This window comes from Pseudomonas sp. EZ-C24 (genome assembly GCF_014525325.1).
GTDB classification, from domain to species: domain Bacteria; phylum Pseudomonadota; class Gammaproteobacteria; order Pseudomonadales; family Pseudomonadaceae; genus Aquipseudomonas; species Aquipseudomonas shirazensis.
On record NZ_JACDIU010000014.1, the window covers coordinates 281355 to 396697 of the forward strand.

The 115343-nt window shown below is 61.9% G+C and carries 102 protein-coding genes and 3 pseudogenes (2 of these 105 cut by a window edge); 56 read left to right on the forward strand and 49 right to left on the reverse strand.

The window, feature by feature from the left end:
- Positions 1-841, reverse strand: the 5' portion of a protein-coding gene (locus IDM28_RS10400; RefSeq protein ID WP_188035860.1) for a 3-deoxy-7-phosphoheptulonate synthase. 227 nt of this gene lie to the left of the window's left edge; 841 of the gene's 1068 nt are visible here — the first part of the coding sequence; the start codon lies at positions 839-841; its stop codon lies off the left edge, out of view.
- A gap of 533 nt (positions 842-1374) precedes the next feature.
- The gene (locus tag IDM28_RS10405; RefSeq protein ID WP_101319114.1) at positions 1375-2040 is read right to left on the reverse strand and encodes a response regulator transcription factor; all 666 of its coding nucleotides are present in this window, start codon (positions 2038-2040) and stop codon (positions 1375-1377) included.
- A 202-nt stretch (positions 2041-2242) separates the two neighbouring features.
- Between IDM28_RS10405 and IDM28_RS10410 the strand changes: the two genes are divergently transcribed.
- The gene (locus tag IDM28_RS10410; RefSeq protein WP_150569348.1) at positions 2243-2878 is read left to right on the forward strand and encodes a response regulator transcription factor; all 636 of its coding nucleotides are present in this window, start codon (positions 2243-2245) and stop codon (positions 2876-2878) included.
- Between the two features lie 10 nt (positions 2879-2888).
- Here IDM28_RS10410 and IDM28_RS10415 read toward each other — a convergent pair whose 3' ends face one another.
- Together IDM28_RS10415 and exaA are read right to left on the reverse strand one after the other, a co-directional pair.
- Positions 2889-3533, reverse strand: coding sequence for a pentapeptide repeat-containing protein (locus IDM28_RS10415; RefSeq protein ID WP_150569347.1), 645 nt, complete (start codon positions 3531-3533; stop codon positions 2889-2891).
- 97 nt (positions 3534-3630) lie between these two features.
- Entirely contained in the window at positions 3631-5490 is a 1860-nt protein-coding gene (gene exaA, locus IDM28_RS10420) for a quinoprotein ethanol dehydrogenase (RefSeq protein WP_150572646.1), read from the reverse strand.
- 257 nt (positions 5491-5747) lie between these two features.
- Here exaA and pedF point away from each other — a divergent pair, with 257 nt between their 5' ends.
- Positions 5748-6185 (forward strand): cytochrome c-550 PedF, encoded by a 438-nt coding sequence (gene pedF, locus IDM28_RS10425; protein WP_188035861.1) that lies wholly within the window; start codon positions 5748-5750, stop codon positions 6183-6185.
- Positions 6186-6262: 77 nt separating this feature from the next.
- Here pedF and IDM28_RS10430 read toward each other — a convergent pair whose 3' ends face one another.
- From IDM28_RS10430 to IDM28_RS10445, 4 genes are all read right to left on the reverse strand, one after another.
- Positions 6263-7018: a hypothetical protein gene (locus IDM28_RS10430; RefSeq protein ID WP_188035862.1), complete on the reverse strand. Its 756-nt coding sequence runs from the start codon at positions 7016-7018 to the stop codon at positions 6263-6265.
- A 62-nt stretch (positions 7019-7080) separates the two neighbouring features.
- Positions 7081-7542 carry a hypothetical protein gene (locus IDM28_RS10435; RefSeq protein ID WP_188035863.1) on the reverse strand — a complete coding sequence of 154 codons (462 nt, stop codon included), beginning with the start codon at positions 7540-7542 and terminating at the stop codon, positions 7081-7083.
- Between the two features lie 192 nt (positions 7543-7734).
- Positions 7735-8886, reverse strand: coding sequence for an acyl-CoA dehydrogenase family protein (locus IDM28_RS10440; protein ID WP_103437224.1), 1152 nt, complete (start codon positions 8884-8886; stop codon positions 7735-7737).
- A gap of 16 nt (positions 8887-8902) precedes the next feature.
- Entirely contained in the window at positions 8903-9973 is a 1071-nt protein-coding gene (locus tag IDM28_RS10445; RefSeq protein WP_101319128.1) for an enoyl-CoA hydratase/isomerase family protein, read from the reverse strand.
- A 340-nt stretch (positions 9974-10313) separates the two neighbouring features.
- Here IDM28_RS10445 and IDM28_RS10450 point away from each other — a divergent pair, with 340 nt between their 5' ends.
- A complete protein-coding gene (locus IDM28_RS10450) occupies positions 10314-11498 on the forward strand; it encodes a porin (protein WP_150569343.1) in 1185 nt (394 codons plus the stop codon).
- A gap of 86 nt (positions 11499-11584) precedes the next feature.
- Positions 11585-12121 carry a sterol desaturase family protein gene (locus IDM28_RS10455; protein ID WP_101319132.1) on the forward strand — a complete coding sequence of 179 codons (537 nt, stop codon included), beginning with the start codon at positions 11585-11587 and terminating at the stop codon, positions 12119-12121.
- Here IDM28_RS10455 and IDM28_RS10460 read toward each other — a convergent pair.
- From IDM28_RS10460 to fni, 5 genes and pseudogenes are all read right to left on the reverse strand, one after another.
- Positions 12066-12992 (reverse strand): annotated as a pseudogene (locus IDM28_RS10460) (phytoene/squalene synthase family protein); the annotation flags it as partial. The gene IDM28_RS10455 and the pseudogene IDM28_RS10460 overlap by 56 nt on opposite strands.
- Complete coding sequence (locus IDM28_RS10465; protein WP_101319134.1) at positions 12989-14479, reverse strand: phytoene desaturase; 1491 nt, start codon at positions 14477-14479, stop codon at positions 12989-12991. The pseudogene IDM28_RS10460 and the gene IDM28_RS10465, both read right to left, overlap by 4 nt.
- Positions 14476-15642: a lycopene beta-cyclase CrtY gene (gene crtY / locus IDM28_RS10470; protein WP_188035864.1), complete on the reverse strand. Its 1167-nt coding sequence runs from the start codon at positions 15640-15642 to the stop codon at positions 14476-14478. The genes IDM28_RS10465 and crtY overlap by 4 nt, the downstream gene beginning before the upstream one ends.
- Positions 15627-16913, reverse strand: coding sequence for a glycosyltransferase (locus tag IDM28_RS10475; RefSeq protein WP_188035865.1), 1287 nt, complete (start codon positions 16911-16913; stop codon positions 15627-15629). The genes crtY and IDM28_RS10475 overlap by 16 nt, the downstream gene beginning before the upstream one ends.
- Positions 16910-17956, reverse strand: a complete 1047-nt coding sequence (gene fni / locus IDM28_RS10480) for a type 2 isopentenyl-diphosphate Delta-isomerase (protein WP_188035866.1) — start codon at positions 17954-17956, stop codon at positions 16910-16912. Before fni ends, IDM28_RS10475 begins: the two co-directional genes overlap by 4 nt.
- Positions 17957-18121: 165 nt before the next feature.
- Here fni and IDM28_RS10485 point away from each other — a divergent pair, with 165 nt between their 5' ends.
- Entirely contained in the window at positions 18122-19102 is a 981-nt protein-coding gene (locus IDM28_RS10485) for a polyprenyl synthetase family protein (RefSeq protein WP_188035867.1), read from the forward strand.
- Positions 19099-19323, forward strand: coding sequence for a hypothetical protein (locus IDM28_RS10490; RefSeq protein ID WP_101319144.1), 225 nt, complete (start codon positions 19099-19101; stop codon positions 19321-19323). Before IDM28_RS10485 ends, IDM28_RS10490 begins: the two co-directional genes overlap by 4 nt.
- 83 nt (positions 19324-19406) lie before the next feature.
- On the opposite strand, the gene IDM28_RS10495 is transcribed toward IDM28_RS10490, so the two are convergent.
- Entirely contained in the window at positions 19407-21524 is a 2118-nt protein-coding gene (locus IDM28_RS10495; protein ID WP_188035868.1) for a TonB-dependent siderophore receptor, read from the reverse strand.
- A 162-nt stretch (positions 21525-21686) separates the two neighbouring features.
- The gene (locus tag IDM28_RS10500; RefSeq protein WP_150569337.1) at positions 21687-23690 is read right to left on the reverse strand and encodes a peptidase U32 family protein; all 2004 of its coding nucleotides are present in this window, start codon (positions 23688-23690) and stop codon (positions 21687-21689) included.
- 178 nt (positions 23691-23868) lie between these two features.
- Between IDM28_RS10500 and IDM28_RS10505 the strand changes: the two genes are divergently transcribed.
- The 3 genes from IDM28_RS10505 to IDM28_RS10515 are packed head-to-tail and all read left to right on the forward strand — an operon-like array spanning position 23869 to position 27547.
- Positions 23869-24375: a (2Fe-2S)-binding protein gene (locus IDM28_RS10505; RefSeq protein WP_150569336.1), complete on the forward strand. Its 507-nt coding sequence runs from the start codon at positions 23869-23871 to the stop codon at positions 24373-24375.
- Complete coding sequence (locus IDM28_RS10510) at positions 24372-25358, forward strand: FAD binding domain-containing protein (RefSeq protein ID WP_188035869.1); 987 nt, start codon at positions 24372-24374, stop codon at positions 25356-25358. Before IDM28_RS10505 ends, IDM28_RS10510 begins: the two co-directional genes overlap by 4 nt.
- Positions 25358-27547, forward strand: a complete 2190-nt coding sequence (locus IDM28_RS10515; RefSeq protein WP_101319154.1) for a xanthine dehydrogenase family protein molybdopterin-binding subunit — start codon at positions 25358-25360, stop codon at positions 27545-27547. The genes IDM28_RS10510 and IDM28_RS10515 overlap by 1 nt, the downstream gene beginning before the upstream one ends.
- 54 nt (positions 27548-27601) lie before the next feature.
- Here the strand turns inward: IDM28_RS10515 and IDM28_RS10520 are convergent, their stop codons facing one another.
- Together IDM28_RS10520 and IDM28_RS10525 are read right to left on the reverse strand one after the other, a co-directional pair.
- Complete coding sequence (locus tag IDM28_RS10520) at positions 27602-29686, reverse strand: TonB-dependent receptor family protein (protein WP_188035870.1); 2085 nt, start codon at positions 29684-29686, stop codon at positions 27602-27604.
- 178 nt (positions 29687-29864) lie between these two features.
- Positions 29865-30245, reverse strand: coding sequence for a RidA family protein (locus IDM28_RS10525; RefSeq protein WP_101319158.1), 381 nt, complete (start codon positions 30243-30245; stop codon positions 29865-29867).
- A gap of 164 nt (positions 30246-30409) precedes the next feature.
- Here IDM28_RS10525 and IDM28_RS10530 point away from each other — a divergent pair, with 164 nt between their 5' ends.
- A complete protein-coding gene (locus tag IDM28_RS10530; RefSeq protein ID WP_188035871.1) occupies positions 30410-31108 on the forward strand; it encodes a tRNA (adenine(22)-N(1))-methyltransferase in 699 nt (232 codons plus the stop codon).
- A gap of 4 nt (positions 31109-31112) precedes the next feature.
- Here IDM28_RS10530 and IDM28_RS10535 read toward each other — a convergent pair whose 3' ends face one another.
- Complete coding sequence (locus IDM28_RS10535) at positions 31113-31382, reverse strand: DUF2790 domain-containing protein (protein WP_188035872.1); 270 nt, start codon at positions 31380-31382, stop codon at positions 31113-31115.
- Between the two features lie 118 nt (positions 31383-31500).
- Between IDM28_RS10535 and IDM28_RS10540 the strand changes: the two genes are divergently transcribed.
- Complete coding sequence (locus tag IDM28_RS10540) at positions 31501-32433, forward strand: LysR family transcriptional regulator (RefSeq protein ID WP_101319162.1); 933 nt, start codon at positions 31501-31503, stop codon at positions 32431-32433.
- A gap of 47 nt (positions 32434-32480) precedes the next feature.
- Here the strand turns inward: IDM28_RS10540 and IDM28_RS10545 are convergent, their stop codons facing one another.
- The 3 genes from IDM28_RS10545 to IDM28_RS10555 form a co-directional block, all read right to left on the reverse strand.
- A complete protein-coding gene (locus IDM28_RS10545) occupies positions 32481-32762 on the reverse strand; it encodes a hypothetical protein (RefSeq protein ID WP_150569329.1) in 282 nt (93 codons plus the stop codon).
- 96 nt (positions 32763-32858) lie between these two features.
- The gene (locus tag IDM28_RS10550) at positions 32859-34151 is read right to left on the reverse strand and encodes an MFS transporter (protein ID WP_101319166.1); all 1293 of its coding nucleotides are present in this window, start codon (positions 34149-34151) and stop codon (positions 32859-32861) included.
- Between the two features lie 214 nt (positions 34152-34365).
- The gene (locus IDM28_RS10555) at positions 34366-35292 is read right to left on the reverse strand and encodes a LysR family transcriptional regulator (protein ID WP_101319168.1); all 927 of its coding nucleotides are present in this window, start codon (positions 35290-35292) and stop codon (positions 34366-34368) included.
- A gap of 93 nt (positions 35293-35385) precedes the next feature.
- Here IDM28_RS10555 and IDM28_RS10560 point away from each other — a divergent pair, with 93 nt between their 5' ends.
- From IDM28_RS10560 to IDM28_RS10590, 7 genes are all read left to right on the forward strand, one after another.
- Positions 35386-36333: a ketopantoate reductase family protein gene (locus tag IDM28_RS10560; protein ID WP_150569328.1), complete on the forward strand. Its 948-nt coding sequence runs from the start codon at positions 35386-35388 to the stop codon at positions 36331-36333.
- A complete protein-coding gene (locus IDM28_RS10565; RefSeq protein WP_101319171.1) occupies positions 36330-36725 on the forward strand; it encodes a VOC family protein in 396 nt (131 codons plus the stop codon). Before IDM28_RS10560 ends, IDM28_RS10565 begins: the two co-directional genes overlap by 4 nt.
- Positions 36722-37177: a MaoC family dehydratase gene (locus IDM28_RS10570; RefSeq protein ID WP_150572629.1), complete on the forward strand. Its 456-nt coding sequence runs from the start codon at positions 36722-36724 to the stop codon at positions 37175-37177. The genes IDM28_RS10565 and IDM28_RS10570 overlap by 4 nt, the downstream gene beginning before the upstream one ends.
- Positions 37174-38406: a CaiB/BaiF CoA transferase family protein gene (locus IDM28_RS10575; RefSeq protein WP_181106434.1), complete on the forward strand. Its 1233-nt coding sequence runs from the start codon at positions 37174-37176 to the stop codon at positions 38404-38406. Before IDM28_RS10570 ends, IDM28_RS10575 begins: the two co-directional genes overlap by 4 nt.
- On the forward strand, positions 38403-39221 hold the full coding sequence (gene aroE, locus IDM28_RS10580) for a shikimate dehydrogenase (RefSeq protein ID WP_181087866.1): 819 nt from the start codon (positions 38403-38405) through the stop codon (positions 39219-39221). Before IDM28_RS10575 ends, aroE begins: the two co-directional genes overlap by 4 nt.
- Before the next feature lie 4 nt (positions 39222-39225).
- Positions 39226-39663 carry a type II 3-dehydroquinate dehydratase gene (gene aroQ, locus IDM28_RS10585; RefSeq protein WP_101319179.1) on the forward strand — a complete coding sequence of 146 codons (438 nt, stop codon included), beginning with the start codon at positions 39226-39228 and terminating at the stop codon, positions 39661-39663.
- Positions 39664-39777: 114 nt separating this feature from the next.
- Entirely contained in the window at positions 39778-40653 is an 876-nt protein-coding gene (locus IDM28_RS10590; protein WP_181087868.1) for an AEC family transporter, read from the forward strand.
- Positions 40654-40661: 8 nt separating this feature from the next.
- On the opposite strand, the gene IDM28_RS10595 is transcribed toward IDM28_RS10590, so the two are convergent.
- The 11 genes and pseudogenes from IDM28_RS10595 to IDM28_RS10640 all read right to left on the reverse strand — a co-directional run bounded on the left by IDM28_RS10595 (position 40662) and on the right by IDM28_RS10640 (position 52447).
- Positions 40662-41804 (reverse strand): HlyD family secretion protein, encoded by a 1143-nt coding sequence (locus IDM28_RS10595; protein ID WP_150572626.1) that lies wholly within the window; start codon positions 41802-41804, stop codon positions 40662-40664.
- On the reverse strand, positions 41801-43450 hold the full coding sequence (locus IDM28_RS10600; RefSeq protein WP_150569323.1) for an MFS transporter: 1650 nt from the start codon (positions 43448-43450) through the stop codon (positions 41801-41803). The genes IDM28_RS10595 and IDM28_RS10600 overlap by 4 nt, the downstream gene beginning before the upstream one ends.
- 86 nt (positions 43451-43536) lie before the next feature.
- A complete protein-coding gene (locus tag IDM28_RS10605; RefSeq protein WP_188035873.1) occupies positions 43537-44559 on the reverse strand; it encodes an XdhC family protein in 1023 nt (340 codons plus the stop codon).
- Between the two features lie 107 nt (positions 44560-44666).
- Positions 44667-46013 (reverse strand): c-type cytochrome, encoded by a 1347-nt coding sequence (locus IDM28_RS10610; protein ID WP_188035874.1) that lies wholly within the window; start codon positions 46011-46013, stop codon positions 44667-44669.
- Positions 46014-46035: 22 nt separating this feature from the next.
- Positions 46036-48279 carry a xanthine dehydrogenase family protein molybdopterin-binding subunit gene (locus IDM28_RS10615; RefSeq protein WP_188035875.1) on the reverse strand — a complete coding sequence of 748 codons (2244 nt, stop codon included), beginning with the start codon at positions 48277-48279 and terminating at the stop codon, positions 46036-46038.
- Entirely contained in the window at positions 48276-48734 is a 459-nt protein-coding gene (locus IDM28_RS10620; protein WP_150572621.1) for a (2Fe-2S)-binding protein, read from the reverse strand. Before IDM28_RS10620 ends, IDM28_RS10615 begins: the two co-directional genes overlap by 4 nt.
- A 154-nt stretch (positions 48735-48888) precedes the next feature.
- The gene (locus IDM28_RS10625) at positions 48889-49779 is read right to left on the reverse strand and encodes a LysR family transcriptional regulator (RefSeq protein WP_188035876.1); all 891 of its coding nucleotides are present in this window, start codon (positions 49777-49779) and stop codon (positions 48889-48891) included.
- A 178-nt stretch (positions 49780-49957) separates the two neighbouring features.
- A complete protein-coding gene (locus IDM28_RS10630) occupies positions 49958-50857 on the reverse strand; it encodes a LysR family transcriptional regulator (RefSeq protein WP_188035877.1) in 900 nt (299 codons plus the stop codon).
- Between the two features lie 179 nt (positions 50858-51036).
- A complete protein-coding gene (locus tag IDM28_RS24205; protein ID WP_224785536.1) occupies positions 51037-51558 on the reverse strand; it encodes a methyl-accepting chemotaxis protein in 522 nt (173 codons plus the stop codon).
- Positions 51559-51588: 30 nt separating this feature from the next.
- Positions 51589-52089 (reverse strand): annotated as a pseudogene (locus tag IDM28_RS24210) (PAS domain-containing protein); the annotation flags it as partial.
- Between the two features lie 142 nt (positions 52090-52231).
- Entirely contained in the window at positions 52232-52447 is a 216-nt protein-coding gene (locus tag IDM28_RS10640) for a TIGR02450 family Trp-rich protein (protein ID WP_101319202.1), read from the reverse strand.
- A 135-nt stretch (positions 52448-52582) separates the two neighbouring features.
- On the opposite strand from IDM28_RS10640, the gene IDM28_RS10645 reads away from it, so the two are divergent.
- The 20 genes from IDM28_RS10645 to IDM28_RS10740 all read left to right on the forward strand — a co-directional run bounded on the left by IDM28_RS10645 (position 52583) and on the right by IDM28_RS10740 (position 74059).
- Positions 52583-52888 carry a DUF6482 family protein gene (locus IDM28_RS10645; protein WP_101323011.1) on the forward strand — a complete coding sequence of 102 codons (306 nt, stop codon included), beginning with the start codon at positions 52583-52585 and terminating at the stop codon, positions 52886-52888.
- Complete coding sequence (locus tag IDM28_RS10650; RefSeq protein WP_188035879.1) at positions 52882-54426, forward strand: cryptochrome/photolyase family protein; 1545 nt, start codon at positions 52882-52884, stop codon at positions 54424-54426. The genes IDM28_RS10645 and IDM28_RS10650 overlap by 7 nt, the downstream gene beginning before the upstream one ends.
- The gene (locus IDM28_RS10655) at positions 54423-54587 is read left to right on the forward strand and encodes a DUF2256 domain-containing protein (protein WP_150569314.1); all 165 of its coding nucleotides are present in this window, start codon (positions 54423-54425) and stop codon (positions 54585-54587) included. The genes IDM28_RS10650 and IDM28_RS10655 overlap by 4 nt, the downstream gene beginning before the upstream one ends.
- Positions 54588-54707: 120 nt before the next feature.
- Positions 54708-56330 carry a methyl-accepting chemotaxis protein gene (locus IDM28_RS10660; protein ID WP_101319208.1) on the forward strand — a complete coding sequence of 541 codons (1623 nt, stop codon included), beginning with the start codon at positions 54708-54710 and terminating at the stop codon, positions 56328-56330.
- Positions 56331-56460: 130 nt separating this feature from the next.
- Positions 56461-57702 carry a cystathionine gamma-synthase family protein gene (locus tag IDM28_RS10665; protein WP_150569312.1) on the forward strand — a complete coding sequence of 414 codons (1242 nt, stop codon included), beginning with the start codon at positions 56461-56463 and terminating at the stop codon, positions 57700-57702.
- 142 nt (positions 57703-57844) lie between these two features.
- Positions 57845-59284: an amino acid permease gene (locus IDM28_RS10670; protein ID WP_188035880.1), complete on the forward strand. Its 1440-nt coding sequence runs from the start codon at positions 57845-57847 to the stop codon at positions 59282-59284.
- 49 nt (positions 59285-59333) lie between these two features.
- Positions 59334-60224, forward strand: coding sequence for a LysR substrate-binding domain-containing protein (locus IDM28_RS10675; protein WP_101319216.1), 891 nt, complete (start codon positions 59334-59336; stop codon positions 60222-60224).
- A 32-nt stretch (positions 60225-60256) separates the two neighbouring features.
- The gene (gene thrC, locus IDM28_RS10680; RefSeq protein ID WP_188035881.1) at positions 60257-61645 is read left to right on the forward strand and encodes a threonine synthase; all 1389 of its coding nucleotides are present in this window, start codon (positions 60257-60259) and stop codon (positions 61643-61645) included.
- Entirely contained in the window at positions 61642-62079 is a 438-nt protein-coding gene (locus tag IDM28_RS10685) for an Lrp/AsnC family transcriptional regulator (protein ID WP_103437263.1), read from the forward strand. The genes thrC and IDM28_RS10685 overlap by 4 nt, the downstream gene beginning before the upstream one ends.
- Positions 62080-62182: 103 nt before the next feature.
- Positions 62183-63223 (forward strand): homoserine dehydrogenase, encoded by a 1041-nt coding sequence (locus tag IDM28_RS10690; RefSeq protein ID WP_188035882.1) that lies wholly within the window; start codon positions 62183-62185, stop codon positions 63221-63223.
- 13 nt (positions 63224-63236) lie between these two features.
- Positions 63237-64655, forward strand: coding sequence for an aldehyde dehydrogenase family protein (locus IDM28_RS10695; protein ID WP_188035883.1), 1419 nt, complete (start codon positions 63237-63239; stop codon positions 64653-64655).
- Positions 64656-64806: 151 nt separating this feature from the next.
- A complete protein-coding gene (locus IDM28_RS10700) occupies positions 64807-65829 on the forward strand; it encodes a LacI family DNA-binding transcriptional regulator (RefSeq protein ID WP_101319227.1) in 1023 nt (340 codons plus the stop codon).
- 63 nt (positions 65830-65892) lie between these two features.
- Entirely contained in the window at positions 65893-66672 is a 780-nt protein-coding gene (locus IDM28_RS10705) for a sugar phosphate isomerase/epimerase family protein (protein WP_188035884.1), read from the forward strand.
- On the forward strand, positions 66665-67615 hold the full coding sequence (locus IDM28_RS10710; protein WP_150572609.1) for a sugar kinase: 951 nt from the start codon (positions 66665-66667) through the stop codon (positions 67613-67615). Before IDM28_RS10705 ends, IDM28_RS10710 begins: the two co-directional genes overlap by 8 nt.
- 65 nt (positions 67616-67680) lie before the next feature.
- On the forward strand, positions 67681-68967 hold the full coding sequence (locus tag IDM28_RS10715) for an MFS transporter (protein ID WP_188035885.1): 1287 nt from the start codon (positions 67681-67683) through the stop codon (positions 68965-68967).
- 9 nt (positions 68968-68976) lie between these two features.
- Positions 68977-69957 carry a 2-hydroxyacid dehydrogenase gene (locus IDM28_RS10720; protein ID WP_188035886.1) on the forward strand — a complete coding sequence of 327 codons (981 nt, stop codon included), beginning with the start codon at positions 68977-68979 and terminating at the stop codon, positions 69955-69957.
- A 131-nt stretch (positions 69958-70088) separates the two neighbouring features.
- Complete coding sequence (locus IDM28_RS10725; protein WP_101319237.1) at positions 70089-70811, forward strand: GntR family transcriptional regulator; 723 nt, start codon at positions 70089-70091, stop codon at positions 70809-70811.
- The gene (locus IDM28_RS10730) at positions 70808-71596 is read left to right on the forward strand and encodes an SDR family oxidoreductase (RefSeq protein WP_101319239.1); all 789 of its coding nucleotides are present in this window, start codon (positions 70808-70810) and stop codon (positions 71594-71596) included. Before IDM28_RS10725 ends, IDM28_RS10730 begins: the two co-directional genes overlap by 4 nt.
- Before the next feature lie 91 nt (positions 71597-71687).
- Positions 71688-72620 carry a 3-keto-5-aminohexanoate cleavage protein gene (locus IDM28_RS10735; RefSeq protein ID WP_188035887.1) on the forward strand — a complete coding sequence of 311 codons (933 nt, stop codon included), beginning with the start codon at positions 71688-71690 and terminating at the stop codon, positions 72618-72620.
- A 98-nt stretch (positions 72621-72718) separates the two neighbouring features.
- Positions 72719-74059: an MFS transporter gene (locus IDM28_RS10740; protein WP_101319243.1), complete on the forward strand. Its 1341-nt coding sequence runs from the start codon at positions 72719-72721 to the stop codon at positions 74057-74059.
- Between the two features lie 67 nt (positions 74060-74126).
- On the opposite strand, the gene IDM28_RS10745 is transcribed toward IDM28_RS10740, so the two are convergent.
- Positions 74127-74798 carry a DUF3313 domain-containing protein gene (locus tag IDM28_RS10745; RefSeq protein WP_188035888.1) on the reverse strand — a complete coding sequence of 224 codons (672 nt, stop codon included), beginning with the start codon at positions 74796-74798 and terminating at the stop codon, positions 74127-74129.
- A gap of 328 nt (positions 74799-75126) precedes the next feature.
- On the opposite strand from IDM28_RS10745, the gene IDM28_RS10750 reads away from it, so the two are divergent.
- A complete protein-coding gene (locus IDM28_RS10750; protein WP_410524661.1) occupies positions 75127-77994 on the forward strand; it encodes an HD domain-containing phosphohydrolase in 2868 nt (955 codons plus the stop codon).
- Positions 77995-78101: 107 nt separating this feature from the next.
- Positions 78102-79286, forward strand: coding sequence for an MFS transporter (locus IDM28_RS10755; RefSeq protein WP_101319247.1), 1185 nt, complete (start codon positions 78102-78104; stop codon positions 79284-79286).
- 46 nt (positions 79287-79332) lie between these two features.
- Here IDM28_RS10755 and IDM28_RS10760 read toward each other — a convergent pair whose 3' ends face one another.
- Both IDM28_RS10760 and IDM28_RS10765 read right to left on the reverse strand, forming a co-directional pair.
- Positions 79333-80520, reverse strand: a complete 1188-nt coding sequence (locus tag IDM28_RS10760; protein WP_178080764.1) for an MFS transporter — start codon at positions 80518-80520, stop codon at positions 79333-79335.
- 141 nt (positions 80521-80661) lie between these two features.
- A complete protein-coding gene (locus IDM28_RS10765; protein WP_101319251.1) occupies positions 80662-81549 on the reverse strand; it encodes a LysR family transcriptional regulator in 888 nt (295 codons plus the stop codon).
- Positions 81550-81686: 137 nt separating this feature from the next.
- Here IDM28_RS10765 and IDM28_RS10770 point away from each other — a divergent pair, with 137 nt between their 5' ends.
- The 4 genes from IDM28_RS10770 (at position 81687) to IDM28_RS10785 (ending at position 86012) form a co-directional block, all read left to right on the forward strand.
- The gene (locus IDM28_RS10770; RefSeq protein WP_188035889.1) at positions 81687-83042 is read left to right on the forward strand and encodes an MFS transporter; all 1356 of its coding nucleotides are present in this window, start codon (positions 81687-81689) and stop codon (positions 83040-83042) included.
- 15 nt (positions 83043-83057) lie between these two features.
- Positions 83058-83495: a type II 3-dehydroquinate dehydratase gene (gene aroQ / locus IDM28_RS10775; RefSeq protein WP_188035890.1), complete on the forward strand. Its 438-nt coding sequence runs from the start codon at positions 83058-83060 to the stop codon at positions 83493-83495.
- A gap of 261 nt (positions 83496-83756) precedes the next feature.
- Positions 83757-84380, forward strand: a complete 624-nt coding sequence (locus tag IDM28_RS10780) for a dTMP kinase (protein ID WP_181106469.1) — start codon at positions 83757-83759, stop codon at positions 84378-84380.
- Between the two features lie 81 nt (positions 84381-84461).
- Complete coding sequence (locus tag IDM28_RS10785) at positions 84462-86012, forward strand: PQQ-dependent sugar dehydrogenase (protein WP_262500058.1); 1551 nt, start codon at positions 84462-84464, stop codon at positions 86010-86012.
- Positions 86013-86018: 6 nt separating this feature from the next.
- On the opposite strand, the gene IDM28_RS10790 is transcribed toward IDM28_RS10785, so the two are convergent.
- The 5 genes from IDM28_RS10790 to IDM28_RS10810 form a co-directional block, all read right to left on the reverse strand.
- Positions 86019-86753: a peptidase gene (locus IDM28_RS10790; RefSeq protein WP_101319260.1), complete on the reverse strand. Its 735-nt coding sequence runs from the start codon at positions 86751-86753 to the stop codon at positions 86019-86021.
- Positions 86754-86816: 63 nt separating this feature from the next.
- On the reverse strand, positions 86817-87596 hold the full coding sequence (locus tag IDM28_RS10795) for a transglutaminase N-terminal domain-containing protein (protein WP_101319261.1): 780 nt from the start codon (positions 87594-87596) through the stop codon (positions 86817-86819).
- Positions 87593-88543: an alpha-E domain-containing protein gene (locus IDM28_RS10800; protein ID WP_101319263.1), complete on the reverse strand. Its 951-nt coding sequence runs from the start codon at positions 88541-88543 to the stop codon at positions 87593-87595. Before IDM28_RS10800 ends, IDM28_RS10795 begins: the two co-directional genes overlap by 4 nt.
- 3 nt (positions 88544-88546) lie before the next feature.
- On the reverse strand, positions 88547-89956 hold the full coding sequence (locus IDM28_RS10805) for a circularly permuted type 2 ATP-grasp protein (RefSeq protein WP_101319265.1): 1410 nt from the start codon (positions 89954-89956) through the stop codon (positions 88547-88549).
- A gap of 255 nt (positions 89957-90211) precedes the next feature.
- Positions 90212-91258 (reverse strand): diguanylate cyclase, encoded by a 1047-nt coding sequence (locus IDM28_RS10810; protein ID WP_316937007.1) that lies wholly within the window; start codon positions 91256-91258, stop codon positions 90212-90214.
- A gap of 231 nt (positions 91259-91489) precedes the next feature.
- Here IDM28_RS10810 and treS point away from each other — a divergent pair, with 231 nt between their 5' ends.
- The 3 genes from treS to IDM28_RS10825 all read left to right on the forward strand — a co-directional run bounded on the left by treS (position 91490) and on the right by IDM28_RS10825 (position 94446).
- Positions 91490-93553: a maltose alpha-D-glucosyltransferase gene (treS, locus tag IDM28_RS10815; RefSeq protein ID WP_188035892.1), complete on the forward strand. Its 2064-nt coding sequence runs from the start codon at positions 91490-91492 to the stop codon at positions 93551-93553.
- A 138-nt stretch (positions 93554-93691) separates the two neighbouring features.
- Positions 93692-93919 carry a hypothetical protein gene (locus IDM28_RS10820; protein WP_188035893.1) on the forward strand — a complete coding sequence of 76 codons (228 nt, stop codon included), beginning with the start codon at positions 93692-93694 and terminating at the stop codon, positions 93917-93919.
- Positions 93920-93996: 77 nt separating this feature from the next.
- Positions 93997-94446: a GNAT family N-acetyltransferase gene (locus IDM28_RS10825; RefSeq protein ID WP_188035894.1), complete on the forward strand. Its 450-nt coding sequence runs from the start codon at positions 93997-93999 to the stop codon at positions 94444-94446.
- 13 nt (positions 94447-94459) lie between these two features.
- Here IDM28_RS10825 and IDM28_RS10830 read toward each other — a convergent pair whose 3' ends face one another.
- Positions 94460-94870: a YybH family protein gene (locus IDM28_RS10830; protein ID WP_188035895.1), complete on the reverse strand. Its 411-nt coding sequence runs from the start codon at positions 94868-94870 to the stop codon at positions 94460-94462.
- Positions 94833-95090 (reverse strand): annotated as a pseudogene (locus IDM28_RS23850) (EamA/RhaT family transporter); the annotation flags it as partial. The pseudogene IDM28_RS23850 and the gene IDM28_RS10830, both read right to left, overlap by 38 nt.
- 202 nt (positions 95091-95292) lie before the next feature.
- Between IDM28_RS23850 and IDM28_RS10835 the strand changes: the two are divergent.
- A complete protein-coding gene (locus tag IDM28_RS10835) occupies positions 95293-95550 on the forward strand; it encodes a hypothetical protein (protein ID WP_188035896.1) in 258 nt (85 codons plus the stop codon).
- A 27-nt stretch (positions 95551-95577) separates the two neighbouring features.
- Positions 95578-95814 (forward strand): hypothetical protein, encoded by a 237-nt coding sequence (locus IDM28_RS10840; RefSeq protein ID WP_150571603.1) that lies wholly within the window; start codon positions 95578-95580, stop codon positions 95812-95814.
- Positions 95815-95838: 24 nt separating this feature from the next.
- Here the strand turns inward: IDM28_RS10840 and IDM28_RS10845 are convergent, their stop codons facing one another.
- Entirely contained in the window at positions 95839-99567 is a 3729-nt protein-coding gene (locus tag IDM28_RS10845) for an autotransporter domain-containing protein (RefSeq protein WP_188035897.1), read from the reverse strand.
- A gap of 356 nt (positions 99568-99923) precedes the next feature.
- On the opposite strand from IDM28_RS10845, the gene IDM28_RS10850 reads away from it, so the two are divergent.
- The 4 genes from IDM28_RS10850 to IDM28_RS10865 all read left to right on the forward strand — a co-directional run bounded on the left by IDM28_RS10850 (position 99924) and on the right by IDM28_RS10865 (position 102709).
- Entirely contained in the window at positions 99924-100232 is a 309-nt protein-coding gene (locus IDM28_RS10850; RefSeq protein ID WP_188036364.1) for a putative quinol monooxygenase, read from the forward strand.
- Positions 100233-100367: 135 nt separating this feature from the next.
- On the forward strand, positions 100368-100616 hold the full coding sequence (locus IDM28_RS10855; protein WP_101319281.1) for a CsbD family protein: 249 nt from the start codon (positions 100368-100370) through the stop codon (positions 100614-100616).
- Between the two features lie 328 nt (positions 100617-100944).
- On the forward strand, positions 100945-101685 hold the full coding sequence (locus tag IDM28_RS10860; protein ID WP_188035898.1) for a helix-turn-helix transcriptional regulator: 741 nt from the start codon (positions 100945-100947) through the stop codon (positions 101683-101685).
- 67 nt (positions 101686-101752) lie between these two features.
- Positions 101753-102709, forward strand: a complete 957-nt coding sequence (locus IDM28_RS10865; RefSeq protein ID WP_188035899.1) for a DMT family transporter — start codon at positions 101753-101755, stop codon at positions 102707-102709.
- Positions 102710-102851: 142 nt separating this feature from the next.
- On the opposite strand, the gene IDM28_RS10870 is transcribed toward IDM28_RS10865, so the two are convergent.
- Positions 102852-103604: an alpha/beta fold hydrolase gene (locus IDM28_RS10870; protein ID WP_188036365.1), complete on the reverse strand. Its 753-nt coding sequence runs from the start codon at positions 103602-103604 to the stop codon at positions 102852-102854.
- 137 nt (positions 103605-103741) lie between these two features.
- On the opposite strand from IDM28_RS10870, the gene IDM28_RS10875 reads away from it, so the two are divergent.
- Positions 103742-104377 (forward strand): HAD family hydrolase, encoded by a 636-nt coding sequence (locus IDM28_RS10875; protein WP_188035900.1) that lies wholly within the window; start codon positions 103742-103744, stop codon positions 104375-104377.
- Positions 104378-104701: 324 nt separating this feature from the next.
- Here the strand turns inward: IDM28_RS10875 and IDM28_RS10880 are convergent, their stop codons facing one another.
- The 5 genes from IDM28_RS10880 to IDM28_RS10900 all read right to left on the reverse strand — a co-directional run bounded on the left by IDM28_RS10880 (position 104702) and on the right by IDM28_RS10900 (position 110295).
- A complete protein-coding gene (locus IDM28_RS10880) occupies positions 104702-106423 on the reverse strand; it encodes an ATP-binding protein (RefSeq protein ID WP_188035901.1) in 1722 nt (573 codons plus the stop codon).
- Positions 106420-107724, reverse strand: a complete 1305-nt coding sequence (locus IDM28_RS10885; protein WP_188035902.1) for an SIR2 family protein — start codon at positions 107722-107724, stop codon at positions 106420-106422. The genes IDM28_RS10880 and IDM28_RS10885 overlap by 4 nt, the downstream gene beginning before the upstream one ends.
- A gap of 232 nt (positions 107725-107956) precedes the next feature.
- Positions 107957-108523, reverse strand: coding sequence for an NUDIX domain-containing protein (locus tag IDM28_RS10890; RefSeq protein ID WP_316936997.1), 567 nt, complete (start codon positions 108521-108523; stop codon positions 107957-107959).
- Positions 108520-109101 (reverse strand): hypothetical protein, encoded by a 582-nt coding sequence (locus IDM28_RS10895; protein WP_188035904.1) that lies wholly within the window; start codon positions 109099-109101, stop codon positions 108520-108522. Before IDM28_RS10895 ends, IDM28_RS10890 begins: the two co-directional genes overlap by 4 nt.
- Before the next feature lie 225 nt (positions 109102-109326).
- Positions 109327-110295 carry a hypothetical protein gene (locus tag IDM28_RS10900; protein WP_188035905.1) on the reverse strand — a complete coding sequence of 323 codons (969 nt, stop codon included), beginning with the start codon at positions 110293-110295 and terminating at the stop codon, positions 109327-109329.
- A 257-nt stretch (positions 110296-110552) separates the two neighbouring features.
- Here IDM28_RS10900 and IDM28_RS10905 point away from each other — a divergent pair, with 257 nt between their 5' ends.
- Both IDM28_RS10905 and IDM28_RS10910 read left to right on the forward strand, forming a co-directional pair.
- Positions 110553-112049: a hypothetical protein gene (locus IDM28_RS10905; protein ID WP_223175909.1), complete on the forward strand. Its 1497-nt coding sequence runs from the start codon at positions 110553-110555 to the stop codon at positions 112047-112049.
- 493 nt (positions 112050-112542) lie between these two features.
- Positions 112543-115343, forward strand: the 5' portion of a protein-coding gene (locus tag IDM28_RS10910) for a hypothetical protein (RefSeq protein ID WP_410524662.1). The gene runs 1006 nt beyond the window's last position; only the first 2801 of its 3807 coding nucleotides appear in the window; its start codon is at positions 112543-112545; its stop codon lies off the right edge, out of view.

A 115343-nucleotide genomic window follows, 5' to 3' on the forward strand; every position in this document is an offset into this window, starting at 1 on the left:
CGCTGTTGGCATGGCTGCAGTCGACCACGATGCGCGCAGCGAGCCCCGCCTTGGCCAGCCTCTGACGCGCACGAGCGATGCTCTGCGCATCGTAGTTAGGCCCATCATGGCCGCCGCGCAGGACCAGGTGGGTGTCTGCGTTGCCCAGCGTATCGATGATCGCCGGATGACCCTGAGCGTCCATGCCAAAGTGCCGATGCGGATGGGCGGCGCTGCGCATGGCATCGGTCGCAACCGTGATACCGCCGTCGGTGCCGTTCTTGAACCCCACCGGCAGCCGCAGACCGCTGACCATCTCGCGGTGAATCTGCGACTCGGTGGTGCGTGCACCAATCGCTGCCCAACTGAGCAGGTCATCGAAGTAGCCGGCAGCCATCGGCTGGAGCAATTCGGTGGCGATCGGCAAGCCGCGTTCGAGCATGCTCAGCATCAAGCCACGGGACAGGGCGATACCGGCGTGCATGTCGTCGCTGCCGTCCAGATGCGGGTCGTAGGCCAGGCCCTTCCAGCCGACTGTAGTACGCGGCTTTTCGACATAGGCGCGCATCACCAGCAGCAGCTTGTCGTCGACCTTGCGGCTGAGTGCAGCGAGGCGGTCGGCGTATTCCAGCGCTGAGCGTGGGTCATGAATCGAGCACGGGCCAACAATCACCAGCAGGCGCGAGTCGCGGCCTTCGAGAATGGCGCGGACGGCTTGGCGGTGCTGCTCCACTTGCTGGGCAAGTTCAGGCGTGAGTGGCATTTGCTGCTTGAGCAGGTGCGGGCTGGGCAGGCGCTGGCTGACAGCGGAGTTGGCAGCAACAGGTTGGGTCAGGGGCAGGGCGAGGGTAGCGGCTTGCATAGTTCTGTTTCCCTGGGCGGACAGCGGGTTCAGGCCCGCGTGGTCGGCCCTATCGAGGTGTTCGACAAATCGTCAAATGCGGTTCTTGTGCGGCATCGCCACCGGAAATCGACCGAACGGAGGCGGCAGGCTGGCCCGAACGGGATTGGCTAAATCGCCAGGTATAGGTGGCTGCGCGGTAGGAAGTGCGGTAGTTCATGTTGAAATCCTCGATATGTTTGGTGTTTTTCAAAGGCCTGGAAACGCAAAACCCCCGGTCGGGAAGCCGACCGGGGGTTGAGTATTCTCATGTTCGGCGGCCCCTCGAAGAGTGGGCGCCGTTGGGTATCAGCGGCGCCTAGTGGCTAAACCAATACCCAAAATAAACGGTGGAGACGACCGAACCAGGCACGACAGCCAGCAGCCGGCGCGCAGTGCGTGCGGTGCAGGTGGCAGTGTGGTGGTGGCTGTGGGTCATGTTGCACTCCAGTGATTGAGTCCGAGCTTACTGCACCTGCAACGGCGCATTCAATGGCTGAATGCGCTTTTTTATTTCAGCGCCGCAGGTAGGCGGTGAAGTCGATATCGCCGGCGCTGAGGATCGCCTGCACCCGGTTGTGCACATTCAGCTTGCGCAGGATCGCCGACACGTGAGCCTTGACCGTGGTCTCGGCAATGTCCAGGTGGTAGGCAATCTGCTTGTTCGATTCGCCCTTGGTCATCCGCTCAAGTACCAGCAGTTGCTTGCGGGTCAGCGCCTGCAGCAGCTCCGGGGCGAAGCTCTGCGCTTCGCTGACCGCGCGGCGGGTGCCGGGCTTCTGCGTGCGGATGATGTCCGGTGGCAAGTAGACATTGCCGTTGAGAATCTGCTCGATGGCGTCGGTCATCTGCGCCCGCGGCGAGGACTTGGTGATGAAGCCGACCGCGCCATAGGTAATGGCCTGGAGCACCACCTGCTTGTCCTGCTCGGCCGAGACGATTACCACCGGAATGGTCGGTGCCTCGTTGCGCAGGTTCATCAAACCGCCCAGGCCGTGCATGCCGGGCATGTTTAGGTCGAGCAGGATCAGGTCGAGGTCGTCGTTTTCGCAGGTCATCGCCAAAGCGCTGTCGAGGTCGGCGGTTTCCATTACCTCGCTGCCTGGAAATCCATCGGCAATCACGTTGTGCATGGCCTCGCGGAACAATGGGTGATCGTCGGCGATGAGAATCTTGTACATGGCTGTGCACCTTATTGTTGTATGTGTGCTCGCACGCAGGGGCAGTTCGCTTGGCAGCAGCCCTCGTTATGCCGCTATTAAGAGCCGGTAGCAAGGCTTTGTGAATGCGACCATCGCCATGCGAAGCAGTACCAAAGTAGTAGGTCTGGGCAGCGGCAGGGCTTCTAGCATGGAGGCCTGCACTGTACAGGAGGCACAAGGCATGGCCATTTTGCTGGTAGACGACCACCCGTTGCTGCGCGCCGGCATTACCGCGACCCTGGCCCAGGCGTTGCCGCAGATGCCCTTGCTGCAGGCCAGCGATGGCGAGCAGGCGCTGGCCATGGTGCAGGCGCAGGTGCCGGGGCTGGTGATCATGGATTTCGACCTGCCGGGCATCAGTGGCCTGGAAACCACCCGCCGTCTGCGCCAGCGTTTGCCACAGCTACGCGTGCTGTTCCTCAGTGAACATGCGCAACTGAGCCTGGTGCGCCAGGCATTGGCGGCTGGGGCTTGCGGCTTTCTGTCCAAGCAGGTCACCCCTGAGGTACTGGTCGAGGCGGTGCGCAAGGCCCTTAGCGGACATGCCTATATCGAGCAGGGCTTGGCGACCGCGTTGGCCTGTCAGCCCGCGCAGGCTGAGACCGACTGTCTGCATGGCCTGACGCCGCGCGAGGCCGAGATTTTCCTGCTGCTGGCCAAGGGCACGGCGTTGCGCAGCATTGCCAGCCAGCTGTGTATCAGCAGCAAGACCGTGTCCAATCACCTGACCCTGCTCAAGAGCAAGTTGCGCGTCAGCAGCCAAGCGGAGCTGGTCCACCTGGCGCTGCAGGCAGGGTTGCTCAAAGCGGTCGCCTGAGCAGGCCGGTTTACTTCCAGGTCTGCGGGCAGCCTTGGCAGCCTTCCATGTTGCTGTCCTGGAAATTCGCATAGTGCTGACGGGTGCCGCGCAAATCAGCATTTTCCAGATTGCTTTCGCCAAGCTTGGCTTCCTGCAGGTTGGCATCGGCCAGGCTTGCGCCCTTCAAGTCGGCTTTGCTCAGCCAGGTCATCTCAAGGTCAGCCGCCTGCAGCTTGGCGCCGTGCAGTTTGGCCCCGGACAGGCGTGCGAACTCCAGATAGGCCGCTGACAAATCGGCATTCTCAAAATTGGCGCCTTGCCCGTACATGCCCCAGGCCTGTACCGCGACCAGTGTTGCGTTCTGCAGTTGCGCCAGGCGCAGGTTGCTTTGCTGCAGGCTGGCACGGGTCAGGTTGGCGCCGCGCAGGTCGGCTTTTTCCAGGTTGGCCAGATCCAGCCGGGCATGGCGCAGGTTGGCCTCGCGCAGGTCGGCGCCAGACAGGTCGATCTTGCGCAGGTCCTGATTGCTCAGGTCGGCGCCGCGCAGGTTGGCGTTGGCGCACTTGCTTTCGGCGGCGATCACGCAGCCATTGATGGTCAGTGGGGCATCGCCCAGTTCATCGGCAACAACCGGGCTGAGCGCCAGAATCAACGCGAAGGGAAAGTAGTTCATGGTGGCTCCTCAGAGGAGGGCAAGGCCCTCGTTCACGGCGCTTGGCCGCAGCCACAACCAGCGTACGAGGCGCTGGTTGGGGCCGCAACCAGGCAACTCAGCGCTGGGCTGTCTTGCTGTCCCAGGCCGGGATCTTGAACACCCAGAACGAGCCGCCCTGTGCCACAGGTTTGGTCAGCTCGGCCATGTCGCCACCCCACAGCGGTACCGCGCCACCGTAGCCGACGGTTACGCCGATGTACTGCTCACCGTCCTGGTCCCAGGTGATCGGCGGCGAGACGATGCCGCTGCCGGTCTGGAATTTCCACAGCTCCTCGCCGGTCTTGGCGTTGAACGCCTTGAAGTAACCGTCGCCGGTACCGGTGAACACCAGGTTGCCTTTGGTTGCCAGCACGCCAGCCCAGAGCGGCAGGCGCTCCTTGTGCTCCCAGACCATCTTGCCGGTGGTTGGGTCCATCGCGCGCAGGGTGCCGACGTGGTCGTCATACATGCGTTTGATGCGGAAGCCCATGCCCAGGTACGCCGAGCCCTTCTTGTAGTTGACCTCTTCGGTCCAGTATTCCTCTTTCCACTGGTTGGCCGGCACGTAGAACAGCCCGGTGTCCTGGCTGTAGGCCATCGGGTTCCAGTTCTTGCCACCGAGGAACGGCGGCGAAACTTCGACTGGCTTGCCCTTGGTCTGGCCTGGTTCAGGCTTGGCCGGACGCTGCCCTTCGTTTTCAACCGGGCGCCCAGTCTTGAGGTCGATGTGGCTGGCCCAGGTGATGTTGTCGGCGAACGGGAAGGCGTTCTTCAACTTGCCGTTGGTGCGGTCGACTACGTAGAAGAAGCCGTTGCGGTCAGCATGCGCGGTGGCTTTGAACTGCTTGCCGTCCTTGTCCTTGTAATCGAACAGAACCAGTTCGTTGTTGCCGGAGAAGTCCCAGGCATCGTTCGGCGTGTGCTGGTAGAACCACTTGACCTCACCGGTGGTGGGGTCGACGCCGACCTGGCCGGAGGTGTACAGGCTGTCGTAGTCGTGCGGGTTGCCGTCCTTGGAGGTGCGCGCCCAGGTGTTCCACGGGCCAGGGTTGCCGGCGCCAACAATGATGGTATTGGTTTCGGCATCGAAGCTGGCGCTCTGCCAAGGAGCGCCGCCGCCGTGGCTCCAGGCCTCGACCTTGCCGGTTGGCGAGCTTGGATCATCCGGCCAGGACGGCGCTTTGACGTCGCCGGTCGGGGTGCTGTCCTTGCCGTTCAGGCGGCCCATGTGGCCTTCGACAAACGGTCGCATCCAGACTTCTTCGCCGGTGTCCGGGTCACGTGCATACAGCTGACCCACCACGCCGAACTCATCGCCCGAGCTGCCGTGAATCAGCAGTACCTTGCCGCTCTTCTGGTCTTTGATCAGGGTTGGCGCGCCGGTCATGGTGTAGCCGGCGCTGTGGTCGCCGAACTTCTTGTTCCAGACCACCTTGCCGGTGTCCTTGTTCAGCGCCACCACCCGTGCATCGAGGGTGCCGAAGAAGATCTTGTCGCCGTAGATGGCCGCGCCGCGGTTGACCACGTCACAGCAGGGGCGGATGTCGTCCGGCAGGCGGTGGTTGTAGGTCCACAGGCGCTTGCCGGTCTTGGCGTCGAGGGCAAATACCCGCGAGTAGGAGCCGGTGACGTAGATCACGCCGTCATTGATGATGGCCTGGGATTCCTGACCGCGTTGCTTTTCGTCACCGAAAGAAAACGACCAGGCCGGGGTCAGTTTGAATACGTTCTGGTCATTGACCAGCGCCAGTGGGCTCCAGCGCTGGGCGTTGGTGCCCATGCCGTATTGCAGCACGTTACCGGTGGTCTTGTGGTCGTCGGCGATATCTTCCCAGGTAACCGGCTTGGCCTGGGCAGCGCCGCCGCAGGCCAGGCTGGCCAGGAGCAGGGCGGCAGAAAGAGGCGAAAGCAGGGCGGGTGATGTTCTTGTTGTCATGGTGGAGTTCCCAGTGAGGTTGTGCCTGGTTAGCCTGGAACGCCGCCGCTGATCGAGATACGGAAAAAGTCCCGGTCACTGCGGGAAATCTTCCCAGTCCGGACATGATTTGGCACTGCGCCGCAAGCGCTACTACCAAGGGATAAGGATGCGACCCCCAAAGCAGCATGTGGCCGCTGGCACTGGCTTTCTAGGATGGTCGGGCCGCCTCCGTTCGAGAGGCGCAGCGTGCAACTTCAGCAGTCGAGGGCAGAACAATGACAACCCCTAAAAGCGCCTGGCACCTTTCCCTGTTGCTGGCTGGCCTGTGCGCCGCCGGTGGCAGCTTCGCCCACGGCAACGTAACGCCATCGGCGGTCAATACCGATGGGCTGGAGCCCTTGGGTAGTGAATGGCGTAGCGAAAACCCCTACCGCAGCAGCAAGGACCATGACAAAGCGCTGTCGATCGGCGCGTCGGCCTATAACCAGAACTGCGCCGCGTGCCATGGCCTCGAGGCCAAGTCCGGTGGCATCGCCCCTGATCTGCGCATGCTCGATGAAGGCGCCGTCGGTGATGAGTGGTTTGTCGAGCGGGTGCGCAACGGCGCGGTGCGCGACGGGCGGGTGTACATGCCGAAGATGGCCGACTTTCTCAGCCAGGAGGCGCTGTGGGCGGTGCGTACGTATCTGGACAGTGTGCATGTCACCGAGTGAACCGCGACCTGTACTGCTGTGATGCGCAGGCCGCGGGGAGGGAGCCAGGGCCGCAGGGCGGCCTGGGGCATCAGCGCTCAGTCGGGTGGCTGAATGGACGGTTCTTGCGCCTTCTGCGACTCGTCCATTTGTCTCAGGATGTCTACCAGCGAAGGGATCTTTGGCTGTTCGAAGTCGCCACCAGGGGTTTGGGACTGCTTGAGCAGTCCTTCGATCGAGTCCCGGTGCCCTGGCGGGTAGCGCATCAGTTCGAGTTCGCCCAGGTTGTCTATGAATTCAAGCGTTCTACGTACATCCAGACGCCCGTCAGACTCGTGGTCGCGCAACAGTGCGTTTTGCTGGACCCATGCATTGTCCATGTCCTGTCGAGCTTCCCAGGCGGCGTACCGCTCTACGCTGGTATAGGCGCCACTTTCGTCTTCGAGGATGACGACAACCTCTTCGCGCGAGAGATGAGCAAAGGGGTTGGCAGTGTCACGCTGCCCCCGTACCACCCCCGCGATGTACTTCGCGGCCTGTTGACTCTGCTTGAGCCGTTCGGGTGAAGCCTCTGCAGGAATCTCATTTAGTGCCACAGACGCATTACCCAAACGCTTTATCTCGGCGTTGACCTTGAATATGAAACTGTCTGGGCCATAGACGCGCTGAAATTTTTCTTCCAGTTGTTTTTGCGTGAGTGTGGCCTTGGCGCTGAGCGCCATGCCTTCAGCAGACAGTTGTACTTCACTACCGGCTTCCGGCTTGCTGGCAACGTTGGCAGTCACCGGCGCGGATCGCGATGTCGCCGTTGCCAAAACAGGGCGAGGCACGCCCTTTAATGTCGTGTCTATCATGCGTAGAGTCCCTTGACCGGGAGGGTTGCACAGGCGTGCACTCCTCCCGCATTGATGAGCGACTATTTGATCGTGAAAGTCACGCTGTAGTCATAGGGCGGCGAACTGTTGATGCGGGTTGTCTTGGCCTCGCACGTGGCCCGGGTTGATCCGACAGACGTTGCCTTTTTGTCCCATTTCACCAGAGGTAATGAGACGTGAGATGTTTCGAATTTGCACTCTTTGCGACCTGATTTATAGGTAAAACGCAGGCCAGAGGCAGAAGAGGACGCACTGTTCAATTTGAATTGAGTTGAAGATTTTTCGCTGATAGGTCCCGGAGCAGGGTCGAGGGAACCAAACGCATATTGGTAGGTAAACGTGGCAATGGAAGTTGTCTCATTCTTCACCGTCACACTCACGACGGTGTTGCTCCAGGCATTCGCCATGGGCGCTACTACTGTCAGGATCACTGCAGCGATCTTTAGCCGATACATGTACTTTCCTCCTAGTGCTTTCAACGCCCCCTGAATAAGCGGCGCCACTCGATATCCGGGGTGAGAAAAAGTGCTCAGGCCCAGACACCTGACATGTCGGCAAGGAAACAGCACGCTGTATCAGACGTGGTCTGATAGATGCGTAGGAAATTTCGCTATTAACAAAACAGGCGCCTCAATCGGCGCCTGTGGAGGTCTGTCGCGGCCTGCATTCAGGCAGGTCCGGGAGGAGGGCCGGGGCTACAGCGGATAGTGCTTGAGCTCGCGCGCGATCAGCATCCGCTGAATCTCGCTGGAGCCTTCATAGATCTGCGTGATGCGTGCGTCACGGTAATAGCGCTCCACCGGATAGTCTTCCAGGTAGCCGTAGCCGCCATGCACCTGAATCGCCATCGAGCACACCCGTTCGGCCATCTCCGACGCGAACAGCTTGGCCTGTGACGCCTCCGAAAGGCATGGCTTGCCCGCACTGCGCAAACGCGCGGCGTGCAGGATCAACAAGCGCGTGGCGTTGACCTGGACCTGCATGTCGGCCAGCAGGTTGGCGATGCTCTGGTGCTCGTTGATCGGCTTGCCGAACTGGATGCGATCTCGCGAGTAGACCAGCGCGGCCTCGAACGCGGCGCGGGCAATCCCCAGCGCCTGGGCGGCGATGCCGATGCGGCCGCCTTCGAGGTTGGACAGGGCAATGGCCAGGCCCTTGCCGCGCTCACCGAGCATATTGGCGGCCGGGATGCGGCAGTTGTCCAGGCTCACGGCGCAGGTGTCCGAAGCACGGATACCCATCTTGTGCTCGCTGCGATCAACCTTGAAACCAGGATTGTCGGTCGGCACCAGAAACGCCGACAGGCCTTTTTTGCCGAGCTCCGGATCGGTCACCGCAAAAACGATCGCCAACCCGGCGCGACGGGCGTTGCTGACGAACTGCTTGGCGCCGTTGAGCACCCACTCACCGTCCACTTGCTCGGCGCGGGTGCGCAGGTTGTGCGCCTCTGAGCCGGCCTGAGGTTCGGTCAGGCAGAAACAGCCGATGACCTCGCCACTGGCCAGCCGAGGTAGCCAGGCCTGCTGTTGCTCAGGCGTACCGTAGGCCAGCAGCGGGCCGCAGCCTACCGAGTTGTGAATACTCATCAAGGCGCCGGTCGCGCCGTCGCCAGCCGAGATTTCCTCGACCGCCAGGGCATAGGCCACGTAGTCGGTGAAACTGCCGCCAAACTGCTCCGGCACGACCATGCCAAGCAAGCCCAGCTCACCCATCTTGCGTACCACCCCGTCGTCGATCCAGGCGGCTTTTTCCCAGGCCTGGGCATGCGGGGCGATTTCGCCGCGGGCAAAATCGCGCGCCATGTCGCGGATCATGATCTGTTCTTCGTTCAGTTCCAGGTCTTGCATCTGCGTACTCCCAGGCTCACAGCCCTTCGAAGAATTGGTCGACCCGCGCCTGCGCCAGCTCTGCCAGGGTCGGCGGGTTCCAGCGTGGCTGCTTGTCCTTGTCGATGATCAGGGCGCGCACGCCCTCGATGATGTCGCCATGGGCGAACCACTGCCGGTCCAGGTGCAGCTCCATGGCAAAGCACGCCTCCAGGCCGAGTTTGCGCCCGCGCCTGAGCATCTCCAGGGTCACGGCCATGGCCAGCGGCGAGCGGCTTTGCAGCAGGTCGGCGGTGGCCAGCGCCCAGGCCTGGCTGTCGCCGATCCGCACCGTGCGCAGTTGTTCGATGATGCTGGCAAGGTCGGCCTGGGCGAAGTAGTGGTCGATCACCGGGCGCAGCTTGGCCAGCGGCGCGTCGGCCAGTACCTGGGTGCCGAGGCGGGCCAGCGCGCCCTGCAGGTCCTTGAGCGGATGCTGACCGAAACTGAGCTGGTCCAGGGCCTGATCGAGCTGAGCAAGCTTGTCGCTGCTCAGGTACCAGTTGGCCAGGCCGCAATACAAGGCATCGGCCGCCTGGATCTGGCAGCCGCTGACGCCCAGGTAGGTGCCCAGTTCGCCCGGCACGCGGGACAGGAAGTAGCTGCCGCCGACGTCCGGGAAGTAACCGATGGCGGTTTCCGGCATGCCCAGCCGGCTGCGCTCGGTAACCACGCGCAGGTCGGCGCCTTGGGCCAGGCCCATGCCGCCGCCCAGCGTGAAGCCGTCCATCAACACCAGGGTCGGTTTGGGGTAGTGATGGATGCGCAGGTCGAGGGCGTACTCCTCGACGAAGAACTCTTCATGCAGGCTGCTGCCGGCCTTGAAGCTGTCGTACAGCGAGCGGATATCACCGCCGGCGCAGAAGCCTTTTGGCCCTTCACCGCGCAGGACCACAGCCTGCACCTGCGGGTCGACTGCCCAGGCGTCGAGCGCCTGCTGCAGGCTGCGCACCATGTCCAGGGTCAGCGCGTTGAGCCCGGCCGGGCGATTCAAGGTGAGGTGGCCAATCTGATTGCGGACTTCAGCCAGCACATGATCGGTGGATGAAATTCGAGCGTGCGCGGTCATCGCGATCTCCCTGCTTTGTTATTGATTTTCCAAGTGAAGTCTGGAGTGCACTGGAGGATCAAAAGATCCTGCCATGCAAATATGTCCTGCACAATCGACATATCTGCAGCAGCTGGCTGCATGAATGTGCCATGTACCCGCTTTGTGCACCCCGCCTTGCGAATGAGTTACTGCCACTTTAGCCGAGTGCGCCCCAAGGAGCGGGTCGTAGTGCTTGCAGGCGCAAGCCGCCTGGCACCGGCCAAGGAACTGGCCAATCGCCGCCAAGGCAGCGTAGGGCCGCGTGCGTGAGCTTTCGATAATCGCCTGGACACCTGTCCAACCGATTGCGGAGCGCGTCATGCACAACAACAATAACAACTCCCACCGCCGTATCCTGCCGCTGCTTGGCGGCCTTGCCAGCCTGGCCTTGGCCCCGTTGGCGGGGGCCGAGATCATGCTCTACGACAAGGACCAGACCACCTTTTCCACCGACGGCTACATCAACGCCTTCTACGTCAACAGCGATATCGACCGCGCCGGCGAGCAATATGATCGGCGCCAGTCACGGGTGAAAATGGGCTTTCTGCCCAATACCCTTGGTTTCAACATGACGCGCCAGATCGACGATCTCAAGCTGGGTGGGCGTGCCTCGTTCTGGGTCAGCATCAACGACAGTGAAACCAACGGCACCGACACCGCCATCGATGTCCGCCAGTTCTACGGCACGGTGGCCAACCCGGAGTGGGGCGAGGTGTTGATCGGCAAAGACTTCGGTTTGTTTGCCCGCTCCAACATCCTCCTCGATGAACTGCTCACTGGCTACGGCCAGGTCAGCGACACACTTGGCCTGGTTGACGGCGGCGGGGTCTCGTTCGGCAACATCGGCAGCGGCTATCCCTATCCTTTCCCGACCTCGCAGATCACCTACCGCACACCGGTAATGGACGGCCTGCGCGTGGCCGTGGGGATAATGGACCCAGTCGACACCAACGACGACAGCGCGGTCGGCAAGGCCTATCAGGAGAATCCGCGCACCGAGAGCGAGATCACCTACCAGTTCGATCTGGGCGGCGCGAAGATCTACAGCTGGCTCAACGGCAGTTACCAGACCTCCGACAACACCGACAGCAACGTCGACTCGGTGACCTCCAAAGGTCTTGGCTACGGCGTACAAGCCAAGATGGGTGCGTTCTCGCTGACAGGCTCGGGCTTCAGCGCCAAGGGCATCAACCCGTTCTTCACCAACAATGCTGGCGAGGCGACCCTGCGTGAGGTCGACAGCCAGGGTTATCTGGTGCAGGGCTCGTACACCTTCGGCAAAAACCGCCTGGCGCTGTCGTATGGCAAGACCAAGGATGACGGCAACGGTGCAGTGAACACTGGCGCCGACTATGAAACCCGCGGCATTGCCCTGTTTCGCGAGATCAATGCCAACTTGAAACTGGTCGCCGAATACAACCAGTTCGAGATCGATGGCCATGACGGCGATGCGCAAAACGAGGACACCGATACCTTGGCCCTGGGGGCTGTGCTGACCTGGTAAGCGGGCGGCTGGCGCGGCGGCATGCCGCTGCAATCCGCTGGGGCATTTGCTGTATGCTCACAGGCATTGCCAGGAGATGCCGCGCCATGTTCACCAGTCTGCTGACGTTTCTGATCACCCTTGCCGCCATGGAAGGCGTTGCCTATCTGGCCCACAAGTACATCATGCATGGCTTTGGCTGGGGCTGGCACCGCTCGCATCACGAGCCACGCCACGGTGTGTTCGAAAAGAACGACCTGTACGCCGTAGTGTTTGCCGGGTTGGCCATCACCCTGATCGCGTTGGGCACTGCCGGCTGGTATCCACTGCAGTGGATCGGTGCCGGCATGACCGGCTATGGCCTGCTCTACTTCATCGCCCATGACGGCCTGGTGCACCGGCGCTGGCCGCTGCGGATCGTGCCGCGCCATGGCTACCTCAAGCGCCTGTACCAGGCTCACCTGATGCACCATGCGGTGCAGGGCAAGGACGGCTGCGTGTCGTTTGGTTTTCTCTACTCGCCTACGGTTGAGCAGTTGAAGGCGCAGCTGCGTGCGCGTCACGGTGGACCGTTGCGCGAGCAGCGAGTGGACGCTGCCAAAGCTGCAGCGCCCGTGGCGGATAGCGACGCCAGCCGCGGCTGAGGGCCTGCCACAGGCCACTGGCAACGGCGGCGAGTTTCTCCCCCTTGCTGGTCGACAGGCGCCCGTCCCAGGCGGCATCACCCGCCGCCAGAATCTTCAGGCCGATGCGCCGATACACCGAACCTGCTGTTGCCACAGCCCAGGCTGAACGCCAGGGCAGGGCACTCAAACCGGCCTGGGCGCTGGCATAGTAGGGCTCTGCCTGCTGCACCAGACGTGTGCCCATGCGCGCCACGGCAGTACGGTGGCGTGGTTCGGCAAGCTGTTCGGCAGTGATCGCAAACTCGTCCAGCCAGGCTTGCGGCAGATAGCAGCGGCCAACCTTGGCATCATCGACGATATCCCGGGCAATATTGGTCAGTTGCATGGCCAGGCCAAGGTCGCAGGCGCGATCGAGCACGGGGTCATCGCGTACGCCCATGACCCGCGCCATCATCAGGCCGACCACGCCGGCCACGTGGTAGCAATAACCCAGTGTTTGCTCCAGCGTCTGGTAGCGCTGGCCGGCAACGTCCTGCTCAAACCCCGCCAGCAGGTCGAACGCCTCTGCCTGCGGTACGCCATGGCGCCGGGCAACTTCGCGCAGTGCAGCAAAGGCGGTGTCGGTGACCGGCTGATCGGCGCAGGCAGCTGCGGTTTGCTGATACAGGCCGGCCAAACGCAGGCGGGCTTCCTCAGTTTCCAGCACGCTAGCCTGATGGCCGGCTTGCTGGCCGTCGATCACGTCGTCACAGTGGCGGCACCAGGCGTACAACAGCACTGCGCTGCGGCGGGTGACCGGGTCGAACAGGCGCGAGGCCGCAGCGAAGCTTTTCGAGCCGACGGCGATGCTGTGTTCGGCGTGGGCGAGCAGTTGCTCGTCGCCACTCATCGCTGCAGATCCTCGAGCATCAAGCCTGCGGTGGCCTTGGCCGAGCCGATCACGCCCGGCACGCCAGCGCCTGGGTGGGTGCCGGCGCCGACCAGGTAGAGGTTGCTCACCTGCGCATCACGGTTATGCGGGCGGAACCAGGCACTTTGGGTCAACACCGGCTCCAGCGAGAACGCCGAGCCCAGGTGGGCGTTGAGTTCGTCACGAAAATCTACCGGGGTGAAGCTGCGGCAAGTGACCAGGTCTTCGCGCAGCCCAGGGATGTAATAGCGCTCGAGGTAATCGAGGATTTTCTCCTGATAGCGTGGGCCTTCGACCGCCCAGTCGACCGGCGCATTGCCCAAATGCGGCACTGGCGCAAGCACGTAATGGCTGGAGCAGCCGTCCGGCGCCATGTCCGGGTCGGTCGCGCAGGGCGAGTGCAGATACAGCGAGAAGTCTTCCGGCAGATTGGGGCCGTTGAAGATTTCCTGCACCAGCTCACGATAGCGCGGGCCGAAGCACACAGTATGGTGACGCAGCTGCGGCTGCCGGCGCTTGAGGCCGAAATGCACAACGAACAACGAGTTGCTGAAGCGCTTGCTTTTCAATCGGCGTGCTTCGGACTGGCCGCGCCGGTGCGCGCCGAGCAGGTCGGCGTAGGTATGCACCACGTCGGCGTTGGAGGCGATCGCATCAGCCGTCCAGTGGCGGCCGTCGCGGCTGCGCGCACCGATCAGGCGGTCGCCCTGGGTATCGAAGCTGACCACGTCGGCGTTCAGCTCGAGGGTGCCACCGAGGTCGGTGAACAGCCGCGCCATGCCCTCGACCAGCGCGCCGGTGCCGCCTTTGGCAAACCACACGCCCCACTCACGCTCCAAGGCGTGGATCAAGGTGTAGATGGCCGAAGTGGCGAATGGATTGCCGCCCACCAGCAGGGCGTGGAAGGAGAACACCTGGCGCAACTGCGGGTTGCGGATGTACTGTCCGACCATGCTGTAGACACTGCGCCAGGCCTGCAAACGTGCCAGCTGCGGGCCGGCATGGAGCATGTCGCGGAAGGTCAGGAACGGCACCGCACCAAGCTTGATATAGCCCTCTTCGAGGACTGCTCGGGAGTACTTCAAAAAGCTCTGATAGCCGGCGACATCGGCCGGCTCCATGGCGTGGATCTGCTGCTCGAGCTCGGCTTGATCGTTGCTGTAGTCGAACTGCGTGCCGTCTTCCCAGCACAGCCGGTAGAACGGCGCGACCGGTAGCAGCTCGACGTAGTCGGCCATCGGCTTGCCGGCCAGCTCGAACAGCGCTTCGATCGCGGTCGGGTCGGTGATCACTGTGGGGCCGGCGTCAAAGGTAAAGCCCTGGTCGTGGTAGACGTAGGCACGCCCGCCCGGCAAGTCGCGACGCTCCAGCAACGTGGTGTGAATCCCGGCCGCTTGCAGGCGAATGGCCAATGCCAGGCCGCCGAGGCCGGCACCAATCACCAGCGCGGTTTTGCCTTGGGTCATGACTGCTCCTTGAAATGCTGTGGAGAATGGCGCAACGCCGCCCGTAGCGCCTGGCCGACGGGGACTGGCGGTTTGCCCGAAAGAATGCGCAGACGATCAGCCGCAGAGCTTTGGCCTGCATAAAAACGTGCGATCAAGCCTTCCGGCAAGCGGTAGAAGCGTTGCATGACCTGCCAGCGCTGCTGCGCGCTGCCAGCCAGGAACAGCATGCGATTGAGCAGCCGATAAAAGCCCTGGCCGCGCCAGCGCTGCGCCAGATAGCTGCCCATGGCCCGGTGCAGCTGCGCGCTGCTGTCGAACGGCTGCGTTGCGAGCCAGTCCGCTAGGCGCACGGCCTCCGGCAGCGAATAGCCGGTCGTACAGTGGCACAGCCCGGCGCGCAGCCCTGATGAGACCTGCCCATGCTGCTGCGCCCACCAGGCCGGAAAGTCTTCTGCCAGGGTGATCGGCAAGTCGCCTTGCTCCTCGCGCAGGCACTCGGCGACCCGCCAACCGTGCTGACGCAGATAGTCATCGATATTGCTGCGCAATTGCGCTGTAACTGGCGGGCTGTGGTCGACGTAGTGGGTGTCCTCGATCAGCAGGGTATCGGCGCTGAACGGCAACACGTAGACAAAGCGGTAACCGTTGCCCTGGGCGACTCGGGCATCCATCAGGATCGGTGCTTGCAAGCCGTGGGGCTGCTCAAGCCGCAGCACCTGGCCGAGAAACGCCTGGCGGCCAAGCACCCGGTGCGGGCTGGCCTCGGCGCCACGGCCATCGATGGTGACCCGCGCCTGCAGCACTTCGCCGCTGGCCAGGGTGACCTGCTCCGGCGCAAGCGAGGTGATCTCGCAGCCGGTACGCAGGGCCGTCCCCAAGGCCTGGGTGATGACCTCGGCAAAGCGCTCGCTGGTGATGCTTGCATAGCCACTGGCCAGGCGCCGCGACAAGTGCGGAAAGTGCACGTGGTAGGCCGGCCAGCGCTTGACCACCAACGGCTCCAGCCAACGCTGCTGGGTGGGCGTGAGGTCGGCATCATGGAACGACCAGGTATGGTTGCCGCCAAGGTTGGCATCACGCTCCAGGCACAGCAGTTTCAGCTCAGGCCGTAGTTGGCTCAGCCGCCAGGCGATCAGGCCATTGGCCAGACCGCCACCGGCGAGGATCAGGTCGTAATGCATGGTGTGTTCTCTGCCAGTACCGGTTGGTGGCTGCGCAACGCTGCCTCGACGATGTCCGCTGCCTTGGCCGCGCCACCGGCCGTGGCCAGTTCGCGTTGCAGCGCAGTCAACCTGGGCAGCGGTTCGCGCAGCAGGTGGGCGAGGGCGCTGCGGATGGCACTGACACTGGCCCGCCGCGACAGCGCCACGCCCAGACGATGATAGGCAACCCGCGCCGCCACGCCCGGTTGATCGAATGCAATCGGCATGACCAACAGCGGCGTGGCTGCGGCAATGGCATCCAGCACGGTATTCAGGCCGCCATGGCTGATGACCACGTCGGCACGGCGCACCGCCCATTGCTGGGGCGCGAAGTCGGTTACGAAGGTAGCGCCCTGTTGCAGCAGCTGCGCTTGCTGAGCGTGATCGAGGCCGCCGCAGTGGGCGATCAGCAGCTGCACATCCAGCGCCTGACAGGCCTGGCTGATCTTGCTGAACAAGTCGAAGCGATGGCCCTGCAGGGTGCCCAGGCTGGCAAACACCAGTGGCCGCGCCGGGTCCAGGGGCCAGTCGGCGGCGTCCTGCTGCGCCGCCACCCGCAGCGGCCCGACTGCATGAAAGTGCGCCGGCAACGCCTGGCGCGGAAAATCAAAGCTGGGCACGGTCTGGCTGATTTGCGCCAGCGGCGACAGCCAGTCATGCAAACCCTCACGCTCGACCAGGCCATGTTCGCGGCAGGCCTGGCGCAGCACGCGCCCCAGTGGCTGCATCAACCAGTCGAAGACCTCGGTGCTGCCGCGGTACAGGCGCCGCTTGAAGCGGCTTTGGCCGTAGTCGAACGGCATCACCGGCAAGGGTATGCCGGGTTCGCGGTTGATCGGCAGCGCGCAGGCGATGGATATCCAGGGAATACCCGCCGCTTCCGCCGCCAGCGCCCCGGCCGGTTCCATCTGGTCACACAGCATGGCATCCACCTGCTGCGCAGCGAGCGCCTCGGGCAGGCAGGCGCAGAGCATCGCGCTGGTGCTCGCCAACTGGTCGATCAAACGGCGCAGATGCATCGGCCCACTGGGGATGGCGGCCAGGCGCAAGGTCTGTTCAAGGTGGTCTTCGGCAAGCCGCCCGTGGCCTACCGCGACAAAGCCGATGCGTGGGTCGCTGAGCCAGCGCTGCGCGGCAGGTTGGTGAAAAAAACTCACGCGGTGGCCGCGCTCGACTAGCTCCCCGGCCAGCGCCTGCAAGGCCTGAAAATGGCTGGGGTAGGGCGGGGCGACCACCGCAAAGTGACTCATGACAGGTCCAGCCCGGCCGCCAGCAAGCGCGCCCGACGCAGCGCTGCCAGGTCACGCGAGCCGGTGCAGAAGCACGCAACGCGCAGCTGGCGAATGATGATCTCGAAGTGCTCGACCACCGCCTCGGTGGACTCGGTGGCGGCCTGCAACACGCCGGCTGCCTGACCGACCAGATCAGCGCCGAGGCGGATCGCCTTGGCCGCATCGATGCCGTCACGAATACCGCCGGAGGCAATCAGCACGCTACTGGGCAAGGCCCGGCGCAATGTCTGCAGACACAGCGGCGTCGGAATGCCCCAGTCCGCGAAAGCCATGGCCACAGCGCGATCGGCCTGGGTGCTGGCACGCTTGGCTTCAACCGCTGCCCAGCTGGTGCCGCCGGTGCCGGCCACGTCGATCACCTGCACACCGGCTTCGAGCAGGTCGCGGGCCACGCTTGGCGAGATCCCCGCGCCGACTTCCTTGATGATCACCGGCACAGGCAGCGCTGCAGTCAGCGCCGAGATCTGCGCGAGCACGCCGCGCCAGTCGCGGTCACCTTCGGGCTGCACTGCTTCCTGCAGCGGGTTGAGGTGGATGATCAAGGCGCTGGCTTCGAGCATTTCGACGGCGCGCCGGGCCAGATCCAGGCCGTCGGCTTCGCGCAGTTGCGCCGCGCCAAGGTTGGCCAGCAGCGGGATATCCGGGGCCAGCCGGCGTAGCTCGCGGGTCAGGCCCTGGTCGTCGGCGCTGCGCAGGCTGACTCGCTGCGAGCCGACACCCATGGCAATCCCCAGCGCCTGCGCAGCCTCGGCCAGATGGCGGTTGATGCGTGTGGCGCGCTCGGCGCCACCGGTCATTGAGCTGATCAGCAGCGGCGCGCGCAATGGCATACCCAGCAAGGAGCTGCTCAGGTCGATGCTGTCGAGGCACAGTTCAGGCAAGGCGCAGTGCTCGAAACGGACCGCGGCCCAGCCGGCATCGGCATGCGCGGTGGTTTTATCTGCGCCCAATACGATGTCAAGATGATCGTCCTTGCGCTGGCTCAACACGCTTTTTTTCATTCCGGCTCCGCTGCCAGTGAATCATTGGGTGAAAATCATGGCCTTACCTTGTACAACGCTAGTAGCTTTGTACAGCTATGCTGGGAAACAGTACAGTTCTGGCAACGGCCCCTGATAGTCGTTCCGTCAACTCGCGGCCTAGACCGCACCACCGAAGAGGCCAGGATGACCACTATCGCCCGTACAACCTCGGCCACTGACGCCGACTTCGCTGTTTACCTTGCTCGCCTGCGGGCAGAGCTGGACAGCCGCCTCAGTGCGCTGCTGCCAGAGGTCGGTCACGAACGCGATCTGCTCGCCGCCGCCATGCGCGAAAGCGCCCTGGCGCCGGGCAAACGCCTGCGCCCGTTGCTGTTGCTGCTGACTGCCGAGAGCTTAGGTGGTTGTAAAGCGGCAGCGCTGGATCTGGGCTGTGCGATCGAGATGGTGCACGCCGCCTCGCTGGTGCTCGATGACTTGCCGTGCATGGACAACGCCGCGCTGCGCCGTGGCCGGCCCACGCTGCACCTGGCGTTTGGCGAGGACGTGGCCATCCTTGCCGCCATTGCCTTGCTGTCGCGCGCCTTTGGCGTGGTGGCGGCGCTACACACGGTCGAGCCGGAGCAGCGCAATCGCCTGATCGCGATCATGGCGCAAACCATCGGTGCCCACGGCCTGGTCAAAGGCCAACTGCAAGACCTGCGTGACGGTGCAACAGTGCGCAGTGCCGAGCAGATCACCGAGACCAATCAGCTCAAGACCGGCGTGCTGTTTGCCGCGATCATGGACATGGCCTGCCTGCTCGGCCATGCCCATGAAGGCGTGCGGCAGCCTTTGCAGCGCTTTGCCAGCGAGCTGGGCCAGGCGTTCCAGCTGCAGGATGATCTGCGCGATTGTGACCCGGACACCGGCAAGGACCTGGGCAAGGACGCCGGCAAGTCGACACTGTTTGCCTTGTGCGGCGAAACCCAGACGCGCCATCGCCTGCACAGCCACCTTGAGGCTGCCGAGCAGTGCCTGGAGCAGGTGTTTCTTGCCGAGCAACCGATTGGTTGCCTGCTGCGTGCAGTGTTCGCCAATGTGCGTTCACCCTTGGCCCAATCAAACTTTTGCGCCAGCGTGCGATCTGCTGAAGTACAGGTAGATATCTCAAGGAGCACGTCATGACCGACCACGACCCGCAACACACCGGCGACAAGGTGCCACGTCCACTGTCCTCCGAGCAGGCCCAGCAAGGCCAGCGCGTAGAGGGCAAACCGCTGGAGCGGCCGGACCCGGACACCGAAACGATCGACAAGGTGATTACGCCCACTTCGATCAAGGAGCTGGATGAGCAGACCGCAGAAATCGAGCGGCGCCTGCGTGAGGCGCGGGAGAAGGGTTTGTAATTTCTTGAAGGCGTGCCTGCCTGCTGATTGCCAGCAGGCAGGCACGCTTGGCACCGCGCCTGCCAGGGCGCGGTTGATCAACGTCAGAAGGTGTAGGCAACCCCGGCCTGCACAGTGCGTGGCTCACCTGGGTAGGCGTAGCGATTGAACGCGCCTTCGTCATAGCCTTTGTTGAACACGTTGCGCACATCCAGATTCAGCCGCACATGCTCGTTCAACTGATAGAAGCTCAGCAGGTCGACCACGGTGTATTGCTCCATGGTGTAGGTGCTGGCGGCCGTCTGACCCTGGCGGTCATCCACGTATTTGACGCCCATGCCCATGCCGAAACCTTTGGCCAGGCCGTCCTGGAATTCGTAGGTGTTGAGCAGGCTGAAGCTGTTGCGCGGGATGTTGGCCAGGCGGGTGCCGGTAGGCAGGGTGTTGTCCTTGGTGACTTCAGCATCCACGTAAGCGTAGCCGCCGATTACCCGCCACTCAGGGGTCAGGTTGCCGGCCACGTTGATATCCAGGCCACGGCTGCGTACTTCACCGGCGGCGACGCTGAAGGTGCCGGTAGGATCAGCTGGGTCGCGGGTCAGCACGTTCTCTTTGACGATGTGGTAGATCGCCGCGTCGACGCTTAGCTGGCGATCCAGTGGCTCCCACTTGACGCCCAGTTCGTAGGATTTGCCCTTTTCAGGATCGAAGCCGTTGCCTTGCATGCTCGCGCCGCTGTTTGGTTTGAACGAGCGTGCGGTGTTGGCATACACGGCGACAGTTTCGGTCAGGTCGTAGATCGCACCCAGGCGCGGGGTGACGGCGTTGTCTGCTGCGTCCCAGCCAGTGGTGCCTGGCAGGTAGTTTTCGTACTCGTGCTCGAAGCGCTCGAGCCTCACACCAGCCAGCACCTTGAAACGCTCGGTCAGGGCGACTTGATCTTGCACGAAGGCCGACCAGGTCTTGAGATTCTCTTTGTCATGCGTTGTGGTGCGATTAATGGCAGGGCGTGGCTGACCAAGCACCGGATTATAAATGTCGACCGGGTACGCCGCTGAAGACCGCTGAATAATCGACTTGTAGTCATAGTCCTCATACTCAACACCTGTCAGCAAGGTGTGAGCGAAGCCTGCGGTTTCGAAGTGGCCGGTCAGATTGAGCTGGTAGTCACGATCAGTCCACTCCAGCTTGCGGTAGTTGAAGTTGCGCTGCAGGGTGCGTCCATCGGCAGGCGGGCCATTGGCCTCAACCGCATTCCCTTTCAAACTCCCATCCAGCCACTGCATACCGCCAGCCAGGGTCCAATTGTCATTGAGCAGATGCTCAAAGCGCAGCTGGGCCATGTTGTTGTCGTTGTGCAGCAGGTTGTCGCTGCCTTTCTCCCAGACGTTGGTGTCACGCGAGGCGCTGCCGCGCTGGGTGTCATAGCGGGTCAAACCACGGTCGAGCGGGTGGTTGTTGCGCATGAAATCGCCTTCGAAGACGATCTTGGTGCTGTCGTTGGCCTGCCAGCTGAGTACCGGGGCGACATCATAGCGTTCGCTGTCAACGTCATCGCGGAAGCTCTCGCCGCCTTCGCCCAATACGTTCAGGCGATAGGCCAGGCTGCCGTCTTCGCTGAGCGGGCCGGTGGCGTCGAGCGTTGCCCGGTGCATGCCCTGGTCATCGAACTGGCTGCCCAAGGTCACCTTGGATTCGGGCAACGGCTGTTTGCTGACAACGTTGAAGGTGCCGCCGGGATCGCCACGGCCATACAGGCTGCTGGCCGGGCCGCGCAGTACTTCCAGGCGCTCGACGGTGTTGGCGTCCGGCGCGTTGGGGTAGCCGCGGTTGATCGGGAAGCCATTGCGATAGTACTCGCCCGTGGTGAAACCGCGCACGGTGACGGTGGTCAGGCCCTGGCCGCCGAAGTTGTTGGCCCGGCCCACGCCGCCGGCGTAATCCAGCGCGTCCTGCAGGCGGGTAGCGCCAGTGTCTTCGAGCACGTCCTTGGGCACCACGCTGACTGACTGCGGAGTCTCGTGCAGGGCGGTGTCGGTGCGGGTAGCGCTGGCCGAGCGGGTGGCGCGGTAGCCGATCACAGGGCCATCGGCGCGTTCGCGCTCGCTGGCGGCATCGATGTTGACGGCTTGCAGCTCGACCGTTTGGGCCGGGTCGGCATCAGCCAAAGCCACAGGGGAGATAACATTGAGCAGACAAAGGGAAACGAACGCACGACGCATGGACGATACGATCCTGGCAGGGGGAAGATGCGCGGGATCATATCTGGAAACAATTCTCGTTTACAGAAATATTTTGCGTACTAACGTACCAGGTTTTGGCTGCAATCGTTGGGTTGATTGCCCAGCGAGCCGCAGCGCTGACAAAGCGCTGCGGCAGGCCGATCAGTGCGGAGCGCGGATGATCGTCTTGAGCAGGTCTTCCGGGCTGATATGCCCAACCACCTGCTGGACGCCGCCACTGCCTGGCGAAGGCAGGTCGATGATGTGCGAGCGCATCTTGCCGACAACATGCATCTCACACGGCTTGCAATCGAACTTCAAAGTCAGCACTTCGTCGCCCTGGATCAATTGCATCGGTGCAACCTTGGTGCGTACGCCGGTCACGCCTTTGGCCTGTTTCGGGCACAGGTTGAAGGAGAACCGCAAACAGTGCTTGGTGATCATCACCGGCACTTCGCCCAGCTCTTCGTGAGCCTCGTAGGCGGCGTCGATCAACTGCACACCGTGGCGGTGATAAAACGCCCGGGCCTTCTCGTTGTAGACGTTGGCCAGGAACGACAGGTGCGATTCCGGATACACCGGCGGCGGGTTGCTTTCGGCCTTGCGCGCACCGCGTGGGTGGGCAGCGATCCGTGCTGCGGTCAGCGCCTCGATGGCCTCACGGCGCAGAGCCTTGAGCTGCGAGTTGGGGATGAAGAACGCCTGCGGTGCATCCAGCTCGATAGCGCTGGCGTGGTACTGGGTGGTGCCCAGTTGGCCGAGCAGGTCATGCAGTTGATCGAGCGCCTGTTGCGGCTTGTTGGCTGGGCCAAACGGGCCGTCGAGGGCGACGCTGACGCTGATGCCTTCTTCACTGGTGGCGGTCAGCTGCAGACGCTGCTCGCTCAGTTGCGCCTGCCAGGCCACGCCGACCCGGCGCTCCGCGGAGGTGCGCTGCAAGGCCTGCTGCCAGTTGTGATCGAGGTTGCGCGACAGCGGATGGTTCGGCTTGAGCCGGTACATGCCATCCGGCATCTCGTTGGGCTCGACCCGGTAACGGTAGCGCGGTGCACCGTCTTCCTCGAACTCGCCCTTGAGCTCGGCGATGTTGGCGCGGAAACCCACCACTTCGCGCTTGACCAGCACGTTGAGGCCGTCACCGTTGCTCAATGGCACCTCGGTGACCACCTGCATGTCACGCTTGCCGACCTTTTCCACCACGCCTACCGGCAGGCCGGTGAAGGTGGGCGAGTCGAACGCGCCGATGTCGATCTTGCGGTCGCTGACGAAGTAGTCAGTGCTGCCGCGGTGGAAGGTCTTGTCCGGGTCGGGCATGAAGAAGTGTTCGGTGCGGCCACTGGAAGCACGCGCCAGCTCGGGGCGGTTCTCCAGAATCGCATCGAGCTCTTTGCGGTAATGGGCAGTGATGTTCTTCACATAGCCCATGTCCTTGTAGCGGCCCTCGATCTTGAACGAGCGCACGCCGGCATCGACCAGATCGCTGAGGTTGGCGGTCTGGTTGTTGTCTTTCATCGACAGCAGGTGCTTCTCGAACGCTACTACTCGGCCCTGATCATCCTTGAGCGTGTACGGCAGGCGGCAGGCCTGCGAGCAGTCGCCACGGTTGGCACTGCGCCCGGTCTGCGCCTGGGAGATATTGCACTGGCCGGAGAACGCCACGCACAGCGCGCCATGGATGAAGAACTCGATGGCCGCATCGGTTTCGCTGGCAATCGCGCGGATCTCTTGCAGGTTGAGTTCACGCGCCAGCACCAGCTGGGAGAAGCCGGCCTGATCGAGGAAACGCGCCCGAGCCAGGGTACGGATGTCGGTCTGGGTGCTGGCGTGCAGCTCGATCGGCGGGATGTCCAGCTCCATCACCCCAAGGTCCTGCACGATCAACGCATCGACGCCGGCATCGTACAGCTGATGGATCAGCTTGCGCGCTGGCTCCAGCTCGTTGTCATGGAGGATGGTGTTGATGGTGGTGAACACCCGCGCATGGTAGCGCCGGGCGAACTCGACCAGTTCGGCGATCTCGCTGACTTCGTTGCAGGCGTTGTGCCGCGCGCCGAAGCTCGGGCCGCCGATATAGATGGCGTCAGCGCCGTGCAGGATGGCTTCGCGGGCAATCGCCACGTCGCGGGCAGGGCTGAGCAGTTCCAGGTGATTCTTGGGCAAGGACATGGCTTTATTTTTTCGGGCTGTCACGGTTTAGGCGGGCATTGTAACGGTGAAACGCTCACGCGGCACCTGCGCACTGCCCGATGGTGAGTCGGTACTGGTCAATTAGCTTGAACGCCTGCGCTTGCCACCCGGTCGTACCTGAAAACATAGCCCGACTGACCGTGATGAGGCCCCGACCATGAGCGACACCCCGACCGACCCTAGCGGCCAGGCCATCAGCCTGACCTTGAACGGAACGCCCCGGCAGCTGCAGGTGCAGCCCTGGACCACCTTGCTTGACCTGCTGCGCGAGCAGCTCGACCTGACCGGTACCAAGAAAGGCTGCGACCACGGCCAGTGCGGCGCCTGCACAGTGCTGCGCAATGGCCGCCGGGTCAACGCCTGCCTGACCCTGGCGATCATGTGCGATGGCGACCAGCTGACCACCATCGAAGGGGTCGCAGACGGCGACAGCCTGCACCCGCTGCAACAAGCCTTCATCGAGCATGATGCCTTCCAATGCGGCTACTGCACCCCCGGGCAGATCTGCTCGGCGCTGGGCATGGCCAACGAAGGCCGCGTGCGCAGTCGTGACGATATCAAGGAAGCCATGAGTGGCAACCTGTGCCGCTGCGGTGCCTACAGCAATATTCTCGATGCCGTGGAAGCGACCTTGCCGTTGATTCATGGAGGGCCGCGGCCATGACTCCGTTCCAGTACAGCAAGCCCACCAGCATCGACGCCGCTTTGGCCCTGACCGGCCCACAGGCGCGGTTTATCGCTGGCGGCACCAACCTGCTCGACCTGATGAAAGAAAACCTCGACCAGCCCGAACACCTGATCGACATCACCGGCCTGCCGCTGGACCAGATCAGCGAAACCGAGGCGGGCGGGCTGCTGGTCGGTGCGCTGGTAAGCAACGCCGACCTGGCCTGGCATCCCCTCGTCGAACAGGCCTATCCGCTGCTCAGCCAGGCGATCCTGGCTGGTGCTTCGCCGCAGTTGCGTAACATGGCCAGCACTGGTGGCAACCTGCTGCAGCGCACCCGGTGCTACTACTTCTATGACGCCGGCACGCCGTGCAACAAGCGCGAACCTGGCTCGGGCTGCCCAGCCCGTGATGGCCTCAACCGCATTCATGCGATTCTGGGCGCCAGTGACAGCTGCGTTGCGGTGCACCCCTCGGACATGTGTGTGGCGCTGGCAGCGCTTGAGGCGCGGGTACATGTGCAGGGCAAGGCTGGCGTGCGCCAGATCGACTTTGCCGACTTCCACCGCCTGCCGGGTGACAGCCCGCAGCGCGACAACCAACTGGCCGACGATGAACTGATCACCGCCATCGAGCTGCCGGCGCCGCAGTTCAGCCAGCACAGCCACTACCTCAAGGTCCGCGACCGGGAGTCCTATGCGTTTGCGCTGGTCTCGGTTGCCGCCGCGCTGGAACTCGACGGCGACAACATCGTCAGCGCCCGGCTGGCGCTTGGCGGCGTCGCCCACAAGCCTTGGCGCAACCCAGCGGTGGAGCAGATGCTGCAGGGCCGCGCTGCCACCGGCGAGAGCTTCGCCGCTGCGGCGGACATGCTCCTGGCCGATGCCCAGCCACTGGCGCACAACGCCTTCAAGATCAAGCTGGCCCACGCGGCCATCGTCCGTGCCTTCACTGAAGCTGCCGCAACAGGAGTTGCCTGATGAATACCTTGAAACCCGTTAGCGGCCAGCCCATGGACCGCGTCGACGGCCCGGCCAAGGTCACCGGTCAGGCCCGTTACGCGGCCGAATACCCCACCCCTGATTTGCTCCATGGCAGCGTGGTCTCGAGCACCATCGCCCGCGGCCGCGTGCGCCATATCGACTGCGAGGCAGCATTGCGCCTGCCAGGCGTGGTGGCGGTGCTGCACCATCAGAACCGGCCAAAGCTGGCGGGCGAAGACGAGCAGTACGAAGACGCTGATTCGGCAGATGGCTCGCCGTTTCGCCCGCTATACAACGACCGTGTGCTCTACAGCGGTCAGCCGCTGGCACTGGTCGTCGCCGACAACCTCGAACTGGCCCGGCATGCCGGCACGCTGGTGCGCATCGAATACGAAACCGACGCCCATCAGACCGATCTGCTCGCCGGGCAGGCCCATCCTGCGCCGGCTGAGCTTCCCAAACCCCGCGGCGACTTCCAGCAAGCCTATGACGCTGCACAGGTGCGGGTCGATGCTACTTACAGCACCCCGATCGAGCATCACAACCCGATGGAGCCGCACGCGTCCACGGTCATCTACCACCCAGGCGGCAATCTGGAAGTCCACGACAAGACCCAAGGCACGCAGAATTGCCGTGATTATCTGCACAGCGTGTTCGGCCTGCCCAAGGAGAAACTGCGAGTATTCGCGGCCTATGTCGGCGGCGCGTTCGGCTCTGGTTTGCGCCCGCAGTATCAGTTGCCACTGGCCGTGATGGCGGCGCTGCAACTGCAGCGCTCAGTGCGCGTCACCCTAACGCGCCAGCAAATGTTCACCTTCGGCTACCGCCCACGCACTGTGCAGCAGTTGCGCCTGGCCGCTGACGCGCAGGGCAAGCTGCAGGCGATCCATCACGCCGCTACCGGCCAGACCTCGCGCTTCGAAGACTTCAGCGAGCACGTGGTCGAGTGGAGCGGCATGCTCTACCAGTGTGACAACGTGGCCATGGACTACCGCCTGGTGCCGCTGGATGTCTACACGCCGCTGGACATGCGTGCGCCTGGCGCGGCGCTGGGCTTGATTGGCCTGGAATGTGCGATGGACGAGCTGGCGGTGGAACTGGGCATGGACCCGGTCGAGTTACGCCGGCAGAACTTTGCCGAGAGCAACGGCAACGAAGGCAAACCGTATTCCAGCAAAGCTCTGCTGGACTGCTATAGCCAAGGTGCCGAACGCTTTGGCTGGGCCGCGCGCAATCCGCAGCCACGCAGCATGCGCGAAGGCCATGAGCTGATAGGCTGGGGTATGGCCGGCGGGGTCTGGGAAGCGATGCAGATGAAAGCCAGCGCCCGTGCGCGCCTCGATGCCCACGGCCAGTTGGTGGTGAGCAGCGCGACCACCGATATCGGCACCGGCACCTATACCGTGATGACCCAGATCGCCGCCGACGCGATGGGCATGGCGCCGGCTGAGGTGACCTTTCTGCTGGGGGATTCGGCGCTGCCGACCGCACCGTTGCAGGGGGGCTCGTTCACCGTGTCGTCGGTCGGTTCAGCGGTGCGCCAGGCCTGTGAAGTGCTGCGCGGCAAACTGCTGATGGCAGCGCGCAGCTGCTACCCGGAGCTGGCCGGTCATCCGGCTGAGGACATGGTTATCAGTGAGGGTGAACTGCATGTTGGTCGCCGCCGTTATCCGCTGGGCGAAATACTGCCGCGCAGTGGCCTGGAGGCGAAGGTGGTGTGCGAGCCCGATGCCCGCCGTGACGGCTATGCAACGGCGACGCACTCAGCGGTATTCGTTGAGGTGCGGGTCGATGAGGAGCTCGGTACGGTGCGTCTTGGGCGGGTTGTCAGTGCGATTGCAGCGGGGCGGGTGATCAATCCGAAGATGGCCCGCAGCCAGATTCTCGGTGGGGTGGTCTGGGGTGTCAGCATGGCGCTGCATGAAGAGACCTTGATCGACCATGAGCTGGGCCGCTACATGAACCACAACCTGGCGGAGTACCACATTCCGGTACAGGCGGATTTCGCCGACATCGATGTGCTGTTCGTGGATGAACCGGACGAGATCGTCAACGCCCTCGGCTCCAAGGGCGTCGGCGAGATCGGTATCGTCGGGGTGCCGGCGGCGGTGGCCAATGCGGTGTATCACGCAACTGGCAAGCGGATGCGTGAGTTCCCGTTGACTATTGATCGAGTGCTTGGTTGAGGCTGACTCCGGCTGCAGCGGCCTGGATCGAGGCTGCTGCAGCCGGGGCAGAGGTCAGAACTGGTATTCCATGCCGGCGCCGGCGTACCAGGAGCGGCCGGGGGCTGCTTCGTAGTAGCGCTGGTTTCCATCGCCGACAATCACCGAACCGACGTATTGGCGATCGGTCAGGTTGTCCAACCGCAGCAGTTGATGGAAGGTCCATGGGCCAAGGTTCTGCTCGAAGCGCGTGCGCCAGTTGAATACGGTATAGGCCGGCGCAGCGGTTTGTTGATTGCTGTCCTCAACGTAGACTTTGCTGCGATATTGGCCCTCAAGGCCCATGCTGATCCCTGGATGCGGTTTCCACACGAGCTCGGCAAATAGACTGCTGCGCGGTACGCCAGGCAAATTGTTGCCTTTCTCGATGGTGCTGCTGCCTTGGCTGACGGATTCGTCATAGGTTGCATCAAGCAGCGTGTAGGCGACGTTGGCCTGCCATTGTTCGCTCAGCTCCCGTTGCACACCAAGCTCCAGGCCACGTCGCAGTGTCTGGCCGGCGTTTTGGTAACTGGTGCGACCGTTGTTTGAAGCAAATACCACCACTTCGTCTTCGGTCTGAATCTCGAACAGCGCCAGGTTGATCCGGGTGCGGTCGTCTGGACGGGCTTTAAGGCCGATCTCGTACTGGGTGCTGGTCGCGGGTTTGAGGCCGAAGTTGAAGCCTTCCACGGCACCTGGCGCATAGGCCATCTCGGCCTGCGTCGGGGTCTCGAACGCCTTGCCAGCGCTGACGTAGCCGTGCAGCTCAGGGGTGAAGGCGTACATCACCGACAGTGTCGGCGTGGTGCGTTGATACTTTTTCGAGCCGCTGGAATCGCCATTGGCCAGGTACTTGTCGTCGACCTCCATTTCCATGCTGCTGCGGCGCACGCCAGCGTCCACGGTCCAGCGGTCGAGTTCCCAGTGGGCTTGTAGATAAGGGTCGAGGCTGGTGGCGGTGTCCTTCTCGTCGCGACGCAGTTCACCTTTGACGCCCAGCGTGTCGCCGCTGAAGTTCTGGAAGCCGCGGCGGTCGTCCGTGCTGCGGTCGTAGTCAGCGCCGGCAGTGAGAGTCAGGGCACCGTAGGCGACTTCGATCGGTTGAATCCAGCGCAAGGTGCCACCGTGGAACTCCCGGTCGAAATCGACCACGCCACCGCCGCGGTTGTTGGGCGCTGTGCCTCGGGGGATCGACAGATACTGAATCACACTGCGCTTGCCCGCATACAGATTGAACTGCAAGGTCGCGTCACCGAAATAACGCTCGTAATTCATCCCCACTTGCTGGTGATGGATGCTTTTGCGCGTGTTGTATTCTTCGGCGCGGCTGCTCACTGAGCGCGGGTCAGCCTTGTAACCTTGCCAGGTCTGCCCCAGCGGGTCCTGGGTGCCGTTCTGCTCCAAAGTGCTGAAGATCAGTGCCAGGCGGCTGTCTTCATCGGGGCGCACATGCACCTTGGCAAAGGTCTGGTCGCGCCGGGCCGCACTGTGGTCGCGGTAGCCATCGGTGTCCAAGCGAGAAGCATCGAGGACGAACCCGGCATAGTCATTGCCACCCTCACCGTAGACATGGTTCTTGTTGAAGCCATCGCTGCCAAAGGTGGTGTCGACGCCGACTTTGGGCGCCCCGGCACCATCGCGGGAGAACATCTGGATGACCCCGCCGGCATTGCTGCCGTAGATCGCCGAAGCCGGCCCGCGCAGCACTTCGATGCGCTCGGCCACATCGAGGTTGAGCGAGGCCGCCTGGCCTTGGCCATCGGGCGTACTTGCCGGGATTCCATCGCTGAGCAGCTTGATCCCGCGAATGCCAAATGCCGACCGAGCGCCATACCCGCGAGAAGATATCTGCAGGTCCTGGGCGTAGTTCTGACGGTTCTGCACCACCAGCCCGGGCACGCGATTGAGCGCCTCGGACAAATTGACCCCCAACTGGCCATCAGCGATCTGCGCGCGTTCCACGGTGTCGATGGAGTAGGGCAGGTCGAAGCTCTGGTTGGGTGCATAGGTGCCCGTGACTACCACCGGCTCGAGCAGGTTGAAGGTGGTTGCGGGCTCGGCATGGGCCAGGCTGCACAGGCCGAGGGTTGGCAGTAGAACGGTGAAATGGCGACGCATGGGGCTTCCTGCAGCTTGAAACGGTGATAAAAGTGCGGCTTACGCGGTCCCCGTAGGAGCGGCCTTGTGTCGCGAAAGGGCTGCGTAGCGGCCCCAGGATCTGCGCCACGCCGCAAAATCGCCGGGGCCGCTACGCGCCCCTTTCGCGACACAAGGCCGTTCCTACAGGGGGATCGCGTCAGGCTTTGGCGGCCATTGCGGTTACTTCTACGCGCATGCCTTCCACTGCCAGTGCGGCCACGCCAACAGCGGCCCGTACTGGCCATGGCTGGCTGAAGAAGCGCTGGTAGACCTCGTTGAATGCAGGCCGGTCGGCCATGTCGGTGAGGTAGATGGTCAAGTGCAGCACACGGTCCATGGAACTGCCAGCGCGCTCCAGGGCAGTTTTCAGCGCCTGCAGAGTGCATTCGCTTTGCTCGACAATCCCGCCCAGCTCCAGGCTGCCGTCTGCCCGGGTCGGGATCTGCGTGCTCACCAGCAAATTGCCGAAGCCGGTCACGTCGGACGAGATCGACTCCGGGTCTGGGTCTGGAATGAAGGTAATGTCTGCATTTGCCATGGGAATAGATGCCTAGCACGGGAGGAAAGGCGCAAGCCTACGTGAGCGAGCCGGGCCGGTCGAGCCGCCGCTGGGCCATTGAAATTGAAATAGTAGGCATTGCCGGTCAGAATCGCGGCCATTTGGCCGAGCGCACAGCCTCGGTTATGCAGAAGGAACAGGGCTTGAACGAACACACACTGTCGCAGCGCCTGGAACGGGTCGCGGCGAACGTGCCGGCATCAGCGCGGCTGGCGGATATTGGCTCGGACCACGGTTACCTGCCGGTGGCGTTGATGCTGCGCGGGGCGATCGAGTTTGCCGTGGCTGGCGAAGTGGCGCAGACGCCGTTTCACTCGGCGCAGCGCAAGGTGCGTAAAAATGGCCTGGAGCAGCGTATCGCCGTGCGCCTGGCGGATGGTCTGGCGGCGATCGAAGCGAGTGACCGGATCGATGTGGTCAGCCTGTGCGGTATGGGCGGCGAGACCATGTGCGAGATATTCGAGCGCGGCAAGAATCACCTGGCCGGCAGCGAGCGGTTGATCATGCAGCCCAACGGTGGCGAGCAGGAGCTGCGCACCTGGCTGATGAACAACGGTTACCGCATCGAGCATGAAGAGGTGCTGCGCGAGAACCGCTTCGACTACGAGATCATCGTTGCCGTGCCGGCTGCTGACGTGGTCTACACGCCGCAGCAGCTATTGTTTGGCCCGCGCTTGATGGAGCAGCGCAGCGAGGCGTTTCTGGGCAAGTGGCGCCGCGTGCTGCGTCAGCGCCAGCAGACCCTGGCGCACTTCGAGCATGCGCAAGAGGTGCCGCAGGCCAAGGCCCGGCTGTTCAGCGAGCAGGTCGAGTGGATTACTCAACTGCTGGCCGGGGCCTGATCGATTACATCTGCGAGCAGTTGCCCATCTCGCGGAAGCTGATGTCGTGGCGCTGGCCTTGCTGGTCCAGATAGGCCATCCGCGCGGTGCCCACCTTGCAGTCTTCGATGTCGCTTGCCGGGGTAATGGAAATCACCTTGGCAACGTCCAACGGCATGCCGTAGTGGTATTGCTCAACCGCTGCGGGTACTGGTTGTTGATTTCCCTGGTCGGCGTAGGCAACGGTGGTAGCCACTGAGCTGAGAAGGGCGAAAATTGCGATAACGGCTTTCATGATGAGCTCCTCTTACGTATGAGCCATGATGCATTGCTTGGCGATTCACAATAAATGGCCTGCAACGTGATAGATTGCTGCTCTTGATGTACGAATTAAATTTCAGGAGCGCGCTTCCATGGACATGCTGCATGCCATGCGGACTTTCACCCGGGTAGTCGATTGCGGCAGTTTCGCGGGCGCCGCCAATGCCCTCGATATCTCTGCCGCCCAGGTCTCACGCATCGTCGCCGAGCTTGAAAACCAGTTGCAGACTCGCCTGCTGCATCGCACCACCCGGCGCCTGCGCATGAGCGAGGCGGGCGAGCGTTTCCTTGAGCGGGCGCGGCAGATCCTGTTGCTCAGTGAAGAGGCCATGGACGAGGCGCGCGGCGCGCACCTTACCCCGCGCGGGCGGCTGCGGGTGCACTCCACCCATGGCTTGGGCCTGCTGATGATGCCGCTGGTGGCGGCCTATCAGGCGGCCTGCCCGGAAGTGGTGATGGAGCTGACCCTGTCGCAGCGCAACCCCGATCCGCTCGATGAGGGCCACGACGTGGTCATCACCATCGGCCGCGGCTTGCCGGATTCGCAGCTGATTGCCATCCCCCTGGGCGGCATCTACAGCATCCTTTGTGCCTCACCTGACTATCTGGCGCGTCACGGCGTGCCCGAGCGACCAGAGGACCTGCAGCAGCATGTGTGCATGCGCATGGGCGACCCATTGTTCGAAGAGGACTGGGTATTTGAACAAGCGGCCGAGAGCTGCGTGATTCAACCGCAGCAGACCTTCCTGACCAACGTCGCGGATGCCATGTTGCAGGCTACCGAGCTGGGTATGGGGATTGGCTTGATTCCGTATTTTTCCGCGACCAGGGCCATCGAGCAGGGACGGCTATGCCGGGTATTGGCGCCACATCGTCTGCGGCAGCGGGAGATTTATGCGATCTATCCGTCCCGGCACTATCTGGATGCCAAGGTGCGGACGTGGCTGGACATGCTCAAGGAGCAACTGCCGCTGATGTTCCAGGCGCATGAACAGGTAGTCGAAGAACAGCGCCACTGGCGCTGATTGAACTGAAGCGCGGCGCTGCAGGTTTCCCCACAGCGCCCCTGCAATCAATGATCGTCTTGTTCGGCACTGCTCGAGTCGCTTGGCCCAGGGGTCTTGCCATCTGCGCCATCGGAGTCGGTTCCGGTATCGCTGCTGTCGTTATCCGGGCTGCCGCCTGGGCTGTTGACGCTGCTGCCATCACCGGCGGTGCTGCCACGCGGTTGGTCGCCAGAGGACTGTTCAGTGGTGGACTTGCCGCTGTTCATGTCTGTGGCAGCAATGCTGACGGTAGAAGCAAGGCCCAACGACAGGGCAAGAACTAACGGAAGCGGGCGGAAGCGAACCATGGTGAATCTCCTGTAAGGATGATCGTCATGTGTTCGGCCACGCCAGCGGGGGCAGGGTGCCCGTCGGGCGACGAGCGGTCATGCCCCCGGCGCGGGTCAGGCGTGTTCTGCAGCAGGCGCCGGCGCCTGGGTTTCAGCCATCGACGGGTGCTCCTGCACGGCATGGCGCAGTTCTTCGGTCACCCGCAGTTCGGCGCCACTCGGCGAGAACGTGGTGCTCGCAGCAAACGGCGCGGGATGCTCCGGTGCCGGGCGCTTGCCACGGCGCCAGAGGAAGAAGCTGACCATGGCCAGGTTGATCACGGCAAAGGCCCAGAACAGGCCGACTTCACCATACGAGGTCATCACCGGCGAAATCGCCAGCGGCGCCATTGCCGAGCCCAGCGAGTTGATCAGCAGCAGGCCCTGGATCATCGGTACCAGCGCATCCGCCGGGGCGCGGTCGGCAGCGCTGCTCACCGACACCGGGTACACCGCGAACACACAGCCGCCGAGCAGGAACAGCATTGCCGGCAACAGCACCGAATTGGCCGGCAGCAGGCCGATCACCAGCGACAGCACGGTGCACAGCGCGGCCAGCGTGATCAGTACATCCTGGCGGTCCTTGCGGTCGGACCAGCGCCCCACCGGATACTGCAGCAGCATGGCGCCGAGAATCACCCAGGCCATCATGGTGCCGACTTCACCCACCGCCAGACCGATGCGCTGCAAGTACAGCGGCAGCAAGGTATACACCGCAGCGATTGCCACGCCCGAACCAAAGCAGCCGACCAGCCCGGTGGGGGCCACGCCCAGCAGTTGCCGGGGTTTGAGCGGCTCGACCTGATCGAGCACCGGCGATACCTGCGGCAGGATCACGATCGGCAGCACCGACAGCGCTGCCAGCATGCCGGCAACCATGTATGGCGCGCTGGCGCCCAGGCCAGTGATCTCGCCCAACGCAGCCTGGGCCAGCACGCCAGCACCGTAGAAGGCGATCATGTAAAGGGCCAGCAGACGCCCGCGGATCTTCGCGTCGCCGGCCATCAGCAACCAGCTTTCAATCACCAGAAACACGCCGACGGCAGCCCAGCCGTTGATCAGGCGCATGGCCATCCACCAGGTGGTGTCGTAGAACAGGCCCTGCATCAGGCTGGTGGCGGCGATCAGCGCGGCGAAGCTGCTGTAGGCACGGATGTGGCCGATGCGCAGGATCAGCCGGTCATTGAACAGGGCGCCCAGGGTCAGGCCGATGAAGTAGGCCGAAGAGACGATACCGATCATCGTCGCCGATTCGCCCGCCGTACCCAGTTGCAGTGTGGTCAACGAAGACATGAAACCATTGCCCAGGGCCATGATGAACAGCCCAAGCAGGGGCGCCAGCGCCATGGCCAGCAAACGCGGAGACATACATACCTCAAGAAGAAATCAGCAGATGTGTGCCTTTTTGCCGCGCAGGCTGGGCCGGGCCATTGCGGACCGGTAGCGAGGGTGCCTGTAGCAGGGTGACTGGCGAAAAGGAGGCGCGATTTTAAGCGTTATCCTGGATTTGCCAAGGGGGATGGCCCTGCGACCATCCGCCGCAGGATAAACGGTCGGCGTGTGGCTGCAGCAGCCCGCGCTGTCAGGCGTGGCCATCAGCCAGCCGTGGCGGCTGAAACAACTGCCGAATCAACTCGCGCAACCAGCGATTGCCGCTGTCCTGGTGGTAGCGTGCGTGCCAGTGCTGCTTGACCGTGAAGCCGTCGACCGCAAGCGGGCAATCGGTCATCTGCAGGCCATGCATGGCGGCCAGTGTCTGGCCGATATGCCGAGGGAGCGTCGCGATCAGGTCGGTCGAGCCGACCACCATGCCCAGCCCGAGAAAACCGGGCAGCTCAAGCATCACCCGGCGCTCGATGCCGGCCCGGGTCAGAGCCGCCTCGAGCAGTTTCTGGCCGGTGCCGGCACTGACTTGCACGTGTCCCTCGGTCCGGTAGCGGGTGATGCTCATGGGCTCCCCGTCGGTGGCATGCTTGGGGTTGCTCAGGCACACCCAGTCCTGCTCGAACAACACCTGCTGGTACATGCCGCCGCCCAGCCAGGGCACAAAACCAATGGCCAGGTCGGCCTCGCCTGATTCCAGCGCGCTTTCGGTATTGCCGTCGATGCGTGCCGCTTCCAGGCGGATGCCCGGCGCGTGCGAGCGCAGATGATTGAGGATGCGCGGCAGCAAGGTGATGTGGCTGGCATCGCTGACGCATAAGCGAAAACGGCGCTGCGCGGTCGCGGCGATGAATTGTGGCTCGGAGGCAGTCAGTCGGCGCAGCGATTCGAGCACCTCGCGGCACGGCCCGATCAACTGGTCGGCCCGCGGCGTGGGCGCCATGCCGCCGGGGGTGCGTACAAACAAGGGGTCGTTCAGTTGCTCGCGCAGGCGTGCCAGCCAGATGCTGATGGTCGGCTGGCTCTGGCCCAGTTGCTCGGCGGCGCGGGTCACGCTGCGGCAGTTGTAGAGGACATCGAACAGGCGCAGCAGCTTGGGATCTGGCAGGGCATCCAACGGGGTCATTATTGTAATTCTCAATAGTGCTATTGAGGCCATTGTATAGCCCAAATAAGCCCGCCTGCCTAATGTAGTCGCAAAGCACAGGAGGCTTGCGACGTGAAAATCTGCATTCTTGGAGCCGGCGCCCTCGGTTGCGCCATTGGCGCTGCCTTGAGCGAGGCGGGGCATGAAACCTGGTTGTTGAACCGCGGCCAGGCGCATGTCGCTGCGATCAACCAGCACGGCCTGCACGTCAACGATGAGCGTGGCGAGCGCCACGTGCGGGTCAACGCCAGCGTCGATGCCGAAGAGATCGGCGCGGCCGATCTGGTGGTGGTGCTGGTCAAGTCGTTCCATACCGCTGAAGCGATTGCCGGCGCCACTGCCTTGATCGGCCCGCAGACGCTGGTGCTGTCACTGCAGAACGGCCTGGGTCACGAGGACATCCTGGCCGAGGCGGTCGGTCGCGAGCGGGTATTGGCCGGCAAGACCTACGTCGGTGGCGTGCTGCTGGCGCCCGGCTCGATCCGCGCCGGGGTAGCCGGCAAGCAGACTTTTATCGGCGAGCTCGACGGCCAGCTGACGCCACGGGTGCAAGCCATTGCCGACGCCTTCAACGGCGCCGGGCTGGCCACCAGTGTCAGCGACAACATCCTCGGCACCATGTGGGACAAGCTGCTGGTCAACGTCGCCACCGGCGCGCTCAGCGGCATCACCATGCTCAGCTATGGCCAGCTGTACAGCGAACCGCTGCTCGAGAGCACGGCCAAGGCAGCGGTGGCCGAAGCCATCGCGGTCGCCGAGCGGGCCGGTATCCGCCTCAGCCTGACCAGCCCAGAAGCTGCCTGGCAACTGGCTGCCGAAGGCCTGCCGGCGAGTTTTCGCACCTCGATGCTGCAGAGCCTGGAAAAAGGCTCGATCACCGAAATCGACTTCATCAACGGCTCCGTCGTGCGCTGGGGCCAGCGCCATGGCGTGCCCACGCCGGTCAACGCGACCCTGGTGGCCTGCATCAAAGGCATCGAACGCGCCATGGCCGACTATCAAAAGAGGGACTTCAAGTGACTGCCAAGGCCTACCTCGAACACGTTGCATTCTTCGTCAAGGACATCCACTGGCACATCGGCTTTTTCAGCGAGGTGTGCGGCATGACCATGCGTGAAGTCCAGGGCAGCCTCGAGCAGCCTGCGCAGTACTGGACCCTGGGCGGTTTGCAGTTCATCCATCAGCCGGATTTTGCCGGCCCGGAAGGGCGCATGGCCCACCTGGGCATCATGTGCGAAGACCTCGAGGCCAGCCTGGCTGCTGCGCAGCGCTTCGGCGTCACGCCATTGCCGCAAGGCTTCAACTGGTTCCGCCTGCCGGATGGCCTGGCGATCGAGCTGATTCAGGCCCGGCCGGTCAGCTGCGTAGCCCAGGCATTGGCGATTGACCCACGTGCACAGGAGCAAGCATGAACGTAGTGGAAAAATTCTGGGACGATGCCCGTGAAGGCGACGAGTGCATCAGCCCAAGCTATACCGTGACCCGCGAGCGCATTCTTGCCTATGCCGACCTTACCGGTGATCACACCCCGGTCCATGTCGACGAGGCTTACGCCAACGCCAGCCACTTTGGCTGCCTGGTTGCCCATGGCTTGTTCGGCCTGTCGATTGCCGACGGCCTCAAGACCCAATGTGAATACCGCTTCGTGCCCGGCATGTCGCTGGGCTGGACCTGGGACTTCCTCCTGCCGATCAAGGTCAACGACGTGCTCCACGTGCGCATGCGCGTCGGCTCGATGCGCGCAAGCAAGAGCCGCCCAGGCTGGGGCATCGTGGTCTTGCCGTCGGAGCTGATCAACCAGCACGGCGAAGTGGTGCAGCGTGGCGAGCACCGGTTGATGGTCCCAAGGAGGGCGCAGGCATGAGTCAGGCATTACCACTCGCGGGCATTCGCGTCATCGATTACAGCCACTTTCTCGCCGGCCCTTACGTTGGCCGCTGCCTGGCTGCGCTGGGCGCCGAAGTGATCAAGGTCGAGCGCCCAGGCACAGGTGACGCGGGCCGCCAGCATGCCTTCACCCTGGACGAGCAGCAGAGCGGTTACTTTCTGCAGCTGAACATGGGCAAGCAGGGCGTCAGCGTCAACATGCGCGACCCGCGCGGCAAGGCCTTCATGCAGCGCCTGACCGACTCGGCCGACGTCTTCATCGAAAACTACCGGCCCGGTGCACTGGAAAAGCTCGGCCTGGGCTACAGCGAGCTGTCGGCGCGCAACCCGCGGCTGGTCTATTGCTCGATTTCGGCCTATGGCCACACCGGGCCTGATGCGCACCGCGCAGGCTTCGGCCTGATTGCCGAAGCCAAGAGCGGCATCATGCAGATGGTCGGCGTACCCGGCGAGGCGCCGCCGTTGCTGCGTATTTCGCTGGGTGACATGTACACCGGCATTCATGCCGTAGCTGCAATCAACGCGGCGTTGTTGGGCCGGGTCAGCAGTGGCCGCGGCCAGCATATCGACATGGCCCTCTACGACACGCTGGTGTCGATGCACGAATACGCCGTGCAGTGCTACACGCTGTCCGACGGCACCGTGCTGCCCGAGCAGACCGGGCATGACATGCCGACGTCGACCCTGTACGGGGTGTTCCGCGCCGCCGATGGTGACCTGGTGATCGCCGCGCAAGTGGACGACGCCTGGCAACGCTTCGCCGCCATGCTCGAAGCCAACGGCGGCCCGAGCGGCTTTGGCAGTGACAGCCGCTTCCACAGCCTGAACGGGCGCAACGCCAATCGCGAGGACATTCTGGCGGTGGTGCGCGAGTGGGTCGGCGCGCGGCAGGTGGCGGATATCCTCGCCTTGCTCGACGGCATCGACATCCCCAGCGCCAAGGTCCAGCGCATTGACGAGGTGCTCGCCGACCCGCAGATCAAAGCCCGCAACATGGTCATCGAGCAGGAGCACCCGCGCTACGGAACCTTGCGCCTGCCCAACCTGCCGTTCCGCTTTTCGGACTGCGATACCACCATTCACCAGGTCGCCCCGGACCTCGGCCAGCACAACGCCGAAATTGCCGCCGGGCTTGGTTTCAGCCCTGAACAGATCGCTGCGATGCAGGCAGATGGGGTCTTGTTCAGCCACGGAGATGCAGCATGACTGACCGCTATGCAGTGATCGGGCGGCCGATCAATCACACCAAGTCGCCGCTGATTCACGGCCTGTTTGCCCAGGTCAGCGAGCAGGTACTTGAATACGGCGCCATCGAAGGCGAACTCGACGGCTTCGAAGCGCAGGTACTGGGCTTTCGCGAGTCGGGCGGGTTGGGCATGAACATCACCGCGCCGTTCAAGCTGCGCGCCTTCGAGCTGGCCGACCGGCGCAGCGAGCGCGCCCAGTTGGCCGGTGCCGCCAACGCGCTGAAGTTCGAAGACGGGCGCATCGTTGCGGAAAACTTCGATGGCATCGGCTTGCTGCGCGACATCGAAAGCAACCTTGGCCAGCCGCTGCGCAACCGCCGCGTGCTGTTGCTCGGCGCCGGTGGTGCGGTGCGTGGTGCGCTGCTGCCGTTTCTGCAGGCAGCGCCGTTGGAGCTGGTCATCGTCAACCGCGATATGTCCAAAGCCGTGGCGCTGCGCAATGAAGTCGACCACCCGCTGCTGCGCATCAGCCGTTACGAAGAGCTGCAGGGCGAGACCTTCGATATCGTTATCAATGCCACCTCGGCCAGCCTCAGCGGCGAGCTGCCGCCGGTGCCTGCTGACGTATTGAACGGTGCCCAGCTGGCCTACGAGCTGGCCTACGGCAAAGGCCTCACGCCATTCCTGCGGCTGGCCGGCGAGCAGGGCGTGCCGAACCTGGCTGACGGTGTCGGTATGCTGGTCGAGCAGGCGGCAGAGGCGTTTGCCTGGTGGCGCGGGGTGCGGCCTGAGACGCGCGCTGTGATCAACCAACTGACCATCCCCCTCGAGTAGCGCCATGAGCGTCAATATCCTGATGCTGCACGGCATCAACCACAACATGTTCGGCAAACGTGACCCACGCCAGTACGGCACGGCCACGCTGGCAGACATCGATCAGGCCTTGCAGGCGCTGGGTGAGGAACTCGGCGCGCGCATCGAGAGCTTCCAGAGCAACTACGAAGGGGCGATGTGCGAGCGTATTCACCAGGCCTACGAAGAGCGGGTCGATGCGGTGCTGATCAATGCCGGTGCCTGGACCCACTACAGCTACGGCATTCGCGATGCGCTGGCGATTCTGGAAGTGCCGGTGGTGGAAGTGCACATGTCGAACATCCATGCCCGCGAGGCGTTCCGGCATCACTCGGTATTCGCCGAAGTGGTGCGCGGGCAGATCTGTGGATTTGGTGTCGACACCTATCTGCTGGCCTTGCGTGCGGCGATGGGCATGCTCTGATTGACGCTGACCTGCTAGCGCTTTTATCAACGCCAGAACGCCGGGCGCGGGGCAGCTGGGGCATACTGGGATCTTTTCCAGGCGATCGGCACTGATCGCCGTTGAGGGCAAGGCATGCTGGCTTCGTTGTTCGCTGTTCTGGCACCGGTGTTTATCGTCGCGGGCATTGGCTACGGCTGGGCCCGCAGCGGTATCGACTACCCCACCGAATTCATCGCCCGGCTGGTGATGAACATCGGCACCCCAGCCTTGGTGCTGTCGACCCTGAGTCGGACCAAACTGGACCAGTCGGCCTTCACCAGCATGGCGTTGGCGTGTGTGCTGTGCATGGCTGGCATGGCCCTGGTCGGGCTGCTCGTCAGCCGCTTGTCTGGCCTGCATTGGCGGGTACTGCTGCCAGCGTTCATGTACCCCAACACCGGCAACATGGGCCTGCCAATCAGCCTGTACGCCTTTGGCGAGCATGGCCTGGCGCTGGCGGTGGCGTTCTTTCTGACCTTGTCGATCTTCCAGTTCACCGTGGGCATTGCCGTGGCTGGCGGCGCCAGCTCGTTCAAGGCGCTGCTGCGCAACCCGATCGTGATCAGTCTGGCGGGGGCCATGCCGATCATCTTTCTGCAATGGGAATTGCCCAAGTGGCTGGCCAATACTGTCAATCTGCTGGGCGGCATGACCATCCCGTTGATGCTGCTGACCCTCGGCGTGTCGCTAGCCAGCATCCGCCTGCAGCAGGTCGGCAAGGGCATGCTGCTGGGCGGCCTGCGGATCGTCCTGGGTGGCGCGGTTGGCTGGGCAGTGGGTGAGCTGCTTGACCTGGAAACCATGGCCAAGGCCATCCTGGTGTTGCAATCGTCGATGCCGGTGGCAGTGTTCAACTACCTGCTGGCCGTGCGCGCCAAGCGCTCACCTGAAGAGGTCGCCAACCTGGTGATGTGCTCGACGATTCTGTCGTTCGTCTGGTTGCCGCTGGTGCTGGCCTGGTGGCTGTAACCCGCATCCTAGTCGCTTGAATGCTCGGCGCGGGTATCGATGCCGACCACCACCGACATCCCCGGGCGCAGACGCTTGGCGTCGGGCTGGTCCGGGTCGACGGTGATCCGCACCGGGATCCGTTGCGCGATCTTGACGAAGTTGCCGGTGGCGTTGTCGGCTTGCAGCAAGGCGAACTCCGAGCCGGTCGCGGGTGAGATCTGCTGCACGTGGCCGCGCAGTTTCAAGTGATCGAGCGCATCGACGCTGAAGGTCACCGGCTGGCCAATGCGTACCTTGGCCATCTGGGTTTCCTTCATGTTGGCGATGATCCAGTGGTTGTCCGGCACCAGCGGCATCAACTGCGCACCTGAATTGACATAAGCACCCAGGCGCGTGCCGATCTGGCCGAGCTGGCCATCGCGCGGTGCGGTGACCCGGGTGTTGTCCAGGTCGATGCGGGCCAGCTCGACCGCGGCCTTGGCGTTTTCTACCGAGGCTTCCAGCGAGGCGCGGTTGACGATCACTGTCTGTACGTCCTGGCGCGCGATCTCCAGCGCGGCCTTGGCCTGGGCCAGGCTTGCCACTGATGCTGCATGATTGGCGCGGCTGACATCCAGCTCCCGGCGCGATACCGAACCGTCGCTGACCAGCGCCTGATTGCGGCGCAGGTCAGCCTGGCTCTTGTCGGCCTGGGCGGCAGCATCGGTGATCGCCGCCTGGCGCTGGACGATGGTCGCCTCGGCGCTCTTGCGCTGCTGCAGGTTGTTGGCCAGCGCGGCCTGCTGTTGCTGTAATTGCGCAATGGCCTGGGCCAGGCGCTGGGTGTAGATGCGGTCATCAAGGCGCACCAGCAGGTCGCCGGCCTTGACGTACTGGAAGTCCTGCACCGGCACTTCGACGACATAGCCGGACAGCTGCGGGCCGATCAGCGTGACCTGGCCACGCACCAGCGCGTTTTCGGTGCTCTCGATATCGCTGCCAAATGGCGGCAGTTGCCAGGCATACAGCACCAGCAGGATGCCGGCCAGGGCCACGCCGGCAAAGGTCAGCACAGACAATACCCGCACTCGTCGCGAGCCGCCGGGGTTGCTTGGCTGCGTGGGCGGGGTCTGACCTTCCGGAGTTTCGGCAATGGCATTGGTAGAGGTGATCGGTGTTTCTTCATTCATTGATTCGAAGCGCCGCGGGTTGAGTCGGAAAGGGCCGCCTGGCGGGTCGTGTGCCAGACCCACAGGCTGCGCAGCGAAATCCAGAGCATGGTCAGTATGGCAATCCCGGCGATCAGCAGGAATACATCGTTGTAAGCCAGCACGTTGGCTTCGCGGGTGGCGGCATTGGCCAACAAGCGGGTGCCGACTTCAGTGCGCAGGGCCGGGTCGGCAATGACTCCAGCATAGCTGCCGCCACCGCTTTGGACCCGAGCGTTGACCAGGGGTTCGAGGCGGCTCAGCTGTTCGCTGAGGTTGCTCGAGTGGAATTTCTCGCGCACGGTCTGGAAGGTGCCGAGCAAGGCCGCGCCAAGCAAGCCGCCGAGGTTGTTGCAGATCCCGAACAGTACCGAAAAGCTGACCAGGTTGCGCGGGTTGGCGCGCACGTGGCCGATGCCCAACGCCATCGATGGGCCGAGGAAGAAGGTGCTGCCAAACGCCAGCATGAACTGGCTCAGGTACATCTGCGCTGGCCGGGTCAGGTTGCTCGAGCTGCTGTCCATGTAGGCGCCGACAGCCATCAGCGCCAGCGAGCCGAACAGCGGCAGCACCAGGTGCTTGGGGTTGATGGTCAGGGCACTGGTGACCAGCCCGGCCACGGCGCCCAGCAGCATCACCCCATACAGGCTGCGCAGCTGCTCGGTGCCCAGGTTGAGCGTTTGCAGAAAGCCCACCGCGCCGGTCGATTGCTCGGAGGTGACCATGCGGATCAGGATCACGCACAGTGCCAGGCGGATCACCGCGGCGCTGCTCAGCCAGCGGGTCATCAACAACGGGTTGCTGCGGTTGTGCTCGATCGCCAGCCCGGCGCAGATCAAACCGATCGAGGCCGCCAGCGCCATGCCGATCCACGGCGTGTCCAGCCACCATTCGATGCGCCCCAGCGACAGCGCGGCGCAGAGCAGCGCGGTGCCGCTGGCCATCAGGCCAAAAGTGAGAAAATCCAGCGGCTCGAAGGTCTTGAAACGGTCGCCGGGCGGCAACTTCAGCAGTAATACGCAGCCCAGCGCGGTCAGCGCCAGGCCCAGTTCGAACATGTACAAACCGCGCCATTCGGCAATCTGCAGCAGGTCTTCGGAGAAGATCCGCGCCAGCGGTATCGCCAGCTGCGACGCACCCAGGCCGAGCACCATGGCTTTGAGTCGCCAACGCTCGGGGAAGGCCTGAATCATGTAGTACAGGCCCAGTGAGCTCAGCGCTGCCCCGACCATACCGTGGGCTGCGCGCACGGCGATGGCTGAGTTGATGTCGTTGACGAACAAGTGGGCGAAGGTGACCAGTGCATACAGCACCAGGAACACTTCGGTGAACGCGCGCAGGCCAAACTGCTGGCGAAACTTCACCAGCAGCAGGTTCATCGACACGTTGGTCATCACGAACGCCGCCGGCAGCCAGGCCATTTCGGCGCTGGTGGCACCGAGCGCGCCTTGCAGGAAGGTCAGGTTGGCGGTCACCAGAGCATTGCCCAGGCCGCCGGTGATAGCCACCAGCAGGCCCACCGCGCCGTAGGCGAGGCGAGTCAGAGGTGGATGCAGCGGGGTCGACGGCGAGCCGGGAATGGTCGGCTTTTCGTGGGGGAGCCACTGGCGTGGGGCGTACTTGTCCATCGGAAGGGCTTGGCCTTGGTCTACTTGCGAAACTGTACGTCAGATCGGTCAAGCGGGTGAAGCTGCTGCTGCAATTTTAGTGCTGCTCAACTGGCCAGCAACTCAAGCTCTTGCGCGCGTTTGGCTTCGGTGACCGACAGCTCGCCCGGCAGTTCGACGTTGTTTTTGCGCGCGAGAATCTCCGCCATCACACTCACGGCGATCTCGGCTGGGGTCTTGCTGCCAATATAGATGCCAATGGGGCCGTGTAACCGCTTGAGTGACGCCTCGGTTTCGCCAAAGTGCTCGATCAATCGCTCACGTCGTTGCTGGCTATTGCGCCGCGAGCCGATCGCGCCGATATAGAACGCCGGGCTGTGCAGGGCTTCCAGCAGGGCCAGGTCATCCAGCTTGGGGTCGTGGCTCAGGGCCAGAATGCAGGTGCGCAGGTCCGGCACGAACGCCCGCACCACGTCATCCGGCATGCCCACCACCTGCTCGACACCGGCAACACTCCAGCCCGCCATGTGTTCCGGTCGCGGATCGCACACGGTGACCTTGAAACCATTGAACTGGGCCATGGTAGCCACATACTCGGCCAAAGCGCCGGCGCCGATCAGCAACATCCGGTAGCCAGGGCCAAGGGTGCTGACCATGCGCGCGCCGTCGAAGCTGAATTGCTCTGGGGTCGACGTGTGTTCCAGCGTCGCCGTGCCGCTGGCCAGATCCAGGCTGCGTCGGGCCAGGCCGCCTGCATCCAGCCGCTCCAGCAGCAGGCCAAGGGCTTGATGGCACGGGTTGAATTCGAGCACCAACTCCAGGGTGCCGCCGCAGGGCAGGCCAAAGCGGTGGGCTTCATCGGCGCTGACGCCGTAGCACACCACCTGCGGCAAACCGTCGCTCACACCGCTGCCACCGTAGGCGCGGGTGTAGCGGTGGACCAGGTCATCTTCGATGCAGCCGCCGGAAACACTGCCGATCACCCGGCCGTCCTCGCGCAGGGCCATCATCGAGCCGACCGGGCGTGGCGACGAGCCCCAGGTGCGGGCAACGGTCGCCAGCAGCACCTGCTCGCCAGCCGCCAACCAGTCGCGGGCGGTGCGCAGGACCATCAGGTCAATGCTTTCCATCGGTGTTCCTTGATCTGTTTGTGCACTATGCAGTCATGCTCGCTGACGGTAATCGCCCCGCGAGCACTCCTGTCTTACTGAGCATCGCAGCATGCTTGAGGTTCCTTTCAACGCATCTGCAGGATGATCGGGCTGCTGCTGGCCGGGTCGGTGTGCTCGCGCAGCTTGGCCACGTCCTTGGCGGGCACTGCGGTGCCGGTGTTGCCCCAACTGCTGCGGACAAAGCTCAGTACCTCGGCAATTTGCTGATCGCTCAGCTGCTCGCGGAATGACGGCATGCGGTAGGCATCCGGTACGCCGGCGGCAACCACCCGTTGGGCACCGTTGAGGGTGATGTTGATGGCCGAGGCGTTGTGCTCGGCCAGCGCAGAGGTCGCTCCGGCCAGTGGCGGCATCCATTCAGCCTGACCGCGGCCATCCAGCCCGTGGCAACTGGCGCAGGCGGTGACGTAGGTATGCGCTCCGGGCTTGTCCAGCTGCTGCGCTGCCGATACGGCTTGATATTGCCAAGGCGGGCCATCGCGTTTCGGGTCGCCCGGCAACGACTTGAGGTAGTGGGCGATCGCTGCCAGGTCTTCATCGCTCATGAACTGCGTCGAGTTGTTGAAGGCCTCGGTCATCGAGCCGTAGACCACCGCATGCTGGTTGCGCCCGGTCTTGAGGAAGCGGGCAATGTCGGCTTCGCTCCAGCGGCCCAGGCCGGTGTTGTGGTCATTGCGCAGGCTCGGCGCGTACCAGCCGTCGAGCAAGGCCCCGGAGACGAAGGTAGCGCCGCGCTCGCTCAGGGCTTTTTCATCAAAGGCGATGCCGCGTGGGGTATGGCAACTGCCGCAATGGCCGGGGCCCTGCACCAGGTAGGCGCCACGGTTCCACTGGGCATTCTGCTCAGGCTTGGCGGCGTAGGGTTCGGCCTCGGTGAACAGGCCGTTCCACAGTGCAATTGGCCAGCGCAGGCTCAACGGCCAGGGGATTTCCCCGGGCTTGTTGGGCTGGTTGGCTGCTTGCACGCCCTGCATGAAGAAGGCGTACAGCGCCTGCACGTCTTCGTCGCTGAGCTTGGAATAGGACGGGTATGGCATGGCTGGGTACAACCGGCGCCCGCCGGGCGCAACGCCGTGGCGCACGGCCTGGTCAAACTCGGCCAGACTGTATTTGCCAATGCCATGATCAGGGTCGGGAGTGATGTTGGTGGCGTAAATCGCCCCTAGCGGCGTCGCCATCTTCAGCCCGCCGGCAAACGGCGCGGCGTCCGGCAGGCTGTGGCAGGCCACGCAGTCGCTGAGGCGGGCGACGTACTCCCCGCGCTGGACCAAGGCCGGATCGGTGTTGCTCTGGGTTGTAGCGGTAAACGGCGAGGCCGGTTCACGGGTGACGTACCAGGCCAGCAGGCCGGCCGCTATCAGGCACGGCACGGCGAACAGGGCCAAGGGTCTTGCAAGGCTTTTTCGAGTCATGTGCAGGTCGTCCTGGGCCAGCTTAGCTGAAGGTATAGCGTGACAGTGGCATGCTGCGGATGCGCTGGCCGGTCAGCTGCGCTACCGCATTGGCGACTGCCGGTGCGACCGCAGGCAAGGGTGGTTCGCCGATGCCGCCCATCTTCTCGCCACTTTCGACGATGCGTACATGCACTCTGGCCATGCGCGCCGCTGGCAGAATCGGATACAGGTCGTAATTGCGCGCGCGGGGCTTGCCATCGACATACACCGCTTCTTCGAGCAAGGCTTGCGACAGCCCCAGCGAGACCGCGCCGTTGACCTGAGCCTCGACGATGGCTGGGTTGACGATGCTGCCAGGGTCGATGGCCTGCCAGATGTCATGCACTTTGACCTGGCCGTTCTCGATCGAGACTTCAGCGATTACTGCTGCATGCGAGCCAAACGGTGAGGCCATGGCTACGCCGCGGGCGCGCTTGCTGCCGTCTTCGGCGGTGAACGGGCCCCGTTTCCAGCCACCAGACAGATCGGCCACCGCCTTGAGCAGGGTGCTCAGGCGCTGGTTACCCTGCAGCAGGTGCATGCGCAGGGCATAGGGGTCCTGGCCGCCTTTGTCGGCCAGTTCGTCGAGGAACGCTTCATAGAAGAAGTCGTTCATCGAGTTGCCCACCGAGCGCCAGTAGCCGAGCATTGCCGGGCCCTTGACGTAGATCTGCGCGACGCGACGGTTGGCGATCGCGTACGACTTGCCAGACAAACCTTCGAGTGCCGTCGGGTCGCCTTTTTCCGCTGGGCTGCCGGCGATTGCTTCGGTCGGGCCTTCGGTAGCGCTGACAGCTTCGATTGCCACCGGCATGCCGTTGGCGTCCAGCCCGGCACGGAACTTGACCACCGCCATCGGCCGTAGCACGTCGCGGACAAATTCTTCTTCGCGGCTCCAGATCAATTTGATCGGCCGGCCGACGGCCTTGGCCAGGGCGATCGCTTGCGGATAGGGGTTGGCGCTGTCGTAGAGGAAATGCCGGCCAAAGAACCCACCGAGCAGCGGCGAGTGCAGGGTGATCTGCGCAAGATCGAGGCCGGTGCGCTTGGCGATGTCGGCGCGGAACATGTCGGGTGCCTGGTTCGGCAGCCAGACTTCGAGCGAGCCATCGTCGTTGTAGCGGGCCAGTGCAGAAGGTGGCTCCAGCTGCGCGTGGTTGACGAACTGATTGTGGTAAGTGGCCTCGACCTTGGTCTTGGCGCCGTCCAGGGCTTTACTGAAATCGCCTTCAAGCTCTTCTTCGCGCTGCGGCCCGGTCTGCGCCGCCAGGTGCTCGCGGAAGCCGTCGCTGGAGAAGTCCGCCGGCATCGGCCGCACCTTGGAGTCCGCAGTCGGCTCCTGCCATTGCACCTGCAGCGCTTCGGCAGCGCGCTTGGCGTGCCACCAGCGCTCGGCAACCACTGCCACTGCGCCCGGCAGCTGATGCACCGAGTGCACGCCCTTCATGGCCTTGACCTGCGCCTCGTTGCGCACACCAGCTACGGTCATGCCCAGGCGTGGCGCGTGCTGCACGGCGGCGTGGAGCATGCCGTCGACTTTCAGGTCGATGGCGTAGACCGCCTTGCCGGTGGATTTGTCGTAGGCGTCGACACGCTTGACCGGCTTGCCGATCCAGCGGAACTGGCTCGGGTCACGCAAGGTAATGCTGTCCGGATCGGGCACCGGCAGGTCCATGGCCGCGCCGGCCAGCTCACCGTAGCTCAGCGAACGGCCGGAGCTGGCGTGAATGACCCGACCCGGCTCGGTGCTCAGCTCACTGACCGGTACGCCCAGCTTGGTGCTGGCGGCCTGCACCAGCATGGCCCGGCCGAGGGCGCCCAGGCGCCGCATGACCGGGTAGCTCAGGCGCACCGACATGCTCCCGCCGGTAATGCGCATGCCGTTTTCCAGCACCACGTAAGCTTCACCGGGCGGCGCGGCTTCGACCAGGAAGGTGGCAGGATCGGCATCCAGCTCCTCGCCGACAATCTGCGCCATCGCCGTGAAGGTGCCTTGGCCGCCTTCCATGAACGGGCTGAGCAGGCGGATGCTGTTGTCTGGGCGGATTTCCAGGAACGCCGGCACCTGAGTGCCCAGCGCTGGGGTTGCCGCTGCAGCGGCTTGTACCCGCGAAGCGCCTAGCGGCAGGCCAAAACCCAGCACCAGAGCGCCAATGGCGCTGCCGGCGAGAAAGCGCCGGCGCGACAGGTTGACCGGTTGATCGAGCGCGAGCAGATCGGCGGGGTAGACGACAGGCTTGGTCATACCACGTCCTCCTGCTTGGCCAGTGCATGCACGGCGTCATGGATCGCGTTGTAGGTACCGCAGCGGCAGAGGTTGATCATCGCCGCAGAAATCTGCTCATCGCTGGGCTTGGGGGTGTGCTTGAGCAGGGCAGTGGCGGCCATGACCTGGCCGGACTGGCAGTAGCCGCACTGTGCGACCTGTTTGTCGACCCAGGCAGCGACCACGCGCTTGCCGACAGCGTCGGCCTCGATGGCTTCGATGGTGGTGACCTCACGCCCGACCACGCCGGCAATCGGCGTCACGCAGGCGCGCACCACATTGCCGTCGACCAGCACTGAACAGGCGCCGCATTGGGCCAGGCCGCAGCCGTATTTGGTGCCGGTCATGCCCAGGTCATCACGGATTACCCACAGCAGTGGAGTATCCGCGTCGGCATCGACCTCGTAGGTCTTTTGGTTGATTCGAAGCTGCATGGCTCACCCGTAATCAGTCGGTTGGATGGATCTTTAGTTTTTATCAGGCCGCCAATGCCCCAGGCCCTGCGCACCCCATGCGGAAAAACTAGCACAAGGTGGTCAAGGCGCAGCCCGCGGCTGCTCAAGCGGTCGGCGGTGTTGCTCATTTGATTCAGTTCAGGCGCAGTGTTTCGATCACGACCTGCATGGCGCGTGAGGTCTCGCGCTGCGCCGAGTAATACAAGTGGTAGCCAGGAAAGCTGCGCCACCACGTTTCAAGCACGGGCACAGCCCGGCCAGCCGCCAGATGGGCGGCAGCCAGATCGTGTGGGACATAGGCCAGGCCATGGCCGTCGAGGGCGGCATTGAGCACTTGGTAGATGCCGTTGAACACCAGCCGGCCCTCGACCCGCACGCTGATTTCGCGCTCGCCGTGCTTGAGCTCCCAGGCATACAGGTTGCCCTGGGTTGGCAGGCGCAGGTTGATGCAGGCGTGTTGGCTGAGTTGCTCCGGGGTTTCTGGCATATGCCGTTCGGCGAAATAAGCGGGCGCAGCGATGATTGCCAGGCGCATGTCCGGGCTGATGCACACCGAGCGGATGTCCTTGCCCAGGCTGTCCCCCAGGCGTACGCCAAAGTCAAACCGGCCCTGGACGATATCGGAGAAGGCGTAATCGCTGTGCAGCTCCAGGTTCAAGCGCGGGTAGCGCGCCAGCAGGCTTTGCAATTTTGGCCAGAGCAAGCTGTCGATGGCATGGTCGCTGGCGGTGATGCGCACGGTGCCGCTGGGCATGTCGCCGAGTTCGACGACCGCGTGCAGTTGTGCTTCGATCAGCTCAAGGCGCGGTGCCACCTCGGCGATCAAGCGTTCGCCTGCCTCGGTAACCGAGACGCTGCGCGTTGTGCGCGTCAGCAGGCGCACACCGAGGCGCGTTTCCAGGTCGCGGATGGTGTGGCTGAGCATCGATTGCGACATGGCCAGCTGTGCTGCGGCGCGGGTGAAGCTGCGCTCGCGGGCAACAACGATCAACGCCTGAAGTTGGCTGTAGTGCTCTCTGGCCATTGCAGCAGTCCTGAAATCCAGTGGTGTGCGCTAATAATTGGCGCAGAGACGACACTGTAGGCGGGATGGGCGGCACTAGAAACCTGCATAAACTGCATGCAGCTATGAGCTTGGTTGATAAATACCGGTGCAGCGTGCGTGGCTGGAGCACGTTTGGCGAGCCGGGCAGGGTAATTGACTAGACCCGCAGTGCCGCAATCAGCAGGGCCATCGCCCCTGACGGTTGCCGTCGGCTGGGGTAATAAAGGTGTAAGCCGGGCCACACCGGGCTGAAGTCTTCGAGCATCTGCAGCAGCTGCCCGGACTGCACATGCTGCTCGACCAGTTCCGCAGGCAGATAGGCGACGCCAAGCCCGGCCAGGACGGCTTCCACGGCGTCGGAGGTGTTGTTGAAGATCAGTTGCCCGTCCACACGCAGATTGACTTCGCGGCCATCGACTGCAAATTCCCACGCCCATAAATTGCCCCGCGTCGGCAGGCGCAGGTTGATGCAGTTGTGCTGCAACAGGTCGCTTGGTGTGTGCGCCATACCGTGATGCTGCAGGTAAGCCGGGGTAGCGACAACTGCATAGGGCGCATCCGCAGCGATGCGCACGGCGATCATATCCTGCGCCACTGCCTCGCCGAGCCTGACCCCGGCATCGAAACGTTCGGCAACAATGTCGACAAAGCCGCTGTTGGTCGACAGCTCGACCTTGATCCCCGGATGTGCCGGCAAAAACAGCTTGAGCTTGCTCATCAGCACCGCCCGCACGGCGTGATCGGAGGCGGTGATGCGGATCGTGCCGGTAGGGCTGTTGCTCAACTCGGTCAGCGCCTGCAACTGCATATCGATGGCCTCGAATTGCGGTGCGACGTTCGCCAGCAGTTGCTCGCCGGCCTCTGTCACCGTCACGTTGCGCGAGTTGCGTGACAGCAGGCTGACGCCCAGGCGGGCTTCCAGGGCGCGTACGGCGTGGCTGACGGCTGTCTGTGACACACCCAGCCGCGCTGCCGCTTTGGTGAAACTGCGCGCGTGCGCGACGGCAAAGAACACACTCAGGCCGGAGAACGCATCGCGCAAAGTCTTGGGGTCCATGGAGGGCACTTCACTGGAGAACTGTCGGGCAAACTACAGGGATGGTCTGACGATGAACAGCGTTCTGATCGAGCGCTGGAGTGAGCAGATAGGGCTAGGCGCTGCCTATAAGAGGCATGACGATTCAGGCCGCTGGTTTCGCTCGTTTGGCAATGAGAGATCACTTGGCGGCCCCAAGATCAGCGTTGCTGGCGTTGCTCCAGACGCTGGGCGAACTGGCCAATCACTTCAACCACCCGCTGCGCACCGTGCTGAATATCCTCGATCACCGCGCCAGCCTTGTGCGCCAGCTCAACACCTTGCTCGGTCTTCAGCGTACTCGCCTGCATGCTCGCCACAGCCTGGCGGGCCAGTTCGCGGTTCTTGCCGACCACTTCACTGATCGCCACGGTGGCCTTGCTGGTGCGTTGCGCCAGGTTGCGCACCTCATCGGCGACCACGGCAAAGCCGCGGCCTTGGTCGCCGGCGCGGGCGGCTTCGATTGCCGCGTTGAGGGCCAGCAGGTTGGTCTGCTCGGCGATGCTGCGGATAGCATCGACAATGGTGCCGATCTGCTCGGACTGCTCACTCAGCGCACTGATCGCCTGGCCCATCTGCGTGAGCTCGTCGGCAATGCTCTGCACCATGTTTACGGTCTGTTGCACCACTGCAGAACCCTGCTGGGTACACTCATCGGTGTGCTGCGACGTCTCGAAGGCCACCAGTGCAGCTTGCGATTCGGCCTCGCGCTGCTCGATCTCAGAGGTGATATCACTGGCAAACTTGACGACGCCATAGAGCTTGCCGTGCTCGTCATACAGCGGGTTGTAGGTAGCCTGCAGCCAGACCGTGGCGCCGCGACTGTCCAGGCGCGGGAACTGGCCTGCCTTGAACGTGCCACGATTCAGCGCTGCCCAGAACTCGCGATAGGCGTCACTTTTCGCTTCGCTGACAGAGCAGAACATCTGGTGATGCTGACCGCGTATCTGATCCAGGCGATAGCCCATGACCTTGAGGAAGTTGGCGTTGGCATTGATCACGCGCCCGTCGAGAGCAAACTCGATGACGGCCATCGAACGTTCAATGGCGTTGATGAAGCTGGCCTGTCCCTGGGCGTGCTGCTGGGCTACACCATGCTCGTACTGAAGCGTGGCGACGGTCTTGCGCAGCGCAGCCACTTCGGCCTCGAGCGCGGCTTGACGGGTGTGTTCCGCATGCAACAACTGCTGGTGGGTGCTGGCGCGGATAAACATGGCGGCGGGCCTCGGGGACAAAATCTGCGTGTTGGCACGGTGCCCACACAGGAGGTGCCATTAAGCCACTACCGCCAATAATTGTACAAATATTTATTGTTGTACAAGTATGAGAACTTAAGTGTCCCGTTCGCGGTCAGGCTCACTTCCAGCCCAGCAGCCACCGGGTGGAGTCGCGCAGTTCCTGCCAGTCGAACACTTCACTGCGCCCGGTCAGCACCGCCTGCAGCTCGACTTGCAACGGCGTGCCTTCGTCATCACACAGCAATTGGGTGACGATGAAGTGCTTCTCGCGGTTTTGCGGAGCGCGTGCTGTCCATTTCGACAGCGCCAGTTTGCGGGGGTTGAACCTGTTCATGAGAGCTCCATGCGCGGTGGCTGCTGATATCTTTGCGTCTAGGCTATAGACTTATACACGCATTGCGGATTGTACAAGAATCGCCATTTTGTCACAGGGAGCTCCCACATGACCGACGCTACCCGTACTACCTCGATCACCTTGCAGCAGTTGCGAAGTCTTGCTGATGCGGATTCAGTCGACGAGCTTGAGCTGCTGTCCCTGGAGGGCGGCATTTACCTGCTCAGGGTGCGTACCGCAACAGGCCTGCAGACTTTGGCCGGTGAGGGCGGCAGGCCGATGCACCTGCGCTCGTCGACGCACTTGCGCAGTTTGCTCGCGGGCTTCCCGGCAATGCGCTGTGTGCTCGTCCAGCATGTAGTCCACGATGAGATGTGCGGCCAGCGCGAAGGCCAGATCGAGCCATTGCGCCTGCCATTGTCACTGGAGCAGACGTGGTAGCCGCAAGTACTCCGCGACTGGGCCTGATACTCGGTGACCAGCTGTCATTCGACCTGAGTTCGATCCAGGCACTGGACCCGCAGCGTGACATCCTGCTGCTGGCTGAAGTGCAGGAAGAGGCGAGCTACGTGCCGCATCATCCTCAAAAAATAATCATGATTTTCAGCGCGATGCGACACTTTGCTAAAGCTTTACGTGAGCATGGTTGGCAAGTGATTTATGTTGAACTCGATGCTTCCAGCAATACCCATAGCCTGCCCGGCGAAGTCCAACGCTGGCAGGCCGAGCTTGGTGCAAGCGAAGTGCACTTCACCGAATGCGGCGAGTGGCGCCTTGAGCAAGCGTTACGCAGTTGCCCGGTAGCTCAGGTGTGGCACCCTGACCGGCGCTTTCTCTGCTCGCGCCAGGCCTTCGCCCGCTGGGCGGCAGGCCGCGAGCAGCTGCGGATGGAGCAATTCTATCGGTCGATGCGCAAGCGCTGCCGGCTGCTGCTCGAAGACGATGGCAGCCCGCTGGGCGGCGCCTGGAACTTTGACCGCGACAACCGCAAGAGCCTGCCACGCACTCTGCGCGGGGCGTTCCCGGCGCGGTTCAGCCAAGACGCGATCACCCAAGCGGTGGTGGCGCTGGTGCGCGAGCGCTTTGCCAGCCACTACGGCAAGGTCGACGGCTTCGACTACCCAGTCGATCATGCCCAGGCGCAGGGGCTCTGGCAGCACTTTCTCGACTTCGGCCTGGCCGCCTTCGGTGATTATCAGGACGCCATGGCTGAAGGTGAGCCGTTCCTGTTCCATTCACGCATCAGCGCGGCGCTGAACATCGGCCTGCTGGATTTGCGCCAGCTGTGCAGCGATGTCGAAACCGCTTACCGCCAGGGCCGCGTGCCGCTGAACGCGGCCGAAGGCTACATCCGCCAACTGATCGGCTGGCGCGAGTACGTGCATGGCATCTATTGGCTGCGCATGCCGGAGTACGCCGAGCTCAATACCTTTGGCAACCAGCGTCCGCTGCCCGAGTTCTATTGGACCGGTAACACCGGCATGCGCTGCATGGCTCAGGCGATCGGGCAGACCCTCGAGCTGGGCTACGCACACCATATTCAACGGCTGATGATCACCGGCAACTTTGCCTTGCTCGCCGGGATCGCCCCGGCGCAGATCTGCGAGTGGTACCTGGCGGTATATCTGGACGCCTTCGAGTGGGTCGAGTTGCCCAACACGCTGGGCATGGTCATGCATGCCGACGGCGGCTACCTGGGCTCCAAACCCTATTGCGCCAGCGGCCGCTATATCCAGCGGATGTCCGACTACTGTGGCAACTGCGTTTATCAGGTCGAGCATTCGCTGGGCGAGCAGGCTTGTCCGTTCAACGCGCTGTATTGGCACTTCCTCATGCGCCATGAACAGCAACTGGCGCTCAACCCGCGGCTGGCGCAGGTCTATCGCGGCCTGGCCGGGATGGACCCGCAACGCCGGAAAGCGCTGTGGCAGCGTGGTGAGACGCTGCTGGCCAGGCTCGACGCAGGAGAAACGCTTTGAAAAAAACCCATCTGCCGCAAAAGGTCTGCCCGGTCTGCGGCTTGCCGTTCAGCTGGCGCAAGCGCTGGGAGCGGTGCTGGGATGAAGTGAAATATTGCTCTGAGCGCTGCCGCCGAGCGCGGCGCAGTGCCCCGGGCGAGGACACTCAGGCGGATTGCTGAGCGCCACGCTGGAACTGTTCGATTATCGAGCATGATCCGCTTTTGAGCGCTCAATTTTGGCCAAAATGCGCCGAACGTAATGGGTAGTGCAGCTCACCCTTCGCATTCGGAAGTCTAGCCATGTCCTTGCGCCACTTGAATATTGCCACTCGCTCTTACTTGAGTTTCAGCCTGATCGCCGCACTCGTGGTGATCCTCGGCGTGTTTTCCATCAACAAGATCTCCACCATGCGCGAAGCGGTGGTGTACACCGAACAGGTGACCAACGTCGGCACGCGCTACCTTGGCGAAGTGCGCAGCCACATGCTGGGGCTGCGTATCATCACCATGCGCATGGCCATCGCCCGTCAGCCTGCACAACTGGCGCCCACCCTGGCGCGCCTGGAGGAGCTCAAAGGCCTGCTGGACAAGGGCCTGCAGGGCTACAGCGCGGTGATGCCGGCGCAGGCCAAGCCGGTGTTTGCCGAGATGCAGCAATTGATCAGCCAATATCGGGTACTGCTCGACCAGTACAAGGGCTTGTCCGATCAGAATCGGCTGGAGCCGATGCAGGGCATGCTCAGCGGCACCATGCAGGATATCTCCACCCGCACCGGAGAGCTGTATGACAGCCTGGTCAAGCTCAGCAGCGAGGCGGCCGCCGCACATACCGCCGAGGCCCGCGAGGACTATCAGCGCGCCTTGTGGCTGACTGCGAGCGTGGTCGGCCTGGTGCTGCTCCTGACAATCAGCCTGGCCTGGCTGCTCACCCGCAGCATTGTCAGCCCGCTACGTGCGGCGATTGCCGTGGCCCAGGACATCGCCGCCGGTGACCTGTCGCAGGCGGTGGTGGCTAGCGGCAACGATGAAGCCAGCCAGTTGATGCGTGCATTGGCGGCCATGCAGGCCAGCCTCAAGGATGCGCTGCGCCTGATCGGTGACTCGTCCCAGCAACTGGCAGCAGCCAGTGAACAGATGTCGGCGATCACTCGGCAGACCTCCACTGACCTCAGCCGGCAAACCGACGAGATCCAGCAAGCCGCTACGGCAGTCACCGAGATGAGCGTGGCGGTGGAAGAGGTGGCGCGCAACACCGTCAGCACCTCGAGCATTTCACGCGAGTCCGAAGAAGCGGCCCAGCGCGGGCGCGAGCGGGTAGCCGAAGCCATTCGCTCGATTGGCAAGATGCGCCATGACGTGCAGGAGGCCTCGGCGCAGATCGAGGCGTTGTCGGTGCAGTCGCAGGAGGTGGGCAAGGTGCTGGATGTGATCGGTGCGATTGCCGGGCAAACCAATCTGCTGGCGCTCAATGCGGCCATCGAAGCCGCACGGGCCGGTGAGGCTGGCCGAGGCTTTGCGGTGGTGGCCGATGAAGTCAGAGCGCTCGCGGCGCGTACCCAAAGCTCGACGCTGGAGATCGAGGAAATGGTCAATGCCATCCGCACCGGTACCGCGCGGGTGGTCGACTCGATGCTCAGTAACAGTCAGCAGGTTGCGCATACCCTCGAAGTGGCGCAGTTGGCCGGCGAGGCGCTGGATGAGATCACCAACGGTGCCTCGACCATCCACGAGCGCAACCTGGTAGTGGCCAGCGCCACCGAAGAGCAGGCGCAAGTCGCGCGCGAGGTTGATCGCAACCTGCTGAACATCCGCGATCTGGCCCTGCAGACCTCGGAAGGCGCCGACCAGATCAGCGCAGCCAGCCAGGAACTGGCCAACCTGTCGATTGGTTTGAACGGGATGATGAAACGCTTTCAGCTGTGAAACACTCCAGCCATTAAAATAAACCGCCCTCAGGCCAGCATTACATCGTTTTTCAGCGCTGCTGGCCTTCCCTATAGTCCTCGCATACCCAAACGGAGCACCGACGTGCTCCCTTGATGCGAGACTGGCTATGAACAACAAGAAAACCCTCGACGCCAAGGTCGGCGCCGGCACCCGCGTAGTGTGGGGCGGCGAGCAGGTCAGCCACCCTTACAACGCTACCCAGACACCGATCGTGGCCAGCGCCGCCTATGGCTACGACGATATCGATACCTGGTATGACGTGGCGCTGGGCAATCAGCCTGGGTTTATCTACAGCCGCATGAGCAACCCCACCGTTGCCGTGCTTGAAGACAAGCTGTGCGCGCTGGAGGCCGCCGAGTCCGCAGTCGCCTTCAGCTCTGGCATGGCCGCCATCAGTGGCGTGCTGCACAGCCTGCTGGCCTGTGGCCAACGGGTGGTGTCGACCCGCGACAGCTATGGCGGCACCAACAAGATCTTCGAAGAGTTCCTGCCGCGAATGGGCGTTGAGGTAACCCTGTGCGACACCTACGACACCGAGGCCATCGAGCGAGAGATCGCCCGTGGCTGCAACGTGGTGTACCTGGAAACCCCCACCAATCCGACCCTGAAGGTGCTGGACATCCGCCGCCTGGTCGCAGCCGCCAAGCGGGTAGGGGCGCTGGTGGTGGCGGACAATACCTTCGCCACGCCGTTGAACCAGAACCCGCTGGCGCTTGGCGTCGACGTGGTGGTGCACAGCGCAACCAAGTTCCTCTCCGGCCACGGCGATGTGCTGGGCGGTATTGCCTGCGGCGCTGAAGCACTGATGAGCAAGGTGCGCCACTACCGCGAAATCAATGGCGCCGCGCTGGACCCGTTCTCGGCCTACCTGATCATCCGCGGGATCAAGACGCTGGCCCTGCGCCTGCGTCAGCAGCAAGCGAGTGCCCAGGCGCTGGCGGAGTACCTGTGCACCGAGCCTTTGGTCGAAGCAGTCAACTACCCGGGCCTGGCCCAGCACCCTGGGCATGCCATTGCCCGCGCGCAGATGCGTGGCTTTGGCGCGATCGTCAGCTTCGTGCTCAAAGGTGGCATGCGCGATGTAGCGCAGTTGCTGCCGCTGCTCAAATACGCCCACCGTGCCGGCAACCTGGGGGCGGTCGAAACCATCTATGGCCCGGCGCGCACCACCAGCCATGTTGAAAACACCCTGGAAGAGCGTCAGGCACTGGGCATTTCCGAAGGCCTGGTGCGCATCTCGGTTGGTATCGAAGACACCGCCGACCTGCTCGCGGACCTGCGTGATGCCTGCACCGTGTTGCGCGAGCGACAGCGTACGCAACCTCAGTGCACTGCAGTGCACGCCTAGCGAGAGCTCAAGGCCTGGCGATAAAAAACGTCGCCAGGTCGCTTCATGAAAACCGACAATAACAACAACTGCTGGCTGCCGAACTCACCGTGGCGTCATCGCGGCGGGACGTGTTCGCCATCACTTTCATGAGAATAAAACCATGCACTCTGAGCACAATGACGCACAGGCCGGCAGCGGCCCTGCGTTCAACAAAGACATGCAAACCCGCCACATCGTCATGCTGGCGTTGGGCGGTGTGATCGGCACCGGCCTGTTCCTCACTTCCGGCTACACCGTCAACCAGGCCGGCCCGCTGGGCGCAGTGATCGCCTACATGATTGGCGCGGTGATGGTCTATCTGGTCATGGTCTGCCTGGGCGAGCTTGCCGTGCAGATGCCGGAAACCGGCTCGTTCAGCAGCTACGCCACCCGCTACCTGGGCCCCGGCACCGGCTACACCGTAGCCTGGCTGTACTGGCTGACCTGGGCGGTGGCCATCGGCTCGGAGTTCACCGCAGCCGGCATCCTGATGGTGCGCTGGTTCCCGGAAACGCCGGTGTGGATCTGGAGCGCGCTGTTTGCGTTGGCGGTGTTCATCAGCAATGTGGTGTCGGTGCGGCTGTTTGCCGAAACCGAATTCTGGCTGTCGCTGATCAAGGTCCTGACCGTGGTGGTGTTCATCGCCATCGGCGGTGGCGCGATCTGCGGGCTGTTCGATGTGCAGCATGCGCAGGGCGCGGGGCTGAGCAACTTTACCCGTGAAGGGTTGTTCCCGACCGGCTTCCTGCCGATCGCCATGACCTTGCTGGCGGTGTCGTTCGCGTTCTCCGGGACCGAGCTGATCGGCATTGCCGCAGGTGAAGCGGCCGACCCGCAGACCAGTGTGCCGAAGGCGATCCGCACCACCATCGTGCGTCTGGCGCTGTTCTTCGTCGGCACCATCTTCGTGCTCGCCACCTTGCTGCCGCGCGAACAGGCCGGCCTGGTCGAAAGCCCGTTCGTGCTGGTGTTCGAGCTGATCGGCATTCCGTACTCGGCCGATATCATGAACTTCGTGATTCTCACCGCGCTGCTGTCGGCGGCCAACTCCGGCCTGTATGCCGCCTCGCGGATGCTCTGGACCCTCAGCGATCAGGGCCATATGCCCAAGTGCTATGCACGCCTGTCGCGCCGCGGCACGCCGGTCAACGCGATCATCCTGAGCATGGCCGGGGCCGTGGCCTCGTTGCTCAGCAGTGTGTTGGCGCCGGATACCGTGTACCTGGCACTGGTGTCGATTTCGGGGCTGGCCGTGGTGGTGGTGTGGATGAGCATTGCCGCCAGCCAGATTGCCTTCCGCCGCCATTACGTAGCCAACGGAGGCCGGGTCGAAGATCTGCACTTTCGCGTGCGCGGCTATCCTTGGGTACCCCTGGGCGCGATCGCTTGCTGCCTGCTGGCCTGTATCGGTATTGCCTTTGACCCGGCGCAACGGGTAGCGCTGTACTTCGGCGTGCCGTTCATAGCCTGGTGCTACTTCGTCTACTGGGTGACCCGCAACAAACGTGCGCAACGCCTGCGCGCCGAGGCTGGCGTGCAGCGTCCGGCTAGCGCCGCCTGAGCCGCACAAGCGATAGTGCACGCAGTCAATTGCCGAAGAGGTTGCGCCGATGAATCAAAAAACCCTACCGCCGCTGAATTGGCTGCGGGCGTTCGAAGTGTCGGCGCGTTACCTCAACTTCACCCATGCGGCCGAGGAGCTGTGCCTGACCCAGGGCGCGGTCAGCCAGCAGATCCGCCAGCTGGAGAGCCACCTTGGGGTCGCGTTGTTCAAGCGCCTGCCACGCGGGCTGGGCCTGACCGAAGAAGGCCAGTCCTACCTGCCGGTGGTGCAGGACGCCATCAGCCGGCTGGCGGTGGGCACCAACGAGATCTTCGGCCACAACCAGCGCCGCCCGGTGAAGGTGCGTGGCAGCTTGAGTTTTCTGCAGTACTGGCTGGCACCGCGGCTGGCGGATTTTTGCCGAGAGCACCCGCTGATCGACATCCGGTTCATCAGCAACCTGTGGGTGAAAGAGCCTGACGGTGAAGATGACCTGGAGATCCGCTGGGGTGCCGGCAGTTGGCCGGGGCTGGTGTCGCAGCGCTTGACCTGGGATGTGCTACAACCGGTCTGTTCGCCGGCGCTGCTCGCCGCCGCTCCCCTGCAACACCCGCGCGACCTGGCCCGGCATGCGCTGCTGCATGTGCTGGGTTATGAAGAGGGCTGGGGCTATTGGCTCAAGCGAGTCGGTGCCGATGCCGTGGATTACTCGCGCGGTTTGCAGTTCGACACCATGGTTTCCACCCTGCGCATGGCTGAGCTGGGCCAGGGCGTGGCCTTGGCGCGCTCATCCATCGTCGAGGATCTGCTCGCGTCTGGCGCGCTGGTCGCGCCGTTCAGCCAGCGTATCGAAGCCAGCGAATCGTTCTATCTGGTCCGCGCCCAGGGCGAAACCCTGAGCGCCGAGGCCGCCGCATTTTCCACCTGGCTGGTGGCACAGGCCCATCGCCATTTGTAGACCTTATCGCGTAGCTCTTATCAGGAGTCACCATGCATTACGTAAGCACCCGCGGCGCAGCTGGGCTGGCCGATTTTCGCCGGGTAGTGCTCTCCGGGCTTGCCGACGATGGCGGCTTGTTCGTGCCCCAGGCCGTGCCGCAATACACTCCAGAGCAGATCGGCAGCTGGTCGTGGCTGCCGTTCGACGAGCTGGTCTGGCGGGTGGTCTCGCCCTACGTGGGCGGAGCAATGGACGAAGCTGCGTTGCGCGCGCTGCTCAGTGACAGCTACCGCGACTTCGATCATCGGGCGATCACGCCGTTAAGGCAGATCGGCCATAACGAATGGATTCTGGAGCTGTTCCATGGCCCGACGCAGTCGTCCAAGGACTTTGCTGCGCAGTTGCAGGCGCGCCTGGTTGCGCACTTTCTGCCGCAACAACAGGGCAGGGCGCTGGTGATCGGTGCCACCAACGGCGAGACCGGGCTGGCCGCGATCGAGGCCTTTTCTGGCTGCGCCAACGCTCAACTGGCCGTGTTGTACCCCGAGCAGGGTGTGCCGCCGGCGCAGTTGGCGGCCTTGCACCAGGCAAGCCCGCAACAGGTCGCGCTGATCCCGGTAGCGGGCAGTTTTGACGACTGTCAGACCCTGGTGTCGCGCCTGCTGCACCAGTGGCCGTTGCCTGAGGTGACGCCGATCTGCTTCAACTCGACCAACTGGGTCGGGGTGCTGGCGCAGATCGTCTATTACTTTCACGCCGCGCTGCAGCTTGGCGGCGGCACGCGGCCGGTGGCCTTCAGCGTACCCGCGGCGAGCTTTGCCGAAATCTACGCAGGCTACATCGCGCAGAAGATGGGCTTGCCGATCAACCAGGTGATCGTTTCGACCAACAGCAACGACGCCCTGCATCACTTCATCCAGCGCAACCGCTACTCGACCCGGCAAAGCAGCCGCACCTCGTCGCCGGCGATGGACTTCTCGCTGTACTCAAACCTCGAGCGGTTTATCTGGGAGCTGTACGACCATGATGGCCATGCGGTGAGGGCGTTGATGGAGCACTTCGAGGCGTGCGGTGAGCTGAGCATCGGCAATCAGCAATGGTTACGGGCGCGGGTGCTGTTCGACTCACATGCGGTTGAGGAGCTGCAGATTCGCGAAGAGGTCCTGCGCTTGTTTGCCGAGACCGGCGCGGCGGTTGATCCACATACTGCCGTGGGCGCGTTGTCTGGGCGGATTCAGCGACGCAGCCTGGGCGCGCCGATGGTCACCCTCGGGCAAATCGCGCCGAGCAAATCGGCTGGCCTGCTGGCCGAGCTTGGGGTGTGGCCTGGCCCGGTTGCCGCCCTGGCCGAACCGGACGAGGTGCGCACAGGCCTGCAAACGGGCGATCTGGCCAGCTTGATCCAGGCGTTGCGCCAAGCAACGCAGGCGCGGCCATGAAGCGCATTCTTGATCCACTGGACGAACATATCCTGGCCGAGCTGACCGCCAATGCGCGTATCGGCCACGCCGAGCTGGGCGCCAAGGTCAATCTGTCGCGTAACGCGGTGCGCCAGCGGATCGAGCGGCTGGAGCGCGATGGCGCAATCCAGGGCTATACCATCCGCCTCGGCGACTCGCGGCGGGCCTCGTCATTGATCAGCGCGGTGATCTTTGTCTACCGCTATGACCGCATGCGTGGCGCCGATGTGCTGGCCGGCTTGCGCGGCATTCCCGAGGTAGTCCAATGCGAAGTGCTCAGCGGTGAGTTCGACCTGATGCTGCGGGTCAATGCCGCCTCGCCCGAGCGTGTGCACATGGTCTGGAAAGAGATCGCCGGCATGTCCGGGGTGGAAAACACAGTGACCTCGTTCGTGCTCTCGGCCGAGCACTGAGGCGAGCAAAACGACCAACAAATGCAGCATTCTGACCAATTCAACTGACTGCGGTGAACCCTTAGGCTGACTCCATCAAACAACGCCTGAGAGCAACGCAGACATGACTGAATATAAAATTGCATTGGTGGGTTTTGGTGGGGTCAACCGTGGCCTGGCGCAACTGGTTGCCGAACGTAATGCCTGCTGGCAGGCAAGTTTGGGGTTCAGCCTGAAGATCGTTGGCGTCAGCGATATCTTCCTTGGCTCGATCGTCAACCGCGACGGTCTCGATGCCGCCCAGCTGGTGGCCCTGCCAGCCGAGAAAGGCGCCTTTGCCAAGCTGTACGGTGGCACCGCCGAAGCTTTCACCGAGACAGTGATCAAGCAATCCGGCGCCGACATCATCGCGGAGGCGACTTTCACCAATCCTGTCGACGGCGAGCCCGCCACCACCTTCTGCCGCTGGGCGCTGGAAAGCGGCATTCATGTGGTCACCACCAACAAGGGCCCGATTGCCCTGCACGGCAGTGAGCTCAAGGCGCTGGCGCAGCGCAACAACGTCGCTTTCGAGTACGAAGGCTCGGTCATGAGCGGTACGCCGGTGATTCGCCTGGCCAGGCAAGCGCTGGCCGGCGCTGAAGTGCAAGGTTTCGAAGGCATCCTCAACGGCACCTCCAACTATGTTCTGACCCGCATGCAGGAAGGCCTGAGCTTTGCTGCGGCGGTCGCACAGGCGCAGCAACTGGGCTACGCCGAAGCTGACCCAAGCGCCGACGTCGATGGCTATGACGTGCGCTTGAAAGTGGTGATCCTCGCCAACGAACTGCTCAACGCCAAGCTGCAGATCAGCGACGTCGCCTGCTCGGGTATCAGCAACATCAGCGCTGAAGACATCGCCACCGCCAGCCGCAATGGCCAGTGCTGGAAGCTGATCGGTGCGGCCCAGTGCCAGGCCGATGGCTCGGTGCAAGCCAGCGTCGCTGCACGTTTGTTGCCGCTCAGCCACCCACTGGCCGGTATCAGCGGGGCAACCAATGCGGTCTCGTTCACCACTGAGCTGGTCGGTGCAGTCACGGTGTCCGGCCCGGGTGCAGGCAAGATCGAAACCGCCTTTGCCTTGCTCTCGGACATCGTCGCCATCCACACCAGCCAGCAGCAGTAAGCGGAGAGCAGCCATGAGCGTAGCCAGCAAGGTCAATGTGCAACGGGTCGAAGCGCAGCAGATCGATGTGTTCAGCCCTTACGACGGCCGCTTGATCGGCAGCGTGCCGTGCCTGGATGCCAGTGCGGTGCCGGCCATCCTCGAGCGTGCCCGCCAAGGTGTGCGCCAGGCCGCGGCAATGCCGCGCCATCAGCGCGCACGTGTGTTGGAGGAGGCGGCGCGGCGGGTGCAGGAGCAAGCCCAGGCGTTTGCCGAATTGATCGTCGCCGAGGCCGGCAAGACCTTGCGCCAGGCCGAGAAAGAGGTCAAACGCTGCATCAACACCCTCAAACTGTCGGCTGAAGAGGCGCGGCGCAATGCCGGTGAGGTGGTGCCGTTCGAGGCCTATGAGGGCTCTGAATCGCGCCAGGGCTGGTTCAGCCGAGAGCCGTTGGGGTTAATCGTCGCGATCACACCGTACAACGACCCGCTCAATCTGGTCGCACACAAGCTCGGGCCAGCGATTGCCGGTGGCAATGGGTTGATCCTGAAACCGTCCGAACTGGCGCCGCTGTCGGCCCTGAAACTGGTCGAATGCCTGCTGCAGGCGGGTTTACCGGACTCGGTGGTCACTGCCGTGACCGGTGGTGTCGAGTTGGGCAAGGCGCTGGTCGAACTGCGCGAGGTGCGCATGGTGTCGTTCACCGGCGGCTTTGTTACCGGCGAGTCGATTGCCCGCAGTGCTGGCCTGAAAAAGCTGGCGATGGACCTGGGCGGCAACGCGCCGGTGCTGGTGTTGGCAGACTGCGACCTGGAACCCACGGTCGAGTCGTGTGTCTCCGGGGCGTTCTGGGCGGCGGGGCAGAACTGCATCGGCACCCAGCGGATCTTGGTGCAACGGCCGATCTATGAAGCGTTCCGCGCACGCTTTGTCGCCCAGGCACAGGCCTTGCTGCTGGGAGACCCGGCCCTGCGTGAAACCGATGTCGGGCCAATGGTGACCGAACAGGCTGCGCGCCGCACTGAACAGTTGGTCAACGAGGCGCTCAGCGAGGGTGCGCAGCTGCTCTGCGGTCACCAGCGCAAGGGCGCCAGTTACGCGCCAACGGTGCTGGAGCAGGTCAGTCATGCCAGCCAGATCTGGCAGCAAGAGGTGTTTGCGCCGGTGGTGATTCTTGAGCCGTTCGACCAGCTGGACGAAGCAGTGGCGCTGGCCAACGCTCCGGAATACAGCCTGCACGCCGGAGTGTTCACCCGTGACCTGGCCAAGGCGTTGAAGCTTGCCAGGCAGATCGAAGCGGGTGGGGTGATGATCAATGATTCGTCGGACTATCGCTTCGATGCCATGCCCTTTGGCGGCTTCAAGTACGGCAGCCTCGGTCGGGAAGGTGTGCGCTTCGCTTATGAAGATATGACCCAGCCGAAAGTGGTGTGCATCAACGATCTGGGCTAACCGCAGCGCGCTGCCCTGCGCTGGTTTGGCGACAGGGTAGCGTGATGTGCAGAGCAGATCCGACGAACGGTAGGTGACTTAGGTCTCGACTTTTGATGTATTGAAACCGGTTTCATAACCCGTCTCAAACAATAATCACAAGAGACCTCAGATGACCGATACACCGTCCAGCCCGCGTGAGCGGGTCACCATCAGCCAGGTTGCACGGGTCGCCGGCGTATCCAAGGCGACCGTGTCGCGTTATATCGGTGGCGACCGTCAGTTGCTCGCCGATGCCACTGCGCAGCATCTGGCCGAGGTCATCGAGCGTCTCGGCTACCGGCCAAACCAGATGGCCAGAGGCCTCAAGCGCGGCCAGACGCGCCTGATCGGCATGCTGGTCGCCGACATTCTCAACCCCTATTCAGTGGCCGTGATGCGCGGCGTTGAAACTGCCTGTCGCGAGCACGGCTACAGCCTGGTGCTGTGCAACACCAACCGCGATGACGAGCAAGAGAGCCATCACCTGCGCGTGCTGCAGTCCTACAACGTCGAAGGGCTGATCGTGAACACCCTCGGCCACCACCAGGGCGAGCTGCTGGCGTTGCACCGGGATATCCCCATGGTGCTGGTCGACCGTCAGGTGCCGCAGCTCAATGCCGACATGGTCGGGCTGGATAACGCCGACGCAGTCGAGCAGGCGCTGGACCACCTGCAGGCTCGCGGCTACCGCGACATTCTGGCAGTCAGCGAGCCGCTGGATGGCACCAGCTCGCGACTGGAACGGGTGCAGGCCTTTACCGCATCGATCAATCGCCGCCCCGGCATGCGCCAGCAGATCCTCGAGTGTGCGGCTGATTTGCCCGCATGTCTGGGCAATTTCCTCGGTGCCAGCGGGCATGGCCCGCAAGCGATTTTCACCTTCAACGGCGTGGCCACCCTGGCCGTCACTCGCGCCTTGCACGAGCGCGGCTGCAGATTGTTCGAGGATGTCGGCCTGATCGCCCTCGACGAGCTCGACTGGCACCCATTGGTCGGCAGCGGCATTACCGCGCTGGCGCAACCTACCGAACGCATCGGCGCGTTGGCTTTCAACTGCCTGCTTGAGCGGTTGCGTGGCGGTAACGCTGCTGCGCAGCGCATCGACCTCAAGGCCGAACTGATCATTCGCGGATCGACCAACCCCCGTATTTGACCAACGGAGTCACGTCCGTTTGCGTTGCATCGAAATGAAACCGGTTTCATAAGGACAATAACAATGCGCTCGAACCCCGTTTCCATCAGCCTTTCCAGCTACGGCGCCGATTTGGTCCGCCAGCGTGGCCAGGCCAGTTTCGTGCCGTTGCTGGCTGCGGCCGGCGTCAGTCGAGTCGAGCTGCGCGAAGAACTGTTCGCCAGCCCGCCGGACTGCCCACAGCTGTCTGCCGCAATCCGCACCTCAGGCATGGAATGCCTGTATTCCTCGCCGCTGGAGCTGTGGCTGGAGGACGGCCAATTGAACCCGGCGTTGCCTGCCAAGCTACAGACCGCCAGGGCCGTGGGCGCGGTGGCACTCAAGGTTTCCCTTGGTCACTATCAGCCGGGCTGTGACCTGACGGCGCTGGCTGCGCAACTCTCGGCGGATGGCCCAATGCTGCTGGTTGAAAACGACCAGACTGCGCACGGCGGGCGGATCGAACCGATGCTGCAGTTTCTTCTGCGCTGTGAATCCATCGCACTGGCGCTGGGCATGACTTTCGATATTGGCAACTGGCGCTGGCAGGGTGAGTCGGCGGTTCAAGCCGCTCACGAGCTGGGCCGCTGGGTGCGCTATGTGCACTGCAAGGCGGTCGAGCGCCAGGCCAATGGCCGCCTGGTCGCAGTGCCGCCACGCGCAGCCGATCTGCTGGCCTGGGAGCAGATGTTCAGCGAGTTCAGCCCGGCAGTGGTGCGCGCGGTCGAGTTTCCTCTGGTCGGTGACGACCTGCTGGCGGTAACTCGTGCCCAGGTCAACAACCTGGCTCGGCTTGCGCTGACGGCGGAGGTGAGCCATGCCTGACCATGACGTGTTGTGCTTTGGCGAGACCATGGCCATGTTCGTCGCCGAACAAACCGGTGAACTGGCGCAGGTCGGCCAGTTCGGCAAACGCATTGCCGGTGCCGACAGCAATGTTGCGATCGGTTTGTCGCGGCTGGGCTTCAAGGTGCGTTGGCTGAGCCGGGTCGGCAATGACTCGTTGGGCCGCTTCGTGCTGGACAGCCTGCTCAAGGAGGGCCTGGATTGCTCGGCGGTGCAAGTCGACCCTGAGCATGCCACCGGCTTTCAGCTCAAGGCCCGCTGCGATGATGGCAGCGACCCCGCCGTCGAATATTTCCGCCGCAACTCGGCTGCCAGTCATATGTCGCCGCAGCTGCTGAACGCACAGTTGACCAGCGCCGAGCATCTGCATGCCACCGGCATTCCGCTGGCGCTGTCGGCCGGCTGCCGGGCGTTGTCGCATGGCCTGGTGGACGCCATGCGCAGCGCTGGCCGGAGCATCTCGTTCGACCCCAATCTGCGCCCATCGTTATGGCCTGACCAGGCCAGCATGATCCGCGAGGTCAACGCGCTGGCAGTCAAAGCCAACTGGGTGCTGCCAGGCCTTGAAGAGGGCCGTTTGCTCACCGGTCGACAAAGCCCTGCTGACATCGCCGCGTTTTATCTGCAGCAAGGCGTCGAGCTTGTGGTGATCAAGCTGGGCGGCGAGGGCGCTTATTTCTGCAGCGCGGACGCTGAGGGCTGGGTGCCGGCATTCGCTGTTGCGCAGGTAGTCGACACCGTCGGCGCGGGCGATGCCTTTGCAGTGGGCGTGCTCAGTGGCCTGCTCGAAGGCTACCCACTGGGTGAAGCGGTTGCCCGCGGCAATTGGTGCGGCAGCCGCGCGGTGCAGTCGCGCGGGGATATGGAAGGCCTGCCGCTGCGCAGTGAACTGGAACTGTACAACCGGCGCAGCTGCGCCTGAAACGCTGATCGCCGGTTAGCCGGCACCTGGTGCAACAAAAACAACCAAGCTCAGGAGCACACCTCATGCAAACGACCAGCCTCGCGCGTCGCCGGTGGTGGTACATCATCCCGATCGTGTTCATTACCTACAGCCTGGCCTATCTGGACCGCGCCAATTACGGCTTTGCCGCAGCCTCCGGCATGGCCGACGACCTCAAGATCACCCCGGCCTTGTCGTCCTTGCTCGGTGCGTTGTTCTTTCTCGGCTACTTCTTCTTTCAGGTGCCCGGGGCGATCTATGCGGAAAAACGCAGCGTCAAGAAGCTGATCTTCGTCAGCCTGATCCTCTGGGGTGGGCTGGCGACGCTGACTGGGATGATCAGCAATGTGTACTTTCTGATCGCCATCCGCTTCCTCCTCGGGGTGGTCGAGGCGGCAGTGATGCCGGCGATGCTGATCTACCTGTGCCATTGGTTTACCCGCGCCGAACGCTCGCGGGCCAACACCTTCCTGATGCTCGGCAACCCGGTGACGATCCTGTGGATGTCGGTGGTGTCGGGCTACCTGATCAAGCATTACGACTGGCGCTGGATGTTCATCATCGAAGGCCTGCCGGCGGTGCTCTGGGCGTTTATCTGGTGGCGCCTGGCGGCGGACAAACCGGCCCAGGTGAGCTGGCTCAGCCAGCACGAGAAGGACCAGTTGCAAGCGGCGCTGGCGACTGAGCAGCAGGGCATCAAACCGGTGAAGAATTATCGCGAGGCGTTCCGCTCGCCGCAGGTCATCGTGCTGTCGTTGCAGTACTTCTGCTGGAGCATCGGCGTGTACGGCTTTGTGCTGTGGCTGCCGTCGATCCTCAAGCAGGCCGCCAATGTCGATATCGTCACGGCGGGCTGGTTGTCATCGGTGCCGTATCTGGCGGCAGTGCTGGCCATGGTCGGCGTGTCGTGGGCCTCGGACCGGCTGCAGAAGCGCAAGCGTTTTGTCTGGCCACCGCTGCTGATCGCCGCGCTGTCGTTCTACGGCTCGTATGCGCTGGGCAGCGAGCACTTCTGGTGGTCGTACGCTCTGCTGGTCCTGGCCGGAGCCTGCATGTATGCGCCATACGGGCCGTTTTTCGCGATCGTGCCGGAGATTCTGCCGAGCAACGTCGCAGGCGGGGCCATGGCCTTGATCAACAGCATGGGCGCACTGGGCTCGTTCGGTGGCTCGTGGCTGGTGGGCTACCTGAATGGCGCCACCGGCGGGCCAGGCGCCTCTTACCTGTTCATGTGCGGTGCGCTGCTGACGGCGGTTGCCCTCACGGTCGCACTGCGTACACCCCAGGCTCAGCCCAAGCGTCGCGCTGGCGGCCTGGCACTGAATCATTAAGGAATTGCCATGAAAAAGACCATAGTCCTCTACAAGCGCTTGTCCGATGATTTGCTCGGCCGTCTGCGCGAGCAGGCCGAAGTGATCTTCGTCGACACCGCGCAGGCGGATGGCCTGGCCCGTCTGCGCGATGCTTTGCCCCACGCCCATGGCCTGCTCGGGGCCAGCCTGCGCCTGGACAGCAGCCTGCTGGACCTGGCGCCGCAGCTGGAAGCGGTGGCCAGCGTCTCGGTGGGGGTCGACAACTACGACATTGCTGACCTGACCCAGCGCGGCATCGTCCTCACCAATACCCCCGATGTGCTTACCGAAACCACCGCCGATACTGGCTTTGCCTTGATCCTGGCGACGGCGCGCAGGGTGGTCGAACTTGCCAGTTGGGTGCGGGCAGGGCACTGGCAGGCCAACCTGGGGCCGGCTCACTTCGGCACCGATGTGCACGGCAAGACCTTGGGCATCGTTGGTATGGGCCGCATCGGTGAAGCACTGGCCAAGCGTGCGGCTGCGGGGTTTGGCATGCGCGTGGTGTATCACAGCCGTCAGCCCAAGCCTGCCGTCGAGGCCCTTTATGGCGCCGCTTGTCGCAGCCTCGACGGGCTGCTGCAGGAATCGGATTTTGTCTGCCTGACGGTGCCGTTGAGTGCCGCGACCGAGGGTTTGATCGGCGCGCGGGAACTCAGCCTGATGAAACCCGAGGCCATCCTCATCAACATTTCCCGTGGCCGGGTGGTGGATGAAACCGCGCTGATCGAAGTGCTACGTGAGCAGCGCATTCGCGGGGCCGGGCTGGATGTGTTCGTCAAAGAGCCGTTGGCGGCGGATTCGCCCTTGCTGCAACTGGACAACGTGGTGGCGACGCCGCACATCGGCTCGGCGACCCACGAAACTCGCCAGGCCATGGCCCGCTGCGCGGTAGACAATTTGCTCTGTGCGTTGGCTGACCAGCGCCCACAGAATCTGGTCAATCCGCAGGTTTGGGCAATGCGCTAGCCGGCATTGCTGGGGGCGCAAAGCGCCCCGACGTTCTAGGGCCAAACCCACTGTCGTGCTGAAACCAATTGACATATGTTATTTGTGATCACATATTGAAGCCATAACAACGCCAATATGTGAGTCTGCCCATGACTGATCGCCCAACCCTCCTGCCGGTAATGCGCCCGGTGTCGCGCGACACACTGCAGGACCAGGTCTACCGCCAGATCCGTGAAGCGCTGATGAGCGGCCGCTTTCAGCCCGGCCAGAAGCTGACCATCCGCGGCCTGGCCGAAGCCTTGGGTTCAAGCCCGATGCCCGTACGAGAGGCGCTTAACCGCCTGAGTGCCGAAAACGCCTTTGAAGTCACCGAAACAGCCCGCCTGCGGGTGCGCATGATGACGCCTGAGCGTCTGCGCGAAATCCGCGACGCGCGGGTAGCGCTGGAAGGCTTGCTGGCCGAGAAAGCCGTGGTGCTGCTGACCCAGCGCGACCTGAGCGAGATCACCCAACTCTGCGAACAGATGCAGCACGCCGCCGACAACGTCGATGTGGCGCGTTATCTGTGGACCAACTTTGCCTTTCACCGGCGCATCTACGCTGTGGCCAACGCCGAGTTGACCGTCGCCGCGGTGGAGAACTTCTGGCTGCACATGGGCCCATGCTTTGCCCTGGTCGCGCCGGACAAGGCCCACCTGCAACGCTCGATGGAGGCGCACAACCGCATCGTCGAAGCCTTGCAGGCCGGTGATGGCGCCGCTGCGCGGGCGGCGGTCACCGACGACATCATGCAGGCGGCCGACTCGCTGGCACGCCTGATCGTCAAGAGCGACCGTTCCAGGTCGCCTGCTTCAGGAGTTAAAAAAGCATGAGCGTTCTCAACCGACTGATTCCCTATAGCGGCCTGCGCGTATTGATCTCTGGCGGCGCCGCCGGCATCGGCGAGGTGCTGGCTGCGGCGTACATGGAGGCCGGCGCCAAGGTGCATGTCTGCGATGTCAGCGAAGCGGCCCTGGCGGCGTTTCGTGATCGCTACCCGAATAGCCTGGCAACCAAGGCCGATGTCGGCGACCCAGCGCAGATCGAAGCCGTGTTCAAGGTTCAGCGCGAGCAGTTCGGCGGCCTCGATGTGCTGATCAACAACGCCGGGATCGCCGGTCCGACGGCGGGCATAGACGCCGTCACCGACGAAGAATGGCAGCGCACCGTCGATATCAACCTGACCGGGCAATACCGCTTCGCCCACCATGCGGTGCCGCTGCTCAAAGCCTCGCCGAATGCCCACCTGATTCACATCGCCTCGGTGGCGGGGCGCCTTGGCTATGCCTGGCGTACGCCTTATGCCGCAACCAAATGGGCGATCGTTGGGCTGATGAAGTCCCTGGCCAGCGAGCTGGGCGAGAGCGATATCCGCGTCAACGCCTTGCTCCCGGGCATCGTCGAAGGGCCACGCATGGACGGCGTGATTCGCGCCCGGGCCGAGCAGTTGAACGTGCCTGAAGCGGCGATGCGTGACGAATACCTGCAGAAGATCTCGCTCAAGCGCATGGTCACCGCCGAAGACGTCGCTGCCATGGCGCTGTTCCTGTGTTCACCGGCGGCACGCAACGTGACCGGCCAGGCCATCAGCGTGGATGGCAACGTCGAGTACCTGTAACGGCTCGACCCCTCATGCAGTAACGGCGGGGCTGCAGCCCTGCTGCTGACGTATTCACTTTCTCACCAAGAACAAGAATGGAGAAATTCGCATGTCCAGAAAACGCCCGATCATCATTACCTGCGCGGTCACTGGCGCTATTCACACGCCGTCGATGTCGCCGCATCTGCCGATCACCCCGCAGCAAATTGCCGATGCCGCCATTGGTGCCGCCGAAGCCGGCGCTGCCATCGTCCACCTGCATGCACGTGACCCGATCGATGGCCGGCCCAGCCAGGACGTCGACCTGTTCCGCCAGTTCTTGCCGCAGATCAAGGCCAAGAGCGACGTCGTCATCAACATCACCACCGGCGGTGCGCCAACCATGGGCGTTGAAGAGCGCCTGCAGCCGGTGGCTCAGCTCAAGCCGGAGCTGGCTTCACTGAACATGGGCTCGATGAACTTCGGCCTGTACGAAATGCTCGAGCGCTTCACCGAGTTCAAGCATGACTGGGAGCGGCCATATCTGGCAGAAAGTGACGACCGGATCTTCCGCAATACCTTCCGCGACATCGCCCACATACTCAACGCCTGTGCCGAGAACCGCACCCGCTTCGAAATCGAGTGCTACGACATCGGCCACCTGTATACCGCCGCGCATTTCCTCCAGCGCGGCCTGCTCAAGGCACCGATATTCATCCAGTCGGTGTTTGGCCTGCGCGGCGGTATCGGTGGCCACCCGGAAGACCTTGCGCACATGCGCCGTACGGCTGATCGGCTGTTTGGCGACGCTTATCAGTGGTCGATCCTGGGCGCCGGGCGCAATCAGATCCCGCTGGGTACCATGGGCCTGGCAATGGGCAGCCACGTACGGGTTGGCCTGGAGGATTCGTTGTGGGACGGCCCGGGCCAACTGGCCGCATCCAATGCCGACCAGGTCAAACGCATCCGGACAGTGATCGAAGCGCTCGGCGCGCGAGTTGCAACGCCGGATGAAGCCCGGGAAATACTCGACCTCAAAGGCCAGGACAAGGTCGACTTCTAGCCCCGGCGTCACCTCGCGGATTCTGTGCAGCGGGGCATTGGGCCCGGCTGCCGGCACCTTCAGCATTCACCGGCTACTCAAGCCATGAGGTTTGTGCGATGACAATTACAAGAAACATCGATAGCGCTGCCACACCCCGTGATTCAGCCACGCTGAACAAGGTCATCTTCATCAAGCTGATGCCGTTGCTGATTGCGGCGTACATCCTGAGCTTTCTCGACCGCACCAACATCGCTTTGGCCAAGCATCAGCTGGATGTGGATCTGGGTATTTCGGCGGCGGCCTATGGGCTGGGCGCCGGCTTGTTCTTTCTGACCTATGCGCTGTCGGAAGTACCCAGCAACCTGATCATGCACAAGGTCGGCGCGCGCTTCTGGATCGCCCGCATCATGGTGACCTGGGGCCTGATTTCGGCCGCGATGGCGTTTGTTCAGGGCGAAACCTCGTTTTACATCCTGCGTCTGCTGCTGGGTGTGGCCGAGGCGGGGCTGTTCCCCGGCGTGATGCTCTATCTGACCTATTGGTTCGGCCGCGAGCAACGTGCGCGGGCGATTGGCTACTTCCTCCTGGGGGTGTGCTTCGCCAATATCATCGGCGGCCCGCTGGGCGCGTTGCTGATGCAGCTGGACGGCGTCTGGGGCTGGCGCGGTTGGCAGTGGATGTTCATGCTCGAAGGCCTGCCGGCGGTGTTCTTCGCCTATGTCGTGTGGACGAAGCTGCCGGACCGGCCGAGCAAGGCGCCGTGGCTGAGCCCGGCTGAAGCCGAGCAGATCGAACGCGGCCTGGCGGCTGAGCAGGAGGAAGGTGCAGGGCAGGGCGGCCATTCGCTCAAGCAGTGCCTGACGCCGCAGATCTTCCTGGCGATCCTGGTGTACTTCTGCCATCAGATCACGGTGTATACGGTGATCTTCTTCCTGCCGGGGATCATCGGCAAATACGGCGAGTTGACCACGCTGCAGATCGGCTTGCTGACCTCGCTGCCGTGGATCGCCGCAGCCGTGGGTGCCATGGCGCTGCCGCGTTTTGCCACGACCCCGCAGCGGGCGCGGATGATGCTGGTGTGCGGGTTGCTGACCATGGCCGCCGGGCTGGGTATCGCCTCGCTGGCAGGGCCGGTGCTGAGCCTGCTGGGCTTCTGCCTGTCGGCGCTGATGTTCTTTGTGGTGCAGTCGATCATCTTCCTGTACCCGGCGTCACGCCTCAAAGGCGCTGCACTGGCCGGTGGGCTGGGCTTCGTCAACTCGTGTGGGCTGTTGGGCGGCTTTGTCGGCCCGTCGGTGATGGGCCTGATCGAGCAAACGACAGGTAACGCCATGGACGGGATGAAAATCATCGCGGTGATCCTGGTGCTCGCCGCGCTGGCTGCCCTGCGCCTGCGTCAAGGGCATGAGCGCAAGGTCCCCAAGGCTGAAGCGCATGGACGCCGACAGGTAGTTTGAGTCCACACTGGGCTGCTCTGGCTGACGTTGCCGGCCAGAGCAGCCCTTTTGCGGTTGTAACCCTGGACTATTTGTTTCTGACCTGCTCGAACGACTTGGCCATGTCTCTGGCCCAGCCATCGAGTACCGCTTTCACATCCTTGGTCTGCATGACCTGGTCGGCGTTATCCAGTTCGGCGCCCGCACCTTTGCGCACCACCTGCGCCACCACTTTGTTGTCGGCCGCGTCGATGAAGGCCGCTTCAGTGGCGAGGCTGGTGTCCTGATCACGGATGCCGGTCGCGGTGCTCACGCCGGCTGCGATCAAGGCAATCGGGATCACTTCATAGGCTTGCAGGCTCTTGGTGCTCGCACTCACCCCAGTAATCGCCGGCCGCACGATCAACACCCCCGGGCCTGGTCCCTTGGCCAACGGCATGACCTTGGCCATCTCCCGCTGCAGGGCCTGATCGTAATACTGGGTGATGCCTTGCAGGGTGCTGGCGGGGATCTTGGCCGTGGGCTGCGGCTTTGGATACAGCTGGCTCGGTTCGATATAGGCCTTGGTGTAGCGGCGTGCATCGAGCTTCGGATCGACCCAGCGCATGACCGGCGCACCGGAAGGTGAAGTCTCCTGCTTGAGCAAACTGTAATCCTTGAGGAATCCAGAATACTGGTTGGACTCGACGTACTTGCTGGCACAGCCAGACACTGCAAGTGTTGCCACGCACAACGCGGTCAGCAGTAACTTTGACTTCATGTTGTTGCTCCTTGTGGACCGATCTCGGACGAGATCACACTGCCGAGGGGGAATCGCCACGTCGCGCGGCCTTTCACACTATCGAGCTGCAGCGTTGCGATTGGTGTCAAACAGGGTGATGCGAGTTGCCCTGTGGCCCGCATTGCTCATGTAATGAGCGCAGCCGAGTCCAGTACATGACAGCGCTGTTACTTGGCACACCTGGGCAACCGTCAATCAGCATAGTCCAGCCATGCGTAAGTAAAGAGTTGGGCTAGGATTAGCTGGAACAGGCGCGGCGGGCATTCGAGCTGCGGATTACAACGAATGCCAAAGAAGGTCCAGACCCTTGAACACCTCACGCCGCGGCTTCTCCCTGCAAGTGCTGATTGGCCTGGCAATCATGTTCAGTACGCTGACGCTTGGGGCAGTGCTGGCCTACCAGGGCTACCGCAGCATCGAGCACACCTTGCTGGCTGCATCGGCCGACACCAGTCGCCAGCTGGCGCGCACCATCAACGAGCGGGCGCAGCGCTTGATCAACCCGGTACTCAGCTCGATCCGTCTGCTTGCCCATGACTCGCTTGCCGAGGCCGTCACGCTGCAGCAACGGCTTGATCGTTTGCCCTTGCTCGCGGCCAGCCTGGACGCCAACAGCATGCTCAGCGCGGTGTATGTGGGCTATGCCAATGGCGAGTTCGTGCTGTTACGGGCGCTGCGCGACGAGGCCGACAGCCAGAGCGTCCATGCGCCCGCAGGTGCCGCGTACCTGTTGCAAAGCATCAGCCTGGACGGCAGTGGGCAGATGCTCGGTGAGTGGCGCTTTTACGACAGAGGGCTGACGCTGCTGCAAACGCTGGCCAAACCGGACTACCACTTTGACCCGCGTACGCGGCCGTGGTTTGTCGAGGGCCTGGCCAGCGCGACTACCCAGTTGACCAAGCCCTATGTCTTTTTCACCACCAAGGAGATCGGCCTGACGGTTGCCCAACGCAGCATCACTGGGCACGCAGTGCTGGGCATGGACGCCTCGGTCAACGACCTGGGCGGCGAAGTTGCTGACCTGCGCACGACCCCCGGCACGCAGATGGCGGTGGTGGGCAGTGACGGCGAGGTAGTGTTTTACCCAGACCTGCAGCGGGTAGTGGTCCAGGACGGTGCGGCGCTGCGTTTGTCGCGCCTGGACGAGCTGGCGGTCGACAGCCTCAGCTGGCTGTTCGTCAACAATTACCAGAGCGCAGACCCTGTCCACTATCAGGCGGCCGGCCAGGACTGGTACGGCGTGCAGGTTCCGCTTTCGTCATTCACCCAGCACGATATCCGCCTGCTGATCGCAGTACCCGCGGCTGAGCTACTGGGCGGCGCGCGGCAGATGCTGGTGGCCGAAGCGCGCTGGGCGATTGTTTTGATCGGGGTCCTGCTGCTGGTCGGCTGGGCCCTGGCGCGGCGCATTGGCCAGCCGCTGCAGGCGCTGACAGAGCAAGTACAGGCTCTGGCCAGCTTCGACTTCAGCCGGCGCGTCGGGGTCGAGTCGCGGATCAGCGAGGTCAGCGCGCTGAGCGAGGTGCTCGGCGGCATGTCGCGCACCATTCACAACTTCCAGGCGATCACCCTCAGCCTGAGCCGGGAAACCAATCTGGAAGATATGCTTCGCCAGGTGCTGGGTGAACTGGTGGAGGCGACTGCCGTAACCAGCGGTGCTGTCTATCTGGCCGGCGAAGACAGCGAGGTATTACGCCTGGCTGCACACTATCGCGATGAGCGCTATCCCGCTGACCTGCAGCTTGGCGTGCACGAGCCGCATCAACTCAATAGCGCAGTGGAGCAGGCGATGCCTGGCCAGACACCGACCATGGCCGTGGCGCTGAATGACCGCAGCGGGCAGCGCCTTGGGCTGTTGGTGTTGCAGTTGGACCCGGCGCAGCTGCACTCGGGCGGCATTGCACCGGCATTTCGCCAGTTTGTCGAGGAGCTGTCCGGGGCGGCCGCAGTGGCCATAGAGACACGCCAGTTGATCGAGGCCCAGCAACGCCTGCTCGACGGCATCATCCAGCTGCTCGCGGATGCCACCGATGCCAAAAGCCCCTATACCGGAGGTCACTGCCAGCGTGTGCCGGTGCTGGCGCAAATGCTCATGGACAGTGTCATTGCCGCAAACAGTGGGCCTTACGCGCAGTTTCACATGAGCGCGCTGGAGCGCTATGAGTTCAGGATCGCGGCGTGGCTGCATGACTGCGGCAAGGTCACCAGCCCAGAGTACGTAGTCGACAAGGCGACCAAGCTGGAGACCTTGAACAACCGCATCCACGAAATCCGCACCCGCTTCGAAGTGCTCTGGCGCGATGCCGAGTTGCTCTATTGGCAGCGCTTGGCTGAGGGTGGCGAGCAGCAGGCGCTGCAAGCAGCGCTGGAGAATACCCGGGCGCAGTTGCAGGAAGAGTTCGCCTTTATCGCCAATGCCAACATCGGCGGCGAGTTCATGTCCGATGCCGATATCGAGCGCTTGCGTACCATTGGTTCGCGCCCGTGGCTGCGCAACTTCGATAACCGCCTGGGCTTGTCCCGTGACGAGGCAGAACGCCTGGCGCCAGTGGCCTCGGCATTGCTGCCGGCGCCTGAGCAACTACTGGCTGACCGTGTCGACCACCTGGTGCCATGGGGTGAGCGCAAGCCGCCAGTCGACAAACACGACCCACGCAATACCTGGGGCTTCGACATGCGCCTGCCGACCCATGCCTACAACTATGGTGAACTGCACAACCTGAGTATCCGTCGCGGCACCCTGACTGACGAAGAGCGCTTCAAGATCAACGAGCACATCGTGCAGACCATCATCATGCTCAACACCTTGCCGTTGCCCAGCCACCTCAAGCGCGTACCGCAGATTGCCGGCAACCATCACGAAAAGATGGACGGCAGCGGCTACCCGCGTGGTTTGAAGAAAGACGACATGAGCATCGCCGAACGAGTGATGGCGATTGCCGATATCTTCGAGGCTCTGAGTGCCGCTGACCGGCCCTATAAGGCAGCCAAGACGTTGTCGGAGTCAGTCAAGATTCTCGGCTTCATGGCCCGCGACCAGCACATCGACCCAGGGCTGTTCCGCCTGTTTTTAAGCAGCGGCGTGTACCGCGAGTACGGCGAGCGTTTTCTGCGCAGTGACCAGCTTGACGACGTCGATATCGAGCCTTATCTGCGCGCATTCGCAGGGTCTTGAGGGCGTCTGGAGGGTGCCTGCCGACTATCGACTGCGCTCATGAAAGTTTGACCGATGAGTCAAATCTGCCTAGGGTAGCCCGCTCTGTTTTTCTGTTTGAGCGTGTTATGACTACCCCGTACAAGCTGCCAGCAACCGTCTACCTGCTGGGTTTGACCATCTTCACCCTGGTCACCGCCGAGTTCATGGTCGCCGGGATGATGCCGGCATTGGCTGATGCCTTCTCCGTCAGCCTGGCCCAGGTCGGCAACCTGATTGCCTTCTATGCATTGGGCATGGCCCTCGGTGGGCCGCCGCTCACAGTGCTGTTGATTTCTCGCGGCATCGGTAACAAACGGGCGTTGATCGCCTTGTTGGTCGTCTATTTATTGGCCGCCGGGGTGTCCGCCGTGGCGCCGAGCTACACCATTCTGCTGACAGCGCGGGTGATCATGGGTGTGGCCAGTGCAGCCTGCATCGGCCTGTGCATGACTCTGTGTGCCGGGCTGGTGCCGTTGGCCGCGCGGGGCAGGGCGATCGCGGTGGTGCTGGCGGGGCTGATGCTGTCGCCGGTGGCCGGCGTGCCGCTGACCACGGTGATCGAGCAGGTCGCCGGCTGGCGCGCCAGTGCTTGGATGATCGTTGCCCTGGCGCTGCTGTGCACTTTGCTGGTCGCACGCCAGCTGCCGCAGGACGTCGCCGGCCAGCAGCCCAGCCTGCGTCGGCAACTGGACGACCTGAAAAGCCGCAGCCTGTGGGGGGCCTATGTCACCAGCGGGCTGATCATCGGTGCGACCTTTGCCGCATTCAGCTACATCACACCGATCTTGATCAACGAAGTCGGCGTATTGCCCGCTTACGTCGCACCGCTGCTGGCGCTGTACGGCGTCGCCAACGTGCTTGGCAACCTGTTCATCGGACGTATCGCCGAGCGGCACACCTTCCGCGCCTTGGGTTGGGGTCTGGCGCTGCTGGTGCTGGCCATGGCCGGCTTTGCGCTGGGCGGCGAGCATCGCTGGTTGAATTTGCTGTGCTTTATCCTGATCGGTTTTACCGGCGTGGCGCTCAACCCAGCGATGGTCGCGCGGGTGATGAAGGCCGCCGAGCCGGGCGCGTTGGTCAATACCCTGCACACCTCGGTCATCACCGCTGGTTTGGCCTTTGGCAGTTGGGCGGGGGGCCAGGCGATCGATGCGGGCTTTGGCCTGCGTGCGCCGCTGTGGGTTGGCGCGGCGCTGGCCGGACTGGGCCTGATCAGCCTGGCTCGGCCACTGCTCAATGCCCGCACGCCTGCGCCAAGGCCGTATGCCTGATTGAAGCAGGGCGCAACAGTCAGGACTGTTGCGCCCACGTGTCTGCTTAGTGGCCGCCCTTCATGCGGCGCGCCAGCAGATACAGGCCCAGGCCGACCAACGCGGTCGCCGCGCCGATGTAACCGGTGCTGGTCCAGCCCAGTCCAGCAGTAATCGCCATGCCGCCCAGCCACGGCCCCAGCGCATTGGCCAGGTTGAACGCTGCGTGGTTGGATGCCGCCGCCAGGCTCGGCGCCTCGTGGGCGATGTCCATCAAGCGAATCTGCAGCGGCGCTGCCAGGGCGATCATGCTGCCGACCAAAGCGATGCCGAGCATGACTGACCACAGTGCATGGGCGGCGTAGGTGAAGAACAGCAGCACGCCGATCGACCAGAGCAACACCAGGCCTACCGCACGGAACTGCAGCCGATCAAACAGCTTGCCGCCGGCAATGTTGCCGATGATGCCGCCGGCGCCAAATGCCGCCAGGGCAAAGGGGATCATCTGTGCCGAAGTGCCGGTCACCTCGAGCATGGTGGGCGCCAGATAGCTGAACACGCAGAACATCCCGGCAAAGCCCACGGCGGCAATGCCCAGCGCCATCCACACTTGCGGCAAGCGGAACGCCTGCAACTCCTTGCGCGGATCGCTGCGTGCTTCATCGTCACGCTGCGGCACGTAACGCCAGACCAGGGCAATGGTGCATAGCGCGATCACCCCCACCAGCAAGAATGCCGACCGCCAGCCAAAGTACTGCCCCAGCAGGGTTGCCACGGGGTTGCCCAGCAGCATGGCCAGGGTCAGCCCGAGCATCACTCGCGCCACCGCCCCGGCCCGCTGGTTACTCGCGACCATGCTCGAGGCCACCACCGCCGCGATACCAAAATAGGCGCCATGGGGCAGGCCGCTGATAAAGCGGAACGCCACCAGGCCGCCGAATGATGGGGCAAAAGCGGTCGCCAGGTTGCCCGCGGCATACAGCGCCATCAGCAACAGCAGCATGTGCTTGCGCAGCAGCTTGGCGCCGAGAATCGCCAGCGCCGGTGCACCGACCACCACGCCCAGGGCGTAGGCACTGATCGCGTGGCCGACTTGAGGCTCGCTCAGGTGCAGGTTGCTGGCAATGTCGGGCATCAGGCCCATGATCGCGAACTCGCCAGTGCCGATGGCGAAGCTGCCCAGGGCCATGGCGGCCTCCATTTTCGCCACGGTGGCTTTGGAGGCGGTTGGGGGAGGGGCTTGGTGAACTGACATCGGGATCCTTGTTGAAATACGCTGAAACGTTTAACTGAGCAGTTTATGGATGTGAACACGCTCCGTCGAGGCGGTTCATCGCTTGGCCAGCTAATGCTGTAAATGCTTGCGGAGTACAGATGTACTCCGCGTCGAAAAAGCTCAGCTCAACCAGCCTTGCGCCTCTTCCAGAAAATGCATGACTGCCCGTGAGCGCTCATCCACGCGGGTGATCAACGACAGCTCGCTGTGCATGTCGGCCTGCTCGAGTTCAAGCGTACGGATGCCCGGCATGCTCAGTTGAGTGAGGGTTTGCGGGAGAATGCTGATGCCGATACCTGCTGCAATCAGGCCAGGAATGCTCATCAACGAAGGCACTTGCATGACGTTGGCAGGGTGCAACTGATACTGCCGGCATAGCTGCAGTATGTGTGAGGTCAGGCCGATGCCGAGCGGGTCCTCGAGGAAGATGAACTTCTCCTGGCGCAGGCTCGCCAGATCGCCGTTGAAGGTATCTGCCAGGGGATGGTTGTCAGGCATCAGCAGGACCAGCCTGGAGGTACTGAAGCAGTGGGTGCGCAGGCGGGCGGGCAAATGGTCCTTGAAGATCCGGGCAAAGCCGATGTCGAGCGTGCCTTCCAGCAGTTTGTCGAACTGAGCCTGAATGCGCGCATCGAGCAGGGTCACCTTGACTTCCGGATAGCTGCTGAAATAGTGCCGAATCAACTGTGGCAGATTGGCCTCGAGCAGTGCCGAGTGGTAGCCGATGGTAATTTCACCGATCTCTCCGCGCCGAGCGCGCTTGGCGGCGGCCACGGCCAGCTCACTGGAATGCAGGGCGTCCCGCGCATGCGGTAGAAACGCCGCGCCAGCGGCGGTCAGTTCGACGCCGCGATTGGCCCGGCGAAACAGCGTGACGGCCAGCTCGCTCTCCAGAGTCTTGATCAGCTGACTCAACGCAGGTTGGGCAACCTGCAAATGCTCGGCAGCCTTGCTGAAGTGCTGAAACTCGGCGGCGCAGACGAACGCGCGCAGGTGACGTAGCTCCATGATTCGACCTGTATAAGGCTAGCTTATGAATTTATCCGGTTTTCGATAATTATCTTGCAGGTAAAAGCGCCTAGAGTCGACTCAGATGCACAACCGTCCGCTACGGGCGCTCGATAACAATAATGATTGAGACACTCATGAATACGACAGATGCCTCTGCTGCAGACAGTCAGATGTCCAGAAAGGCGGTCACCGCCGCCACCATCGGTACCGCGCTGGAGTGGTTCGACTTCACCCTTTACGGCGCGGTAGCTGCAACGGTCCTGCCCAAGCTGTTCTTCCCGGCCATGGAGCCCACCTCCGGCTTGCTCGCGTCACTGGCGACCTTTGGCGTAGGACTGGCGGCGCGGCCACTGGGCGCGATCACCTGCGGCTATCTGGGTGACAAACTCGGCCGGCGCAACCTGATGCTCGCGACAGTCAGCTTGATGGGCCTGGCCTCGGTGCTGATGGGGCTGCTGCCGACCTACGCGCAGGTGGGGATCTGGGCGCCGATCATGTTGGTGATCCTGCGGATCATTCAGGGCTTCGCGCTGGGCGGCGAGTCGACTGGCGCGCAGCTGATGGCCCTGGAACATGCACGCTCGGATCGGCGCGGGTTCTATTCAGGGCTTCTCGGCCTGTGCTCGCCACTCAGTCAGATACTTGCCAACGGCGCATTGCTTGGCCTGGCCGCGTTGCTCAGTGCCGAGCAGTTCGAGTCGTTTGGCTGGCGCATACCCTTCCTGATGAGTTTCGTGCTGGTGGTGGTGGCGATCTTTATTCGCCTCAAGGTCAGTGAAACGCCTGCCTTCGTTGCCTTGCAGAAGACCCAGGCGCCCCATGCAGGCAGCCCGTTGAAAGATGTGCTGAAGACGCACTCGCGGACCATTCTGCGTTTGATGCTGTTCTTCTGCTCGCCGGCCGCGCTGTTCTACCTGATCGTCATCTTCAGCTTGAGCTACCTGGTCAAAAACCTCGGCATGAGCCAGTCCATGGGCTTCATGTCACTGATGGTGGCCAACGTCTGCGCCATCTTCGGTGCGCTGGCCGGCGGCTACCTGAGCGACCGTTGGGGGCGCAAGAAGGCCTTGGCGTTTGGCTCCTGCATGACCTTGGCGATCCTGATGGTCTACTTCCCGATGCTCAATACCCAGCAACCGGCAGTGATCATGGCGGCGATGGGGCTGTTCCTCGGTTTCACCCAGTTCCAGAGCGGCATCCAGCCCGTCGCCTTTGCCGAAGCGTTCCCGACCAACGTGCGTTACAGCGGCTCGGCCCTGGCCTACACCGGTGCCAACCTGCTGATCGGCGGGCCGATGCCTATCCTCGCCGTGTGGCTGATGAGCCAGACCGGCAATTCACCCTGGCTGCTGGTGGCTATTTGCGCCGCGATCAATCTGGTCTCGCTGGCGATGATTCTGATCGGCCCGGAAACCCGCGGCATCGATCTCGACCAAGCCGACGGCGACGCCACTGTGCAGGCCAGCGCGTCACCCCAGTACCTCAAATAAATGCAGAGTCCGACCATGAATCGTTCAGTCTTAATCCTCAACGGCCCCAACCTGAACATGCTGGGCCGCCGCGAACCCGAAATCTATGGCACGACGACACTGGCCGAGGTGAAACACGATTGCCAGCAGTTGGCGGCCGAACTGGACCTGGTGTGTGAGTTTCGCCAGACCAATCATGAAGGGGTCATGGTTGACTGGTTGCAGGAAGCCTTCGAGCGCGAAGTGGCCGTGATCATCAACCCCGCTGGCTTTTCATTCCACTCCATCCCGGTGCTGGATGCGATGAAGTTGATCAAGGCGCCGTTGCTGGAGGTGCATATTTCCAACATCCATGCACGCGATGAACTGCATCGCCATTCGATTACCTCGACGGTGGCCAATGGCGTGATTGCAGGCCTTGGGGTTGAAGGGTATTTGCTGGCGCTGCGGGCGATAGCCAGCCGGCTTGGCTGAGTGTACGGTCAGCACTTCTGAAACTTGTGTTTGGGTCGAGAACGTCGGGGCTGCTTCGCAATCCTTTCCGACCGGTCCGGCGCCCCGGCAAGGCCGCTCCTACAGATTGACCGCATCCGGCAGGCCAGCGCGTACATCTGTAGGAGCGGCCTTGTGTCGCGAAAGGGGCGCAGAGCGCCCCCACCGTCACCCATTAAGCAGGGTAGAATACGGCTTGCCATGAGCGCATTGAAGGTAGTGATTTTGCTGACTGCAGGCCCTGTGAATCGTCCGTTGTTCGTCGCCTTCGACGGCCCTAAAGGCACCGGTAAAACCACGCTTCTGGAAGCCGTGACTCAGGCTCTGCGCGCGGAGGGCAACAAGGTTGTCCGCCTTTGCGAGAAAAAGAGCGATCCGTTTCGTGGCGAGACCATGGCCCTGGTCAACCAGGTAGCGCGAACCCCTTGTGCAGACCTGGAGTTGCAAATCTGCCAACGCCTGGCAGACAGCCGCGCCTGGATCTCACAGCAGGTCCTGCCCAAACAGCCCGCCGACAGCATCATCCTGATCGACCGCTGGTATCCCTCCGATGCTGCCTTTCGCCGTCTGGTGCCGTTTGCGCAGATCCTTCAGCTGAACCTTGAACGTGACGTGCAGGTGCCCGACCTGCACGTTGGCGTCGTCACCGCCCCGCACATTTCATGGGCCAGGGCAGCGGCACGTTCGCGTGGGTTGAACAGTACCGTGATGCACACGCTGCAAGAGCACGTCGCTTCGAGCGAAACGTTTGAACGTGCGGTTGCCGAGCATGGCTGGGTATTGTGTCGCAATGAGGGTAGCGTTGAAGACGCGACGAAGCAGATTGTGGCTGAAGTTCAAAGCCTGGTTGTTGGTTTGCCAATATGAAGTGATGTCACCCACCCTAGTGCAGGAAATAACCCGATGCAGGCACCCATGCGCCACATCCTCGGTGTACTCGCAGCCAGCTTGGTCACGGCGCTGCTCGCCAGCATCATCCAGACGCAACTGATACTCAGTGAGTTGATCGGGCTGGGGGCGCCGATCACGGCATCGATCCGCATGCACTCGACCGTGACGGATCTGATGACCTTCGCGCCGATCATGATGGCTATTGCAGTTGCGACGCTCGCCCCGGCGTTGCTGCTGGCGCATTGGCTGGCCAACAAGGTTTCAGTGCCACGCATGGCATTATGTGCGGGTGCTGGCATGTGTGGGCTTTGGACGGTGTTCTGGCTGATGCGCTCGGTCATTCCCATGCCGGCGATCCCCGGCACCAGAGACTTGCTCGGCCAGGTGTTGATGGCTTCGACGGGGATTGTCGCGGGTTTGCTGTATGCACAGCTGACCTCATCAACCCTCGCAGTTGTAAGCAGTCAAGACCGGGCCAAGGCGCTATTGGCGGTTGCGCTGGCTGGTATCCCGGCCATCCTGTTCTTTATTGGCGCACCGGCTGGCGTCGAGCGGCCTGCCGTCGTTGATGCGAGTAGATACAAAGTCCAGACAGTGGCCACTGGCTTGAGACAGCCATGGTCGGTTGCACTACTGCCGGATGGACGCGCATTGGTGACCGAGATGGCAGGGCGCCTGCTGGCTATCAGCAGCGACGGCTCAACTGCACAGATAAACCTCGATGGGCTTCCGGCGCTGTTCCAGCAAGGTGCTGTCACTGGATTGATGGATGTCGTGCTGGACCCGCAGTTCGAGCACAACGGCCTGCTTTATCTAACCATGGGTTATGGCAAGGCAGGCGCCAATGGCACACAGCTGGTGCGGGCCAGACTGGTTGGCAATGCGTTGAATGACGTCCGCGTGCTATTCAAATCGACACTCAAGCCCAGCGCCGGCAACAACGGCGGGCGCCTGGCATTTCTCGCCGATGAGACCCTGGTGCTGACCGTAGGCGATGGCAGCACGCGCCGCGAAGAGGCGCAAAACCGGGCCAATTCGCTGGGCAGTGTGGTCAGGCTCGACCGCGATGGCCGGCCACCGGCGGACAATCCTTTCATCGATCAGGCAGGCACCGCTGCCGAGCTCTACAGCCTGGGCCATCGCAACCCGCAGGGCATCGCGGTCGATCGTGCAACCGGCGATTTGCTGCTCAGCGAACACGGCCCCCGCGGTGGTGACGAGATCAATCAGATAGTGCCGGGCGGCAACTATGGCTGGCCCATCGTTACCGGCGGAGTTGACTATCCGTTTGCGCAGGTAACACCACTACGTCAGCTGGCGGGTTATGAAGATCCAGTCGTGCAGTGGACACCCTCGATCGCACCGGCCGGCCTTGCCGTCTATCGCGGCACGATGTTCCCGGACTGGCGCGGCAATTTGCTGGTACCTGCGCTCAAGGAACGGGCGGTGCGTCGAGTATTGCGCAACGGCCGCCAGGTGGTCGGGCAGCAACTGCTGCTGGCAGATCTGAAGGAGAGGATGCGCGATGTCAAGGTTGCGCCGGACGGTTCAATCTACGTCCTCACCGACGGGCCTGACGCCAGGCTATTGCGCATCGTCGAACCCTGAGTCGGATCAATCGGCCATGAACTCACGCGGCGGCGGCTGCAGATCAGCCAGCAGATTCTTCAAACCATCGCTCCATTGCCGGCGAATATGGCTGTAGTACGGGTCATCCTGATGGATGCGCACCGGCGCCTTGGCGGCAAAGCTGTCCTTGGCATACACCAGCAGATCCAGCGGCATGCCCACTGACAGATTGCTGCGGATGGTCGAGTCGAACGAAATCAGGCCGCAGCGCAGCGCCTCGTCCAAAGGGGTGTGGTAGGTCAGGTTGCGATCGAGAATCGGCCGGCCGTACTTGCTCTCGCCAAGCTGCAGAAACGGCGTGTCCTGGGTGGCCTGGAAGAAGTTGCCCTGGGCGTAGACGTTATAGATGCCCATCTCAGCGCCGGCGATCTGGCCGCCGACCATGATCGTGCAGCTCAGGTCGATCTGTGCGGTCAGCTTGCTGCGGTCGCGGCTAATGACTTCGCGCAGCGTATCGGCAACCAGCACCGTGGCGTCGTACAGCGAGGTGACATTCAGCAAGTGGGTGCCGCTGCCGCGGCTGCGCTGTTCGAGCAGGCTGACCACCGATTGCGAAGTGGCCAGGTTGCCTGCGGTCTGCAACACGATCAGGCGTTCACCTGGCGCGCTGAAGACGAACAACTTGCGAAAAGTGGAGATCTGGTCGATGCCTGCGTTGGTGCGTGAGTCGCAGATGAACACCAGTCCGTCTGCCACGTGCATGGCGACGCAATAGGTCATGCTGGTTACCTTGTGCTGTGGGAATAGAGGCCCCGTCCTGGCGAACCTGACGGGGCTTTGTTGCTACTGGCGATGGACGTGAACGCTGGCCTGCATCGACTCGGTGCCGCCACCGCGGCGTACACCGCGGACCGGGCAGGCATCCAGGTAGTCGAGGCCGACTGCCAGTTTCAGGTGGCGCTCGGGGCGGGTGATGCGGTTGGTCACATCGAAGCTGTACCAGGCGTCATCGATCCAGGCTTCGGCCCAGGCGTGGCTGGCCAGGTGGGTTTCATCCTCGGTGCACAGATAGCCGGACACATAGCGCGCCGGAACGCCCAAACTGCGGGCGCAGGCGAGAAAGGCGTGGGTGTGGTCCTGGCATACACCGGCACCGCCGTTGAAGGCTTCGATGGCGGTAGTGACTACCGAGGTGGTTCCCGGGCTGTACGGCATCTGGTCGGCGAGGCCCTGCATCAGTGCGGTCAGCGCTGCGCGGTCACGGTGCGCGCCGCAATGCTGAATGGCAAAGGCCTTGAGCGTGTCATCGGCCTGGGTCAGGTGGCTGGTGCGCAGGAACGGCAGGGGCGACTGCTCGCCGGCTTCCTGCTCGCATTCGGAGTCGATTTCGACCTGGCCGCTGGCGGTCAGGGCCAGGTGCCCGTGGGGTTTGTCCAACGTCAGCACATGCAGGATGTTGCCGTAGGGATCGATCTGGCTGTTGACCTTGCGCGGCAGCTCCAGCTGCCAGTCGAGGATACGCTGGCGATCGCTGCTGCGCGGGGTCAGGCGCAGCAGCTGGATGCTGTTGCTGACATCGCTGGCGTAGCTGTAGGTGGTGTCGTGACGGATAGACAGTTTCATACGACCTCCAGGTAGGAATTGTGCACGCTCTGGCCCAGCTGGTGGATACGGCCGATGAAGTCGGTCAGCCACAGGTGCAGGCCGGCGTCGAGAATTTCGTCGATGCCGGTGTAGCGCAGGCGCGCATTGAGTTCGGCGGCCATGCGCTGGGCGGCGCGACCGGTGTTGCCCGGCAAGCCGGCGAGGATCTGGTCCAGCTCGTCGATGCAGGAATGCAGCGAGCGCGGTACGTCGACCCGCAACAACAACAGCTCCGACACCGGCCGCGCGCTGGGCGCGTTACGGTAGATCTCGTTGAACGCCTCATAAGAGGTCAGGGCGCGCAGCAGGGCGCTCCACTGGTAATAGCCGCGGGCCGAGTCGTCGCTGACTTCTTCGGAGGTTTCGCCGAACATTTCATAGCGCGCATCGAGCAGGCGCAGGGTGTTGTCGGCACGCTCGAGAAAGGTTCCCAGGCGGATGAAGCTGTAAGCATCGTTGCGCATGATGGTGCCGGAGGTGGCGCCGCGGAACAGATGCGAGCGCTCCTTGACCCAGTCGCAGAACTGGCTGATGCCATAGCGGCCGAGGCCGTTGCTGGCGATATTGCGCATCTCGATCCAGGTGGCGTTGATGTTTTCCCACATGTCGGCGGTGATACGCCCGCGCACGGCGTGGGCATTGGTCCGCGCTGCCTGCAGGCAGCAATAGATGCTGCTGGGGTTTTCCGCATCGAGGGCGAAGAAGTGCAGCATGCGCTCGGAGTCGAGCTCGGTGTGCTTGCGCAGGTAGTCGTCAAGGGTGCCCGAGGCCAGCAGCGACATGGCCAGTTCAGCGTGGCCATCGGAGCGGCCGGCCTGGGGCATCAACGACAGCGAGTAGCTGACTTCAAGCATGCGCGCGAGGTTTTCGGCGCGCTCCAGGTAGCGCGACATCCAGTACAGATCGGAAGCGGTTCTTGAGAGCATCGGTCAGTCCTCCACCACCCAGGTGTCCTTGGTACCGCCGCCCTGCGACGAGTTCACCACCAGCGAGCCTTCCTGCAACGCCACGCGGGTCAGGCCGCCAGGCACCAGGCGGGTCTCGCTGCCGGACAAAACGAACGGGCGCAGGTCAATATGGCGCGGGGCGATGCCTTGTTCGACAAAGGTCGGGCAGGTCGACAGGCACAGGGTCGGCTGGGCGATATAGGCATGCGGGCGGGCTTTGATGCGCGCGCGGAAGTCCTCGATCTGCGCTGCCGTTGCCGCCGGCCCGACCAACATGCCGTAACCGCCGGAGCCTTGGGTCTCCTTGACCACCAGCTCGGGCAGGTTGGCCAGCACGTGGGACAAGTCGGCAGGCTTGCGGCATTGCCAGGTGGGGACGTTCTTGAGGATGGGCTCTTCGCTGAGGTAGAAGCGGATCATGTCGCCCACATAGGGGTAGATCGACTTGTCGTCGGCCACGCCGGTGCCGACGGCATTGGCCAGCACCACATTGCCGGCGCGGTACACCGAGATCAGGCCGGGCACGCCAAGGGTCGAGTCCGGGTTGAAAGACAACGGGTCGAGGTAGTCGTCATCCAGGCGTCGGTAGATCACGTCGACCCGCTGCGGCCCGGCGGTGGTGCGCATATAAAGATGCTCGTCACGCACGAACAGGTCGGCGCCTTCGACCAGTTCGATGCCCATCTCGCGGGCGAGAAACGCATGCTCGAAATAGGCACTGTTGAAGCGCCCGGGGGTGAGCACTACGGCGGTCGGGTTGTCCAGCGGGCTGGCGCTCTTGAGTGTGTCCAGCAGCATGTTCGGGTAGTGGTCGATCGGGGCGATGCGCTGCGCGGCGAACAGCTCGGGGAACAGGCGCATCATCATCTTGCGGTCTTCAAGCATGTAGCTGACGCCGCTTGGGGTACGCAGGTTGTCTTCGAGCACGTAATAAGTGCCATCGCTGTCGCGCACCAGGTCGACCCCGGCAATGTGCGCGTACAGCCCACGGTGCAGGTTCAAGCCCTGCATTGCGACCTGATAGCCCTCGTTGGCCAATACCTGTTCGGGCGGAATGATGCCGGCCTTGAGAATGCGTTGGTCGTGGTAGATGTCGTGCAGAAACAGGTTCAGCGCCTGCACCCGCTGAATGCAGCCGCGCTCGACAATGCGCCATTCACTGGCGCGGATGCTGCGCGGGATAATGTCGAAGGGGATCAGGCGCTCGGTGTCCTGCGCGTCACCATAGAGGGTAAAGGTGATGCCAGCGCGGTGGAACAGCAGGTCGGCCTCGCGTCGACGTTGTTCCAGCAATTCCAGCGGTGTATTGGCCAACCAGCGCGAAAAAGCCTGGTAGTGGGAGCGGCAACTTCCGTTTGCCTCATACATTTCATCGAAAAAAGCCCGGGACATACCCACTCCTTGCTACGCATCGTCAGCAGCGTTGTCGCATACCTGATCAGCGTTGCAATGAAGGTGCCGAAACGGGCAGGGCAGTGTGGCTAGGGCTCGAATTGATGCAGAAATTGCGATTGGGCGCTGTTTAGCATCAGAAAAACGACGCGCCAACGGCTTTTACGCTCAATCCCCATCAACGGTGGGAAGGCGTGGCGCATCAAACAGGTGCACGTTGCCAGGCTTTGCCGAAGTTGCCCCAAACGGGGGCGCTCAGGCGGTGGGGCGAGCGTGCTCGACCAGTTCAACCCGGTTGCGGCCGGCGGCCTTGGCGCGGTACATGGCCTTGTCGGCGCAGACCAGCAATGCGTCCAGATCACTTTCGGCAGTTGTGGCATAGACCAGGCCGATGCTTGCCGTCACGCCGTGCTCGCTGCTCACGTTGAGTTGGGCGATCAATGCCCGCAGGCGCTCGGCAATCTCGACGGCCTCGGCCTGGGGCGTGTTGGGCAGCAACAGTGCGAACTCTTCACCGCCGAGCCTGCCTGCGATGTCATCGTCGCGCAGGCAGGCACTGATGACCGTGCCAATGCGTTGCAGGACCCGATCCCCCGCCGCATGGCCGAAGGTGTCATTGATCTGTTTGAAAAAGTCGACGTCCAGCATCAGCACAGCGACCAGCCCGCTCTGCTGCTCGCACAAGGCATGCTGGGCCGAGGCATGATCGAAGAACGCCCGGCGATTGTTCAAACCGGTCAGCCCGTCTGTGCAGGAGGCAATCATGGCCAGCCGGTGGGCATGTTCCATTTCATGCTTCAGGCGCCAAGCAGTCTCCAGTGCTGACGACAGACTGCGGGTGGCATTGACGACAAACGAGGCAAACACCAGCACCGCCAGGGCTATGCCTTGTTGCAAGGCAGAAGGCTGCAGTAACAACCAGATCGTGCAGGGCAGCAGCACCAGAGCAACGGACACCAGGGTCATATTGCGAAAGGACGAGTAACACGACACCGCGCTGACCGACATGCCTACTGCAAACAGCATGATCAGCGTCTGCCCGACCAGATCACCGAGCGGCATCACCGCAAGCGCGCCGAGGCCCCAGGTGCCCGCCGACAATGCCAAGGTCAGCCAGTAGCGGCGCTCCCACTGTTGCGGCGAGCGCTGGTTGGGCGCGGCGCGGCGGTAGGTGATGAACATCTCGGTACGCAGCAGCGTGGTCGCGGTCAGCACGCTCATCCAGATGAGCACCGCTTTGTGATCAAAGCGCTCCCAGCCCATCCAGCACAGCATCGCTGCAGCCAGGTAGCTGCCCAGCACCGCCGGCGCCGATTGCACGAACAGCTGCTTGAGCCGATCGGTCCTGACGTGCTGGGTGATCTCGGGGCGAAGGTCGGGGGCGTTCATGGCGTGAGGCCACAGCTCTGGATACGGGTGCGGCATTGTGTCATTGCGCCAGCGCCGCGCAAAGCGCTCCAGGCGAACGTTCATTGCTGCCATGCGTCATACCCTAAAGCCTGCGTACATTCACTTTTGCCTTGTGGGGAGCTTATGACAGATCAGGACGACTACATTAAATGGCTCGAAGCGCGTTCCATGCTCAAGATTTCCCAGGACCGGGCCAAGCTCTACGGCGGCCAGTCGCGGCTGTGGATGAACGCCTATGCCGAGTCGCAACCGCGCCGGGCAATTGAAATATCCTCGGTGTGGTTGACGGTGTACCCCGACGCGATCGTCTCGCCTGAAGGGTCTTCGGTGCTCCAGGCGCTGGGCCATGAAGCGCTGTGGAAGCAGTTGTCCGAGATTGGCATCCAAGGCATTCACACCGGTCCGATCAAGCAGGCCGGTGGGATCAGCGGTCACCAGTTCACGCCAAGCGTGGACGGTAACTTCGACCGCATCAGTTTTGACGTCGACCCGCTGTTCGGTACCGAAGAAGAATTGGTGCGCATGAGCAGGATCGCCGCCGCGCACAACGCGGTAACCATCGATGACCTGATCCCCGCACACACCGGCAAGGGCGCGGACTTCAGGCTGGCCGAGCGGGCCTATGGCTTGTATCCGGGCTTGTATCACATGGTCGAGATTCGTCAGGAAGACTGGCACCTGCTGCCTGACGTGCCCGCGGGCCGCGACGCCGTCAACCTGTCACCAGCGGTATGCGACGAGTTGAAGGCGCGGCATTACATTGTCGGCCAGCTGCAACGGGTGATCTTCTTCGAACCGGGAGTCAAGGACACCGACTGGAGTGCAACACCCGCGATTACCGGCGTCGACGGCATCGAACGGCGCTGGGTCTATCTGCATTATTTCAAGGAAGGGCAGCCGTCGCTGAACTGGCTCGACCCATCGTTTACCGCCCAGCAGATGATCCTCGGTGATGCGCTGTATGCCCTCGACTGCCATGGCGCACGCGGTATCCGCCTGGATGCCAACGGATTCCTCGGCGTCGAAGCCCGCGCCGAAGGCCCGGCCTGGTCCGAGAGCCATCCGTTATCGATCACCGGCAACCAGATCCTCGGTGGGATGATCCGCAAGGCCGGCGGTTTCAGCTTCCAGGAACTGAACCTGACCCTGGATGACATCGCCCAGATGTCCAAGGGCGGTGCCGACCTATCCTACGACTTCGTTACTCGGCCGGCCTACCAGCACGCGTTGCTGACCGGCGATACCGAGTTCCTGCGCCTGATGCTGCATCAGATGCATGCGTTCAAGATTGACCCTGCCTCGCTGATCCATGCCCTGCAGAACCATGACGAGTTAACCACTGAGCTGGTGCATTTCTGGACCCTGCATGCCCATGACATGTTCATGTACAAGGGCCAGACCATCCCCGGCAGCATCCTGCGCGAGCATATACGTGAAGAGATGCATGAGCGCTTGTCTGGCGAGCATGCGCCGTACAACCTGCGTTTCGTCACCAACGGCATCTCCTGCACCACCGCGAGCCTGATCACTGCCACGCTGGGGATTCGTGACCTGGAGCTGATCACCGAGGACGATATCGCCCAGATCCAGAAGATCCACCTGTTGCTGGTGATGTACAACGCCATGCAACCCGGCGTGTTCGCGCTGTCGGGCTGGGACATGGTCGGCGCACTGCCACTGCCGGCCGAGGCTGTCGCCGAGCGCATGCTCGATGGCGACACGCGCTGGATTCACCGCGGTGGCTATGATCTGGCTGGGCTGGCGCCTGAAGAGCAAGCATCCGTACGTGGCATCCCCAAGGCCCGCGACTTGTACGGCAGCCTGGACAGCCAGCTGCAACGCAGCGATTCGTTTGCCAGCATGGTGAAAAAGATCCTCGCTGTGCGTCAGGCCTATGGCATCGCAAGCAGCAAGCAGATTCTGGTGCCGGAAGTCAGCAGCCCTGGCTTGCTGGTCATGGTGCATGAACTGCCTGCCGGCAAGGGTATCCAGATCAGCGCGCTCAACTTCAGTGCTGAAGTCATCAGCGAGGAACTGACACTGGCCGGCTTTACCCCGGGGACCGTGGTCGACATGATCAATGAAACGGTCGAGGGCGACCTCAGCGAGGACGGGCGCTTGATGATCAACCTGGAACCTTACGAAGCGCTGTCGCTGCGGATCGTCAACAGCAGCGGGCATTTCTGAGACGTTAACTCGCGCTGTGAAACCAGACCAGCGACCGCGCCGGTCTGGTTTTGCGCAGAGTTGTTGGAAGCCAATCGAACCAAAAAGCTGTCTTCTTGGTCAGGATAAGGGTCTAGTCCACCACATAAGAGTCTGACCATGCATATCTTTACCTTGGAATACCTCTTCAACGGCGAGCGCCGCACTCACCAGCTCGAGCTCAAGCAGGATCACCTTGCCACCCATGAGGCCGCGCTGCACTTGATCATGTTGCACCATGGTGATGGTGAGAACAGCCTGGTCATGCCTGACGCCGATGCCACTCCTGCCGAAGTTCTCGAGCAGGCGGCTTTACTCGGCATATCTGAAGTCAGCGTAGTGCTTTGATCCGCCACAGCTGGTAAAAGGACCTTCCGCTGGCGCCATGAAGCACCGGCGTCTGAAAGTAGCTGAAGGGACTCGTCATGCAGAAAACAATCAGGCTGGCCAACGCCGCTGATATCGATGCAATTTTCCATATCCGCACAAGCGTTAAGGAAAACCACCTGTCGCGTGAGCAACTGACGGACATGGGCATCACCCCCGAAGCCATTGAACAAGCACTTATCGAGGCACCGTGTATCTGGATTGCTGAGGTCGACGGTGTCCCGGCAGGCTTTTCAATGGCTGATAGCGGTGATGCTTGTGTGTTCGCGGCATTCGTACTGCCCCAGTTCGAGGGGCTGGGCCTGGGTCGCTGCCTTATGGAACGCGCAGAGTGCTTCCTTTTCCAGCAGCATGAGACGATATGGCTGGAAACCGCAGAGGCCAGTCGCGCCAGCGGTTTTTATCGCAAGCTCGGCTGGCGCTGCGTGGAGCAGTTGCCTGAAGGCGATATTCGCATGGAGAAGCGCCGGCAGCAGGCTGATACATAGTTTGCCGGCAGTCCTACGGCTCGACGATGTTGTCCAGCAGTGTCGTTCCGTAGGAGTTGTCGACGGCGCATAGCCATTGGTCCGCGATGAATCGAAATACGTAAGTTGCTTTGCGCGAAATCTCGATTTTGTCACCTGCCTTGTCAGTAGCCTGCAACAGGGTTTGCATGACGACGAGCGCGACATCAGCCCCCGGAATGACCTGCATCTCGCCTTGCGTGACAACAATGCTGTGATTGAAATGCTCCGCGATGGCGACAAATGCGCGGCGGATGCTGTCTTTGCCGGTGACCGTCAAACCCGGTTTGACCACCAGCGTTGCGTCGTCGGCATAAAACTTCATTAACTCGTCGAAATCTTCGGCGGTGATCGCGTGATCAGCGGCCTCAATTGTCGCTTTGAGCGTTCGGGTAAGTGCATCCATTGCTGTGCTCCTGCGTGAGAATGCTGTGCACCGCCAACCCGGCGCCTGTGATCACGGCGATAAGCCCTGACGTCTCTATGAACGTTGGCAGCCTGGCGTTGAAGAGTAAGCCGAGCAGGGCGGCAAACAAAGACTCCAGTGAAATCAGTTGACCTGAGAGCACCATCGGTAGCCGCAGTGTCGCAGCGTTCCAGGCCCAGGCGCAAATCACCGAAGACACAGCAGAGAAGCGGTAATACCCCCGGGCTGGCCCCGATTAGAGTCAATGATTGCGAATCCTTGGCCTGTCCAATCATCCAGCATGGATGCAAAGCCAGTACCCCACCTGGCGTGTACATAGTAGCGTTGCGCATTCGACGAACTGCCACGGTCCGTTGTCTGTCTGCCCACGGATCGGGCCACTCACGAACTAGGATGTCAGCATGGAACGTGTTCAAGCGGTAAACCAAGCGGCGATTGATGAGGCGCTGATCGTCTTTGCTCGTTATAAGATGGGAGCGATCAGGATTTTCGACCTGGAGCGCGCCATGAGTTACGAAGTTGGCGAAGCGTTGGCCAAAACTGACCTGGTGAGGTTTTCGATTGCCAAGATGGCTTCCGGTCGTTATCGCATCAGTGATGAAGGGGAGAACGCCATTACCGAAGCCGGTCGCGCTCGCCTAGAGCGGCTGCGGGGGTAAGGAGACAAAGCGTCCTGGGAGCAGCCGATGAGCATACGCAGCCTCGTGAAAAACTTGCCGGCGGACCCTGCCAGACCAGGCTGGGTGCTCGGCTGGGGCGTGCTGCGCGACCGCCATCCGTGGCATCTGGTCGATGTATATGCCGACCAGACTACCGCCAGAATAGAAGCCGAACGCCGCGGCGACAGTTACGTCGTGGAGTTCGGCTCGCACCGCATCGGCTCAAGCGATTTCATCTGCGGCGTCAGCTTGCCCGAGGGCTGACGGGCAACCAGGCCGCGGGGGATGTTAAAAGCGATAGGCAGCACGCAGCGACAGCGCATCCGAGCGCGACTGCTGCCCCAGTGCCCGCGTGCCTTGATAGCCAATCCCGGTGCTCAGCCCCGATGCCCACAGCAGATCCATCCCGAGCGACGCAGCCAGGGTGTCGTCACCGAAGCCTTCGGTGGTGATCGTGTAGGTTGAATTGCCAACATCGGCATAGCCAAGGCGGGCGCTGGATTCGGAGTTGAAGGTGTGGCTGAACTCCAGGCGCGAGCGCAACGTCAGGTAGGCCCAACTCAGCGCAATCCCGTACTGCCCACGCAGGCCAGCCACGCCCGACACCAGTGAAAAACGCTGCTGGGCGTAATCGAGGTTGTTGGCATCTGCATTCGACTCCTGATAGCCGTGCAGCCAGGTCGTAGAGGTATCCAAGCGGCCATAGGGCGATACCAGCCAGTTCTGGCTTTTCAGCTCGTAGCCAGAGCTTAGCGAGGCGAACAGCTGATCGCCGTCGCGGCTGCCTTTGGCGTAGCCGCCGGAGTCAGTCACGAAGCGCTCACTGTCGAATTGCAGGCGGCTGTAGCCGAGCAGTGCATCGACAAATACCGCGCTCGGGTGATAACTGGCATAGGCAGCCACGCTGTAAGACTTGCCGCGGTTAGTGCTGCCGGCAGAGCCGATATCACTCTTGTCGCTGCCATAGCCAACCCCCACTCCGGCTGTCAGCGCACGGCTCAAGCGAAAGTCGATCCCGCTGCTGACGCCAATCAGGGTGCTGCTGACCTTGCTGCCGCCGCGCTCGGTATTGCCGAAATCAACATAGCCCCCTGTCCATACCGATACATTGCCGCTGGCAGGCGCAGTGGGGTCATGGTCGGCTGGATCTGCATGCATCAGTTGCGGCTGGTCGTCGGCCAGCATCTGTGTGGCTGCGAGCATATCGAGATCGGTCTGCTCGCTGTCGGCCGCCTGGCCTGGCTTGTTCCGTGGGTGTGCCTGCGTGGGGTTGAAGCGCAGATTGAAGGCGTTGCGGTGCCCGTCCGGGCTATGCAGTTGCTCAAGACGGTCAGTGAAGTTGGTGACCTGCGCCCGGGCGAACTGCTGAGCACTTTGGGTCTGCGCATTGAGCACGCCGATCACTTCGGCGTCCTTGCCCGGGTCAGGCCGTGCATTGATCTGCAGGGTCAGTGTTGCAACCTGCGAGACACCCCAGGCGTTTGCCAGGGTGAAGCGCAAAGTGACGGTGCCACTGGCCCTGGCCGCTGCCGTGAATTCAAGGACGGTCTGGTTCAGGCGCACGCTGCCCAACGCCTGCGACGGTGTGTCGAGCAGGGTTGCAGAGGTGAACGGGCCGCCGCTCGCGCCCGCAGTCAGGTTCAGGGCGACACTCTGGCCGGCCGCAACCGACGCACTGACATCGGCTGCCTCGGGGGTGACGCCGTTGCTGAGCAGCGAGTAATTGGCCGTCATTTGGGTGCCGTTGGCATCGGTCACGCTGATCGAAAATGAGCCGCTGCCGGTAGTAGTCGGCGTGCCGAACAGGCTGCCGGATACCGGGTCCAGCGTCAGCCCGGCCGGCAGCCCGGCCGCACTGAAGCGATAGGGGCTGACGCCGCCGCTGGCACTCACATTCTGCCGGTAGACGCTGCCCACGGTGGCAGCGGGCAACGCGCCGGCTGCCGGAGCCAGCACCAGGGTAGCAGGGCTGACCGTGATGGAAACGCTGGCAGCAGCCGATGTGCCACTGGCATTGCTGGCACTGTAGCTGAAGCTGTCACTGCCCGAGAATCCTGCTTGGGGCGTGTAGCGAATGCTGGTGCCACTGGCGACCGCCGTGCCATGCAACGGCAACGATGTGACGGTCACGGTGGTAGCAGCGCCACCCGAGAGCCCCAAGGCAATGAGGTTGTTCGACGAGTTGGCGGCGACCACTGCGGATACTGCCGCGACCGTGGGCAAGGCAGTGCCAATGGCCAGCGTGTAGTTGGTAGTGCCGGCATTGCCAACATTATCCGTGGCCGTGACTGCAACGCTATAGGCGCCGGCCAGCGTAGGTGTGCCGCTGATCACTCCGCTGCTGGTGTCGAGGGTCAAGCCGCTCGGCAAGCCGGTCGCGGCATAGTGATAAGGCGCAGTGCCGCCGGATGCCAGCAGCGAGGTGCTGTAACTGGACGCGACCGTGCCGCCGGGGAGCGGGCCGCTGGCCGGGCTGAGTGCAAGCGTCACCGCCGTGACGGTAATGGTTACAGTCGCCGGCGCAGAAGTGCCGGCCGCGTTGGTGACGGTATAACTGAAGCTGTCGACCCCGGCGAAGCCCGCTGCAGGCGTGTAGCGCAGGGCAAGGCCAGACGCCGTGGCGGTGCCATGCTGGGGCTGGCTGGCGATCGCCGCGCTGTCGGCAGGGCCGCCGGACAGGTTGAGGGTGAGCGCGTTGCCTGTGCTGTTGGCGGCAACGCTTGCCGATACGGCGCTCGCCACCGGCGCCTGCGCCACGATCGAGAGGGTGTAGTTGGTGGTGGCGGTCGCGCCATAGGCGTCGGTGACGATGACCGATGGCGTGTAGCTGCCGGCAGTGGTGGGCGTCCCGCTGAGCACGCCGGAGGAGGCATTCAGCGAGAGGCCCGCTGGCAGTCCGCTGGCTGCGTAGCCATAGGATGCCGTGCCCCCAGCACTGCTGATGGTCTGGCTGTAACTGCTGCCGACCTGGCCTGCGGGCAATGCACCGGCAGACGGAGTGATGATCAGTGTTGGTTGCGAGACGGTCATAGTGACCGTCGCCGGCGCAGAAGTGCCTGAACTGTTAGTCGCGGTATAGGTGAAGGTGTCGCTGCCTGAATAGCCCGCGACAGGCGTGTAACTGATGCTGGTTCCGCTCGCCGTGGCTGTGCCATGGCTGGCTGCAGTAGCGACGGCGACCGAGCTGGCGGTGCCGGTAATGGCCAGGCTGATCGGGTTGTTCGTGCTGTTGGCACTCACGTTGGCCGTAACCGCACTGGCCTGCGGCGCGGCTTGGGCCCTGTCGACGGTGATGGTGTAAGACTTGGTAGTGACTCCATCTGCAGCCGTGATCAGCAGCGTGAAGACGTTCGAACCCACTGCGAGGCCGATGGGCGGGGAAGCGCTACCTGAGTTTACCGGTGTGCCATTCACTGTGACCGTGCTGTTGTTGTCTGTGGTGGTCGGTGTGAGGGAGAGGGTGCTTGTAGCGTTGGCGACCGAAGCGGTGTAGCTGGTGGTGGCCGTGCTGAAAGCTGGCGTCAGGCTGCCTGTCGAGAGCGTTAGGCTGGATAGGGTGGCATCCGTGGATACTGCACTGAGGCTGGTGCAGCTGAACACCAGGTTGCTGATCTGGCCATTGGAGGTCGTAGCCCGAATGGCTGCACCATTGGCCTCCAGGCTGCCTGCGGGGACGGTCATGCTGACCGTGTGCGGCGTATTGGTGGTGCTGTTCGCTGCGTTGTAGGTCTGAAAACCGGCAAGGCTGTAGCGAGCGAGACTAAGGCTGTCAGCAGCGGTGGGATTGCCCTGGTACGCCGCCCCGCTGTCACTGAACGTCAGCGTCAGCGCATCTCCCGGAAGAAAGTCCGAGGCGGGATATTTGTTCGTACCAAATGCCAGTGAAACTGAGCCGGACAAGCTGTTGATGGCCGTACAGCCATTTGATAGCGCGAACGCTGGAACGGTGTTGAATACGGTCAACGCGGCCACGGCCACCCCAGCGCGCAGCCACTGGCCCAACGATATACGGCGCATTCATCACCCGGTGCTTAGGCTTTTATCAAGCAGTTATTGGTAGCTGGCGAAACGGATAACGCCCGTGTCTTGCCGTGAATACTCACTACAGTCTCAGAGCTGGTAGATAGAGCAGGGCGCTGATAGGGGCCAGGATGGCGCTTGGACAGTCGCTCTGAGGGATATCGGCACGTGCGTGCCGAACTTGACGCCTTCCCGTTGAGGAACGCGATAACCCGGAAACCTTGCGGCTTCATTTTCACCGTTAAAGCGAAAGTGTTGCCGGAATGCGAGGGTTTTTCTGCAGAGCTTGCCAGGTGAATATCATCGCCACGGACCACGGTGGTCCTCAAACTCATTGTTCTGGAGAACTTATGATGGATGCGTCCGCCAAAGCGTTGGTATCAATTGCCGTACTCAAGGCCAAGCCTGGTCAACGAAAAGCCTTGAAGGATGCACTGCTGTCGTTGGTCGAACCGACCCGTGCGGAGCCGGGCAACCTGGACTACGTATTGTTCGAGCTGCGTGATGAGCGTGGCACGTTCTACATGCGCGAGGCATTCGCAGATCAGGCCGCGCTCGATGCGCATTTCGCCATGCCGTATTTCCAGCACTTTGCTGGCATCGCTGATGATCTGCTGGCTGAGCCATTGCAGCTGATCTTTCTTGAGCAGGTGTCGGCGTAGCTAGTCGTTTGGCGATATGACCGGTGCGCATCGACGTTGAACTATTCATGACGCCTGTCACCCTAACCTTGTGCAGCTATCTACGGCTCAGGCAGACCCTGAGCCTCCCCACTGACACACGAAGGTTTGACGAACATGAAGAGTGAACAGGTTGAAGGCGTAGTAGAACAAGTTGCCGGTAAAGCCCAGAGCGCTGTCGGGAAACTGTTTGGTGATTCCAGCCTCGAGGCAGAAGGTGCGGGCCGCCAGGCATGCGGTCAAGTGACCCAGGCCTACGGCGATGCAATGAACAGCGTGTCCACCTTCGTCAAAGAAAAGCCGGTGACTGCGATGGCTATTGGCGCGATTGCCCTGTTGGTGCTGGATCGCGTTCTGCGCCGCTGAGTCCAGGCAGGAGCCTCTAGTAATTGTCTCGGTTAGCCGTTGAAGGCGAGAGGCATTGCTTGAGCTTCTGCGAGCTCCAGCATTAAACACATACTGTACTACTGTTGGGCCTCCGTCTGATTAGCTGGAGGCTCAATTGTTTCCGCATCTCCCTGGACTATCCGTTAGCACACTGCGAGGAATCTTCTGTCCTGCTGGAAAGCAGGCCATGAGCAAAAGGGATATGATCCGGTGAGTTCCAAGGCCGCTCGCGCTGACAGTGTTAACGGCTGTGGAGTAGGGCAGTAACACACACGTCGGATAACCTGCCGGAGCGGAAGGTGCAGTAATGTTTTTAAGCCTCGAAGTGCGCAGCTATGAGCGGGACACCCCTCACCATCACCACGATCACGCTCAATTGGTCCTGCCGATTCGCGGCCGAATGGACATAGACGTAAACGGTCGCGGCGGATGTATTGATCAGTCATTGGCGGCACTTGTGGAACCTGGCTCAGATCACTCGCAACACTGCGACATCGATAGCCGCTTTTTGGTTCTGGACTGCGCGCCTTCCACGCTGGAAACGCTCCACATCGAGCGCCTGGCTCGAAACATCTATGTGCCAATCCCCCCCGCAACGCGTCGGCTCATCGAGTTCGCCGAGTTGATAGGTCATGCGCAACTCTCCATCGCGACGTGCCAGCTGGGGCCCTTGTTGTTGTCCTCCCTGAGCCCGGACGCTACCTGTTTTACCGACCCTATGGAGCGGTTGATTGGTCGTCTTCGGAGCAATCCTGGAGCCCATTGGAACAATGAAGCCATGGCTCGGTTTGCCAACATGAGCGTGAGCCAGCTGCATCAGCGATTCCGGCAAGTGTTCGACATGAGTCCGCAGGCCTGGTTGACCGAGTTGCGTGTGCAGGAAGCGCAGCGATGGTTACGTGGAACTGCCTTGCCCATTGCTGAAATAGCCTTGCGTGCGGGCTTCAGCGACCAGGCATCGCTGACACGCACCATGCAGCGCCTGAAAGCCACGACCCCGGCGGCCTACCGTCGTGCGCAGCAACAGCCTGGGAAAAGCATTCCGTAGTTACCGACAATACGCACCGAAACAGCTGCTCCAGACTTCGCTCATCAGGTTTTGGAGCGCGGGTGAAATGGGTGCAGATCGATTATTGCTGAAAGGTATCTTCTACGGGGTGTGTGCGGGTCTGTGCTGGGGGGTGATCTTCCTCGGCCCGCAACTGACCCCCGAACTGAGCGGCCTGCAATTCGCCGTGCTGAGGTTTCTTTGCTATGGCGTGATTTCCGGGGCGCTGCTCGCACCTCGCTGGAAGCGCGTGTGCGCCAAGCTCAGCAAGGCCGACTGGAAGTCGCTGTTCTGGCTCAGCCTGATAGGAAATCTCATCTACTACACGCTGGTGGGCACCGGCGTGCAGTTGGTTGGCATAGCTACAACATCGCTGATTGTCGGGCTGATTCCGGTGCTCATCACACTGGCAGGTCGGCATGACGAAAATGCCGTTCCGCTGCGCAAGCTCGTTCCTTCGCTGTGCTGTGCAGTGGGCGGGGTAACGCTCATCAGTTGGCATGCAATTACCAACGGCGACCGGACCGATATCCTCACCAACATCGCAGGGATTCTGTGCGCGGCGGGCGCGTTAGTGACCTGGAGCTGGTTCGCGGTGAGTAACGCTCGACGTCTGGTTCAGGTCGCCAGCGTTTCCTCCAATGACTGGGCACTGCTGACAGGGGTCATGACGGGCGCTCAATCATTGCTCTTGGCGCTACCTGTGCTGGGGTGGCAGGCCGGAACGTACGGCAACACTGAATGGCTTGATTTTCTTCTGGTAGCTGGCGGGGTAGCTTTTCTGTCTTCCGTGGTGGGCGGCGCGTGCTGGAACCAGGCGAGCCGGCTCCTGCCCTTGGCACTGAGTGGGCAAGTGCTCGTGATAGAGACATTGGCGGCGCTGCTTATTGGCTTTTTATGGGAGCATCGGCTTCCTGACCCATACGAAATTGCAGCAATTGCACTGCTGGTTACAGGTGTTGTCTGGTGTTTGAATTGTCACCGTACTCAGCATCGCCGCGATAGCCGTGTCATGCCGCTTTAGGAAGCGCACCGGGTGAGCAGTGGCAGCTACTGCCGCAGGGCTGACCACGCTCAATGTCGCACTGAAACACTGTAAAGGACTAACAATGCTTATCGTATTCGGCGGCCTTCCAGGCATGCCGGCATCCAGTGGGAGCGACTTTTCAGCCTGCGCCGATGTGGTTCAACAGCGCCGCCACAATGGCCTCGGGCCGGTCTTCTTGCATGAGATGACCGCAATTCTCGACTCGAATACAGGGCTGCTGGGCAATCAGCTCGGCAAGACGCTCGCCCTGCGCATACGGAATCCAGGCGTCTTCAGCGCCCCATAAAACCGACACCGGGCAATCAAGTCTTGTGTACAGCGGCTGAATCTCGTCAGTGAACGCTTGATCCATCTGCGCGATCTGCCGATAGAACGCAGGCTGCCCAACTTCACCCACCCAAGGGGCACTGTAGATGCGCAGGGCTTCTTCACTCAACGGGGTCGCTGCTGAGGTTTGCAGGTAAGCAGCCAGCAGCGCGCGGTGCATGTAATCGGGCATTCCAGCAAATGCTGCCTCGTGTTGGCGGACATGCTGGACGAACGGCGAGCCCCACGGAGCCAAAGCGACTGCGTCGAACAGGGTAAGAGACGCGTAACGGAGGCCGTTCAGGTAGTACCCTCGCAGCGCAGCAGCACCGCCGAAGTCATGTGCGAGCACGTCTGGCCGGTTCAAGCCCCATTCTTTAAAGAGGGCAGTGAGCACATTGTTCTGGACGGCCAGCGAAACGTCCTGACCCGCCCTCATCTCAGACTGGCCGTACCCGATCAGGTCGAAGTAGTACAGGGTGCGATGGTCAGCTAGCAGGGGAACGATGCGCCTCCATACGGACTGGGTCTTTTGTTTGTTCCGGTGGGTCTTTTTTACGGATATAGAAGCATCTTCACCATTCCCAAAATGCTTCGACGTAAAACACTAGTAAACGAGCTGGCAGGCCATGGTGTCGTGGTTGGCTAGCGGCTAAATGCCAGTGATCGCCCAGGCTATCTTGATTCATTGAGGAGGGGCAGATGGTAGATGGGGTGATTTTCGATGCCTTCGGTACGCTTCTTGAGATTCGGAACCGGCAGAGCCCCTATAGACGGCTTCTGCGCCTAGGCTCACAGCAAGGGCGCGTGGCGTCACCCGATGACATCCGCTGGATCATGACCAACGCCTGTGGGTTGCAGGAGGCTGCTGATTTTTTTGGAATCAAGCTGTCCTCCGCTCAACTCGCTGAGCTTCAGAGATCCCTCGACGTTGAAATTCAATCGATCACACCCTTTGAAGATGCGCTGCCAGCTATCGAGCTGCTGCGAAATCGAAAAGTAAGAATCGGTGTGTGCTCGAATTTGGGCGGCCCTTATTGCCCGGGAGTCAGAAATTTGCTGCCGGGGCTTGATGGCTATGCGCTCAGTGCCGAGGTAGGTCTGATGAAGCCTGATGCGGCCATGTACCAACACATCTGCACCCAGCTCGATGTTGCCCCCAGTCGTGACCCAGGGTTGAACGGGTCTCAAGTCATGATGATCGGAGATTCCCGACGCTGTGATGCTGAAGGGCCCAGGGCGGCAGGTCTCGAAGGTTTTCACTTGGATCGAAGCGGAGCGGGGCGCTTCAGTAACCTGCTTGAATTTGTTGCAGGTATTAACCTCAGCAAGGATTGATGCCTACATGCGGCCCTTCGCATTCGATCTCTAAAGCGAGTGTGAGAGCACCAGGCGGCAGACACGGTCTGCAGAAGCTACTCGCCGTCTTCACGAACGAGGGAGCTTCCATTCGCTCCACTTGCCATCAGAGATCGGCCTTGTCAGGGAAAGCACCCGAGGACAAAGCGTCAATCGTCGTCTGTGTGCCCGAGGTCGGCTGGAGTACATTTGTGCTCCTTCCTTTGCTGGGTAAACAGCAGATCATCTCTGGTTTGGCCCCCAACCTTTGCGGTGGGGGCGTTATACTCCGAAGCGAATGACTCCACCCTCATACGCGTCAAATCACCGCCCCGGTGATCCCCAGCTGCTCTGGAAGCTCGGCCCATCCGATATGGGAGGCTGGGTTGGTCGACTGATTTGAATTGTAACCGGGATCGGGAAATCCACACCCACCATCGCTACCTCGCCCTGCTTCAGGTTTGGCAAGAATGCAGCAGCGGAGCGATCGATCTCACCGCAGGCTCGTTCAACGACTTCGCGGTCACGGTCGTTGGTAAGCCGGTGGACGAGCAGGGTACCCATCTGACTGAGCACGCCTTCGGTTATGTCGCGCGGTCGCTGGGTCGCCAGGCAAATGTTCAGACCGTATTTTCGACCCTCCTTTGCGATCAGTTCAAAGGCATCCAGGTTCTGTAGGTCATCCTCGTTACCGACGGTTTTGCCGAGGAAATTATGAGCCTCGTCGAGGATAGTGATTAGCGGCTTTGTCCTGAAAACCTCAGCCCGGGCTCGCTGCAGTAGAAGTCTTCCGATAACGTTGGCCACCACCTCACGGGCGTTGAACTCGTATCCAATTGAGCTCAAGCAGACCCTGAACAGCTTCTTTTCGCTGCGAATGAAGCTGTCCAGTTGATCTACGAAACTGGGAAGGCCGGCGGCGGGACTGAAGACGCAGCCCAGCGACGGCGATTCCATCACGCCGAGGATGCGGGTCATCAGGGATGAGCAATGTGAAATCTCGTTACTCGCACCCCCGAAACGCTCTGGATCGTTGAAAGCGGTCGGGTAGCAGCACTCCTGTACTAACTGAGATACCAGCTTGCGAGGGTTGAACGGCGTGCTTGGATTTCCTACCAGGCTTGCGTTGTTGTCTCTGTTCATTGCCTCGCGATAGACCTCTTTCGATTGGTCTACCTTCCAGACGATGTGCCTTGGGAACAGGTCAGGTGCGAGATGTACGAGTCGGAGGCTTTTGATCGCTTCCCTCAGCTTCGGGCCTTGCGTTTTCCCTGATGGCTGAAAGAGGGCAATGAAGTCGGACTCGGTGAAGCTCGTCGGCGGGATCGCGACTTCTACAGAGCCTTCAGCCCGGTGGAGAGGGCTGCCAAGGTGGCAATGAACCGTGTCATCGCCAACGAGCGAGCGGTATTCGCCCGTGGCATCGATCAGCACTACTTTGGCTGAGAAGCGGCGACATTCCTCGATCAGCTTGGATGTCGTCCAGCTCTTGCCTCCGCCTGTGGAGCCCAGGATTGCGCAGTGCCGTCCAAATATCTTTTCGGGAGTGACGGCAATAGGAAATCCGCCATCCCCGGCAACGTGACCAAGGTTCAACGCTACCTCAGGCGGCGCACCGTCCACCCCCGTTGAAGTCAACAACGGGATCTGGGAAATAAACTCTCCAGGGGCGGAATAGACCCGATCGCCAAGCCGTGGGTATGAGCTCACTCCCGCTGTGACTCGCAATGATTGCGGGTTTACTGAGCCCAATAGGCGTATGAAGCCGATCGCATCAATTTGGCGGCTGCCTGCAAAGTCTTGGGAAATCTCCGAGCGATCCCTGTCAGGCAGTGTCACCTCGGTTATGCGCCCGAGCAACACGGCTTGCTGGCCTTCAATGAGCACGAGCTCGCCCACTTCACCTTTGCCGTACCGGTTGTGTCCCAAGTACTGGCCGCTCACGTTGCCGGCATGTGCCAGGTTGGTCTTTACCAGATGGGCGCTCACACTCGAAACCACGCCAATTTTGAGATTGCTAGCAAGAATTCCGTCGAGAGCACTCATACGTTGTGGCCCCCCAGGCGTCTGACGGCATTCGCCAACTGCTCTGCGGGAGAGGCTGTTCTCAGGTGCGGTATGTGGCTGACCAGATCGCTGAACGAGCCACAGATGAAGTGGATGTCCAGGCCACACTTGGCGAGGTCATGGAATCTGCCCCAATAATCGCTTGAGCCATGATGCCCCCGATTGTGCAGGTGTGTGATGCATTGGAAATCGCAGAGTATGAGTTTCAGGCTCGGGTTGGATTGGATCGCTGAAAAGATTGGCTCTGAGAGGTGATCATCGTTGAAGCCGAAGCCCGCCACGATGAGGCAACTGTTAGGCTGACGCAGAAATTCCAGGTAGCGCGACAGAAGCTCCAAGTGAGGCTGCAGGAATGCCTGCTGGTATTTGCCTTTGGCAGGGTAGATGAGGCACGCGTTCGCAGGCGTAGGCGCGGTGTCTTCGTAGATGTCCTTTTCCTCTCTGCTCCAGCTGACTGAACCATGCAACTTCAGTAGCTGGAACACACCTTCGGCGAACTCATGACCTTCCGCCTCTCGCCTGACGATGTCGTAGCTAAAATGCTTACCATCGAACCGCCGCCTACGGGTGTAGGAGAACCCATCGATGGCCATCATGCCGAGGTCAGAGGCTGCTGTCTCGAAGCACATGTCATAGTTTGTGGTGAAGACCTTCAGGCGAGGATCTCGGACTCGTCGTCTCGCCAGCTTCTGCAGCAACTGCCTGTATGCAGAAATATCTGCGGTCGGGGCCCGCAGGAACGCAGAGCATGCGTCCAGGATGACTGCTTTGACCGCGCTGACGAACTCTTCGACGGTCGCGTCTTTGTTGAAGGCGAGATAGGCGTCGCACTGTGAAAGGAAATGCTCGATGTTCGGATTGGTGGTTTCTTTGTAGTGCACCACATCCATCACGCGTGCTGCCGCTTCGGTAGGATCCCCGGAGCCAGGAGTGCACATCGAGCGCTTCCACAGATCCCACATGCTTGGCCCGCCTGGAGCCCCTAAAGACGTTCCACTTCCTGCCAAGAAGCCCAGATTGGGAACTTGCAATGCCGCGGCGAGCATATCCGACAGAGCTGTGCGGTTGGAGATGATCTTTGCTGGATCAGATGGTGGAGCGCCCTTGAGGACGGTGTGGGCGTGTTCATTCAATGGCGCCCAATCAGAAGCCCCTGGTGCCAGGTAGGCTTGAAGGCCCTTACGGTTGGCATCGAGCTCCACAGGTTTGTCAGCAGCGGGCGAGGGTACTACAGCATCTTCTGAAGGGGTGACGGCTGGCGGGGCGTTTTCGTTGGACATCAACACGGTCCTTGTAGGTGTGGCGTATCCCAATGGCGTCCTATTGGCCAATCGAGTGCGCGTGATGAAACCTATGGGCAACGCAGTGTGAGCATAATGCCATCATGGCTTTAAAGCCGGTGATGAGCAACACGTATAGCTTGAAGGCGACCTAATCTTGAACTGGCTGGCTGAGACACGTGGAAGCGAAGGGTGGCGGCTGCCTGAAACGTTAACTTGGTAAGCGGGCAGATCATGTAACTAGGAACGTCACTGCAAGGTGTGGCGAGAGGGTGGGATTGGAGTTGTTTCTGAGCGTGGCAGCCAGGAAAGTGGGTGTTTCGCTGGCTGCGCTGTAATCGCTGCGCAGGCATTCTTGGATCAAGGGAGTAACTGAGATCTGGGTGATCTCCTCAATCGAGAACCAGCGACACTCGACTATCTGGTGTGAAGGGCGAGGCATCGAGGACGGCGGTGTGGCCATACGATACAGCCAGTGCTCTTCAGCCTGGAGCACGTGATGCCCTAGGAACTGGGCATCGGTGAGTCGCAAGCTGGTCTCTTCCAGCAATTCTCGGTGCGCCGCTTCAAGCTGCGTTTCTCCAGGCTCGATTTTCCCGCCTGGAACTAACCGTTCAGGTGCTTCCTTTCGCACAAGCAATACTTTGCCAGCCTGCAAGCAGATGACTGTGGAGTGAAGCTCTATGACGGAAGGCCACCCTGATCGGCCAAAGTTCACGTCAAGCGTTGAGCGGCCTAGGGACGCTGCCATGACTAGGGCATGCAGCCCCCCTCTAGCGCCCGAATCGTGGCCATTCATGCATCCGAAACATGGGTGGCATGACTATCTTCGTCAATAGCCTTTCCAACCGCGATCGCAAACTCACTGAATTCATTTGCCAAGAGATGCGCAGAAAACTGAGCGAATTTTTCCAATATTTCTATTGGCTCCTCGCTTGTTATGGATGGCTTCACACCTTCGATGCGCATTGCGTTGAACATTGAGTGATTGATGAACACTTGAACGTCATCAGCGGTCAGCATCGCATCAAGCCTATGCGCAAGGCGATTGCGCACTGCATTGATTTGACGAAGTCCTGGTGCCAAGCTCTTGAGTTGGAAATCACCTGTGTCCAACATCGAGAGCTTTTGTGCGAATGTTAACCTGGCAGCAGAGAGGTCACCGAGGCGAGGGTTCGCCTTTCCAATATGTTCGGTCAAATAGTACTCAACATACAAGTGAGAGCGTAGGATTCGACCGATATTTGTGACGTCTAGATCCCAGCGACGCTTCATATCCATGAACTCGGAGTCAATTACCTGTTGGAAGCGTTCCGAGCCTCCTAGGTGATAAATAGTCCTTTCAACAACACGTTGCATATCGTTTACCAGAGGCATCGTGGCTCCTAATGATTCCTGGAATGGGTTGGACAGGTAGTTACGTACACGACAGCCGGCCCTCGGAGGGAGCACTCCCTCACAACCCGAAATAGTCAACTGCCTTCCCCGCGATGATCATGTTGATGAAAATGCAGACACGTTGGGCCAATTTACTCAATCGACCTAGCGGCATATGAAAAAGGTGTGAGTGTGCTTCAGTGGGCAATTGCCTTCTTGAGTTGGTCAGTCAGCCTCAATTGAGTAGCGGCACATGCCACACAGCCGAGTCATATCGTCGTTGTTGTCGATTTCCGACTCCAACGTCGCGCCACATTCGGCACATGCTGGGCCAGGACTGTCCTCAAGGCATAGAAGGCATCCGAACTCTTCAGTCAGGTAACTGAAATGTCCGCAGGAGGAGCAATGTTCCAGCGGCGCCTCACCTCCTTGGGATAATGCTGAGTACAGATCCGCGAAATGGTATTTCGTAGCGATGTTTTCAGCTGCCTCAGCGTAAGTAGCGTTATAGGCACAACATGTACATGCAAAGGCGGTACCGGATGCAGAACTCCGCAATGCGATAGGCTTGATGAGGGGTGATCTACAGGCAGGGCACTGCAGCAATTCTACCGAGCTCCTCAGAAGCTCATGTCCCCAAGGTACCTGTTTATTTGCTGCTTGGCAGATCTCCAATTCGCGATTATAGAAAGACTCCTGGGCCGTCAGGAACTTCCAGAGGTCATCGCCGAGTAGCTCAATTGGGGTTCGATCAAGATAGCGCGGCACGAACTGCTGGATGAGGTGAAAGGAAGCGGCCATGGCTTCGGCTAAACCTGATGCAGGCAGCTTGGAATAGTAGTGCTCGACATCGTTACGCATGGTGGTCAGTTTTTTCAGAAGGCCCCAGTCGATGCCTTTTACTCCAAGGTTCTCAAGGCGCTCTTGGATTGTTCGCACATCGACTGTCTGTCCTCCTTTGCCGACCCAAACTGGATTGCCATCGGCATCCAGACCTGTAGTCACATGCTGTTTGAGCAACGCTTCTTTGGAGTCAGCGGGGCTAAGCTCCTGAAGCTTCACCTTGAACATCAGCAGCAGCCCGGCCGAGAGGTTTCGGATCGCCGACAGGGCGCGGGCCTCGTCGGCTGGAATGGCTTTGAAATCCTCAACACCCAAGCGGATTGAGGACACAGCGTTGTCGAGCATTGTCATGGTTCACTTCCTTATGGGCTAGCAACTACAGGTATGAGAGCGAATGAGCCCTAACTCATCCTGGTTCGATCGTAAGCGTACCTCGCTGGCGTAGCTAGCTCATCGTAGGGAGCGGGAAATCTGTGAGTTAGTAGGCGTGCGATCAGGTTGGCTCGTAACTCGCCCGGGATGGCGATAATCCAAAAGCTCCGGGATCTGGTAACTTCCCGCGGGGTGGCTTACTGATATCTCCCTGGCGAACCTCAGGATCCGGAATGATGAGCGACTTCAAAACCATCAGCAAAAACAAATTCGACGCGTATTTCTATGGTCGTTCTCCCTTCGTCAAGCAGTTTACAGAAGAGAAGCAGTGGTACATCTACGAAACGCCTGAGATCACGCTTCTCGCTGTCGTTCTGTTGTGCAAGATTGACAACGATTACAACGCCATTGTCCTTGGCAGGGATTTGAACAGGAGATTCAGGCCCGTGGACACACACTGTTCACTGCCAACACCTGAGGCCGCAATGGCAAAAACCTTTGAAAACCTTCCTAGCGTGCTTGCATCAGCCGTAGATGGGTTGATACCCCAGGGCGATGAAGCGTCCAGCCCTTTTGCGATCTTTGCGGCCAAAGTCCCAGCCCATAAACGTAATCGCTACCTGAAAATGCTGCTTGATGATCCGACCTATTACCCGGCGCGGGTAGCGATGGAGGAGCTAGCGCACTGGTTTAAGGATCCTGATGGGATTTTCATCCGAGGCCTTCAGGGCAATGAATTCAACTCACGGCTGTTCGAGCTCTATCTCCACGCCACTTTCTACGAGCTCGACTTCATCATCGATCATTCCAACCCGCAGCCCGACTATCTGCTCAGCAAGCATGGTCAGCAGGTTGCCGTGGAGGCGGTCACGGTGGCTGAGATGGACGAAGATGTTGATCCGGACACTGAGGACGCTCTGGGCGATGCCGTAGGAGGCGGTGACGACGAGGATGCGTCTGAAACCCTTGATCCAAGGTTGAGAAGCAAAGGCGGCAAAAGGTTGGACAAGAGCACGCTGAAAAAGCTTTTGGAGCACGTTGAGAAGGAGCTGCCCTTCAGATTCCAACGCACTTTAGCGAAGAAGGTACGGCACCGGCCTGAGCCTCTGAAGGTGCCTTATTGGGAGCTTCCCCACACCAAAGGGAAGCCCTTCGTCATCGCCGTCCACGACTACTCAAAAACGATGTCGATGGCCATGTCCTCCAGCCCGATGCAGAAGTTCCTTTACGGATTGGAGCTGGTGGGAGACAAGATGCAGCGGATCGAGCGTCACGAGTATGAAGGGCGTACCATCGCCTCAAACTTCTTCGGTCAGCCCGGCAATCGCCACGTCTCTGCTGTCATGCTAGTCAGCCAGGCAACCGTCCCCAAGTTCAATCGGATGGGGCGTATCGCGGGCGTGCGCCACAGAAACTCTCTGGCAATTGTGAATGGAGTGCGCACCAATTCAGAGGGAGAGATCGGTGACTTCCGGGCGGTGGTGGAAGACCCTAGGTATGGCGAGGCATGGCATGATGGGATCTTCATGTTCCATAACCCTAATGCCGCATTTCCTCTTGACCCTCAACTCTTCCATCGAGTGATCCACTGCTTTGAGCGGGATGGACAAATCGTCGAATGGTTTCCGCCAAATTACGTAGTGAGCTCAATCACCGAAATGCATCACTTCTCGGACGAGGCAGCTGATGAAATTTGGCAAAACCTTGAGCCATACCTGGGGCAGTTTGGGTGATCGCAAGCGACTGAGGTTGACGTCTGAGCAAGCCGCCGACAGGCTGCTAGTGCCGACGGATCAGTGAGATAAAGCGGTGCGTCGGCACATTAGTCTTTATGATGGGCAGAGAATCTGCGTAGCGGATGGTGGAGTGGCGGAGGGTGTTGGCTCTGATTGCTGACGTCAGCCATAAGCACGCTGCATTTACCTTCAGCGCACCATGCAGTCTTCCTGTGAGAAAATACGCGATAGCCTGTCCACGATGGAGCGGCTCAGGGAAAGCCCAACTGAATAGTCGCGAAGCCGGGCAGCCCGCCAAGCCATGCCTGCCACGGCGCTCATGAACAGTTGGCACCACTGCCTTCAATCCTGGATAGCGCAACTCCCCTATATGTGGCATATAGCCGCTATTGAGACGTCGCGTATGCACATAAGGTGTGAACGTGGGCGATCGTATCGACGGTAAGTGCATTATTGCGCTGCACGACAGGCCAGGAAGCAGGGTAAGCAGATGTTTGGGAGAATCGTGCGCGGCGCCAGTCGCTGTTGGTGGGCGCTTGTCGCGGGTGGAAGGGCAACACGACGTTCGTTCATAGCATGGCGGAGTGAAGACGACCGCTTCTTCGAGCCGTTGACCCCAGTCCTGGTAGAGGACGACAGGGTAGAGAGGTACGAGCGGGAGCTCTTGCGGGCACTGCAGAACGAGGAAGTGCTTAACATTGCCATTACTGGTGGCTATGGGGCAGGTAAGAGCAGTGTTCTGAAGACATTCTTCGAGCATCACCGCAGCTTCAAATTCACCTTCGTCTCGTTGGCAACGTTCACAAAGGCAAATGTTCTTACGACCGTCTCGCCAAACTCACTTGGTGAGTCATCGGAGTCCCCGACTCGCGGTACTGCCGCCCCTGTTGTGGCCAGCCCTGAGGGGGAGGTGGGGGACGACTTGATCAACCGGATCGAGGAGACCATCGTCCAGCAACTGCTGTATGCAGTACAGGCGAAGAAGCTCCCTAAAACCCGACTCAAGCGTATTTCTCAAGCGTCTACATTACGGGTTTGCTGGCGCACCCTTTGCGTGGCAGCAATTGGGGTTTGTGCACTGCGGCTGGGCGCACCTAAGTTGCAGACCCTTTCCGAGGTAGCAAAGGATTGGGCGCTTAAAGGGCTGATGTGGATTCCCGAACTGATCGCTCTGGGTGTTGTTGCAGCAGGGTGTGTGTGGGCCCTGTACTCAGGCTTGAAGCTGCTCTCGCTTTTCAGCATCGATGGCCTGACGCTCAAAGCCGGCAAGCTGGAGGCGACGCAGCATGGCTCGGTGTTGCACAAGAACATCGATGAGATCATCTACTGCTTCGAGCAAAGTGACATCGACGTCGTGGTGATTGAAGATCTGGACAGGTTTGACATCCAGGAGATCTTCTTCCGGCTTCGTGAGATCAACTTCATCATTCGCCAATCCCCACAGATCAAGCGTCCTATCCATTTCATCTATGCGCTGCGGGATGAGATGTTTACCGTCACGGACAAGACGAAATTCTTCGACTTGATCATCCCAGTCATCCCGGTCGTGAACTCGGAAAACTCACGGGAAAAACTGATCGAGCTGCTCGATCAGCGCCACGTGAAGGGCCAGACTCTCAGTGCCGGGTTGTCGCCCAAATTGATCGAGACGGTTGGGTACCACGTCGACGAAATGCGACTGATCAAGAACATCGTAAATGAGTTCGACATCTACGCGAACATTCTCGCCAATGACGGCCTGGCGCTTGAACCTGACAAGCTTTTCGCAATGGTGGCTCTGAGGAATCTTCACCCGGACGTGTACTCGGATCTGCTCAAGCGCAAAGGGCTTGTCTACGAAGCAATCGAAGGCTACCCCGCATGGGTAAAATTGGAGGCTCAACAATATCAGGACGTAATTGCAGAACTGAGGGAGCGCCGATCAGCGCGCGAGGCAGAGATCGCTACAGATGTTGAGAGTCTCCGGGCATGCGTCTGGTTTGAGCTAATTCGCAAGGGCAACCTCAAGCACGCCAATACGTTGTGGCTGGAAAACGGTAGCGAAATCTCATTGATGGAATTTGTCGAAGACCAGGTGTTTGACCAAGTGATTCGTCAGAGGCACGTCGCCCCCCAGTTCTATTCCAGAGGTTATGGAACTCAGAGAGCAGATGCGCTGAGCCCTGCCACAGTGCTGCAAGAGCTATCGTACTCCGAGCGCGTTGAGGCTCTGGAAAGCACAGTCCATGACATTGACGAGCAGATAGCAGCTGCCATGAGAGAGGTCACGAAGCTGAAGACTATGCCCTTCAGAGAGGCCTGTAAGAAAGGCTATGGTGACTCACTCAGTGCTCGTTTCAATGGCTACGAGCTGATCATTTTCTTGCTGCGCAGAGGCAAGCTTGATACTGATTACACGGACTACCTAGGCTATTTCTACGAAGGCTCCCTGACCCAGTCAGACAAGATGCTCACGATGGCCCTAGCCCGGGGCGAAATGCTCGACGTTGCCACCCCAATCCGCAATCCAGAACGCGTCGCGAGCAAGCTGGACTTTGACTCGGTTGATAACGGCAAGGGGCTGCTAGTCCACTTGATGGCAGAACTCGTTCGCGCTCGCCAGGATGACGCCGAGTCAAGGAAAGAAAAGCTGGCGCTAATTCTCAGAAGCGGCCTGGAGCATATGGGGCGCCTCGCTGAAGTGGTCGAGCTGCTGCCGGAGGAGGCGAAGAGCGCATTCACCAAAGCAATGTTCAAATATCATCCCGTTCTCATCAATGAGCTTTTGACATACGACCAGGCAAACCTTGTTCGTGAGGACTTGGTGGTATTGCTGCTCGATAGCTTGTCCGGTGAGCAGCTGACACAGCTACAAGGTCGCAGTGACACACTGATCACAACCATCAACGGCCTGCACGATGTCTCCAAGTTGATCCCCGGCCTTACATCTGGCCAGATGGGATGGGCCTGGCTCAGGGAAAAGCCAGCGCAGTTCTGGAATGTCAGCCAATCAGCTACTGCGGAAGATTTCAGGGTGCTCGTTCAGTGGGGTTGCCTCAACCCTACGCTGCCAATGTTGAAACAGCTGTGTCGCGTTTTAGAGCCTGGAACAGAGGCTGGTGTCGTTTCGCATCATCGCATCAGCCAGTTTGGCATCGAGGGGTTCGAGGATTTGATCCAGCAGTCACCCTCAGAGTACGTGAGCGGATTGCTGAGTCAGGAGGGTATCCTCGATGAGACAGAAAGCTCACTGCTGAGCTTGCTGGCGCTTTTGGAAGGTAGCGAAGACAGGCATGCGCTTCAGCTAGCGCT

Coding starts and splice junctions, on each gene's coding strand:
- IDM28_RS10405 (WP_101319114.1), bottom strand. CDS start 2,040: ATGTACAAGATTCTCATCGCCGACGATCACCCATTGTTCCGCGAGGCC.
- IDM28_RS10410 (WP_150569348.1), top strand. CDS start 2,243: ATGGCCATTTTGCTGGTAGACGACCACCCGTTGCTGCGCGCCGGCATT.
- IDM28_RS10415 (WP_150569347.1), bottom strand. CDS start 3,533: ATGAACTACTTTCCCTTCGCGTTGATTCTGGCGCTCAGCCCGGTTGTT.
- exaA (WP_150572646.1), bottom strand. CDS start 5,490: ATGACAACAAGAACATCACCCGCCCTGCTTTCGCCTCTTTCTGCCGCC.
- pedF (WP_188035861.1), top strand. CDS start 5,748: ATGACAACCCCTAAAAGCGCCTGGCACCTTTCCCTGTTGCTGGCTGGC.
- IDM28_RS10430 (WP_188035862.1), bottom strand. CDS start 7,018: ATGATAGACACGACATTAAAGGGCGTGCCTCGCCCTGTTTTGGCAACG.
- IDM28_RS10440 (WP_103437224.1), bottom strand. CDS start 8,886: ATGCAAGACCTGGAACTGAACGAAGAACAGATCATGATCCGCGACATG.
- IDM28_RS10445 (WP_101319128.1), bottom strand. CDS start 9,973: ATGACCGCGCACGCTCGAATTTCATCCACCGATCATGTGCTGGCTGAA.
- IDM28_RS10450 (WP_150569343.1), top strand. CDS start 10,314: ATGCACAACAACAATAACAACTCCCACCGCCGTATCCTGCCGCTGCTT.
- IDM28_RS10455 (WP_101319132.1), top strand. CDS start 11,585: ATGTTCACCAGTCTGCTGACGTTTCTGATCACCCTTGCCGCCATGGAA.
- IDM28_RS10465 (WP_101319134.1), bottom strand. CDS start 14,479: ATGACCCAAGGCAAAACCGCGCTGGTGATTGGTGCCGGCCTCGGCGGC.
- crtY (WP_188035864.1), bottom strand. CDS start 15,642: ATGCATTACGACCTGATCCTCGCCGGTGGCGGTCTGGCCAATGGCCTG.
- IDM28_RS10475 (WP_188035865.1), bottom strand. CDS start 16,913: ATGAGTCACTTTGCGGTGGTCGCCCCGCCCTACCCCAGCCATTTTCAG.
- fni (WP_188035866.1), bottom strand. CDS start 17,956: ATGAAAAAAAGCGTGTTGAGCCAGCGCAAGGACGATCATCTTGACATC.
- IDM28_RS10485 (WP_188035867.1), top strand. CDS start 18,122: ATGACCACTATCGCCCGTACAACCTCGGCCACTGACGCCGACTTCGCT.
- IDM28_RS10490 (WP_101319144.1), top strand. CDS start 19,099: ATGACCGACCACGACCCGCAACACACCGGCGACAAGGTGCCACGTCCA.
- IDM28_RS10495 (WP_188035868.1), bottom strand. CDS start 21,524: ATGCGTCGTGCGTTCGTTTCCCTTTGTCTGCTCAATGTTATCTCCCCT.
- IDM28_RS10500 (WP_150569337.1), bottom strand. CDS start 23,690: ATGTCCTTGCCCAAGAATCACCTGGAACTGCTCAGCCCTGCCCGCGAC.
- IDM28_RS10505 (WP_150569336.1), top strand. CDS start 23,869: ATGAGCGACACCCCGACCGACCCTAGCGGCCAGGCCATCAGCCTGACC.
- IDM28_RS10510 (WP_188035869.1), top strand. CDS start 24,372: ATGACTCCGTTCCAGTACAGCAAGCCCACCAGCATCGACGCCGCTTTG.
- IDM28_RS10515 (WP_101319154.1), top strand. CDS start 25,358: ATGAATACCTTGAAACCCGTTAGCGGCCAGCCCATGGACCGCGTCGAC.
- IDM28_RS10520 (WP_188035870.1), bottom strand. CDS start 29,686: ATGCGTCGCCATTTCACCGTTCTACTGCCAACCCTCGGCCTGTGCAGC.
- IDM28_RS10525 (WP_101319158.1), bottom strand. CDS start 30,245: ATGGCAAATGCAGACATTACCTTCATTCCAGACCCAGACCCGGAGTCG.
- IDM28_RS10535 (WP_188035872.1), bottom strand. CDS start 31,382: ATGAAAGCCGTTATCGCAATTTTCGCCCTTCTCAGCTCAGTGGCTACC.
- IDM28_RS10540 (WP_101319162.1), top strand. CDS start 31,501: ATGGACATGCTGCATGCCATGCGGACTTTCACCCGGGTAGTCGATTGC.
- IDM28_RS10545 (WP_150569329.1), bottom strand. CDS start 32,762: ATGGTTCGCTTCCGCCCGCTTCCGTTAGTTCTTGCCCTGTCGTTGGGC.
- IDM28_RS10550 (WP_101319166.1), bottom strand. CDS start 34,151: ATGTCTCCGCGTTTGCTGGCCATGGCGCTGGCGCCCCTGCTTGGGCTG.
- IDM28_RS10555 (WP_101319168.1), bottom strand. CDS start 35,292: ATGACCCCGTTGGATGCCCTGCCAGATCCCAAGCTGCTGCGCCTGTTC.
- IDM28_RS10570 (WP_150572629.1), top strand. CDS start 36,722: ATGAACGTAGTGGAAAAATTCTGGGACGATGCCCGTGAAGGCGACGAG.
- IDM28_RS10575 (WP_181106434.1), top strand. CDS start 37,174: ATGAGTCAGGCATTACCACTCGCGGGCATTCGCGTCATCGATTACAGC.
- aroE (WP_181087866.1), top strand. CDS start 38,403: ATGACTGACCGCTATGCAGTGATCGGGCGGCCGATCAATCACACCAAG.
- aroQ (WP_101319179.1), top strand. CDS start 39,226: ATGAGCGTCAATATCCTGATGCTGCACGGCATCAACCACAACATGTTC.
- IDM28_RS10590 (WP_181087868.1), top strand. CDS start 39,778: ATGCTGGCTTCGTTGTTCGCTGTTCTGGCACCGGTGTTTATCGTCGCG.
- IDM28_RS10595 (WP_150572626.1), bottom strand. CDS start 41,804: ATGAATGAAGAAACACCGATCACCTCTACCAATGCCATTGCCGAAACT.
- IDM28_RS10600 (WP_150569323.1), bottom strand. CDS start 43,450: ATGGACAAGTACGCCCCACGCCAGTGGCTCCCCCACGAAAAGCCGACC.
- IDM28_RS10605 (WP_188035873.1), bottom strand. CDS start 44,559: ATGGAAAGCATTGACCTGATGGTCCTGCGCACCGCCCGCGACTGGTTG.
- IDM28_RS10610 (WP_188035874.1), bottom strand. CDS start 46,013: ATGACTCGAAAAAGCCTTGCAAGACCCTTGGCCCTGTTCGCCGTGCCG.
- IDM28_RS10615 (WP_188035875.1), bottom strand. CDS start 48,279: ATGACCAAGCCTGTCGTCTACCCCGCCGATCTGCTCGCGCTCGATCAA.
- IDM28_RS10620 (WP_150572621.1), bottom strand. CDS start 48,734: ATGCAGCTTCGAATCAACCAAAAGACCTACGAGGTCGATGCCGACGCG.
- IDM28_RS10625 (WP_188035876.1), bottom strand. CDS start 49,779: ATGGCCAGAGAGCACTACAGCCAACTTCAGGCGTTGATCGTTGTTGCC.
- IDM28_RS10630 (WP_188035877.1), bottom strand. CDS start 50,857: ATGGACCCCAAGACTTTGCGCGATGCGTTCTCCGGCCTGAGTGTGTTC.
- IDM28_RS10640 (WP_101319202.1), bottom strand. CDS start 52,447: ATGAACAGGTTCAACCCCCGCAAACTGGCGCTGTCGAAATGGACAGCA.
- IDM28_RS10660 (WP_101319208.1), top strand. CDS start 54,708: ATGTCCTTGCGCCACTTGAATATTGCCACTCGCTCTTACTTGAGTTTC.
- IDM28_RS10665 (WP_150569312.1), top strand. CDS start 56,461: ATGAACAACAAGAAAACCCTCGACGCCAAGGTCGGCGCCGGCACCCGC.
- IDM28_RS10670 (WP_188035880.1), top strand. CDS start 57,845: ATGCACTCTGAGCACAATGACGCACAGGCCGGCAGCGGCCCTGCGTTC.
- IDM28_RS10675 (WP_101319216.1), top strand. CDS start 59,334: ATGAATCAAAAAACCCTACCGCCGCTGAATTGGCTGCGGGCGTTCGAA.
- thrC (WP_188035881.1), top strand. CDS start 60,257: ATGCATTACGTAAGCACCCGCGGCGCAGCTGGGCTGGCCGATTTTCGC.
- IDM28_RS10685 (WP_103437263.1), top strand. CDS start 61,642: ATGAAGCGCATTCTTGATCCACTGGACGAACATATCCTGGCCGAGCTG.
- IDM28_RS10690 (WP_188035882.1), top strand. CDS start 62,183: ATGACTGAATATAAAATTGCATTGGTGGGTTTTGGTGGGGTCAACCGT.
- IDM28_RS10695 (WP_188035883.1), top strand. CDS start 63,237: ATGAGCGTAGCCAGCAAGGTCAATGTGCAACGGGTCGAAGCGCAGCAG.
- IDM28_RS10700 (WP_101319227.1), top strand. CDS start 64,807: ATGACCGATACACCGTCCAGCCCGCGTGAGCGGGTCACCATCAGCCAG.
- IDM28_RS10705 (WP_188035884.1), top strand. CDS start 65,893: ATGCGCTCGAACCCCGTTTCCATCAGCCTTTCCAGCTACGGCGCCGAT.
- IDM28_RS10710 (WP_150572609.1), top strand. CDS start 66,665: ATGCCTGACCATGACGTGTTGTGCTTTGGCGAGACCATGGCCATGTTC.
- IDM28_RS10715 (WP_188035885.1), top strand. CDS start 67,681: ATGCAAACGACCAGCCTCGCGCGTCGCCGGTGGTGGTACATCATCCCG.
- IDM28_RS10720 (WP_188035886.1), top strand. CDS start 68,977: ATGAAAAAGACCATAGTCCTCTACAAGCGCTTGTCCGATGATTTGCTC.
- IDM28_RS10725 (WP_101319237.1), top strand. CDS start 70,089: ATGACTGATCGCCCAACCCTCCTGCCGGTAATGCGCCCGGTGTCGCGC.
- IDM28_RS10730 (WP_101319239.1), top strand. CDS start 70,808: ATGAGCGTTCTCAACCGACTGATTCCCTATAGCGGCCTGCGCGTATTG.
- IDM28_RS10735 (WP_188035887.1), top strand. CDS start 71,688: ATGTCCAGAAAACGCCCGATCATCATTACCTGCGCGGTCACTGGCGCT.
- IDM28_RS10740 (WP_101319243.1), top strand. CDS start 72,719: ATGACAATTACAAGAAACATCGATAGCGCTGCCACACCCCGTGATTCA.
- IDM28_RS10745 (WP_188035888.1), bottom strand. CDS start 74,798: ATGAAGTCAAAGTTACTGCTGACCGCGTTGTGCGTGGCAACACTTGCA.
- IDM28_RS10755 (WP_101319247.1), top strand. CDS start 78,102: ATGACTACCCCGTACAAGCTGCCAGCAACCGTCTACCTGCTGGGTTTG.
- IDM28_RS10760 (WP_178080764.1), bottom strand. CDS start 80,520: ATGTCAGTTCACCAAGCCCCTCCCCCAACCGCCTCCAAAGCCACCGTG.
- IDM28_RS10765 (WP_101319251.1), bottom strand. CDS start 81,549: ATGGAGCTACGTCACCTGCGCGCGTTCGTCTGCGCCGCCGAGTTTCAG.
- IDM28_RS10770 (WP_188035889.1), top strand. CDS start 81,687: ATGAATACGACAGATGCCTCTGCTGCAGACAGTCAGATGTCCAGAAAG.
- aroQ (WP_188035890.1), top strand. CDS start 83,058: ATGAATCGTTCAGTCTTAATCCTCAACGGCCCCAACCTGAACATGCTG.
- IDM28_RS10790 (WP_101319260.1), bottom strand. CDS start 86,753: ATGACCTATTGCGTCGCCATGCACGTGGCAGACGGACTGGTGTTCATC.
- IDM28_RS10795 (WP_101319261.1), bottom strand. CDS start 87,596: ATGAAACTGTCTATCCGTCACGACACCACCTACAGCTACGCCAGCGAT.
- IDM28_RS10800 (WP_101319263.1), bottom strand. CDS start 88,543: ATGCTCTCAAGAACCGCTTCCGATCTGTACTGGATGTCGCGCTACCTG.
- IDM28_RS10805 (WP_101319265.1), bottom strand. CDS start 89,956: ATGTCCCGGGCTTTTTTCGATGAAATGTATGAGGCAAACGGAAGTTGC.
- treS (WP_188035892.1), top strand. CDS start 91,490: ATGACAGATCAGGACGACTACATTAAATGGCTCGAAGCGCGTTCCATG.
- IDM28_RS10820 (WP_188035893.1), top strand. CDS start 93,692: ATGCATATCTTTACCTTGGAATACCTCTTCAACGGCGAGCGCCGCACT.
- IDM28_RS10825 (WP_188035894.1), top strand. CDS start 93,997: ATGCAGAAAACAATCAGGCTGGCCAACGCCGCTGATATCGATGCAATT.
- IDM28_RS10830 (WP_188035895.1), bottom strand. CDS start 94,870: ATGGATGCACTTACCCGAACGCTCAAAGCGACAATTGAGGCCGCTGAT.
- IDM28_RS10835 (WP_188035896.1), top strand. CDS start 95,293: ATGGAACGTGTTCAAGCGGTAAACCAAGCGGCGATTGATGAGGCGCTG.
- IDM28_RS10840 (WP_150571603.1), top strand. CDS start 95,578: ATGAGCATACGCAGCCTCGTGAAAAACTTGCCGGCGGACCCTGCCAGA.
- IDM28_RS10845 (WP_188035897.1), bottom strand. CDS start 99,567: ATGCGCCGTATATCGTTGGGCCAGTGGCTGCGCGCTGGGGTGGCCGTG.
- IDM28_RS10850 (WP_188036364.1), top strand. CDS start 99,924: ATGGATGCGTCCGCCAAAGCGTTGGTATCAATTGCCGTACTCAAGGCC.
- IDM28_RS10855 (WP_101319281.1), top strand. CDS start 100,368: ATGAAGAGTGAACAGGTTGAAGGCGTAGTAGAACAAGTTGCCGGTAAA.
- IDM28_RS10860 (WP_188035898.1), top strand. CDS start 100,945: ATGTTTTTAAGCCTCGAAGTGCGCAGCTATGAGCGGGACACCCCTCAC.
- IDM28_RS10865 (WP_188035899.1), top strand. CDS start 101,753: ATGGGTGCAGATCGATTATTGCTGAAAGGTATCTTCTACGGGGTGTGT.
- IDM28_RS10875 (WP_188035900.1), top strand. CDS start 103,742: ATGGTAGATGGGGTGATTTTCGATGCCTTCGGTACGCTTCTTGAGATT.
- IDM28_RS10880 (WP_188035901.1), bottom strand. CDS start 106,423: ATGAGTGCTCTCGACGGAATTCTTGCTAGCAATCTCAAAATTGGCGTG.
- IDM28_RS10885 (WP_188035902.1), bottom strand. CDS start 107,724: ATGTCCAACGAAAACGCCCCGCCAGCCGTCACCCCTTCAGAAGATGCT.
- IDM28_RS10890 (WP_316936997.1), bottom strand. CDS start 108,523: ATGAATGGCCACGATTCGGGCGCTAGAGGGGGGCTGCATGCCCTAGTC.
- IDM28_RS10895 (WP_188035904.1), bottom strand. CDS start 109,101: ATGCCTCTGGTAAACGATATGCAACGTGTTGTTGAAAGGACTATTTAT.
- IDM28_RS10900 (WP_188035905.1), bottom strand. CDS start 110,295: ATGACAATGCTCGACAACGCTGTGTCCTCAATCCGCTTGGGTGTTGAG.
- IDM28_RS10905 (WP_223175909.1), top strand. CDS start 110,553: ATGAGCGACTTCAAAACCATCAGCAAAAACAAATTCGACGCGTATTTC.